We start from the raw sequence: 82944 nt of genomic DNA on the forward strand, positions 1-82944 counted from the left end.
CGAAGTCGACCGCAAGCTTCGCCGCCTGCGCCAGCACCGCCGCGCCGTCCTGGCGCCCGAACGCGCCGGCGCCCACCAGCACGATCGGGTTCTTGGCATTCTTGAGCACGTCGGCGAAGGAATGCTTGCCGGCGGCGAGCGTCGCGAGCGTCTCCGGTCCGGCGCCAAGATAGTCGTAGTCATAGGTCAGGTCCGCCTTCGGGCCGATCACGCCGATCTTGAGTTGGCCGGAGCGCCAGCGCTTGCGGATGCGGGCGTTGATGATCGCGGCTTCCTTGCGCGGAGTCGAGCCGATGATCAGGAGCGCATCCGCCCGCTCGATGCCTGCAATCGTCGGGTTGAAGATGTAGCTGCCGCGGCCGGCCTTCGGATCGAAGGCATCGCCACCCTGCACGGCGAGGTTGGACGAGCCGTATTTCGCCAGCAGTTCCTTCAGCGCGAACATTTCTTCGACCGCGGCAACGTCGCCTGCGATGGCGCCGATCCGCTTGCCGTCGACCCGGCCGGTCTTGGCCGCGATCGCTGCGAAGGCTTCCTGCCACGAGGCCGGGCGGAGCTTGCCGTTCTCGCGGATATAGGGCCGGTCGAGCCGCTGGGTACGCAGGCCATCGACGATGTGGCGGGTCTTGTCGGAGATCCACTCCTCGTTCACGGCCTCGTTGATGCGCGGCAGGATCCGCATCACCTCGCGGCCGCGGGTGTCGACCCGGATCGCCGAGCCGACGCCGTCCATGACGTCGACCGACTGCGTCTTGCCGAGTTCCCAGGGACGAGCGGCGAAGGCATAGGGCTTCGAGGTCAGCGCACCGACCGGACAGATGTCGACGAGATTACCCTGCAATTCCGAAGTCAGGGCGTGTTCGAGATAGGTCGTGATCTCCATGTCCTCACCGCGGCCGGTCGCGCCCATTTCCGGGGCGCCCGCCACTTCCGCGGAGAACCGGACGCAGCGGGTGCACTGGATGCAGCGGTTCATCGAGGTCTTGACCAGCGCGCCCAGATATTTGTCCTCGACCGCGCGCTTGTTCTCGGCGAAGCGGCTGGTGTCGACGCCATAGCCCATCGCCTGGTCCTGCAGGTCGCATTCGCCGCCCTGGTCGCAGATCGGGCAGTCCAGCGGATGGTTGATCAGCAGGAACTCCATCACGCCTTCGCGCGCCTTCTTCACCATCGGCGAGCGGGTGGAGATTTCCGGCGGTTCGCCCTTGGGGCCCGGACGGCAGTCGCGCACGCCCCAGGCGCAGCTCGCGACCGGCTTCGGGCCGCCCTTCACTTCGACGAGGCACATCCGGCAGTTGCCGGCGATCGACAGCCGCTCGTGGTAGCAGAAGCGCGGGATTTCGGCGCCGGCGGCCTCGCACGCCTGCAGCAGCGTGTATTCCGGCGGCACATCGATCTCTTTGCCATCGATGATCAGTTTGGTCATTTCTTTACGTCTTTCCCAGCTTGCAGTCGGGCGGCACGACGCTGGCGGTCTTCAGTGAAGCCTTAACCCATTGCTGGGTGTCGGCGCTGTAGGTCGCGAGATAGGCCGGCTCGGCGGCGTTCTTGGCGCAGAGGAACGGCAGATGCGGTCTCAAATCGTAGTCGCAGGAAGCCGCCCATTCGCGCCGATTGGCAAACGCCGACATCGCCTCCTCGCAGGCATAGAGGAAGTACGAGACGAAGCTCTCGTACTGCACCTGGTCCTCCTGGCTGCCCGCCTTGATCCGCTCATAGTCCGGCTGCGAATATTTCGGGTTCCTGAAGGCAAGATCGGTGTAGCCGAGAAACGCCTGACGCGCGCTGGAGGCGCGACTGCCGGTGCGTAGCTCGTTGATCTGGAACAGGATCGCAACAAAGCCGAGCAGCGCCACGGCCGCCTGCGCCATCTGCGCCAGCGTCCCGTATCTCTGCCACCAGAAGCTTGGTTGCGACATCAAGATCACTCCGCCGCCACCATGTGCGCGGGATCGAGCACACCGACGTCGTCAATATCGGCCTTGTGCGAATATTGGTCGATGCGTGCTTCGATCTCGTGACGGAAATGCGCGATCAGGCCCTGGATCGGCCAGGCCGCGGCGTCGCCGAGTGCGCAGATGGTGTGACCCTCGACCTGCTTCGTCACCTCGAGCAGCATGTCGATCTCGCGCTTGTGCGCGCGCCCCTCGGCCATGCGGGTGAGCACGCGCCACATCCAGCCCGTGCCTTCGCGGCACGGCGTGCACTGGCCGCAGCTCTCATGCTTGTAGAAGTAGGAGATGCGCGCGATCGCCCGGATCAGGTCGGTCGACTTGTCCATCACGATCACGGCCGCGGTGCCGAGGCCGGAGCGCAATTTGCTCAAGGAGTCGAAATCCATCGGCGTGTCGATGATCTGCTCGGCCGGCACCATGCGCACCGACGAGCCGCCGGGGATCACCGCCTTCAGATTGTCCCAGCCGCCGCGGATGCCGCCGCAGTGCTTTTCGATCAGCTCGCGGAACGGGATCCCCATCGCCTCTTCGACGTTGCAGGGCCGCTCGACATGGCCGGAGATGCAGAACAGCTTTGTGCCGACATTGTTCGGCCGGCCGATCGCGGCGAACCAGGCCGCGCCACGGCGCAGGATATCCGGTGCAACCGCGATCGACTCCACGTTGTTGACGGTGGTCGGGCAGCCGAACAGGCCCACATTGGCCGGGAACGGCGGCTTCAGCCGCGGCTGGCCCTTCTTGCCCTCGAGGCTTTCCAACAGCGCCGTCTCTTCGCCGCAGATATAGGCGCCGGCGCCATGGGCGACGTAGAGGTCGAACGGCCAGCCATTGACGTTGTCCTTGCCGATCAGCTTGGCCTCATAGGCCTGATCGATCGCAGCCTGCAGATGCTCGCGCTCGCGGATGAATTCGCCGCGGACATAGATGTAGCAGGCATGCGCGTTCATCGCGAAGCTCGCGAGCAGGCAGCCTTCGATCAAGAGATGCGGATCGTGCCGCATGATCTCGCGGTCCTTGCAGGTCCCCGGCTCGGACTCGTCGGCATTGACCACGAGATAGCTCGGCCGGCCGTCGGTCGATTCCTTCGGCATGAACGACCATTTCAAGCCGGTCGGAAAACCGGCCCCGCCACGGCCGCGCAGGCCGGAAGCTTTCATCTCGGCGATGATCCAGTCGCGGCCCTTGTCGATGATCGCCTTGGTGCCGTCCCAGGCGCCGCGGCGGCGCGCGCCCTCGAGGCCCCAATCATGGAGGCCGTAGAGGTTCTTGAAGATGCGGTCCTTGTCGTCGAGCATGCCTAGAACTTTCCAAACATCAACGATTGGCCTGGGCGTAAGCGAGCCCCGCAGCGCATCCGCCGAAGGTCAGCGCCCACAACAGGCTGGATTCGAGCGAGGCGTTCAGCCCATAGCGCTGCAGCAGGAAAATGAACGCGGCGGCGACCGCCGCGTGGAGAGCGATGTAACGCCAGTGCTTCATCGCGACCTCCCTTCCCGCCCGCTGCCATGCGAGACCAGGCCTCATGTGGTTTCCTTCAGCGTGGTCGGCCCGCCCGCCGGTGCCGAGAACTGACGATCGACCTGCGGGCCCGGCTTCGGCGGATTACCGGAGGCGAAACCATCCAGCACTTTGCCGAAGCTCTCCTTGGTCAGATCCTCGTAAGTGTCCTTCCAGATCTGGACCATCGGCGCGTTCACGCAGGCGCCCAGACACTCGACCTCTTCCCAACTGAAATTGCCGTCCTTCGACAATTCGAAGGGCTCGTGACTGATGCGATGCTGGCAAACTTCGATCAGATCGCCCGCGCCGCGCAGGCGGCATGGCGTGGTGCCGCAGACCTGGACATGCGCCTTCTTGCCGACCGGCTGCAACTGGAACATCGTGTAGAAGGTCGCGATCTCCAGCACGCGGATGTGGGGCATTTCGAGCAGGTCGGCGACGGTGCGGATCGCGGCTTCCGAAACCCAGCCCTCGTTCTGCTCCTGCGCCCGCCACAGGATTGCGATCACCGCGGAGGCCTGACGTCCCGGCGGATACTTCGCGATCTGCTGCTTGGCGAAAGCGAGATTCTCCTCCGTGAACGCAAAGCTCGCGGGCTGCAATTCCTTCGGGGCGAGGCGACGGACCGACATTTCTTACTCTCTCATTGCATGCGGCGAACGGTCTTCGCATTCAGCGCGTTGATCCGGTCCTGCCAGAAGGCGCTTGCGGTGCCGAACACGTTGTAGCCGACATGGGTCGATACCTTGATGCGATCGAGGATCGAAAGCTCGGTCACGGTTTCAAGGCGATTGGAGCTGGGATCGTAGACGATCAGCTTGAGCGGGGTCTCTTCAAGGATGTAGCGCGACACGGTGTGCTTGCGATCGCTGCCATGCTCCTCGCAGAGCAGCACGCTGTCGCCCTGCATCAGCCGGACGCCGCCCTTCATCGCCTCGATCTCGACGCCCTCGACGTCGAGCTTGATCAGATATTTTCCGTTCAGCTCGATCTTGCCGTCGTCGAGCAGATTGTCGAGCGCGATCACCGGCACTTCCTCGCCGTCGGCCTGGTCGCCGGCGATGCTGAACGCCTCATGCTTGGTGCCGGAGAGTTTTGCCGTGCCCCTGCCCGCGCCGATCGCGCATTTCATCGTCTCGAAGCGGGTGCCGTTGATCGCAGCGTTATTCGCAAGCTTCGGAAAATTCTGTCCCGACGGCTCGATCGCGATCGCCTTTTGCGAACCGAACGGCTTGCTCGAGACCAGCACCGACCAGTAGCCGTAATTGGCGCCGCAATCGATCAGCGTGTAGTCGACGTCGGCGGAATCCTTGAACAGGAGCTCGAGCTCGTCCTCGTAATGGTAGGATCGGTTGAGCAGCTTGCTCCAATAGCCGTCGCCATAGGGAAACTCGAACACCGCGTCCTCATTGAGCCGGATGGCGATGTTGCGCTCGGGCAGCGTCTTGCGCAGCAGGTTAGCGCAGGCGATGTAGCCCATGTGGGAAAAGTGCGAGGAGATCTTCGAACCGGTCGACAGCGCCAGCGCAGCCGTCCGCTCCCACAGGTTGGCTCCTTCGAGAGCCCCTGAGGCGCGGTCAAACTGGATGGGCGGCTGCACCATCACCGATCGACCTCTCCGAACACGATGTCGAGCGAGCCGAGGATCGCCGAGACGTCGGCGAGCAGATGGCCCGTGCAGATGTGGTCCATCGCCTGCAGATGGGCAAAGCCCGGCGCGCGGATCTTGCACTTGTAGGGCTTGTTGGTGCCATCGGCGACGAGATAGACGCCGAACTCGCCCTTGGGCGCTTCCACCGCGGCGTAGACTTCGCCGGCCGGTACGTGCACGCCCTCGGTGTAGAGCTTGAAGTGATGGATCAGCGCTTCCATCGAGCGCTTCATCTCGCCGCGCCGCGGCGGCGCGATCTTGTTGTCTTCGACGACGACCGGCCCCTGCCCGTCGGGCGATTTCAGTTTCTGGATGCACTGCTTCATGATGCGCACCGACTGGCGCATCTCTTCCATGCGGATCAGGTAGCGGTCGTAGCAGTCGCCGTTCTTGCCGATCGGAATGTCGAAATCCATCTCGGCGTAGCATTCGTAGGGCTGCGCCTTGCGCAGGTCCCAGGCCGCGCCCGAGCCGCGCACCATCACGCCAGAGAAGCCCCACTCCCAGGCTTCCTTCAGCGACACCACGCCGATGTCGACGTTGCGCTGCTTGAAGATGCGGTTGCCGGTGAGCAGCGTATCGAGGTCGTCCACCACTTTGAGGAACGGGTCGCACCACGCATCGATATCGTCGATCAGCTTCGGCGGCAGGTCCTGGTGCACGCCGCCGACGCGGAAGAAGGCGGCATGCATGCGCGAGCCGGAGGCGCGCTCGTAGAACATCATCAGCTTTTCGCGCTCCTCAAACCCCCACAGCGGCGGGGTGAGCGCGCCGACGTCCATCGCCTGCGTGGTGACGTTGAGCAGATGCGACAGGATACGGCCGATCTCGCAATAGAGCACGCGGATCAGTTGCCCGCGCCGCGGCACCGTGATGCCGAGCAGCTTTTCCGCCGCGAGGCAGAAGGCATGCTCCTGGTTCATCGGCGCGACGTAATCGAGCCGGTCGAAATACGGGATCGCCTGCAGGTAGGTCTTGTGCTCGATCAGCTTCTCGGTGCCGCGATGCAAGAGCCCGATATGCGGATCGACGCGCGCGACTACTTCGCCATCAAGTTCGAGCACGAGGCGCAACACGCCGTGCGCGGCCGGATGCTGCGGTCCAAAGTTAATGGTGAAGTTGCGCAGATTTTGAGGTTGCTCGTTCATGGTGCAGCTCCCGCTGCCTGGCGAATAGCGAATGGCGAGTAGCGAATAGCGAACGTCATTTTGCGGACTTGTCCTGCAGGGCGCGTATCAACGCTCGAACCATTTTGCCCAAACTCTCGCACCGCCCCATTACCAGTTCCAGTTCGGATGCAGGCAGAACGCCGACCCGCTCCGCCAGCAAGAGATGAGTTTCCAATTCCTTCAGAGAGCCCTGCGACACGCGCAGCGACTGCACGAAACTGCCTGTACTCTCGCGCCCATGACCTTCCGCGATATTGGCGGGAATAGAAGCCGCAGCCCGCCTGACCTGGGATGTCAGGCCAAACAGCTCGTCGCGAGGAAATCGCCCCGTCAAGCGATAGCAGGACTCCGCTAAGATCATGGCATCCTGCCACACCCTTAGGTCCCGGTACGAGCTGATCGATGGGTCGCTCAACAATCATCCCTATTCGCCACTCGCCATTCGCCACTTCTCTTCTCATCGCCCGGCAGCGGATAATCCGCACCTTCCCAAGGCGAGAGGAAATCGAACTTGCGGAATTCCTGGTTGAGGCGCACCGGCTCGTACACCACCCGCTTCTCCTCGTCGTCGTAGCGAACCTCGACGAAGCCGGTGAGCGGAAAGTCCTTGCGCAGCGGATGGCCGTCGAAGCCGTAATCGGTCAGGAGCCGGCGCATGTCGGGATGGCCGGTGAAGATCACGCCATAGAGATCGTAGGTCTCGCGCTCGAACCAGTCGGCGCCGGGAAAGACCTCGATGATCGACGGCACCTGCGTGTTCTCGTCGGCCTCCGCGCGCAGGCGGATGCGTGTGTTCAGCGTCGGTGACAGGAAGTGATAAACAACGTCGAACCGCTTGTCCCGCTCGGGGTAGTCAACCGCGGTCACGTCGGTGAAGTTGACGAAGCGCAGGGCCGGATCGTCGCGCAGGTGCTTGACGACGTCGACGATCTTCTCCGCGTCCACATCAACCGTGAGCTGATTGAACGCAACCGAATGCGCCTTCGCCGCGCCGGGAAGCGCGCTAACGATCGTCTGCCCCAAGGCGTCGAGCTTGGCGTCGTCCATGACGTAATACCTTAGCGTTCGATAGTGCCGATGCGGCGAATCTTCTTCTGCAGCAGCAAGACGCCGTAGAGCAGCGCTTCCGCCGTCGGCGGGCAGCCCGGCACGTAGATGTCGATCGGCACGATGCGGTCGCAGCCGCGCACCACCGAATAGGAATAGTGGTAGTAGCCGCCGCCATTGGCGCAGGAGCCCATCGAGATCACGTAGCGCGGCTCCGGCATCTGGTCGTAGACCTTGCGCAGCGCCGGCGCCATCTTGTTGGTCAGCGTGCCCGCGACGATCATCACGTCCGACTGCCGCGGCGAAGCACGCGGGGCGAATCCGAAGCGCTCGACGTCGTAGCGCGGCATCGAGACCTGCATCATCTCGACCGCACAGCAGGCCAGGCCGAACGTCATCCACATCAGCGAGCCGGTACGGGCCCAGGTGATCAGGTCGTCGGCGGCCGCGACGAAGAAACCCTTGTCGGAGAGCTCGTGGTTGATGTCGCGGAAATACGGATCATTGGCGCCGACCGGCTTGCCGGTGGCGGGATCAAGGATGCCCCTCGGCGCCGGCGCGATTGCCGGCCGGGACGTTGCGGCAGTAGGGCTCAATCCCATTCGAGCGCGCCTTTCTTCCATTCATAGGCAAAGCCGACCGTCAGCACGGCCAGAAACACCATCATCGACCAGAACCCGGTCGCGCCCAGCTTTCCGAACGCCACCGCCCAGGGGAAAAGAAACGCCACTTCGAGGTCGAAGATGATGAAGAGGATCGCCACCAGATAGAAGCGGACATCGAACTTCATGCGGGCGTCGTCAAAAGCGTTGAATCCGCATTCATAAGCGGAGAGCTTTTCCGGATCGGGCTGCTGGAATGCGAGCAGGAATGGCGCGATCAGGAGCGCCAGGCCGATCACGGCTGCGACCCCGATAAACACCACAAGTGGAAGATAATTCTGCAGGATGCCGTTCATCGGCGGTGCCTTCTTGCTGCGGTTTCGGACAGCCGCAGATTCGTGTCATTGGAATTATTCTTGAGCCTTAGCGCAGCGCAACAGAGGGCGCAAGACAAGCTATTTTAAAGCTCCGTCGGGCTAGGCCGCCTCCGATCAACCGGTGTTAAGCGCGCGTTCTCGCCCAAGATGAAGAACGCGTGACCTCGAAGGTTCGTGCCCCAGATTTGCAGCTCCCGATCGCCAAAATCCACAGTGGCCAATAATCGCCCGGCCATCTCTGCGCACCTCTCGTTTAGTTGAACCGCGGCGGTCCTGTCGGGCCGACACGGCATGTTGGCCCGCCACCCCCTGTAGCGGCGTTATCCCCAAGGAATCCTCCGTCGCTTGTGACTTTTTTCCTTTAGCCCCGGCGTCCTGCAGCTACGCACGAAACCAATCCCGCCGAGCAATGAAACCATTTTGGGGAACCCGCGAAACCATTCTGAAACAGACCAAGGGTACCTCTTTGCCCAACAGGCGGCGGCAAAGCTCGCCCGGAGGCGCAAGATGAACCACTCAATTCACTCGGCGGATCGCTCGACCCACCTGAAAATCGTGGTGGTCGCGCTGGTGGCGGGCATTGCGGTCGCAGCCTTGGGTATCGCCGCGCGCAACAATTCGGAATTCACCCAGACCGCCCAGACCCAGGTGGTGAAGGCTGGCAAGCCGGTGGCGATTACCAGTTCAGGCACCTCGACGGTCCGCTGACCCGCGCATTTTGCTGATAAGGCACGTAAGGCCGCCTCCGGGCGGCTTTGTTGTTTGGTGGGCTTGCGAAGCTGACGCCCTGCCCGATTTGGAACAGCCTGTACCAATCCGGCGCATAGGCTGACGAAATCGCCCCCCACGTTTCGCCGCCGCCGACCGGGATTCGGCTGCACGATGGCTCATGCCGAGGGTGGAAAATCCCGAAAACCCCGCCTCCGCTACCGCCGTTAACCGCATTGCCTGGGTTTCCGTGCCCCTGACGGCCTTCATCAGCCACTGCGGCACGATCGCTGCCCTTCCAGGGCATCTTCCGTCGCATCCGCCCCGATGCGGCACAGAGGTAGCCTGGAGGATTGCATGTCCGTCACCCACTACGCGCCGCCGTCGGCGGGTCTCGCCGACTACATCGCCATCGCCCGGCCCGATCACTGGATCAAGCACGTGCTGATCGTGCCAGGCGTCGCCTTCGCGATGATCATGGCAGGGACCGGACCGGTCGACTACGCGACGCTGGGAGAGCGCCTGCTCGCCTGCCTGTTCGTCGCCATGGCGCTGTCATCCGCCAACTACACCATCAACGAATGGCTCGATGCCCCCTTCGACGCCATGCACCCGACCAAGCGGGCACGTCCGGCGGTGCAGACCGCGATGTCGCCCAGCATCGTCTTTGCCCAGTACATCCTCTTAACTGGCGTGGGCCTGCTCGTCGCCAACCAGCTTGGCCGGAGCTTTGCCCTCACCGCCGTCGTATTCGCCGCTTTCGGCGTCATCTACAACGTGCGCCCAATCCGCGCCAAGGATCGCGCCTTCCTCGACGTCATCGTCGAGTCCCTCAACAATCCCCTGCGCTTCCTGTTCGGCTGGTTCGCGGTGGTCCCGCATATCGCCCCACCGATCTCGATCCTGCTTGCCTACTGGTTCGGCGGCGCCTTCTTGATGGCCGCCAAGCGCGTCTCCGAGCATCGCGCCATCGTCGAGGCCGGCGGCACCGCCAACCTCGCCGCCTATCGCCCCTCCTTCGCCGTCTATACGCATTCGAGCCTGGTGACGAGCTGCCTCGTCTATGCCCAGGGCTTCGCGTTCATGATGGCGATCTTCCTGATCAAGTACCGGATCGAATACATCGTCGCGATCCCGTTCCTGATCGCGCTGTTCGCCGCCTATATGCGGCTCGCGCTGACCCCGGATTCCGCGGCCGCGCGGCCCGAGGAGCTGATGCGGCAGCCGTCCATGCTGATTGCCGCCGCCGTCACCATGGCGCTGTTCGGCATCCTGACCTTCGTCGACCTGCCACTGCTCAACAGCCTGACCAGTTCGGACCTCATCCGCCTCAGCACGGGCCGCTGACCATGTCGATGACGGCTTCCCTGAGCGCCCCACGAAACTACGCCGGCGTCGCAGTCGCGACGCTGGCTTTTGCCGCGCTGGCGCTTCTGCTCGATGGCCCGGTCTGGCTGGTCAAGCTGGTGCCGACCCAGGACGGCCCGGTGCATCTGGCACAGGCCGACCTGATCGCCCGCTTCGGCTGGGGTGGCGTCCTGCAGGAGCCTGCCGCCTCCTTCTACCAGTGGAATTCGCGCATCGAACCGAACTCCGCAATCTATCTGTTGCTCGCCGGCCTGATCCGGCTGACCGGGAATCCGCTGCTCGCCAACACGCTGTTCTTGAGCCTGTACGGGCTGATCTGGATTGCGGCCGCCTTTGCGGTGTCCCGCACTGAGACCGAGCGGCCGCTGCTGCCGATGCTGCTGCTGTTGCCGGTCGCCTTCGGCGTCTTCATCCATTGGGGCTTCTACAATTTCGCTCTTGGCGTGCCGCTGTTCCTCTTGTTCGCAAGCTTCTGGAGCAAGGTGCGCGGGCGCGGTGACATCTTCACCTTCCTCGCCACCGCGCTATTCCTGGCGGCCCTCTACCTGACCCACATCACCTCCGTGGTCGCCGCCTGCCTGCTGCTTGCGGCTGACGGTATCGCCCGTGCGCTCCGCACGCTGGAGTACGCCGGCCCGCGCGCCGCCGGCCGACGACTACTCATCGATGGCGCCTGGGCCGCTGCCGCGGCCATGCCGGTGCTGGTCCTGATCGCAGGGTTTCTCCTCGCCTACCAGAACATTCCCGGCGAGGTCCCGGGTGGCGAAGGCGGCATCACGCAGATCCTGCGCCGGATCGTTGCCGCCACGCACCTCTTCACCTTCACCTCTTGGGAGGTGGTAGCGCTGGCGCCGCTTCTGGTGGCGGTGCTGGTGGCCGGCGCCATCGCACTCCGGCGCTTGCGGTCGGGCAACCTGACCTGGCCCGTCTTCTTCGTCCTTGTCGTGCTGCTGTCGCTCCTCAACCTGAAGACCGGCTCGGCGCTGCTGTCGGAACGGCTCGCTCCCTATAGCTGGATCGCGGTCGTGCTCTTGATCGCGAGTCGCCAGCCGCACGAAGCGCTGGTGCGCATCCTATGCTTGGCCGCGATCGCCGGCCTGGTCGGCCAGACCGCGATCCGCACGGTCGCCTACAAGAGCTGGGCGCCGGTTTTGGAAAGCGAGCTTGAGATCGGCCGCGAGAATCCCGGCAAGACCTTCGTCAACGCCGACTTGATCGCCCAGCGCGACAGCTCCCTGTTCGCCTGGCGCATTCGCCCCACTCTGCATGCGGCCCAGACCGCGGCGCTGGCTGCCCGCGGCGCGGGCCTCTCCTCCACGCTGCCCTCGACCCGCTATTTCGGCTATTTCCCGCTGCAATATGTGCCGTCGCACGATTTCCTGCGCGCGACCGCCGACTGGGAAAGCGAGCCTGATGCCGCTGAGCTGGCAAAATTCCAGAGCGCCAATCGCGGCGCGCCGCAGGTGCTGATCGTGTCGTCCTCCGACCAGAGCGGATCAGCCGTCGCAAGCAATCTCGGCTATCGCGACTGCAAGGCGAACCGAAGCGGCGGACGCGAGATCGTGGCTTGCACGATTCCAAACCAGTTGAGTGCGATGCGTGACTGACCTTACCCTGGACATGGCCCCAACGCCGCTGAAGCGGCCGGATGCAGCCGACGCCGCCGCGGATACGCTGCTCGGCCTCCCGATATCGATGCCGCTGGTGCTGGACCTCGACGGCACGCTCATCAAGGGCGATCTGCTCTACAAGAGCTTCTTCTCGATCCTGCGCCGCAATCCGCTGATCGTGCTCGCCTGCGCCAGATGGCTTTTGCGAGGACGCGCCGCGCTCAAGCGCCAGCTTGCGCTGCGCAACTGCATCGACTGGGATCGGCTCGAATTCCATCAGGAGGTTGTCGCGCTGGCGCACCGGGAGCAGACGGCTGGCCGCATGATCGTGCTTGCTACCGCCGCCGACGCCGTGCTCGCCGCCCAACTCGCATTCCGCCTGCCCGTCTTCGATCAGGTGTTCGCCTCCGACGGCAAGGGAAACCTGAAGGGACCGGCCAAGGCCGCGCTGCTCCGCGAGCTATTTCCGGAAGGCTTCATCTATGCCGGCGACAGCAAATCCGACCTCGCAATCTGGGCCCACGCCAGCGGCATCATCCTCGTCAACCCGCGACGATCGATCCGTGGCGCCGCGCTGGCGCTGGGACGGCCGACGCTGGATTTATCCACCCGGCCAGACGGCCAGCGTTAACAAGCGCTAACGCAATCGTTCGATTGCAATTGACGTTGCGATCCCAAGCTTAAATTTCGGCGCGTATAGAGAAGGCCAGTAGGACCCTCGCCGCCGATGAATCTGCATCAGGAAACATACTCCTCCGGCTTCAAGATCGTCTGCACCGATTGCGGCAGCCTATCGATCAAGCTGGAGAGACCGGCCGCCGCATCCGGCGACACGGTCATCGAGTGCCGCTGCTGCAACGCCGTCCGCGGCACATTGGCCGATCTCAGGAATCTGGCCCGCCGCGGCCGCGACCTCTACGAATTCTAGCCTCGGCCTAGTATCGGGCGACCTCCGCCGTCAGGCGGCGTTCAAGCGAGCGCCGACGCCCGGTGCCGGAATGGTCCTGATCGGACCGTCTCCGAATACCCAGGCTTGCTCTTCAATATCGAGCGCACTGCTTCGCAGCTTTGCGGCGTATCCCAGAAACAGGAACAATGCGAGGTCCCTGCTGATCCTGCCATGCGCCATGCTCAGCATAAGCGTGAACACCAGGCTGCACAGCACGAAGCGGGCTTCGCGATTGATCCTCGCCAGCGAGAACATCCGCGTTCCCATCGCGTGATAGAGCAACAGGATGAGGAAGATACCCGCCGGCCAGCCGAATTCGATGATGGCCTGCAGGATCGAGTTGTGAACCTGGAAGCCTTTCAGGCACGACCGCTGGGGGAAACCGTCCAGTCCCAGTCCCGTCAGCCCCGCTTCCGGCAGCAACGCGAAGGCGTCCTTGTAGAGCTGCTGCCGGATGATGATCGAATTGTCCGGGTCGATCGAAGGACAGGAAGCTTGCGAAGGCGGAGGCGCTGGCACTGGCGGAGCCGCCTCGGTAGCAACGCGGCCTGATGCGGCGGGGGCTGGCAGTGCACTTGCCGGCGGCGAAACCGGCGGCGCCGGCGATTCATCGTTGCCCGGCTCCGCAACCTGAAAACCCAACGCCGCTTCGGCGAGCTTGGCGAATCTGAGCGTTGTTGATGACCTGACGACTGCGCCAAGCGCAACCGAAGCGATCGTGACGCACACGATCACAGCAATGAATTTGCGTTGGCCGGCCTTGGCAACCAACATCGCTGCGAGCAGCGCCACCACGATCACGATGAAGGAGTAGCGTACCATCGACGCCGCGAAGATGGCCAGGGGCACGGCCGCGAGGATCGAAATCCAAGCAGTCCGTCGCCAATTGAGTTCTGTGCAGGCCAGCGCCAGAAGCAGCAAGCCAAGCGCTGTCGTGAATTGCGCCGGCGCAGCGTCGTACTCGTCAAAGACCAGCGGCTTACCATGGTGGTCGTTCCATTGACCAAGCAGCGCCACCAGGGTGACGACGGCTCCGACCGCCACGATCGCGCCTGTGACGACCACGAAGGCTTGAGGAACTTGCCCACAACGGGAGCTCACCCTGACCGCGGGATAGGTCGCGAGCGACAACCCCAGAAGGGCGGCCTCTTTCGGCGCAGCGACGCCGTTGACGGCGAACGAGAGCGCGATGCCGCAACAAAACAGCACGAACAGCACGTCGCAAATGTCGGGCCTGAATTCACGCCATCTCGCCAGAAGAAGGAGCGCAGCAATTGGCGCGGCCATCAGCAGACCGGTGATTGTCGAGCCGGTCCCGGCGAAACCGTGCGCGAGCACCGCAATCGGCCCCGCGGACAGCAGTATGGCGAACAATACCGATTGCAAAGCCCGGCCCTCGTGAAACTGATAGTGTCGAAGCTCAATCAGAAGAGTTCTCAGAACAGTTCTATATCGACTCCATGACAGGTCTCGCAATTCCAAAGGTAGCGGCACGCGCCGGTCGCTACTCGAAGTAAATTCGCTCTATGCTTGTGGCAATACGATGGCACCTCCAAGCGCCTCTGATCGGAACAGCTTCCGGCCTGCCATCTGATGGAACCCGGCGAGTCGCCTCGAGGCAGGAAACGCGGAGCCTTCCGTGCAGCGCCGCTGATTCCCCATCAACACACTGCAAAGCCCTGCAGGACCCAGGGAATCTCAACGTCCTTGACTTCAAAAGACCGCCCCTTTAAGTCCCCCACGTCTCGCGGAATTGCGCATCACGCGGGAGTAGCTCAGTTGGTTAGAGCGCCGGCCTGTCACGCCGGAGGTCGCGGGTTCGAGCCCCGTCTCTCGCGCCATTTTGGCGAACAATCCCAATACCTTACCTATCGCCGCATCCCTTGCCGATGCGGAAAAGTGTCAGGATGGCCGGATGCCTGACACTTTTGTCCGGTTTTTGTTCCAGCCCGAATCCTTTTCCCCACCTCGACTGGCAATTCCAGCGGCTTCCAAGACCACTCTTTAATATAGGCGAAAATACAGGCGAACCCGTCTCGCGGCTCGGTCCAGGTTCACCGCTCGCCCGACTCAGCGCGATGTGCCGCCATCTGCGGGGCGCCGCATGATCGCGACGCTGCGAGGACACTTCGCTGTCTTCGATCGGCGTTTTCCACAGCTTCGTACCCCTAAAGGGGCGGCTTGGCGCGGCTGCCTGGATTGGAGCCGTGTCGGTCGGTCACCCGAGGAACTGGGGCTGTATAACCCTGCGTGGTCGCGAGATCGCTGTGCGTTGCCGCGGTTCGGATGAAATCCGGATTTGCCTTGGCGTCGAAGGCTTCGCTGATGCCTCATGCCGGCGCACGATCTGCCGCAGCAGGTTGCAATGGTTGCGGCGGGTCGAATAGCGTAGCTTGTGCCAGCGCGACAGCGGGTCGCGTCGGTAAAGCTTGATCAGCTTCCGAAGGGTCATTTTCGATGCTGTAAGTGATGATTACAAGTTCAGGGAAAGCCCTGAAAGGAGTGAGGACGACGCCCCTTGAGAGGCGTAAGATCGACGAGATGAAAGACACCTAAATCGGAGGTCGAGATGGACGATCGAACCATATTGGCGGAGCTCCAGCGCCATTGGAATGCTTCAGACGCAAACGATTTCGAGACCGAGCATGACATCTATCGCGAGGATGCCGTGCTCGACTATCCGCAGTCTGGCGAACGCATCCACGGCCGCAGGAACATTCAAGAGAGCCGATTTGTGCAGCCGAACAAGAAGCGCTTCTCCGTTCGGCGGATTGTTGGCGGCGGCGACCTGTGGGTGAGCGAATTCGTCCTGACCTATGACGGGATACCGTCCTACGTCGTGAGCATCATGGAATTTCGTGAGGGATTGGTGGCTCACGAAACGCAGTATTTCGGCGACCGGTTCGACCCCGCACCCTCACGTGCGCATCTTGTCGAGCGCCTAGGGTAGATCGCCGTCGGCAGTCGGCGCGAAGCCCCTGAGAGAGTGGACGGGCTAATTCAAACTCGCCAGCTTCTCAATCTGGTAGCGCCCAAAACGAACACTCGCCGCGCATGCATCGGTGGTCGCGGTGTCTTTCAACAGGATGCCCAATTCAACCGAAACAGTCGTCGGCGTCGCCGTGATCGCAAAGGGAACGCTCATGATCACGCCCGACCATGCTTCCTGCACCGGGTCCGTGTTGTTTCCAGCGAAAGCATAGACGCTATCCGCGCCCTGCGTAAAACCCGCCCGGAACGATGAAACTGCCGTCTGCGTGGCGTCCACCTGAATTTCGCATCCGATCTGGACAACATCGCCAGTCGAGAGCAAGCCCGTCACAGGAATAGCCCTGCTGATGCGCGCAATCTTGCCGGTTCCTGTATATGTACCGCTGACCGCGATTTGCTGCCACTCGCCGAATCCATCCGATCTTGCGACCTTGGAGTAAGCTACGGTTGCACCGCCCGCCGCGGCACCGGCTCCCGTCCAACCCGTCGCAACCTGCCCCGTTGCGCCTGAGACCGTTCCAGTCGTTCCGGTAAGGAAGCCGTTTGCAGCGAAATTGGCCGGATCATTGTTCGTGGTGAACAGGTTCTCGCCAGGAATAGAGTGCGCCAGATACGCGTCTCTGACGACCTTAGCCATCAGGTAGGCTGCGGTCTGATTAGGATGCAACTGCGGGCTGTCCCCCGAGTAGCCATCCTTCATCGTGTGCGCGGCATCCATGTTCCCGATGACCGGCTCGAAATCGAGCACCACGACATCGTCGGCCGCCATCGCAGCGATGCCGTTGTTGGTTGCCTCCCAAAGCGCGATCTGCGGGCCATTCATAGGCAGCGCCGTCGAGCCGTAAGGCAGCATCTTGTTCACGAACGTGAAAGCGCCGATCGCTCTATTTTTAGCGATCATCGCGGTTATATTGGCCAGTGTCGTTGCTGAAGCGGTAGCAGCGAGAAGATCGTTAATTCCGATGTGGATGTGAGCAGCACCCGGATTGAACGCGATCACGTCAGTATCATATCGCGCCAGCAACTGCGCCGACGTATTGCCGCCGACACCGGCATTGCTCTTGCCCATCAGCCGAAACGGACTGTTGGCCAGGGCATTCGCCCACACATGCCAGCCACGCACCGTTTCCCACGCTCGGTTTGTGGTGAGGGAGAAGCCGTTCGCTATGATGCTGTCACCGGGGAAACTGATCGGGGTCCCGAACGGCAGCCTGACGCCCCCGCCACCGCCGTTCACTCCCCCAAGGCGAGCGCGGCCCTTCGGCGTCAGCAGTTCGCGACGAGTGCGCGGCACCTTCATCATTGACCAACCAGGCGGAGAGATCTTTCGGCGGTCTGATTCACCACGGCCGCAGCCGTGCCGGATCTGATTTTGATGTGGTTGATGCCGATCCAAAGTGTCGGGTCGACCGCGATGAAACGTGATGCCGCCGCCTGGAACGAAACCTCGTTTCCGCTCGAGTCGAACAGATTCGACCAACTTGCACCGCCGTCGACGCTGACCTGGAAGGTCAGTGCTGCATTGTCCCATCCAGCCGGCATCATGATTCCGGTAATGATCTTGTTGCCGATCGGGATCGCACCAGAAAGCGATCCGCCGTTCGCGATCACGCCAGAGAATACGCTCATTGCCCCTCCCTCACTGCACCAGCGCCGCCCCTTTCCTCACGCCTCGAAATACTCGAAACGATCGAGGAGAACGTGCGCGTTGGTCAGGACGTCCTGGCTGGCCTGGAAGTCGAAGTTCGCCATGACGTCGGTATTCTTCGCGGTCGCCTGCGGATTGCCGCCACCACGATAGGTGGCGCGCGGGACCTGGAAGATCAGCGCCTGGCCGTTCTTCGTTACTCGCGAGTTAATCGGCCGCGGCGTGCCGTTGTAGAACGCCTCGACCTCGTCCTTACTGCCGAAGTACGTGCTCATGTTTCCCGTCACGGTACACTCGCCATCGTTGATGCCGACCGGGACATCGGAGTCGACGGCGTCCAGAGCCCGAAGGTTGTTGTTGATCTGGAGCGTGAAGCCCTTCGCCCAGTTCGGCGCGCCGAGTTGGATCTGGTTGACGCCGAGGCGACCGACGTTGGCATTCGCGGCCATGACGACGCCGGTCGTGACAGGATCCGGGGACGCATCGAGCGCCGTGATGCCGATACCACCGCCTAGACCCATGAACGCGACGGTACCCTTCAGCTTGTCGCCGCTGGTCATCTCGATATTGAACGTATTGACGCGCATACCGAGGTTGACGATGTACGACGGCACCGGCTGGGCAAGGAACCCACGCTCGATCGTCACGGAATTCGGCGTGATGCCGTTCTTGATCTGATCGCTGACGAACACCCAAATTGTCTTGCCGGTGCCGGTATCGGTCGTCCAGCCGGACGGCAGATTGTCGAGGGTCAGCTTGTGGGCCGCGATCGCCGTGACCCGCGCAAACGCGGCCGCGCGCGCCTTGGCTCCGGCGGAGATGAGGAAGGCGAATTGCGTCCCGGCGGCCTGGCCACCGACCTTGACCCATTGACCGGGGACGATCCCCAACGTCGTGAAATCGAGAGTGGTCGAGGCGAGACCGTCCACCAGCGCCGTAATGTCGCCAGCCGCGCCAGCAAATCCCACCACCTTCAACTTGGCGGTACCAGGAGGTGCCGTTTCCGCAGTCAGAGCGAGTCCCGTACCGACGATGGTGCTCGCGGTCGAAGAGGCAACCGGGAAGATCTGATTATTGGCCGAATTCGTGAAGCCAGTGGCCCGAACCAAATGCCCCAGCTTCACCGCGGCGCCACCCGCCGTCACCGCATAGGTGTTCGCCGTGGTGCCGGCGTCGGTGATGACGCTGTCCGGGGTGCCGTCGTTGACGAACTGCGGCGTGTTCACCCAGGTGTTCTCGAACGCCGACATGATGATCTCGGACAGCGGCGAGAGATCGTCCGGGTACGAGAGCTCGAAGTTGATGCCGCCCGATGACGACTGGTTGGTCTTGATCGGGTCGCCGAGCATGCGATCGTCGCGGATTTCCTCGGAGTCGACATAGGTCGGTGCGAATTGCAGCGACTCGCCCGTCAACCTCACCTTGCGCATGCGCGGCGTGGTGGGCGTGACTCCTGGCGTGCTCTCGCGAACCAGAGCCACTTGCGTTCTGTTTGAGCTGGTCACGGCTTTCTCCCAAAGAAAAAGGCGCCAGAGGCGCCTTGCGTGAGGTCAGGATTTGAGGACGGGCTATTTTTCGGAGGTGGCCGGGGCCGGCGTGAGCGACGCCGTATCCAGCTTGTTCGCCGGCGGCGCGACCGGCGGCTTTGCCGCCCTGACCTTGATGAAGCCGCGCTTCTCCAAGCCTTCGATGGTGTGCGGCGTCAGATCATCGGTATCCAGAACGATGCTGCCGTCATTGGCGCTGGCGGCATCGGCGTCCGCGGCTGGCTTGAACCGGCGGTTCACGGTGTTGAACGGCTTCAAGACGTCGTAGTCCATCACGGACCTCCCCTATTCTGCGTCGATGACGCGCCACTCGATGCTGACGGAAAGCAGGTAGTAGTTCGCGTTCTCGGCACCGGGATCGCCGGCGCCCATGTCGGCGTCCATAAACTCGAGCCGGCCGTTGAGCATGGTCAGGCCGCGAAACATATTCGCGAGTCCCTTGGCGATCCGTCGCGCCTCTCGAGAGCCGGTACCGCGAGGCGTGAAAACGTGAAGCCAGAGCGTGCCGTCTTCGTCCCAGCGGTTGGCAGCCTGATCGATGCCGGCGCCGATCGATTGCTGGCCGTACAGTTCCGAGTTTAAGACGACCAGTACCCAATTCGAGACTTCGCCGCTCGGCGGGCCGTCTCCCTCGTTCTCGTAGACGAGCGGCGCAAGCGAGAAATCCCAATTGCCCGGTACCAACGCTCCGGTCTCGATATCCGTGCAACCGAGGAATTCACGGATCGCGTCGAACACCGGATCGTACGGCAGATCCATCAGGTCACCTTCATCGTCATGACGAGCGCCGGGTATGTCATTTGGGCACCGGCCATGGTGTCGGGCCGCAACTTGCTGCGGGCATACGGTCGATAGCCGCGCTTGAAATGCCCCTTCAGGATGTAGCCGCCTGGAAGGGGGATCAGCGTCCGCTTCGTCGTGACGAAGTTTCCGAACCGCGCCATCACCATCTTGCGGACATCCTCGATGATGCCCGGCGGCACCGACATCCGCATGTGCCCGACATCAATCTTTCGGCTGTAGGGCTGGTTGTTGGTCAAGATCACCGTCGAGTTGATAGGGATCTCGTCGAAGCTTTTGATGACGCCGCCGGGCGTCATGATGAACCAGGACTGCTTGTATCGGCCCGACTTCTCCGGCGATCGCTCGACCGCGGACTGCAGCGCGAATTCGATGATCTCGCGCCACCACTGGAAGACGTAGAGGATCGGTCCAGGCGGCACGACCATCTCTTCCGCGGCACCGAGCACGCCATTGACGTACCGGTAGTATCGCTCCGACCCCTCGCCTTCAGCTATGGACTTGGCGAGCTCGCTCTTCGCGAACGCTGCCAACTCTCTGGCGATGTTCTCCGGCGAGATGCCGGCGGTGGCGAGTTGCAGATCCTTGGCGAACGTCGATATCCTGGCCATCAGTTGCCCGATACCGTGATATCGTAGCAGCCGAGATACTCTCGATGATCCTCGTCCACGGCGTCGATCGTGGCAGGGACATCGAGGTTTGCACCAAAGAAAATCCGGTCACCCTTGACCGGTGGGACCGGGAATCCATTCGTCTCTAGATCAAGCCGTGACACGATCAGCTTGCGAACACCGACCGTTATGCCTGGAGCCAATTCGCCCGGCGCATATCCTTTGGCGACGACCTTGACGTCTGCGCGGCTAACAACTGTCTGCGGATTCGTTTTGGTCATGCGCCGGAAACTGACAACATGCCCGCGGCGCTGAATGGCTCGCCGCGCCCGCGCCGTGCCAGCCGTGTTCATTATCCGAACTCCGGCTCGTAGCAGTGGGGCTCGAGCATAGAGGCGATGTCCGGCGGGAAGGCTCCATTCTCGCCAATTTTTCCGACCCAATATTCGATTTTCTCGATATCGGTCGTCTCTTCGGACTTGACCATCGGGTCTCGATCGGCCGCGAACCTAGCGGACCTGATCAGCCCGATCACCGCCCCCTCGATCGGCAGCGGCAGCGTGAAATTGTCCTCCGCCGGCAACGTCCACCCAGCCTTGTAGCGGACCACCGTTCGGACACCAGGCGCGTAGCCGATGCTGGGCGGCGGCAGAACGCCGGTGCGCCTTACCTCGCCACGAGCGCCGTCGAAATCGTAATCGGATGGGTCGATGGTGGCTGACCCGATCGTCACCGACACGATTTCAGTCACCGGCCGCCTGGCAAGGACGAGGCGCCGACCGCGGCGCCGATACCAGGGGCTCCGCTCGAAGTATTCGTCGAGGGTCTCAAGCCCCAAGGTCTTCGAGCCATCGGCCGCCATCGGCACGTCGATATAGTCGCAGATCATCGCGGAAAGCCGATTGATGAGGCGATCTATCTTCGTGTCTTCCGCAACTCCCGTGATGCCGAGCTCGGTCTTGACGTTATCGCGCGTGGTCAGCTTCCTGTCCGTGGCGGCCGTCACGACCGAGAACATGCGCCGTATCCCCTATTTGGCCAGTTCAGCCAGCGAAGTCCGGCTTGTAGCCGGACTTCATCGCCTCGATGATCTCGGTCTTCTCGGTCTTGCCGGTGAGATCGATATCCTGGTCGGCAGCAACCTTCTGAAGCTCCGCCACCGTCAGGTCATCGAAGTTGCCGGCGGCGATCGCCGACTTGATCTGGACATCGCGCTCGATGGCGGCCACGATCTCGGCCTTGGTGGTCAGTCCTGTGAGGTCGACGCCAAAGTTGGCGGCGAGAGCCTTAAGCTCCGCTACCGTCTTCTTGCTGAGATCGCTGCTGCCGTTCCCGTTGCTGTCGGCTCCCTTGCCGACGACGGCTTCAGGCTGCCGACGCGTGCCGCTGGGATCGCGGCGATCTTGATCCTGTAGGTTGAGGGCAACATCCGAGGATGCGCCGAGCGCCTTCGCGGCATCCTCCGGCGTTGTGAAATGTGCCGCACCGCGCTTCACCCAGCGATCCGCCGACCGCAGGGGAAGGTCGTAGGACTCGCCTTCCTCGAAGCGCACTTCGTCCGGGGTGCCCTTCCGATTGTCGTCGACGATACGCAACTCGTCGAACGTGATGTTTGCTGTTTCGGTCATTTTCGCGGACTCCGCCAAGAATGGGTTTGGCAGCCCTCGAAAGGGCTGCCGCGATCCGTCGCTCACGCTGAACTGAGTTCAGCCCAACGCGAGGTTCACTTGATGGTTTCGATGACCGACGTTGCCGCCGCACCCGGCGAGTAACGCGAGAACATGCCGAGCAGGACGGCGCCGGAGTCGCTCGTAGCAACAGCGGTGGTCATCGACAGGCGCACATGGGTGAAGCCGCCGGTCCGGTCCAACTCCTCGGCGCGGACGTTGATCTGCGCCTGTTTGTTCGATTTGTCGGTGCCGGCCTGGGTCATCTGGGTGATGGCCTTGCCGGTGATGTCCTTGGCACCGGTGCCGCTCGAGTCCTGCGCCTGCTGCAGCTTGGCGTCGATGGTCGCGGCGGCGCCGAGATCGCCGGCCATGACGATTGCGAGCAGTTGCTCGAAAGCCGCCATCGAAACCCAACCGGTGGTCAAGGTGCCTGCCGCATTTGCATCGGGATCGATGATGCCGACCAACTGCACCTTCTCGCTTATGAGAGCAGTCATTGGAGAATCTCCATTCTGAAGTTGATGGGGTGACCGCCAGGATCTGAGCGGCGAAGACGTGAAATCCCCGCCGACCAGGCCAGCGATCGCGGATTACGCGCGGTCGGCGAGCGTTATGAACGGGCTCAGGGTGTCCGCGCCCTTGAAGGGCGTCAGCGGGGCATCCCAGATCGGCTGGCCGTCCATCCGGGTGACGAACCGGAACGTGGTTTCGTCATTGATGAATCGGGCATGGATCGAGACGTCCTGCTTGAAACCTCCCTTCTGGATGGTGAGGTACTGGGCAAGGTCGATCAGCGCGACGTCGCCCTTGTCGCCGAGCGCCGAGTTGAACTCGGTCGGGACGATCGGACGGCCGAGCAGGCGCGCGAAGGGTTCGCCCTCGATCGTGCCCTGCGGCAGATAGATCGGCGTATTGCCGATTTTCATCGTCATGAGCTGCGGCTCGATCTGCTGGTTGATCGTCCAGATCGCGGTCTTGCGGCTGCGGAGCCACAGCCGGGCCCACATCTTCACGATGTTCTCGACCACCACGGTATCGGCAGACTGGCCGCCTTCCGGGTTGACTGTGACCAAGGCCGGCGACTTGATGAAGCCAAGCGGCATGCCGGCGCCGTTCCCCTCGAAGATGGCATCGTCGATCTTGAACGAGAATTCGTCGCCGAAGATATCCGGGATGAAGCTGTTCAAGAAGACGGCGTCCTCGAGCAGTTCGTCGGTGGCATACAGCAAGCCGGTCAGCTTGTGCAGGCGCAGATCCATCTGGCGGAACTGCAACGTCGTCCCCACCTTCTGCTGGCCCTCGCCGGTCCAGAACGCCTGGACACCGCCGAAGCGGGTGCCGTTGGCGCGGCTCGAGTCCTTCAGCGCGTTGATCTTCACGCCGTTGGAGTTCGGGCCGACGGGCAGTTGCCGAGTACGCGACAGCAGGTCAGACCGGTCGTACGCCCGCATCATGAGTTCCGACACGAAGTCCTGCTGGATGAGGTAGCCGCCATCCTGGCCGCCGCCCTCGTTCATTCCTGCTGCCGCCTGCCACTCCAGGCGGTCGTCAACCGTGATGCGGCGGCCGGCGTTGACGATCGCCACCATCTGCTCGCCGAGGGAGCCGAACTTCTTCTTCGGCTCCGCGGCAACGGTGGGCGAGGTCCGCTCCGTGCGCTCGGTGGAGGTCTCGGCGTTCTCCGCCGGTGCCGGCGTCATGGCGCGCTGCTCGTCCATGAGACGCTCGGTCGAGGCGATAGCCTGGTTGACGCGCTTCAGTTCGCCGACATATGCCGGTTTGTCGCCTTCTGCGGCGCGGTCATCCATGATCGCTGACAGGCGGGCCTGCTCGGCATCGGTGATGCTGCCGTCGGCCACCTTGGCCGTCAGCACGCCGGCCTCAGCGATCAACGCGACCTTCTTGTCGCGCAGTGCCTTGATCGACATTCGATCTCTCCTTCAATAAAAAAGGCGCCCGCGAAGGAGCGCCTTGGTTGCTGGTTGACTCAGGTGGAGACGTGCGGTCTCGACCGAGCCCGCGTAGACACGCAAAGATCAGGGTCGCTTCGGCGCCCCTACTCCGCGAATTCGAGTTGAAACGAAGATCAGCGAGCGCCGAGCGCCACGAACGGCGATACAGTCAGCGTTGAGTTCTTGGGCGTGATCGGGGTTTTCCAGCCCGGCGCCCCATCGACGCGGTAGCGCAGCTTGAACGCACTCTCGTCCGTCGAGAACTTGACGTGGATCGAGCTCAGAAAATCCGGGTTATCGTCCTTTTGGGCAACGATGTACTGGCTGAAGTCGCCCAGCAGGATATCGCCAACCGAGCTTAGGGCGGGCGTGTATTCGCAGACCTCGATCGGATACGACAGGAGACGGCGTGTCCCATCAGCGTCGGTGGTGAAGATCTTTTTGTCCGAAGCCGCATCCAGATCGAGGACGACACCGAGCACCTCATTGCTCATCAGCCAGATGGCAGAATTGTGCGATGGCCCCCACAGTCGCTCGATCATGCGGACCAGGTTTTGGTACAGAACCGTGCCGGCGGCCTGGCCCGACTCCTTTGGTACCGTAATCAGGGCGTCGGACTGCAGGACACCGATCTTCGGCGCCGGCGCCGCCATCGCATCAGTCGCATCATCCGGATTCGCCTGGTTCTCCTGCGCGACGGCCGGCTTCGGCTGCGCCGCCGGCAATCCGCGCGGCACCTCCCACGCCCAGGGCTCGTTGATGATGTTGAGCCCCTCGGCGACACGGACCTCGTTTACGCACATCCAGCCCGGACGATTGCCGCCCTCACCCAGCGCCGCGGCCCAGTAATCCTTGCGGGCCGCGAGGTTGCCGCGCTCGAGCGCATCGAGATTGAATTTCACCTCGTACAACCCGGTCGCGATGATGAGATCGCGCCGAATAGCCTGCTCGATCCGGCGCGCCCATGGGCGGATCGTGTACTTCACGAAGTTGATCGACTGTTCCTCGACGGTAGACCGGTTGGTCTGATCGTCGACGCCGAGCATGTGCAGCGGAATTCGAAAGTAGCGCGCCAGCTCCGCGATCTGCCACTTCCGGGCCTCGAGCAGTTGGGCCTCGCTCGCCTTCATCGAGGCGGGCTCGAACTTGGCACCGTCCTGGAGGATTGCCGGCCGGTGGAAGTTCTCCGGGCTGGCGTATTTCTCCATCAACCTGGCGATCAGGTTCCGGATCGCCTCGCGGCTCATCCTCTTCTGGGTGGTGATGAAACCACCCATGTTGAGGTTGTTCGAGAAGATGCGAGACGCGTACTGATCGGCGGCGACGCCGAGACCGATCGATTCCGCGGCGAGATCGAGCATACTGAGCCCGTTGACGCCATCGAGCGAAAGGCTCGGAATGCGCAACACCTCGTCCTGCAACAGAACCCGAGATCCTCCGGTATTCGGGTTCGATACGGCAAAACGCAGTGTTTCGTCGCGAAGCTGGTCTTGAACGACGCGATCGCTCCGCAAGAACTTCAATTGGTCGACGGCACCGCGCGTGCCGGGAACGATCTCGGCGTAGCCGGTGCCGAACAGCACGGCATGCAGGATGATCGATTCCCAGAACTCGACAGCAGTCTGCGTCCGATTAGGCTGATACCGGATCAATTCCGCGATCGGATGGCTCGGCCATGCCTGGCGGCCATCATCCGGCATGATCTTGTTGACCGAGACCGGAAGGCTGGCGATGGTCTCGGCCAACACCTTCGCGCACGCCGCGAATGCTGATAGTCGCATCGCCGCCATCGGCGTGATGCGGACTCCAGCCGTCGACCGCTTCCCTACCGACTCGTAGTAGAAATCAGCGTCGTCGCCGTAGTAGCGGTCCTGATCACCAGAATCGTCGGCCCGACGGCCGATCGACCACACTGCTGCAACGGCGTTGTTGATCCAACCCATGGGCGATTTCTGTCCTGATGAGTTGCGGGGAAGACCAGCGGACAGCGACCGCGGCCGCCGGCATCACACCAGGACGTCTTCGTCCTCGTAGGCAGATCCTGCCGGTTCGGGGTTCATCGACATCAGCGAGACGGCATCGAACACAGCCATGAGCGGGTCGATCTTTGCGGATCCGCTGGCCGCCTTGGTGATCAGCGTCGCGTTGCCGTTCCGTTCCGCCTTGGCGTTGCCGACAGCCCAGGTCATCAGCGCCGATCCTTCGTGGACGAGATCGCCGGCAGCGACTCGGCGCTCGGTATCCTTGATGGCACCGTTCAACTTCCAGCCCTGCGGGATGCCGACGATGCGCTCCTTGTCGAGCCCGCGGGCTTCGCTGGTGAGCTCGTCGACGATGGATCCGATGCCGGCGGCGTCCACGGCGATCGCGGCCCCCTCGGCCAGCTTCCCGGCCTCCTCGGCCAGCTTCCCGGCCTCCTCGATCGTCATCACGATGTCCGCGACGGCCGTGACATCATCACCCGGCCGATCGACGATCTTGAGGGTCTGTTCCTTCTCAAAATCCTTGAGCTCGGCCGCGATCTGCTTGCGCCGCTCGAGAACGATGGTGTGAGCCCACGCACGGCTCCACAGCAGCCACTTCCTCTTGGCGATGTCTTCGGAACCGCCAGCGGCCTTCTTCACGCGCCCCAAGACGGCTAGGCCGAGAAGGTCGTCGAGGCCTCCGCCGTCGATACCGACGACAACGACCTCGGAACGAGCCAACAGATCCTCGAGCGACGTGACCCGCTCTTTCGACTTGTCCCAGAAATCAGCGCCAGCCCAGCGATCCACTCGCAATTTGGAGCCGATCGGGACGTTGAGGTGCTTTGCGAGGAAGACGTTGAGCCCGGCCCGGTCACCACGCTGCGCTTCGGCCAGCTTGTCGACCAGCCATTCGGTGAAGACCGATTTTTCCAGGTTCGGGTTGGTGATGTAGAAGTTGGCCGGGTCGAGATAGGCCTCGGCCTCGACCATGTCGTCCGGGAATTCGTACAGGACGCCGAAACTCTTCGGATCCGTAACCCTACCGTCTCGGATGTCGCGGAAATATTCGAGTTTGGCCAGGAAGACGCCGGCCGGCGGCTCGTCGGAATGCGTCGACAGGTAGATGACGAAGCCTTCCAGCTTCGAGACCAATCCGCCCGTCGCCTCGCGCAGCATGGCGTCGGCGTTGGCGCGCTTGCCGAAGATCCAGAGCTCGTCGACCAGGACGAACGCGGCCTTCTTGCCCGAAACCGTGTCCGTATCGGCCGCGACCACCTTCAGCACCGCATTAGTCACCCGATGCGTGATCTGGCGGAAGTTGTCCTGGATGTGCAGCAGGTCGCTCAGTTCTTCGTCATGCCGGACCATATCGGCAGCCGGCTTGAACGCGTTGTTGGCGACTTCCAGCGTCGGCGCCAGGATCAGGAGTTCAGCCGAATGCCTCCAATTCCTGATCAGCGCCGTGAGCATGATCGCCGCGGCGACCGTCGATTTGCCGTTCTTCTTGCTGATCAGCAGGAAGAACTCCCGGATCAACCGCTTCGCCTGCTTGTGGTCGTACGCGCCGAAGATGGCGAGCACGAAGTCGAAGACCCACTGTTCGCCAGCCTCGCCAAACGTCGGCGGCCGCATCCCATCGATCTCCGGATCGAAGATCGGTGTCGCGTCGACGATCTTCAGCGACTTGAAGACCTCAAGAGCGGCATAAGCCTCGTCCGGGAACAGCGGCTCGAACGGGACCAGGCTCTCGCCGGCGATAATCCTCCGCTGCCAATCGATGCACGCCGTCGACCAGTGCTTCATGATCAGCCGGCGTCGTTGTTGACCACCAGCTTAGGCGGCTCAGGCGGTGCGAACTTCCCGACCACAGCCTGCGCGGCCTGCTTCCGCTGTTCCTTCTTGCCCAGTTTCTCCGGCGCCGGCTCCTTGGCCTCGGGTGCGGCCTTGGCACCGCGAGCATTGACCGCGGCCGCGGCACCGGAAGCCCGGCCCATGTCGTCGAGCCGCTTGATCGCCGAGGTGTTCTTCGCCTTGGCCGCCTCGAACAGCAGGTTGATCACCTCTCGGCGCCGGTTCGCGTAACCGCTTGCGAGCTCTTCGGGGCAATGCTTGCGCATCGTGTCGACATCAACGCCCAGGGATCTCGCGATCGTCGCGTCGGACTCGCCGCAGAACTTCATCCGCTCGATCGTCGTCCGCTCATCGACCGATGGCTTCCATGCGGGACGGCCGCCAACCTTTTTCAGCGCCGGCTTCTTTCGCGAGCGAGCACGCTTTTTCCCGTCAGTCGTTTTTTCGGTCATTTTGCGATTTCCGGAGAAATTTTCGGTCGCCCCAAAAAAATTGTGCGGATGCGACCCCAAGCGGTCCCAGGTCCTGTCGGCTTTCGGGAATTCAAGCCCCCCTGCCCCCCTCCCCGAGGTCTGACGGTAGGGGGTGGGCTGGCGTGCTGGCTGGCTTGGCCATGGCGTTGCGGGTTGGCTTGCCCGACCATGTCCGGCGGCGCCGCCCTGCCGCAACTTGCTGGCGTTGCCTTGCTGGCTTGTGTGCTAGGTGGTGACCGGTTGACGTGGCGGACTACTCGCCATCTTCCGGGTACAGGGCCGCATGGTGCGGAGCGCTATCGCTTGGCAGGCAATCCCATATGTCGGCGCTGCAGCGCTCAACCCGGATGACAGGCAGGATAACCACGGTTGCCGGTTCGGTGCTGGCTGGCGCCGCGCGCGCCTCGCCACTAGCTCGAGGGCCCAACGCGACGACGTCGCCCATGTGCGCTACCGCTCCGCCTTGCCACGGGCAAAGGCGACCATGGCTGCAACGGTGCCGAGTGCGACGACTTGGCCACGCCGGGCACGGCGCCAGCGCTTCGCTACTCGCCATGTCCCGATGGCTTGGCTTGGCGCAGGGTCGCCAGTCAGCAGCGTGGCGGATTCCTCAATCTCGATTATCGGCCGGCCGAACCAACCGCACCGCAAGCGCGCGTTGCCGGTTGGGCGCCACGTTCCTGTGATTGGTGCCGCTGCATTGGGCGGGTTGGCCATGGTGCACCGTTGACATGCGAAACCCGCCGAGACCTTTCGGCCTGGCGGGTTGCCCGTGGTGACAATCCTTCACTGTTCCCGCTCTGAATCGGAAAACGAGTCGGCTGTCAAATCGATGGCGCGGCGCTCGTCCGTTGATAGTCGCGCTCCGCCGGCTTGCCGCGACTCAAATCTGTGATAGGTCCGCCTAGTGCGGGCTAGCCCGGAAACGTCACAGCGGAGTGAGAACGGCATGGCGAAGAAAAGCGCGACAAAACCGGCTGACGTCCGGGCGCCACAGAAACGCGATTTTGCAACTGGCGATGCCTCACAGCGAATCAACGGGGCTGAATTCGTCGCGTGGCAGGAACGGCTGGGCCTTTCCAACAATGCGGCGGCGCGCGCCATCTTCGCGTCACCCAACTCGATCGCGACCTACCGCACCCTGGGCGCCGGCCCTGACGTTGCGCTGCGCTGCAGGGCCGTGGAGCTCGGCATCTCCACCGGCGACAGCTGGCAATTCATTGAACGGGCTGCGAAATTGCTGGCGCAGTACCGTGCGCTGCATCCCTGATTTGTGACGCTGCATCGACTTTTTTCGGACAATCGTCACTTTTTTGCGTTTTGCCTATTGACGCGGCCGGCCGTTGCTGTATGGTGTCCTCACTGGACGCGCAATTGTGCGCAACCGAAAAGGGAAAATGACCATGGCCGTCATCAAGACCAAAGACCTTCCGCCCTGCCCCGACTTCACCCAAGGACTCGGCACCGTCGGTTATCTCGAAATGCTCTGCCGCAACATCGAGGAGGAACAGAAGGTTAAGCCGGCCGCTCCGCAGCCCGCGCAGCCGGAAGCCAACCCGCTCTGGATTTTCGGAATCAAGTGAGGACTACCGGCGCGGCCGACATGGCCGCGCCTCCCTGCCAACCCGGCAACTCGATAGGACAACCAACATGCTCGGCAACGTCTTGGGCGCAATCCTCGCCCTATCCCTGACCGTCGGACCAGTTGTCGCCATCCTGCTGCGCATTCCAGTCTAAGCACAGTCCGCGCCGATAGAGTCGGCGCCGCTACTCCCGCGCGATTGTGCGCAACTGAAAAGGCAGACCATGAAAGACTTTTTGCTTTTCCTCGCCTTCGCCAGCGTCGGCACGTTTGTAATCGTCGCGTGCTGTCTCTGACGATTTGCAGCCTATGCCGTGCGCGCCACGGCATAACCGGCAAATCGCCGAACCCGCGCAACAGTGCGCAAACAAAAAGGAAGTATCTGCAATGACCGTCTACACCTCAACCGCCCGTTTCGATGGCTCCGCCCGCGCCCTGTCTGAGGATGAATTGCGCAAGCTGGCGCCGTCTGTTTTCGCGGTCGACGCGCACCATTCGCGTTCTGATCGTTTCCAGCCTATTCCGACTTTCGACGTGCTGCGCGCATTGATGAAAGAGGGTTTCCAGCCCGTCGGCGCAAAGCAGAGTGTTGCCCGGATCGATGATCGCCGCGACTTCACAAAGCACCTCATCCGCTTGCGCCGTCTCGACAACGCCGCGACGTATTCGGTTGGCGATACCGTCTGTGAAATCCTCCTCAAAAACGCCAATGACGGAACGTCCGCCTATGACTTGATCGCAGGCCTTTTCCGTGTTCGTTGCCTTAACAGCCTCGTCGCGCAAGTCGGCACCGTCGACTCCGTCAAAGTCCGGCATACCGGCACCGCCCAGGATGTAGCGCACAAGGTGATTGATGGAACCTACCGTGTTCTCGGCGAGGCACAGAAGGCACTCGCGGCGCCACAGGACTGGGCGCGCCTGGCTCTCGACCGCGACGAAAAGCAGGCACTCGCGGAAGCCGCGCACGTTCTGCGCTTTGGTGACGCGGAAGGCGAAACCAATACGCCGATCCAGCCGGAACAACTGCTCCGCCCGCGTCGGCGGGATGACGTGTCGCCGGACCTTTGGACCACGTTCAACGTGGTGCAGGAAAACGTCATTCGTGGCGGACTTACGGCGCGCGGCCGTGATGCCAACAATCGCCCGCGCCGCGTCACGACTCGCGCCGTCAACGGTATCGACCAAGACGTGAAACTAAACCGCGCGCTTTTCACCCTCGCGGCCAAGATGGCCGAATTGAAGGGCGCCGCACCGCTCGCCGCCTAAGCGATTGCAGCCCATGCCCGGGCTTGTCCCGGGCATGACCGGCAACCGCCGAAACTGCGCAATTGTGCGCAACCATCAAAAGGAAACCGAGCTATGAAGTATCCTCGCCACGATTCCGACCGCAAGCCGATTGACAAGCGGACTCGCCGCGCCGCGGTCCGCTTCGGAAAACGCGCCTTTCTGAATTCGTGCATCTGAAACGTCCACCATGCTTGATCTTTCCCATATCCTTCTCGGTGAGACTGCAATCCTCCGCTTTCCCACCAAACGCCAAGCCACTGCATTGGCTAGAGCACGCGGCTGGAATGCTCATGATGTCATGCAGGCCTTCAACCGGTTCAGCGTGTTTTGGGTTGTGGGGGAACGCCTGAACGATCGCATTCGGCTTGCGGCAAGGGAAGGAACCGAAACTGTCTCTTATGGAAAGTCAAGCTAGCTAGGACGTTGCGACACTGCCCGGCATGACCGGGCAGCACGGAACGCCCAGCGTACCAATGCGCGATTGTGCGCAATTCAGAAAAGGAAGCTTAGACCATGCAACAGATTGATTTGATCGCAGCGAAGGCGGCCAAGGCAACCGAGCGGCGCACATTGGCAATTCTCGCCTATGATAACGCGTGCGCCGAACCCGACAGTGCAAACTGGCGCGCGGTCGCTGATTTGCTCCGCCTCGCCTTGCCCAACGCAAAAGCAGGATCCGCCGCGCCCAAGATCCTGGAACCGGAAACGGATCCACGCTTTGCGCAATGGGCGGACTACGTCATTCCGCAGAGCGTCAGCGCGAAGCGTCTCGGCAAGTCGCCTGTTATCGTGGTGACGTTCGCCGATGGTGAGACGGTACGGGCACCCGCGGTTTCCCTGCCCGGCAAGCCGGTCAATATCGGGCGCGGCTTGCGCGTCGCCATCGCGTTCTATCAGTGCCGTATCGCGACGCGGTGCGGCGGCAACTCCGATTATTCGGCATGCATCACGGTGCCGGAATTTGTCACCGTTACATGCGAAACGACAGAAACCGAATACGACGCTGCGCAGTGCAACGCCAAGTCGGCGAAGTGGCGTCGCGGGACTTTCGACGCCAGCGCAGCCATTGCGGAGTCGGCCAGCTACCCCGACGAAACAGAGGACGGCGCTTTGACGCGCGCTGATTTCGTCAAGGCGTCGTACCGGCTGGCCGTGTCGCGGCTGCGCCTTGCAGAATTGCCGGAAGGCGCCGACGCTCGCCCGCTTCAATACCAGATTGAAGAATGCGAGTTGCGCTTGGCCGGCTGGACTCCGCTGCAGATCAGGGCGAGGTGGCGGGCGCGCGAAGATGCCGAGCGGGAAGCGGAGCGCCTGGCCGCAGAGGCGGCGCACGATGCCGAGCACGCGGACCATGCCTCTCCCCCGGTTGTAACTTCATTCAAGGTGAACCAAGCATTTCTCTCGACATCGAGGCTTACCCTTGTCGCCAGCAATGCCCAGGTTGCGCCCTCGCCCCGTTCCAACTGCATCCTGCGGATTGCGGCGGCATGACGCGCAAACCCAAATCCCGCAAGTCCCGCTGCCCGTACTGCCGTCAGTTGCGGCCGTTCTATTTGATCGCCCGCCATATCGAACAATGCGAGGCTCTACGCTAGAGCCTCCGCTACGGTTGATTTTGTCGCGCGCGATCGCGCGTAACCGGAAAGGAACCTCAACAAGTGCCGACTCCATACACAGAAGATGCCTATTCCTATCGTGTCGATTTCGCCTCTCGCGTCATCGCCACCGGCCGCAACGCAACGCGGTCATTCGATACCTGCTTTGAAATGCACGACGGAAACGCCGTTGCGGTGGCGCTCTACCGCCGCTCGCGGCGCAATCCGAAACTGCGCGGCAACCTGTTTCGATATCTCGGAAGGGATAACTTGGTTGCGCTGGCGTATCGCGAGCGCCGCCGGCCAACCCGCGCGCTTGCGGAATGGGCGGCTCAACTCCGCGCCGCCGGCCGCGCGGATTTTGATAAGATGATGGCCGCTGTTGAAGCCGAGAGAGCGGCGAAACGCGAACGCGCTATCGCCGCGGGGTATTCCCTGCACGAAATTGAACCGTATTGGTTCGTTTTCAAGCGGCCGGATGGCAGTCTGGGCGATCACAAGCGACACGTCGAATCCGATGTTTACTATGATGCCTGCAGCGACCTTGAGCGCCTCGCCGTGCCCGAGCGGGCCCAATCCAGCACCGTGGCCTGAGAGCCGGCTACGTCTGATTTGCCGTTGATAGCCGCGACTCCCAGCCGCGGCTGATTCCAAACTTCCGCAATAGTGCGCAAAACGAAAGGACACAGAGCAATGACTGCCATTACGATTTGGACCTGCACCACGGAAGGCGATAACTGCGGAACCGAAACCACGGTGCACGCCACACAATCCGAAGCGGTGGACTACGTGCGCGCAAGCCTGCGCGACCTTCTCAAGCGCAAACCCGAGCGCCTGGCCGAGATCGAGGCCGCGACCGCGGACAATATTGCCGAGTTATGGGAAGACGTCGCCGACGGGCCTTGCATCATTGAAGCTCACCCCGTGACGCTGCCGCCGCTTGCCGTCGCGATTTACGAGACCCGCCACGGTGACGAAACGCGCCTGTACGCCAACAGCGACGACGCCCGGACCTGGCGCCGCGAGATCGCCGCCGAAAATTGGGCGGCACGGATGGACGAGGACAAGCCGGCCGATCCTGACGAGATTGCTGACGCCTACTTCGAGCGCGTCGGCGAGATGCGCGGCGACTTCTTCAGGGTTGAGGTATTGGAGATTGGCGGCGGCACAGTTTCGGCTGCGCCCGCGCAGGACTGGCGCCAGATCGCCCGCGACCTGGCCGGCGCGCTGGATGCCTGCACCCATCAGATTGGCCAGGTGCGCGGCATGTTCAACGACGAGGACGGCACGATTGCGGAGGCGGTTTCCGACGCCGACGACGCGGCGGAGGCCTACCGCCGAGCCGCCGCAGGCCTCCCGGTTGCGCCCTGCCCGGCTGAAGAGGAGAGCAGCGCCCCGCGCGTCTGCCTCGCCAGCGAAGTCCCTGGAGCGTGGGCCGGCGATTGGTTGAGCGTCACGAAGCGCGGGACCACCGCGCACCGCACCAAAGATCAGGCTTACAGGACACTTTACGAGGTACATCCCGAGTTGCGCCCGCTGGATTAGGGCCGGCTAGCCCCGGCTACGATCGATTTTCTACCCTAGCTACGGCTGATTTTGCGCGATGACTCTTGACAGATTCAGCCGAACCAACTTAGGGCCCCCCCGCGCGATTGTGCGCAATCTAAAAAGGAGAAATGGACACATGACATTTTCTGCCACCTATTCCCCTGACGACAACAAGCTTCGCCTCTATTCCGTCTCGCGCCTCGATCCCGAAACCTATGCGCGCGTGAAAGCCGCCGGATTCAAGTGGGCGCCGAAACAAGGCCTTTTCGTCGCGCCGACCTGGACCCCTGCGCGCGCCGATCTGCTGATTGAGCTTTGCGGAGAGATCGGCGACGAGGATTCAACCCTTGTCGACCGCGCCGAGGACCGCGCCGACCGTTTCGAGGAGTACAGCGAAAAACGCTTGGCCGAAGCCAACCGCGCCCGCGACGCGGTCGACCAAATCGCCGAACGCTTCGCGTTTGGGCAGCCGATCCTTGTCGGCCATCACTCGGAGAAGAGCGCGCGGAAAGACAAAGAGCGCATGGACAACGGCATGCGGAAGGCGCTCAAGCTTTGGGATACTTCGAATTATTGGACAGCGCGGGCGCACGGCGCGATCCGCGCCGCAAAATACAAAGAGCGTGCCGACGTTCGTCACCGACGCATCAAGACGCTGGAAGCCGAGCGCCGCAAGGTCGAGCGCAGCAAGTCCGAGGCTGCGGCCTGGCTCAAACTCTGGGCGAAATGCGGTGAGGAGACGGACGCGGAGCGTCAGCACCAAATCGCGCTTGCAATTGCAAACCGCTGTTGGCTGCACCTGCCTCGCAAAGAAGGCGACCGTGAAGACTGGCCGCACAGCCAAACCGCTTACGGAGCGCTGAGCGAACGCGAATCCACCTTGTACGCTCCGCGCACCGTCGCCGAGGTCATCGAGCACGCCAAAGCAGTTTATCCGGCGACGATCGCGAATTGTGATCGCTGGCTTTCGCACTATGACAACCGCCTGGCTTATGAGCGCGCCATGTTGGCGGAACAGATCGGCGTCGACGGCCCGGACGCGCCCGCCTCCTTGGGCGAGCGGTTCGCCTTCCAGGTCGGCGGCAAGGTCCAGATTGCGCGGGAGCGCTCTGGCGCGTGGCTGACCATCATCCGCGTTAACCGCGTCGGCGGTACCGTCAACAGCCTCACGACTACTTCGCCGCCCGGCGTGACCTGGGCGTCAAAGTGGAAATATGGCGTCGAGGAGGTTTGCGGCTATCGGGCGCCGAAAGGCGGCGACGCCGAGAAGGTCAAGACCGCGTCGCAGCTCGCGCCGCTCTGCAACTATCCCGGCGAAGGCTTCCACCGCATGACGGCCGAGGAGTACAAAAAGAAGCACAAGGATTACAAGTGCACGAAGCTGGTTAAGGCGACTGACCAGACGGGAATGCACCGCGTACGCCATGCCATGCTCAAGGACTACAAGACCGCGCACGTTTTCATCACGGATGCAAAGCGGGTCGATCCGCCCAAGATCGTCCCGCCGAGCGAGCCGGCCGAACCGGCTGCTTTCGTGGTGGAGTTCGTCGCCCCGCCGACGGCCGCCAATCCACTGGACGCCGCCTTTACGCTGGTCTCCGAGATCATGGCGGAGCCGGCACCGGCAGAAGACTCCGCGCCCTCAGTGCCCGCGCCCGAGATCGCGATCGCGCCCGCCCTCCCGGATACGGCCGATTTGCCGGCCCCCTCGCCTACGGCTGATTTCGAGGCAATGCGGGCGGTGCTGCGCGGCGGCGGCGTGCAAGTCGTCGTCGCTCCGCAATTGTTCGAGACGCCGCCGAACCTGGCCGCCGATGTGGTCGAGCTCGCAGAAATCAGCGAGCACCATAGCGTGCTTGAGCCAAGCGCAGGCACTGGGCGGCTTGTTCAAGCCGTGAAAGCGGCGATCAGTGCCCGCGTAGAGTTGATTGCGGTCGAGATCAATCCGAAATTGGCAAATCTGCTGCGGTCTCATGGCACAAAAACCCATTGTGGTGACTTCCTGGAATGCTCTCCAATTCACCTCGGCAGGTTCGACCGGATCGTGATGAATTCGCCATTCGAACGCGGCGCCGATATCCAGCATATCGAGCACGCGCGGACGTTTCTCCGGCCTGGTGGCCGCCTCGTCGCGATCTGCGCCGACGGGCCGCGCCAACGCGCGCGCCTCGAGCCAATCGCTACCGAATATCGGCCGTTGCCGGCCGGCTCATTCAAGGCCGCCGGCACGATGGTGAATACGGCGCTGGTCGTGATCGATGGACCGCCGGAATAGTCCCGGCTGCGCCCTCCCGCTTACGACCGATTTCCCGTCACCCCCTCGGCTACGGCCGATTTTGAAAAGGAGATTTACCCATGTCGATCCAACTGACGTCTGAGGAACAGATGCTGCTCAATGCACTCATGAAGGGTCCGCGCACTGACCACGACCGCATCCCCGAGCGCGTTCTCGTCAATACCGGCATGGCGCGACGTGTCGACCCCGGTATGATCGAGATCACGAATGCGGGCCGGACCTGGGCAATGATGCCCGACGTCGGCGAAGAACTCGGCCGCGCTCGCGCGAATGTCCACGGCTTCGACCGCTTCAAGGCTAGTGAGCCGGCGCGCAGCATCTTTCGAAAGATGGGCCTTCTCGAATACCTCGAGGCGGCGCAGAGTTGGCGGCAGCTCCGAAGTTCTATCGTGCAGTTCAACGATCCCGACAAAGGGCGCTTCGTGAAACTCGCCAAGCAGTGCGACAGCGTCTGCAGTTCGGGCGAGCGCGTCTTGCTGCACGCGATCCTCTACGTGACCGATTTCGCCTGGCTGGCCGACAAGCTAGGCGGCAAGGAGGTTTGGCAGCGGATGGACCGCGCAGGAGGCGCGCACCGCGAAGCCGTCGCAGCATGCATTGGCGCAGAGGTGTATTAGCATGAGACAGGTTCGACGCGTGCCGGTGGATTGGCAGCATCCGAAGAACGCCGCCGGCCGCTACATCCCGCTGCTCGAGTCCGCCCCGGATGCGCCCGCGCCCGATCCGGACCGCTACATGCCGGCATGGCCGGAGGCGGAGCGGACGCATTGGCAGATGTACGAGGTCACCACTGCCGGGACGCCGCTGTCGCCGCCCTGCGCCTCGGCGCGGGAGCTCGCCAAATGGCTGGCCGACCACCACGTCGAGGCCGGGCCCGGCTTCACCGGGACCGAGAGGCAATGGCTGGCGGCCATCGACCGCGGCGGCGTCATTCCACCGGTTATGACGGTCGGCAAGCGCCAGGTTTCGCCGCTGGATTTCAGCTAGTCGGGGGGACTCCCGGCTACGATCGATTTTGTGCTATCCCCTCGGCTACGACCGATTTCCGGGCGACCGTGCCCAACAGGAAAGGATCCTGAGATGTCTCCACCTCGATTTGTCCACCGCAAGATCTCTGGCGCTGATTTCGACGCAGCGCTGGAACGGCAGGGCCTGACCCGGAAGTCGTTCGCCCGCGTCTTCTGCCAGAATCTCGTCACGGTTAACCGCTGGGGTCGGGATAACAAGGGCCAGATCCAGGACATCCCGTCCTGGGTGCCGATTGCGCTGACGCTGCTTACGCTCCCCAACGCACTCGGGACCGCGCGCATGGCCGCAGCGGCAATGATTCAGGCCGACCGGCTACATCCGGAGCTCGGCGAATACCCTTACCAGAAGCTGAGGCAGATGCCGGCTGACGCTGATGTGGAAGATGGAGAAGACCGGTGACAAAACTCACGATCAAAAGGATTGGCAACTCCGACGGACTCATATTCCCGAAAGAGTTAATGGCGAAGCTCGACTTGAAGACGGGCTCCGATCTCTATGTGGTGGAGGTCGCTGGCGGCGGCTTCATCGCCCTGCCCTATGATCCCGACTTCGAAAAGACGATGAAGACCGCAGACGAGATCATGGACAAATACAAGGACACGCTCCGCAAGTTGGCGGAGTGAGCCCGCCTCCCGGCTACGATCGATTGTCCAGCGATGCGGCCCAACCAATTTATAAATGAGGCAACGTTGACCATGAAAACAATTCTACTGGCGATCTCGACCGCGGCCATCCTTGTGACACCCGCGGTCGCGCAGAATGCAGGTACCAAGTTTCGTGGCGTTTACATAAACATGCCGAAGACTGAGGCAGACGGGCTGTCCAATAACTTCACTCTGAAGTGGGAAAAGGACCTGTTCGCGATGACCAAAGAAGAAGAGAATATCCCGGTGCTGGCGGTCTATTCCAAGACCGGCAAACATTGCGGAAGCGTCAAATTCGACAAGAATGGCACCGCCAAGAGCGCGGACTTCTATCGATGCTTCTTTGACGCAGAGTCCTTGCCGCCGCAACAATTCGCTGAAGCTATTCTCAAGAATTACAAACTGCCTGAGCTGAGCTGCGCACTGGAAAGGAATCTGATGGGAGAGGCCCTGCGTACCTGCAAAGGCCTACTGCAAACGGGCGAAGAGGTGAGCATCACGTCCCCTACCAACTCCTCCGATGAACCGGGCATTCACCTCAAGCGCGGTTCCGGAACGCCGAAGTTCGACTAATCGACGCTCACACTTTGGCTTGGTTGCGCCCGCGCCCTTTTGCGGCTTTTCGCTTTTTGGTCGGGCGCTTCATGCCTAGCACCGGCGCCGCTTCCTTCTTTGCCGCCGCGGCGTCACGCGCCTCTTGTTCGCGCATCAGTTCCTGATTGCGATAGTACCTGGCTTCCCGCATGGCCCGAAGCTGGTCCGCGCGTGGTGATGGCTCTTTCGACATTCTACCCCTCCTACGATTTCATGCGCCGAGATCGAGCGGCTATGCCGGCGCGGGTGTTGTGCGAATTGCAGGCGCAGCGGCCGTTATTGCGGTCAAGCGCCAGGTCTGGCCGATCCTTGATGTCCTTGATGTGGTCGGCGTACATCCGATCGCCGTTGGCTTGGCTACGCTCGCAGCGCCTACCGGTGCGATCGTCGATGTGCTCGCACCGATATCCCGCCCGGCGCTTGACGAACGCGGCCCACGCTTCGTGCTCGGCGGTCTGGTAGTGCGGATCCGCCTTCTTAGGCAGTGGCTTCGCCTTGCGGGTGTCGAGCGTCGGAACGCGCGGTCCGAGAGTCGGAATCCTTGCCATGTCACGATCTCGGATGGTGCGGCTGATTGCTGGCGTGCGTCCGGTGATGCTTGCGGGGACATTGCGGGTTTTCGCAGGTCAGGTTCGCGCCCGCTGGACAAATGCACCCCATCGGTCCGGATACTGGGTTGACCCCGCTGCTGCCGCCCTTTGGTGGATTCGGCGGTGGAGTGGACGGCCGTTCAGTCAGCACTCGCGGGATATAGTTCCGCCAAGTCGATGTCATTTTCGATCTCCTCGCCGCGGCCCGAACATTTTCCGGCCTATTGCTCTGAGCATTTCGCGCTGGTCCCACGTCAACTGGTCCTTGTCGACGTCGACCAGGAGAAGCCCGTATTCCCGCCAGACCCGGACCTTGGTCTCGAGCGGCGTCTCCCTCGTATTCGGAGCGAACCTGCCGAACGACATCAGCGTGACGTCCGCCGTTTCTGTTGATGCGGCCAGTTGAGAAGACGCTCACCCTGCAAGATCACCTCCATGCCGCGGCTCACGACATCCTTCAGGATGTTGAGATCGCGGTTCTGACGTAGAAAATTCGGATCGTAGAAGTCGCACAGCGCGTCGAGTGCGTCGGCGATCTTGGCGCTCGCCGTGGTGTGCTGGCTGCCGCCGCGGCGGTGCACCTCCGTCGGCGTCATGTCGAACAGCAGATAGCCGCAGGCCCAGTACCAATGGCTCTGGCCGAGTCTGGTCTCGCAGAGCTCGATACGCTGCGCCGCGGGGATCGCGCTCGGGATGATGTTCGGCACGCCGGAACGGTCGATCTTGTCCCCCAAGCTGGCAGCACGGATGCCGCCCTGCACAGCCTCGATGTCGCGGAGGAAGGCTTCGACACCAGGCACATGATGGGTCCGGACGAGCGACTTCCGACGCAGTGAATGCGCCTTGGTCGTCACCAGCACATCCTGGTTTGGATGCTCAAGATCCGGGATGCTTTCGAAGCGCTCGCCACGCGCTAGCCGAGCCGCTTCTTCCTGCCGCTTTTCCTCTTTGACCTGCCTTTTGGTCTTCTTGACCTTGGGCTCGAGCAGCCCGAGTGGATCTCCACCCTTGAGAAGCTTCTGGCGCCTGTCCTTCGCCACGGTCTCATTGCGCCGGACATAGTCAGCGACCATGCGAGCCTCCGGCGTGTCGTTGCCGAGCGCGTAGTCGAGGTAGGCATACATCAGCTTGCGCTGGCCCTCGCGGGCGAGGTCGTGCTCTATCCGGCGCTCGTATTCAGCCTGATACCGTTTCGCGCGCTGCGGATAGCCGGCTTCCCATGCGGCGGCCGCCTCGGCGCGCTTGTCCGCGCGCTGTTGCTCGCGCGCGGCCCGAGCGTCAACCTTCCGCTTCCGCTCTCGCTGAATCGTTCGTTTCGATCGGCGCTTGCGGCGCTCGCCTTCGGCCATTCCGTGCCTCGAGATCCTGCTCTCGAATCACGGATATGAAATCGCGGTGTGATTTGTCTACGAATGCAAGCGGAAAATGCCGATCTCATCAACGGCTGCAAAGATCTTAGCGGGAAGTCGGGACTGTCGCTCCTCCACTCGCATCAAAGCAGAGGTTGGCCGCTAATCTGAAAAGGCCCGCTCCGTTGCTTGCCCAAGTTAGCGCGTGTTTCATAAAGGCGTGGACGTCAGCTTCTCATGGCCAAGCGGAAAGCTTACGATCAGTCAGAGCATTACCGCTCGTGACCCATGGCCGAAATCCGGATTGAAGATCGCCACGTCAGCTCACCGGGGTAGACCGGACGCCGCTCAGCGCGGCGTCAAATGCCGCTTGTGACCCAATTGAGACATTGGTAATTCGCTGACTCAACCCGGTCGCGATTGACCCAATTGAAACATTGGTCATTTCAGTCGTGACACTGAATCGACGCTTGCAGTGACCTAGCTGTCGTAAAGGACAGTGTGACTGTCACACCCAGTGGTGAGAGGGACGAGGTGTCGAGCGCACGCATCTATGCTGGCTTTCGCTGAGGGGCAGATACCGACCCAACGTATGACCAGGCGTTGCCGGGCCATCAGTGGTTGCAGCTATTAGTCCTGCAGAGCGGCGTAACGCTTGCCAGCCTTTCTCTTTTGAGGATGCGATGACGTTCAGCATTCTTGCGAGGAAGGATGACGGGAAACCGTCGTTGCGAGCCACGTCAGTCCAATGCTGGCGTTGCGAAAGCTCGCACTCTAGTTAGGGGTGGATGGCAGGTGCAGATCACCGACGAGTACGGCAAGATATTTCAGCCTAACAGGTTCGAGGAGCTACTCAGATTTGACCGAAAGCCTCCGATCAGGTTTTGAGCTTCCGCGCTGCTTCGGCGTCGCGAGCCAATCGCTCCGCCTTTAACCGCTCGTGGTTTGCATGGAACGCCTTTTGAGTGCGTTCATACTCGGCCATTGCTACCTTGACGTCCGCCTCCTTGAAGGCTTCTCGTGCCTTACGCAAGGCCGCGGTGGGCACGTTCCGTTCGTATGTGTAATCCCTCATTTCCTCCTCCTTTTGCGTTTGCTTACTACGCAATTTTTTGTCGGTGGGTCGAAAGTCGCATCGGAGTTTCCTGGGAGCTCGAGGCCTAGTTTGTACACTTAACTACGTCGGCGAGTGCAAATCGCCTAGAAGCCAGCGTCCGAGAGCCTTGGACTTCATAGGATCTTCATACGCGGCCAGGGCCGTAACTACGTGATTGCAGACAGCACATTCAAACGTATGCAAGTCGACGCCAGGGCGTGCTGGCTCGATGCGGGTAAGCATCATCTCGGCCTTGCACTTCGGACAGGCGGGGCGCCCAAATGCAACCGGCAGAATGCCGGACGACAGGCGTTGAGATTGAGGCATATGATGCCTCCCCTCGAATAGGCGGGAGCGCAACACTCTCTGTCACCGGTGGATGCCGTGAAGCGGCGGTGATGGGGCTATATGGATCCCGATCGAACCAAATAGCCAGTTAATTCGTGTTCGGTTGCCGAATTAGTGGTTACAGAGCGATTCAAGGGTCAAAACAGAGGCCAGGGCGCCATCCGCGGTGCGGTCAGGACGCTAAATATTTCGGATTGGGACGGAACGATTCACCTTGGGCTGGTCTTGGTCCTCAGCAATCGGCGATCCTATCTCCGAAAGCCAAGCCACCGACCGGTCGACATTTTGCCCAATGCCCGGCGGGAGGTCTCAAACGGCCTCAGATGTGCGCGCACTGAGGCCGTTTTGCTTGTTCAATGATCCATCTGCGAACGTTGGGCAGCACGATCTCACTTGATCGGCGGAATGGTTCGCGCAGGCAGCGATGTCCTGAGCCTACGCGCTTATGTTCAACTGCCGCAGCACGTCAGCGATGAGTTGCTTCACGTCCTGATGGCCACCGTTGCTGAAGGTGATGCGCGTGCCTTGTCCGTCGGGCAGTGGTGTGGCGGCCACGATCCTATCCGTGTTGATGACGATGGGCTGATCGTCCGGTTGCGTGAACTGCACGAATGCCATGAAAGATCGATCCTGCCTATTGGGCGCGCGAGCCGCGCGCGGCGCCCCGAAACCTGCGACGCGCGGGCGTCAAGGTCAAGCCTGTACCGAAAACGTAACGGCGAGGCGCTCCAAATGGCTTGCGGCGTTTGTATCCGCTCCACCCGATGCGCCGCCTCGCTTCCCGGTGAGGGCAGCACTCATCTACGCGGTTGCGGAATGACCGCTGTTGGCCCAACTCGGACACCGGGTGAGGTCTGCTGTAGAGCCGCTATCAGGGGCATAGCGGACCTCATACGAGCCTGATCGGTCGTGCGGGTTTTTGAGTATACACCTAGGCATCGGGCACTGTCGCGACCGAGACCCCAGTTCTTTGGTTAAAATGGAATTGGTTCTCGATCCGCGTTGCCGAACAGCATGCGTGGCCCATCGAAGTCCATTTCCTTCCAGGTCTCGCCGCGACCGTCTCGTACCTTGAACGCGGCAAATTCAGCCTTGTGCTTCAGCACTTCCATGTCCTTGAGCCATTTGTCGAAGGCTTCGCGGCCGCGCGGGTTCGCCTCCGATGGCGGTTCCGGCTTGTTCTCACGCAGCCAGACGATTGGGACAGCGCAACCAAGGACGAGATCGCTGTTCTCGACGACGAGACCGCCGCCGTAGATATCGGCTGCGCGGAATCGCCAGTTTCCCGTCTTCTGGCCGTCGCGCGTGAGCTGCGCCAATTGCCAGATCACGATATCGAGCTCCTTCGCCAGCGCTTTGGTGCGCGCGGTCGCCTCCTCGATCGTCTGCACCAGGCTCCAATTGTCCCGAGACGGCTTGATCAGTTTGAGGTTGTCGATGCCGGCTTGCTTGATCCCGTAGCGCCGGACCGCGATGCGGATCTCTTTCTCGATCTCGTCGATCGTGAGCCGGCCGCGGTCCTGGACATACATTGGCATGGCGTCGAGTGCAGCCCTGGCCGTTTGCAGGTCCATGAACTCTTTCTGGTTGAAGTCGCCGCTGATCTGCTTCCTCACCGAAATTCCGGTGATCGACGCCAGGTTTCGATAGGCGTTTTGGATCTGCGACATCTCCATGCTGATCAGGAGCGAGGGGAATACGCTGGACGGGTCGAGCGAAGCCGCGGCGCCGTTTCGGAAGATCTGCGCCAGCAATCCCGACTTGCCATGGCCGGACGCCCCGGCCAGCGTGATGGCGGTACCGCCAATCTGGGGGCCAATGGCGAGGTCGATCTCCTCTATTCTGGTCAAGACGCCGACGGCGCGCCGGCCCTTGTGCTGGAATGCTTCCGCGGCCTTCTCGGTGGCGGCTCGCGCGGCATCGCCGACGCGGACCGCGTGGCGTATCCGATCATGGTCATCGACCACGCGCAGCAGCGTCTCGATATCCTCGCGGGTCTCGTCGAATGTCTTGCCGGCGACCGTCGCGACCTTCCCGAGCTCGATGCGGGCGCGCTCCCGCCAGGCCAGGATGATGTCGTCGACGAAATCGAGTGCGTTGGTGACGTCCGCCGCCCTCTCGATCAGGAACAGGAGCACCGCCTCGACCGCGCCGATCCCCTCGAATTCGGTCGGTAGCTTCGCCTCGAGCAGCGATAGGCTTGGGCCCGGTCCATGCTCGCAGCATTCCTGGACCGCGGTGAAGATCGCGCGGTGGTGCGGCACCGAGAATTGGTCGGCGGTCAGCCGGTCAGAGACCGCCCAAAAAGTCTCGGCCGACCCCAAAATTTTCCCGATGACGGCTTCCTCGGCCCGGACGTTTTGCGTCGGCCTATTTGGCTGTGCCGCTGGCTTCTTGCTCACGTACAGGCCTCCAGGCGCCGGCGCGCCTGCCAGATGTCGTTGTAGTCGCTCTTCATCCTCGGTTCGGGTTGCGTATCAAAGCGCTTGTCCAGCGCGCGCACCCGCTCACCGAGCCGTCGCATGGCCGCGCGGCCCGCGGGCTCCGCCAAGACGATGTCGTTCCCTTCCTTTTTCCAGGGCTTGTCACCGTCCGGGAATCCGGAAATCCACTCGACCTCCATCGGCACCTCGAAGCCGATGAGACCGCTCGTCGACATCATGGACCACACGGGATAGCGGTACTTGATCAGCGCGTTGGCGCCGAGCGCCGACTCCGCGCCCTCGGCAGCACCGATATGTTCGGCCACGCCGCCAAGCCTGATGGCGCCGCCGGCGGCCGGCCCGAAGCCCATCTTCGGCTCGCGGATGGGGGCCTTGGCCGGCTTCTTCGGATCCAAGTAGATTCGCCACAACGCGGTCAGGTCACCGAATACGTCATCGACTCGGCAGACCAAGCAAGGGAATGCTTGGTTGGATTGCGACGGCGACTCGCCAGGATAAAGCAGCAGCCGCGGATGGTAGCGGAGCGCATCATACCAGCCGCCCGACGGTACCGGGATTCCACGGGCGTCGACGAGATAGGCCTCCGCCAATGTGCCTTCGATCGACACGCATTCCGTCCATATACCGCCTGCTGTAAGGACCCTGGCGCGCTCCTGCTCCACTGCCCGGCGATCGTCGGCGGCGCGCTTCTCCGCGGCATCCGCCTCGCGCCGCTCGCGCTGCCGGCGCTCCTCCGGCGTCTCCTGGCGCCCGCTCTCGAGCCCGACAAATTCCCGCGCTCGATCGAAGACGTCCTCTGACGTCGCGCGATGATTGCCGGTCAAGCCATACGCAAAGAGATTGATCTCGTCGCCGCCGATGCTGGCCGAGCTGCGGACCCAGGCGCCGCGTTCGTACTTGCCGACCCGCGCGAGATAGACCTGAAACGACCCGAGATCGTCCTTCCGGCCAGTCGGCGCGCAGTACGCGATCTTGCCGCGCTTCACGTACCCCTTCCAGAAATGATCCAGCACGCGCTCCAACTGCTCGTTGAGCCGTTTCTTGATCTCGGCAGTGTCGTAACGCGTCATACCAGTCCTGCCGCCGCCTCTGTTGCGCGCCGCTTCAGGTTCGCCCAAAGCCGATCGCACGCGCTCCCGTCGTTCACGTGGTGGTACCGACACCAGGCGCGCTTACGGCGGCCGTACACGCGCCGCATATCCTTCGGCACCAGACGCCAGTGTTCTCCGCAGATCCATTCTGTCGGCGGCGAAAACCGCCCCGTGGTGTGCCGGCAGAACGGCACACAGCATTGCACACGGCCACTCATAGCATCTGCTCCTGTTTCGGTTCAGGGAGCGGTAATGGTCCGACCGGATCGGCTGGCTTCCATTTGTCGTAGTCGGCGGCGATCTCGCCGTAGACGCGTGGGTGCTGCACCTTGAAGTCAGGAAATCCCCTCGACGCTCGATAGACGCCGCCATCCAGCACCAGCCAGCCGTTGCCGGATGGCAGCCAGCGCCGGTGATCGATGTTGACGTGTTTGAAATCGGCGCGGATCAGGAAGCCGCGTTTCTCAAGGATGATCGCGATCTTGATCGCGGCGATCTTCCAGTCGGTCAGTTGAACCGGCGATGGAGAACCTGCCACAACGTCCGGCACGTAGTCCGGCAGACGGTGGCGATGGGCCGGCGCCCATTCGTACCAGTGCTTCTGGTTGATGCCGTGCTTGTCACCCGGCAATCCGGGCTCGAACACCTCTGGTCGGTAAAAGCGAGGCAGCGCGTCCGTCTGCTGCTGCGATCGCACTCGAATAATCGTCAGGCCGATATAGGCACAGATGAGACCGAAGCCGCCCGGCGCGTCGTACGGCACCAGGACAGCCCGGCAGTCCGGCCCCATACGGTCGGCGTCATAGGCGCCGTATTCCTCAAGGCACTGGTTGATGACGTCGGTACCGAAGCGGAGCTTGGCCTCGATCCCGATCTGGAAACCATCGGCGTTCCGCACGAGCAAGATGTCCCAACCTGCGTGTTCATTGTAGGGGGTCCATCCCTCCGGGAGTGCCGAGATGAACCGCTTGCAGAGATCGGCTTCCGTCTCGAACGGCTTTGCTGCCTTCGCCATTTCCCTCACGTCGATTGAGCAGCCATGAGAGCGACCGCAACCGGGCGCACCCAAATCGGTGTTGATCCCATCATGAAGGTCTGGCCCGACCAGGCGGCGAGCAGCGTGACGCCACAGACGCCAGCAATTGCCTGGGCCGCGGGAGGCGGCACCATGTTTCCGATGCGCTCGCGCCACGCGGAATCTGAGGCGCCATCAAGCACCAGCATGTTGTTCATGCGCTCGATGTACGCCGCCCAGTCTTGATCAAGCGGATCAAGCGAAAGCGCTGACCGTTCCTGCTCATCGTCGAGGTCGACGAGGCCTTGTAGCGCGGCGAGTTCCAGGGTCGTGAACGGCCTGTGCCACGTCCCATCCAGCGCACGGATGACACATACCAACTTGTCGTTCGCGGCCGGTAGCTTGTCCCATGGCGCAGTCTCCGCCGCGGGACCGTCGCCGGTATGTCGTGGGTCGGCGACGACCACGGGCCGTTGTTGTTCTTGGCGTGCGCCGGTACCGCCCCGCTGTGCTGATCCCACGGCACGACACCGTAGTGACCGCCCGTGAGGTAGGCGTTGCGCCTCTCGTCCGACAGCGCCTCGGGGCGGGGATCGGCGACCGCAAAGGCGCCATTCGTCGGATTGCTCTCGCCGGCCACACCGGCGGGCCCGTCCCATTCGTTCACGCCGAGCGCCGAGTTGCGCGCGCCAACGGCGAGCCTCGGATCAGCTACCGACAGCGCACCGCCCGATGGATGAGATGACGCCGTTACGGTGCCACCCGGTTGCTCCCAATCCGTGACCTTAAGGACATGGTGATGGGTGTGCGGACCGAAGCCTGGGCGGGGGTCAGCAACCGCACCTGCACCCGAAGCGACCTGCTGCGAACCCGTCACTGGTCGAGCATGCTCTGTCCATCCGGTCACCCGTTCCTTCGAGCTCGATGCGCCGGGATGCCAATTGTGGTGCCGCGGATCGGCGACGGCGAACGCGCCGGTGCCGGTCGTCGAGGCGCCGATGACAGCGCCGGAGGCCTCGTCGTAGCCCGTGACACGATACTTGGTCTGCTTATAGTCGTCGCGCTGCGCGGGCCGCGGATCGGCCACAGCGAGGCCGCCGCCAGCACCACCAGGTCCAGCAACTGCCGGTGAATGCTCCGGCCATGCCACGATCCGAAAGGTGGAGTTGAAGACCTTCCGCTCAAGCCTGGGATCGGCGACCGCATAGCGGCCGGTGCCGACCGAAACATCGCCCTTGACCACGGATGACGGCTGATCCCAATGCCCGACGCCGAGTTGCACGCTCTTCTCGTGACCGTCAATGCGGGGATCAGCGACCGATTGCGCGCTCGAGCCTGGGCTGCGCTGGGTCGTCACCGCGGCGGCGGTGCCCTTCCAGTTGTTCACGCGCAAGCCGTGGAAGTCTTGGCTCCGGATCTCGCGCGGATCGGCGACGCTGAACGCCCCGGTAGTCGCGTTCGCGCGCCCTGTTACCGTGCCCGATGTTTCGTCCCAGCGCCGGACACCAAGGACACCCCTACCCTGCGCGATACGAATGGCGCGCTCGGCCGGAGACATCGCCGCTCGTTCGGCGGCACGCTGGCCCGCTGGCGTGAAAGCCACGCGGCAGTGCAGTGCGCAGTACGGGCGGCCTTCCTCTGCGGTTCCGCCACAGAAGAAGAAATCCGGCAACTGCGGGTCACCAACTGGCCAGCGGCAATGATGCTGTTGGAGATCCAGGAGTCCCTTTCGGCGCTCGACCGGTATCGCCGCATCGAAGGCCGAGACGTTGCTCGGATCGAAGTCCGGCGGGATCTCCTCACGTTCTTGCGGCTCTTCTACCGGCTGCCTTCGGGTAAAGTGGACCTTCCGGCCATTCGTCCGCCTGCGGACTTTCTCGACCTCCGGAGGCGCAGGCTTCGCGCGGCCAGTGAGACCAAGCCGATGAACCTTGCCGATCACCGCATTGCGGCTGATGCCACCGCCCAATTCCGCGGCGATCTTGCTCGTGGAAAGTCCGGCTTCCAAGAGCTTCTTCAACTGCTCGACGCGTTCGTCCGACCAGGTCAACACCGCCATCACTTCACCGTCTTTCGGCGATCGCGTATCTCGGAGAACTTTTTCGTCCCGCGGTGAAGAAACCATGTGCGGATGTCCGCCCAGAGCTTTCCACGCTCGAGCCAGACGTCGCGCCTAGCGCTGTGGTGTTCGGCTAGGCTGGCGCAGAAGCTGCCGATGTTGACCGCAATGTCGGAGAGGAGGAGATAGAACACCTGGAGGACTTTCGAAGTAGACGACCGCGCGGCCGGCGCGGCGGCGGCGCGTCAGCGCTTGGCGTTCAATTCCATACGAAGCTGCTCGACCTCGCGGTCTTCGGCGGCGCGGGCAGCCTCACGCTCGGCGAGGCGCCGGCGCAGGATCTCGCCCTTGATCCATCGCTCCCGCGTCCGCTCCGGCACCTGCTTCCAGAATGCTTCGAAGAACTCGGCCCCTTCAGGCTCCGCCAACAGATGAAAGAACTCTTCGAATGCGATCGCGCGCGCGCCGGACTTCCAGTTGTCGATTGTTCGGATCGAGCACCGAGCTCCATGAGCCAGGTTCTTTCGGCTGCCGCCCATCAGATGGTGCGCTAACCGTATGATTTCGGCAGTCAGATTCATGGCCTGCACATTCGTTCGCGATGTGCTGCACGAACGTTCAGCACCACAATTTGCGTCCCGCGAGAGGCTGATGGAAACTGTTCCCATGATGAACACCCCCTATTTCCCGAGAAAAAACGAGATCGCCACGCCGGTGACGATCGACATCAAAGACGACGACTGGGCGCGCGCGCCCTGGCCGGAACACGGATGCTGATCGCGGAGGAATCCTTCGACGCGATGCTGCAGATGCTGATCGATGGCGGGCTGGTGCCGAAGAGCTGCGCCGCGGTCATGCTCGACCGCCTTTCTGCCCGGCTGCTATCGGCAATGACAGTGGGGTCAAACTCAAGGTCAAACGCCGGATCAAGAGGGCCGACAACGATAGGGGTTACTCGACCAGCCTAACAATCGAGGGGGCCGATGGCGCCAAATTTTCGAATCCGCAGCAGATCCTGAATAGCCTGATCGGCTCGCTGAGTTGCGATCCTCTCGAATTTATCGCGATGAAGCCGAAAGATCAGTTCGACCTGCTGAAGCGCTTCGTTCCCGGTGTCGATTTCGATGCCATCGCCGAGGCGAACAAAAAGGACTTCGACAAGCGGACGGAGGTTAATAGGGACGCCAAGTCGCGGCGAACACGAGCTGACGCTATCGCGATCGATGAGACGGCGCCGACGGCTCGGGTTGACGAGGCTGCTCTCGTCGCCGAGCTCGCCGCTGCCGGCGAGCAGAACGCGCAGGTCGAGCGGTACCGGGCGACCCAGGCCGCGCGCAAGCAGCGCGCCGCAGCGCTCGATGCCTCTGCCGAGCAGAAGCGGAAGCGCATCCAGGAACTGCGCGACGAAATCGAGCGATTGGAACTCGGCGAGCAAGAGGACGAAGCAGCCGCTGCCGATGTCCGGATGGAGATCGCCGATGCCGGCGACGAACCGGCGTCGATCGATACCGCTGCGCTCCAAGACACGATAGCGGCGGCACGAGACGAGAATGCCAGATTCGATGCGGCGGAGCGCGCCCGTGCCGAGAAAGAACGGCTCGTCCAGGAAGCCACAGTTCTCGAGCGGCAGTCCGCCACCCTGACCAAAGCCATGGAGGATCGCGAGAAGGCGAAGCAGGACGCGATCGCGGCAGCGAAGATGCCGATCCCGGGCATCACGTTCGGTGACGGCGTTGTGCTGCTCGACGGCCACCCGCTTGGCCAAGCCAGTCAGGCGCAGAAGCTGAGCACCGCGATCGCCATTGCGGTGGCGCTGCAGCCGAAGCTCCGTTTCATCACCACGAAGAACGCGGCGCTGCTCGACGACGAAAGCTGGAAGGCGCTCGCTGACCTCGCCGAGCAGCAGGATCTGCTGATTATTGCCGAGACGGTGAATTCCAGCCGGCCGACCGCCGTCGTGATCGAGGATGGCCACGTCAAGGGCGCCGTGCACCAGGCAGCGGAGTAACAACCGTGTCTGAAAGCAAGGTCGAAATTCACGTCCAGTTGAAGCGCCCTCGCCGCTTCGTCCTGCTCCTTATCCAGGCCTGCTTCTGGACCATGTTGATCGGCTCGATCGCGGTGTCCCGCGTCTGGCTCGGAGGATCATTCCTCGTCGAGATCCTCGCCACGATCTTCTCGATCGCAATGCTCGCGAAGTTCGCCCTTCAGTTTGCCGGCAAGGAAGTCGAGATGTCGACCGATGACGTCGCGGCCTGGCTCCGGGATGGCGCGCGTCGGACGTCAAGGAATGGGTGGCTGCCCGCTCCGCCAAGATCATCACCATGTCGAAGGTTCGCCAATGAACGCGCTCGTCTCCGCCCCGATTTCTAATAACGTCGTCCGTTTCGAGCCCGGCATTTATTTCGGTGTCCCGGAAGCTGAATACCACGCCGACCAGTCGCTCGGCTCCACTTCGCTGAAAGAACTGATCATCGACCCTGTCGAGTATCAGCACGACCAGCTCTATCCGGGGGTCGAGAAAGAAACCATGGCGCTCAAGTGGGGCCATGCGATTCATTGCCGTGCCTTGGAAGGGCGGCTCTCCCTCGCGGAACGGTTCGCCATTGCGCCGGCAGTGACGGACTACAAGGATGCATTGGTGACGATGGAGCATCTCCGGAGTCACTGCAAACTGGTTGGGGTCAAGCCTGGCAAGAAGAAGGAAGAAGCGATCGCGGCCATCCGCGAATTCGACAAGGATGTCCTGATCTGGGACGAGATCATCGCCAAGTTCGAAGCTGAGAATGTCGGCCGAACCATCATTCCGCGGGATGCTCTGCACGAGATCGAGATGGCGGCGCGCTGGATGCAGCGTGATCCAAAACTCGCGCCGGTCATGCGCGACGGTACCTTTGTCGCTGGCGCTAGCGAAGTAAGCATCTTCTACGTAGAGAATGGTGTGCGACTGAAGGCGCGCATCGACCACCTCCTCTCGCACGCCATCATCGATTTGAAGTCGTTCCGTCCCTTCTTCAAGGAGCGCGCGCTCGAAGCGGCGAAGAAGGCGGTTTCGCGGATGCGTTACGATCTGCAGGCCGGTGCCTACATCAAGGCGCTGCGTGCCGCCGCCAAGCTCTATGCCGAGGGCCGGGTTTTCAACAATCCCTATGACAGGGAATTTCTGGACTCGGTGTTTCGAGCGCTTGCCGTCGCCGAAACCGATGCGGATTCCGACGACGCCCTGAAGTGGGTGTGGGTGATGATCAAGGCGAGCGGCGCTCCGCAGCCTGTCGTCGGCGAATTCGACTTGAGCAGCATGATCTTTAAGCAGGCCGTCGCCGACGTCGACGGCGCGATCGTAGCCTACCGCGGGCTCATGGAAAAATACGGCCCGGACAATGAGTGGGAGCCGGACATTCCAGCCCAGAAATGGGGCGACACCGACTGGTCGCCATACGCCTTCATCTGATCATTGAGGAACGGAAATGCAGCAGCAAATCATTTCACCCGCAGATTCAATCCGAATGGAAGCAACCGGGCTTGTGCCGGACCACATGATGGACTCCGCACTGCCGGCAATCCTGAAGGCAGAGATCGATAGCCAAATTGCAACGGCGAAGGCATTCCCGCGGAGCATTCATAAAGCAATCGAAAATATTTGCACGCTGGCCACCCTCGACGAGGAGACCGCGGCGGAGTGTCTCTATGCTCTCGTTCGAAAAAAGAAGCAGCGCGGTCGGAACGGCCCGACCGACGAGACCGAAAATAAGCCGATCGAAGGACCGAGCATCCGCCTTGCTGAGATTGCCGCGCAGTGTTGGGGCAACAATCGCATTAAGGCTCGCGTCATCACCGTCAACAAGAAGGATGGTTGGGTTGAGGCGCTGGGCGTATTCCATGATCTCGAAACGAACATGGCATCCGAAGCGACGATCCGACGCAATATCCTGACGTCGGGAGGGCATGTCTTCTCCAATGACATGATCACGGTGACCGGCAATGCGGCCGCCGCGATCGCGAAGCGCAATGCGATCCTGGCCGGCATCCCGCGCGGCGTCACCCGGCAGGCTTATTATGCCGCACGCGCCATCGTCGCCGGTACCACGGCCACCCTGTCCGAGAACCGAGAAAAGGCAATTAGGGCCTTTGCTTCGTTCGGCGTCACGCCCGATCAGATCTTCGAAGCGCTCGGCATCGAGGGCGAAGGTGACATCAAACTCGACCACATCGCGACCCTGCGCGGCATGTTCATGTCGATCAAGAACGGGGAAGCGACGGTCGAGGAGATGTTCGCCAAGGAGAAGCCGACTGAGGGCGATCCAAACTACAATCCGCTGGTCAAGAACACGGCCGGCGCGACCGATCAACAGACGCATCAAGCTGATGCGGCCCAGACCGAAAGTCGATCTGGAGCCGACCAGCAAATCGGCCATGCCGGTGAGAAGCCGGCTACGGATTCAGGTCAGGGTACCAGCGGAGCGACGCAGTCCCGAGACCAGGCATCGGCTTCCCCAGCCCCGGCCGATGCCGGGACGAGCCAGCGCGACACTGGCTCGTCCCAACCTGATTTGCTGTCCGGTACACCTCCCGCCGGCGGCAATGTGCGGTCGACTGAGGTCCGCCAGTCGGCCGAGGGAGCGGACCAGGTCTCCCGTGGCGGGACGACCGGGTCCGCTCCCGATCAACTTCGCTCCTACAGCAAGGCGTTGGCGCAAATCGAAAACGGAGGCCCGGCGAAACTCGGGAGGATGTCTCTCGCCTGGTACGAAAAGAACGGGAAAGAGAGCGCCTTCAACGACTCCGACCACCAGAAAAGGCGAAATTGATCCTGGCGGCTCACACGAAGCGCCTCACCGGCGAGATCACGATGGAGGCCTGTCTCAAGCAGGTCGAGGAGATCGTCGCACGATGACGATCCTCGACAAGCCACCTCCGGAATGGAAGCGCCCGCCGATCCCATGCAAGGTCAAGCTTCAGGTTCTCCTCAACCAGGAGGGCCGAAGCACCATCAACAATGAGAAGCTCGGTCGGATCGAACATACCAACTTCGATCACCGGCCGGCGCTCGAGGCTCGGAAGTTCGATACCGCCGCCTGGGACACGATCCCGCCGGCGAATGATCCGAATTTCATCGAGGCGATCACGGTCAACCAGCACGACCGACGGAGCAACGGGCCAGGAGGGACGCGCCGGATCACAACGCGTGGATCCGACACCGGCGAGCGCGCGAGGACGCGCAAGATCCAGCGCAGCCACACCGAGCACCAGGCCGCTATGGAGGCTAAGGCGAAGGGCCGCCCTCGCCCGAAGTCAGCCAAACCGAAACGCCCGATCCGCGGCCGTTCGACCTTCCCAAAGAGGAAATTGGCATGAGCATGCTGCTGGCTACGGCGCCCGAGTTCGCAAGCGCCGCCGCGCTGGCCCGCCACTATGCGGCCGTCCGGTCGAGGATGCCGCGCGTCGTCCCGCCCACGCCGCGGCCAAACCCGTTCTTGCCAAAGCCCGTCATCATTATGCTCCCGCCGCCCACCGACATCGTCCCGGATCAGCGGCGCGCGCCGCGCGAGCGTGTCGCCCGACTGACCGCTGAGGCCGAGCAGACCGCAATCCGACGCGCCATCTCAGCCTATTTCGACGCCGCGGCCGATACGCCTCTCGGCTACGGCACGAAGGTAAGGATGAAGATTCTCCATGCCGCAATCGCCGGCGCGTTCAAGGTAGGCCGCGATGTCGTTCTCCAGAAGTCCCGCTGGAGCGGATCTTGCCGCATCCGCCTGATCTCGATCGGCCTCGCCCACCGCCTCGTATCCGACAGCCCAAGCGCCGTCGGGATCGCGTTCGGCGTCGACCATAGCTGCGTCTGGAATGCACGCAGGCGGGTCGGCGCCCTCATCGAGGACATCCTGGTCGAGATGTACGACGGCGCGTCCTGCTCTCTCGGAGGGCGAGAATGACGGATCCTGCCAAACCCATCATCCGGCGGCGCATGACGTTTCACATGCGCGCCACCGGCGGCTCGACTTATGGCCACGACCTCCTCGACGAAGGCGGCGACATAATCGGTTCACTCTCGTCGTGGCTCGGCACCGGCAAGAACAGCGGACAATCGCATGACGTCTACAAGCTTCGCGACGATCCCCGTGAATTCGAGACGTTCGTGCAGTTCCGCGAGGCCTATCTCGCCAAGCTCGAGCAAACCCGCCGCGACAAGGAATGGACAGACGCGGCACCAGAAGGAGCCACGAAGTGATTACGGCGGATGGATACTTCGCTGATCAGCCCGTCGTGCCTGGTGCGGACGTGATCTATCGCCCGAAGGGCAACGCCGGCGAATATGCACCGCTCGCCACGAACCCCTATCGTGGTTGCGGTCACGAGTGCCTCTACTGCTATGTGCCGCTCGCGACGCGCATCCCCCGGGACACCTTCAATGAAGGCGCCGAGCCCCGGCCTGGTTACCTTGACCGTCTCCGCCGTGACATCTTGCGCTACCGCAACGCCGGTGTCGCCGGCGGGCCGAACGAGCAGATATTTATCACGTTCTCCAGCGATCCGTTTCATCTCGGCGACCTCTCCCATACCGAGTTGACCATCAGGACGCTTATTGATGGCGGGCTTGCGTTCTGCACTCTATCCAAGGGCGGCAGCCGCGCCCTCCCCTACATCGATCTTTATCGCCGCGATCGCGACGCCTATGCCTGCACGCTGACGACACTGGATGGTGCGTTCTCGAAGCAGTGGGAGCGCAAGGCGGCGCTGCCGTGGGATCGCATCGAGACGCTGCGCCGGTTCTATGAGGCCGGCATCTTCACCTGGGTGTCGCTCGAGCCGACGCTATCGGCGGAGTCGTCGATCGAGATCATCAGGCACACTCACGAGTTCGTCGACCTCTATAAGATTGGGCGTGTGAATTACGTCGCCAAGATCGCGAAGGCGATCGATTGGCGCGACTACACCCTCCGCATCATTGAGGTCTGTCAGGCGCTCGGCGTGAAGCACTACGTCAAGCGTGACCTCCAGGAACACTTGCCTCCCGGTTATCCCAACCCGCTGCGCGTCCAGCAGCATCACGGAGCTACGGCATGAAGCCGGAATTCATCACGTTCACCGGCGTCGATAATTGGACCTCGATCGATGGCATGATCGCGCTCTCGAGCCGCTACCCGATCGAATGGGGCGTTCTGTTCTCGCCGAAGCGCCAGGGCATTGATCCACGCTACCCGCACCACGCCGGCTTGTCGCGCATCATGTGGAGCGGACCGCGTTTGTCGGCGCATCTTTGCGGCGAATACAGCCGCAGGATCATGGCAGGCGAATGCATCGTCGACATTATCCCGGCCGACCTCGGCTCTTTCCGCCGCATCCAGGTCAACCATGCCGACCCGGAGCCGACGCGCATCATCGAATTTCGGAACGGCTGGGGCCGCATGCGCTGTATCGCCCAGACCCGAGGGGACGAGTTTCCGCGCGATACCTCGGTCGACTGGCTATTCGACCGTTCAGGCGGGACCGGAGAGGCCGCCAGCTCATGGCCAATGCATCCCGGAGGCGATCGTCTCGTCGGTTACGCCGGCGGCATATCGCCGGAGAATATTCGCGGCGTCATGTCCGTGCTCGAGCAGATGCGGGGCCGCTACTGGATCGACATGGAGAGTGGAGTTCGGACCGAAGACAGGTTCGACATCGAGAAGTGCCGAGCCGTGTGCGAGGCGGTTTATGGAGCCGCGCGGTGACCGACATCCCAATTCTATTCTCAGCGCCGATGGTCAACGCGGAGTTGGACGACCGTAAGACCATGACTAGGCGCTTGGCCGTCGCGGAGCGGTTCTACCGGCCGGGTGCCAAGATCCCCGCCGACGCGCGGGCTGTTGAGGGTGGTTTCGTAGCCGACCGGCCTTCCTTCTGGACAAAGGTGAAGCCTGGCGATCGGCTTTGGGTCCGTGAGGAGTGGCGCGTCAGCAAGAAATGGGATTCGACGAAGCCGGCCGACCTTCCGCCGCGCGCTATGTCGGTGTTGTTCACGGCTGGGGGCTCGATTGCCAACACGGCTGCTGGTTGGGCGCCTGATCTCTCGTATCCGCCGGCCGGCGTAACTGTGCCCTGGGCTGGGCGTCGTCGTGCGTCAATGCACATGCCCCGCTGGGCGTCCCGCCTCACCCTGATTGTCACGGCGGTCAAAATCGAACCGCTTCAGGACATCTCGGATGAGGACATTGTTGCTGAAGGTGCGAAGGAAGCTTTCAGCCAGGAGACAGCAGCGATCCCGGGTCCAGCCGCGTATATGGCTTGGCAGGAGAAGGCCTTCTATGCATGGCGAGACCTTTGGGTCTCGATAAACGGCCAAGACTCCTGGAACGACAACCCTGAAGTTGTTGCGATCTCGTTCGAAGTCATCAAAGCCAACATCGACGCAATAGCGAGGGCAGCGTGACCGAACTCGCTCCGCTCTGCTGCGGCGTAGCCGCCAGGTTGACCGACGGTCGCGAGATCTACCCGCGCCGCACCGACTTGCACCACAAGCTCATATATAAGTGCGATCGGTGTGGGGCGTATTGCGGCTGTCATCCCGGTACCACGAAGAGCCTCGGCACACCGGCAAACTCTGAGACCCGCCGGGCTCGGTCGGACTTCCACGACCAGGTCTTTGACCCGCTCTGGAAGACCGCGGTGATCACCGGCGGATACACCGTTCGGGACGAGCGCGAGGCCAACCGAATACGGAAGGCGGCACGCAATCGCCTCTACGTCTATCTCGCGAACCATCTCGGCATCAGTCGGGACGACTGTCACACCGCGATGTTCACGATCGATCATATCCGGCGCGCCACCGAGATCCTGAAGGACGTCACCTATCTGGATATTCGCGCCTGGCACCGCGCGCTCTACAGGTCAAAAGGGAAAGCGGCATGAAGCACGATAGCATCGGGCAAGTCTCTACCCTGCTCGCAAAACGCGAGGAGGCGACGAAAATTGCCGAAGCGGCGCGCATAGGGCTCCTGGAACCAATCCGCATTCTTCACGAGGGGCAGATCGTAATAACTCCCGGGACGATCGTACCCGAAGAATATGTCCGGCAAGCCGTCATCGAAGCCGCCTACGAATGCATCCGGTCGATCGACAAGGAACTAAACAAGCTTGGCGTTTCGACCCCACCGCTGGAGGAAGAGCCGGAAACGATTGAGGAATGGAAGCAGGCCGCCAACCGCTATCTCCGGGTTTGGGTGCGAGAGCTCGGCGGCCGGCTGAAAAACAAGCATCATCTCATCGACGCGCTCGCGATCGCCACGGCGGAAATGCGCGAAAAGGCCGAGTTGCATTCGGTACCGGTCGTGCCGAAAGCGATGCACGAAGAGCGAGTCACCGAACTCATCCAGTTCAATAATAAGCTCGAGGAGCGCGCGCGCCGCGGAGCGCAAGCTTCATAGCTTCATGAACGGCTCCGATGCCGACAGGCTCGCCTTTGCCGTCGAGCGCGCTGCGGCACAGGTCATTGCCGATATCAAAGGCGCCCATCAAAACCGGAGCGCCGACCGTGGCTGATGTGACCGGACCGATCTCATCGTTGCCAGGATCGCACCACGCGCTTCCGGAAGGGACAATGTGCGATCAGCATCCAGACCGGCCGGCGGTCGCTCGTGTACAGGGCGAAACCGACTCGTTCGGCTCCGAGATGAATGATCTCTGCGAAGAGTGCCTCAAGGCTGACCGCGAGTACGCTCGTTCACCGGAGGCTCGAACCGGCAAATGCGATTGGTGCAAGCAAGCCGCGACCGTTCTCGCTGACACGCGCGATTACGAGGAAGGCATGCACGGCCCCGTGTACCGCGTCTGCGGCGTTTGCAGGAAGCGGCGAGACGAGGAAGACCGAGCAGAGCTCGATCAATATGACAACGATTACGAGCCGTTCGACGACGGCTTCGACGATTAATCCCACCCAATCCAAAGGAGGTGAACCAGTGCGCAAGACCATCAAGGCCGATCTCGTCATCATCGATCCCCAAAACGACTTCATGGACATCAAACACGAAGGCAGCGGTTGGGTCGGCGCAGCAATGCCGGATGGGACGCTGTTTCGGTCTACGCTCCCGGTACCCGGCGCGCTTGACGACATGCGACGTGTCGCCAAGCTGGTAAAACGCGTCGGCCGCCGGCTCAACGACATCCACGTCACGCTGGACTCCCATCGCGTCGTCGACGTCGCACACCCCGGCTTCTGGCGCGGCCAGAACGGCCAGCACCCTGCACCCTTCACCATGATCACGAAGGCCGACATCAAGTCGGGTATGTGGGCACCGCGCAACCAGGCATACCGCCAGCGGATGCTCGACTACACCGCGGCGATCGAGGCTGCCGGCAAGTTCGTTCTGATGATTTGGCCGGAGCACTGCATCATCGGAAGTTGGGGTCACAACGTGGTCGATGATCTCCGCCTGGCCCTTACTGACTGGGAGCGCGACAACTTCGCCACGATCGATTTCGTCACAAAGGGCACCAACACCTTCACGGAGCACTACGGGGCCCTCATGGCCGAGGTGCCGGATCCCGCCGACCCGTCCACGCAGTTGAACGGCGCCTTCCTCTCCGTTCTCCAGGAGGCCGACGTCATCGGTATCGCGGGCGAGGCCTCATCGCACTGCGTCGCCACCACGATCCGGCAGATCGTCGACAACATCGGCGACGATCACCTCCGCAAGATCCACATCCTGACCGACAGCATGTCACCGGTCCCGCAGGCGCCCGGCGGACCTGATTTTCCTGCGATTGCCGCCCAGTTCCTCAAGGACATGGAAGCCCGAGGCCTAGTGCTGACCACGGCCGACGCCTTCTTGTCCTGATCGCCTCCCCTCACCCCGAAATTCAGAAAGGAGACTCCATGCCCCGTCTCGATGGTACCGATGTCGAAACCCACACGGTGGGCAGCAACTTCTCATTCACCGGCGCGCGCATCGAAGGGCTCGGCGCGACCGAATATACGCTCGTCGACATCGAGGTCGACATGAGCGGCTCGGTCAGTTCCTTCCGGCCCGACCTGATCGCCGCTGTGAAGACCGCTGTCGATGCCTGCGGAAAGTCCCCGCGGTCCGATAACCTGCTGATCCGCGTCGCCGCCTTCAGCACGATGTACCCGAAGGGCGTCAACGAGGTCCACGGGTTCATCCCGCTCACCAACATCGACGTCGCCTCTTACGACACGCTGCAGCCGGGTGGCGGAACGCCGCTCTTTGATGCCTGCTACAGCGGCATCGGCGCATCTAATGCGTACGCCAAGATGCTGTACGACCAGGAGTTCAATGCTAACGCCATCAGTTTCTTTATCACCGATGGCGAGGACACTCATTCCGCGATGCGGCCCGCCCAAATCAGGGCCGAAGTCGAATTGGCCCAGCGCGAGGAATACCTCGAAAGCCACGTCAGCGTCCTGATCGGGATCAATGCCAGCAGCTGCAGCGGAGCGCTCCGGGACTTCCAGCGGGAAGCCGGCATCACCCAATACATCGACGCCGGCGACGCCACCAAGGGCAAGTTGGCCAAGCTGGCTCAATTCGTCTCGCAGTCGATCTCGAGCACATCGCAAGCATTGGGCACAGGCGGTCCGAGCCAATCGATCGCACCTACCATCTGAGCAGAGCCGCCGCGGAGACCACCTATGCGCTTCACAGCCGACCACGCCTTCCACATCGGATCGCAGCATCTCCGCGGCGGCATGCCGTGTCAGGACTATGCACTGTCGTATGCCAGCGACATCTTCGGTGCCGCAGTTGTTTCAGATGGCTGCTCGAGCGGCGGGCGTACCGATGTCGGGGCTAGAGTCGTCGCGCATTCCACGCTGACCTCTCTGATGGAAGCGCCTCGGTTTAATGAGCGCATCGTAGATCACTACAGCCACCGCCGCGATGAATGCGCGCGATCTGCACTGTACCTCCAACCCGATGATCTGCTCGCGACATGCGTGTATGTCGCCATTTCTGGCGACAGAGCGATGTCTCGGATCGTCGGCGATGGCGTCGCGGCCGGCATTGATCGAGATGGTAGGCTCGTGATGAACCGGATCGAGTGGGCCAAGAACATGCCGGTCTACCGCGCCTATTGGCGGACCGACGAGTATCGCGCATTCATCACAGCACATGGCGGGATGGACGCGCGGGCCCTCTCGCAGCACATATTTGCTCCTGACTGCGCCCCTTCAGAGTTTATCGGCCGTCATACGGTCGAAGACGGGCTTGTCGGCACCAGCATCGACCATGACCTGCAGATGTTCCGATTTATCGCCGTTTTCTCTGATGGGGTCACACAAGTCGACGGCATGGATTGGCGCGACGTCGTCACCGAACTTATGTCGTTCAAGTCGACTGAGGGAGCCTTCGTGAAGCGGCGGATGCTCCGCTTCCTCAGGGACTGCCTGCGCCACGGTAAAGGCCCGATCGACGATATAGCGATGGCCTGCATTCACATCGAGCACGAGGCGCTGTGATGGCGCAGACCTTCTTCCAGGACTTCCGCAAGGATAACGGCTTCCCCGTGACGGTCGAGTACAGCTATCGGCCGGGAAGCGAAACCACCTATTCGCCGCGGTTCGGTGCCGAAGGTGGAGATCCTTGCGACATCTGTATCATAGCGTCGTGGCCAAACACGCCGGAATACAATCGCGTGTTCGGAATCCTGCGCAACCTGGAATGGGGCCGTCACCCGCGCTGGCTGACGCCCTTCGTCTGGCTCGCTCTCCAGACGGTGAAGCTGGACATCTGGCTCCGCGAACTCCCGGCCGCCCTATCGGAGGCCGAGCGCGAGCGCATGGAGGAGTGGCTCATCGAGCACCACGTCTACGAACCCTCCGAGGAGGACTTCTACTGATGGCGCGCAAGGGTGCGATCAATGTTCTCCTCGACGGCCGCGGCGGCGTGACGCTGCGCGAGTCCGATTACATCACGACCGGCGGCGAGGGCTCAATCTACAAGACCGGCCAGACCGTGGTGAAGCTCTACACCGATCCGAACAAGATGGCGCGCGACGGCATGCCGGAGAAGGTGAAGATGCTGGCGCGGCTGCAGCATCCTGGCATCGTCGCGCCGCACGGCCTGGTGCTCGACGACTCCCGGAAGCCGATTGGCTTCTACATGCCGTTCGTCGTCGGCGAGCCGATGTCGCGGGTCTTTGTCTCGGATTACCGGTCACGGACGGGCTTCGGTGAGTGGGATGCCGTCGCGGTTACCCAGTGCATGTTCGATATCGTAGCCTATGCGCACACACAGCAGGTTCTGCTGGTCGACGCCAACGAACTGAACTGGCTGGTCCATTTTACAAAGGGCAATGCCGCGTCCGCCTCGGTGATCGATGTCGACTCCTGGGCGATAGGCCGATGGCCGGCGACGGTCATCATGCCCTCAATCCGGGATTGGAGCGCCAAGGCCTTCTCGCCGGAGACCGATTGGTTTGCCTGGGGCATCGTCGCCTTCCAGGTCTTCACGGGAATCCATCCCTTCAAGGGGCGGATCGAGGGCTACAAGCCCGGCGACCTCGTCCGGAGGATGAAGGATAACGCCTCGGTTTTCGACCAGCGCGCAAAGCTGCCGCTGTCGGTCCGCGACTTTTCGTGCATTCCAGGCCCGTTGCTGGATTGGTTCCAGGCAACGTTCCAACTGGGCAAGCGCGGCACGCCGCCGGCGCCGACCGTTATGGGCAAGCCAGCGAAGGCCGCGCAAGTCATGCGCGCCGTCACCACGGCCGCCGGCGGCGCGCTGGTGTTCGAGAAGTTGTTCGCGCGCACCGGCGATCCCGTCACCAGGATCTGGGCGAACGGCGCGGTCCGGCTTGCATCCGGTGAGCTATGCGACCTCGAAACTGGAATGAGCATCGCCTACCAGATGCCGGCCGACGCCGAGGTCATCAAGGTCCCGGAAGGATGGGTGATCTCGCTCCCGACTTCGACCGAAATCGTCTTCGCGCACATCCCATATGAAGTCGTCGGGGGCGTCGGCGGCCGCAGGCTCGCCGAGCAACCACTGCTGCCGCTCCGTCGCATCTTCCGCGCTGGCAAGACGCTGTTCGGGGTCACCGACCGCCAACTGATCGAGCTCGAGCTCAACGACGTCGGCCGACCACGGATGATCATGGATCGGCGCTGGAACATGCTCGTCGGGGCGACGACCTGGCTGGATGATGTTGCGGTCACCAACGCGCTCGGCAATGCTTTCGTGGTGCTGCCGCATGCCGGCGGCATTTCGCAGATCCGCGTGGCCGAACTCGACGGCAAGACCGTGGTTGCCGGCAAGGCCTGCGGCCGGTTCGCCGCCTTCACCGTCGTCGACAAGCAAGGCGTCTACGGCAAGGTCGAACTGACCTTCGACAAGACCTTCACCCGGTACCAGGCATGGGTCGGCCCCGCCGACGGTCCCGAGCTCAATATGGCGATTTTGCCGCGCGGCGTCGTAGCCACCATCACCGACGACTTCGAGATCACGATCTTCGTCCCGACCACGGGCACCGTAAACAAGGTGCGCGATACCGGAGTCAGCACCGCGATGAAGCTGGCGGCATGGAGCGAGCGGATCGTCTACATCCTCGACGGCGCGGTCTGGCAGATGAGGATGGCACCGTGAAGAGACAGAAGTGGAATTGGCGGAAGCACCTCACACCCGCGGAAGCCGCGTTTATGCGGGAGTGCGATGCTGAAGCGAAGAAGATCGCCGAGGCCCAGTCACGTTGGAGCGCGAAGTACCAACTCGAGCGCATCAAAATCGTCAACCGCGCCCTGGAGCGCGCGATACATGCTGGAGGCGAGGCATGACGTTCTATCGGACCTGCACCGGCTGTGTCGTCCAAGGGCAACCATGCGACGCGCGCGACGGGTTACGCAAGAAACTCAAGGGTCTCGGCGTTACGTCGGTGAAATGGAAATGCGCCGATCGCATCGCGAGGTTTCAGGTCGGCGACCTGGTCTGGGTCGACACAGTCGCGGACCCCAACGATTACGGAGATGACGGCGAACCGTATCGCGACGAATTTCCGGGCGTCATCGTCGATGCGGCAGGCGCTAAACCGCTCGTCTTCATTGATCCCGGCGTGAAGGGGAAGAGTGAGGAAGCCGCGTTCGTAGCCGCTAAGTCAAACGGCTTCTGCCGAATTCCGCTGTCGAGGCTCAAAGAGCGCGAGGGCGAAAAGGAAAAAATCTGCCAGTCGTGCCAATGGCCAGAATGGAAGGGCCATCATCCAGGTTTTTCCTGCGCGATCTCCCACAAATCTGCCGAAGATAACGCGCCCTTCTGAGAATGGAGCCGCCGATGATAATCCGCGTATGCGACCTCGAGACCACCGGCCTTGATGCTTCAGATGAAGTCATTGAGATCGGATACACCGATATCGTGAAGGTCTCCGGCGTTTGGAGCATGTCGTCGCGCAGCGAGCAGTCATTCGCGCGCCCGGCCAGACCGATCCCACCCGAAGCATCGGCCGTCCACCACATCACGGATGAAGACGTGAAGGACGCTCCGGCGTGGTCCGACGCATGGCGCCTGCTCGTCCAGACCCCTGATGATGGAGGCAAGATCACGTTTGCCGCGCATATGGCGCAATACGAGCGGCAATATCTCGATCCGTTGTTCCAGGCCGATTGGGTCTGCACCTGGAAATGCAGCTTTCGTCAGTGGCCCGACTTCGAGAGCCATTCGCTTCAGGTTCTCCGCTACGCTCTCAAGCTGCCGGCGGATCCCAAGCGCGCGGCGCCGGCCCATCGCGCACCGCCCGACTCTTACGTCTGCGGACTCCTGCTGCTCGAGCTCCTCCAGCACCAGACCCTTGAGACGCTGATTGAGTGGAGCGCCCAGCCGCCGATCTTCACCAAGTTCGATTTTGGGCAGTTCAAGGGTAAGCCGCTGTCAGCCGCGGACGCTGGCTATCTCGATTGGCTCGGCAACAAGGATCACAATCTCGGTGAGGACTGGCGCTGGAACGCGCGCCGTGAGATCGAACGTCGTGCCAACGCCAAGGTTGAGGAAGCCGCGCGAGCCCGTCGGGGATACCTCGAGCAATCCCTCGCCGCGATCCCCGGTGCCGTATCGGTGCGCGATCTCGAGAACTGGTGGCACGGACAATCCGATCACTGGGCCGCACACGGTATCCTTGTCGACTCCAAAGAATACGAGATGCTGCGCAAGGCGTGCGCCGACCGGAAGCAGCACCTGCTTCGTACCGGCGAGCCCCAGTTCGAACCGCCTGGAGCATCGACATGAACGCGCACGCGCACAATCCAGGCGGCAAGGCCCGCCTGACGCTGACGGACGGCGTCGCCGGCGACGCGATGTTTGCCGGCCCGAACGACTGCTACCGGCTCATCCTGACACGGAAGTGGGTCAACCTGTTCAATGCCTCGACCAGGCTGCCGAACAACTTCGTCCTCTGGATCTGCCACAACCCGTCGATCGCCGATGCCTCAATCGACGACCCGACGATGAACCGCGTGATCGACTTCTCGATGGCGTGGGGCTTCGACGGCTTGGCCATGATGAACGTGTTCGACTACCGGGCGACCGATCCGAAGGATCTGCTGGCGCCCGGCGTGGTGCCCTGCAGCCGCGCCAACCTTCCGCTGATCCGGGACACTGCAAAGCAAGCGCAGATGATCGTCTGCGCCTGGGGCAACGTCGAACGCAAGCTGCTCGACCAGGCCATCGAAGTGGAATCCGCGTTGCGCGCGGATGGCCACACGCTCTGGTCCCTGGGGTTGAACAAGGGCGGCACGCCCAAACATCCCGGACGAATTGCCGGCGACACACCGCTCGTTGAATTTAAGGAGCTTAGAATATGACATTTTCTTTCCCGCGCGCCGTGTTGGAGCAGCATACCGCGTTCCTGGGCAAGACGGGCTCGGGCAAGACGTCGACCGCCAAGCTGGCCGTCGAGCAGATCATCCGCGACAATCCAACGGCTCGAGTCTGCGTCCTGGACCCGATCAAGTCGGATTGGTGGGGCATGACGTCGAGCGCCGACGGCAAGCGGCCGGGCCTTCCATTCTACATCCTTGGTGGTCCGCGCGGTCACGTTCCGCTGCATGATTCCGCCGGCAAGGCGATCGGCGAACTCGTCGCAACGGGAGATCTGCCGCTGTCCATAATCGACATGGCGGATTTCAATGCCGGCGGGCTGCAAAAATTCTTCAACGACTTCTCCCCTGCCCTGATGAAGCGGATGCGCGGCGTCGTCTATCTGGTGATCGAGGAGGCACACGAGTTCGCGCCGAAGGAGCGCGCCGGTATCGGAGCCGAGAACCTCGCAATCCACAATGCCAAGAAGCTGGCGACCGCAGGCCGGTCAAAGGGCATCAGGCTGATGGTGGTCACGCAGCGAACGCAGGCCTTGCACAATGCTGTACTGGGGAGCTGCGACACCATGATCGCGCATCGCCTCACCGCGCCGGCGGACCAGGAGCCCGTCAAGAAGTGGCTGAAGGCCAACGTCGACAAGGAGACCTTCGAGCGCGTCTCGACCTCCCTCGCCTCGTTGAAGACCGGGACCGCATGGATGTGCTCCGGTGAGGCACAGGTCGCCGAGATGGTGCAGTTCCCCAAGATCTCGACCTTCGACAACTCGGCGACACCGACGGGTGACATGGCAGACCAGCACGTCCAGACGGCACCCGTCGATCGGGAACGTCTGCGAGCAATCATCGGCGATGCCGTCAAGCAGGCGGAGGAAGATGATCCGGAGGCGTTGCGCGCCGAGATCGCACGGCTGCATGCCGAGATGCGCAAAGGGCAGCCTGCACTCCAGTCCAACCATGATCCCGCCGCTGTGGCGGCCGCCGAGCAGCGTGGCTACGCGAAGGGACTCCGAGACGGTAATGCGATCTTCGATGCGTTTGCTAGGCGTGTCGATCAGTTGGTTTCGAACATCCAGGCAACCGTGGAGGTGGTTGCAAAGGCGCGCGCCAGCCATGCGATTCAGATGGCCGAGAAACTGGCATCGAACTCGCTTGCACCTCAGCCAACGACCGCGCTTCCGACACGCGCGCCAATCGAAGCCCCAACGCGATTGCCATCACCTGCGGCAAGCGGCGGTGGTGCGCTAACCCAGGCTCTCCAGAAGGCGCTGAATGCGATCGCGTGGTGGCACAAGATCGGCCGCGATCCGATCGAGAAGGCACGCGCCTGCGTCGTGGCTGGATTGAGTCCTAAAGCCTCCACCTTTGGTGTCTACCTCGCTGAATTGGCCAAACGAGAGCTGGTCGTCACCCCCGAACCGGGGAAGGTTTCGCTGACCGAAGCTGGCCGCGCGCAGGCCGTCTTCCCCGCGGCATCCACGGCGGCCGAACTCTATAAGATGGCGGCATCGCTACTGGCCCCACAGGAGCGCAAGGCTTTCGATGTGGTCTATCGAAGCTATCCGAAGTCGATCGCGCGCAAGCGCGTGGCCGAACAGTTGGGCCTCTCCACCACGGCCAGTACAACCGGCGTCTATCTCGCGGCGGTCGCCTCCTACGGCATCATCGAAAACGCAGGTGCCGGCGAGATCCGCGCTGCGGATTGGCTTTTCACCGCATGACTGAGGAGATCAATCGAATGAAATTCCCTTGGCAAAAGAGCATCGTGCGAGAGTTCATTCCAACAGCTATTGGCGAGAAGTTGGACAAAGGTGCTTGCTTATTGGTTGAGGGACCTGAGTTCAGCAAAATGAGGAACTTTGTCATAGCCGACGAGAACGGCGTCGTGATTTGGACTGGCGATACCGAAGCTTTCACAAAGCTTATCCGCGATGCTGCGCGATCTGCGGCGGCTGCATGATCTCCGCCCCGTACACGCCGAAACGCCTCTTGGAGCGCGCCGCCTCGATCGACAAGCAGGTCGAAAAATGGTCGGGAAACGCCGGCTACGCCGACACGTTCCGCATGGAGGCTTGGGCCCTGCGCATGGCCGCCGCGGCCGCCACCGCCGGAGACGTTGATAAGACTCGTCACCACACGATTTCGACCGCGGCAGCGCTGTTAAATTGGCACCGGCATCTTTCTGGGACCAGCCGGGAGATGCGGCCGGGGATCGACCCGGTCGAACGTGGAATCGAGACCGAGTGCGCCCAATGACTCGCGCTGCGCCGTTTACCCAGGCTTCCGCTGAGCGCGCCATTAAAGCTGCCAGGAAAGTCGGGCTGAAGGTCACCGGTATGACCGTAAGCCCAGACGGCGCTATCAGAATTCACACCGCAGAGAAAGAAGATATCCCCAAAACTTCGTCCTTGACTGGGGGACCTAAGCTCCGGGACGCTCGGGAGAAACTCCGTGCACCTCGTTGAGCCCATGGGCAAAGATAAGATTCGCTACTTCCTCTATCTGGAAGGGCGCTGGCGGTGGCGGCCAACCAAGGCCATGCGGAAGGCTGGATTCCGCATGGTCCCGATGGGCAAAGGCGGTCCTGGGCGCGACGCCGAAGGCAACCCGGCTGCAAGCAAGGACGATCTACGCCGCGCCGTCGAGCTCAATGCCGAATGGGACGCCCACCGAAGGGGCGGCGGGCCGGCAAGAAAGATAGATCGCCCGTCATGGGCTGAAGGTAGCGTGGGTGATGGCTATGTGCGGGCGATGGCGCTGCGTAAAGCCGACCGCACCAAGAAGGGCATCGTCTGGACCTACGAGCAGGAAAGCCGCGACGACTGGCCTCGCGCATGGAAATGGCTTGGCCCGGAGTTCGGCGACTGCGATCCGAACACTATCGAGCCCGAGCACTTTCTCCGCATCGACGAGGTGACCGGCGGGGTCTCGGGGCTGCTGGTCAAAATCGAGAGCGAGGTCTCGATCGGCGAACGGCATCGCGTCCTTAAGGTTTGGCGCGCTCTGTGGAAGCGCATGGCCGCGATGAAGTATTGCAAGCTGGACGCCGACCCCTCGAAGGCGATCACCAACACCCCGCCAGATCCGCGTCAGGCCACGTGGCTCCGCAAGGAGGTGCTGAAACTCGTTCAGGTGGCATGGCGCCATGGGTTCTTCGGACTGGCCGCCTGCATGGCCGTAGCCTGGGATTCCATGCTTTCGCCGGTTGATGCCCGCAAGCTGCTCGCCGGGATGGCTATCGACGACGGGGCCGGCATCCTGTTCCTGGTAGACCGCGCCAAAACCGGCCGCGGCGCCGCCGGCACGCTATCGCAGTGGAGCCAGGCGATCTTGCTTGCCTACATGAAGAAGCAGTTTGAGGGCATCACGCTGCTCGAGAACACCCCCCTGTTCTGGACCCGCGGTCACCAGCCGGTCAGCCGCAAGGGCGAGTTGGGCCAGCGTGGCGGAGACCGCGGCGGCGGCCGCCCGACGGCTCCCAGGCCCTACCGCAAGCAGACGCTGGCGGACGATTTCAGGACCGTGCGTGAGCTCGCGTTCGGTATTGGGGAGAAGCGCCAGATCCAGGATATGCGCCGCTCTGGGGCCGTCGAGGGCGATGCTGGAGGGGGCTCGGTCACCGATCAGTCGAACAAGATGGCGAACACCGTGGAAGCCAACAAGCGGCTCCGGAAGACGTACAATCCCGTGAACATCGCCAGCGTTCGCCGGTTCGACGAGGCCCGAGCGATCGGCGCCAAGAAGCTCGAGCAGAAGCCCGACACCGACGCGCCCATCCTCTTGGAAATCTTCAAGACCGCAACCGGAACGGTGGATCGATAGATGTCGGTAGCCGGGAAATCTCGCCTGATACTTTCGGCAGTTAAGAGCCCAGTTTTCGGGGCAGATAGTGTCAGGAAGCCATTGAAAACGTTGAAATTATCCGGCCTGTCACGCCGGAGGTCGCGGGTTCGAGCCCCGTCTCTCGCGCCATTTTGGCGATGTGTTTCAAACAGTTAGCTCCGCGCTCGACTTTCGATCCGTCCCCTTCGCCAAACTTCCCGCCGGCAACTCGGCGGCTTCAGTTGTTGCGAACGGACCAGTTCGCACAACCGTTTCGTAGCTGCGACGTTTGGCGGTTTTGCGGTTTCGATGCGGGAAGTGGCCGATTTTCGGGCGAAACGGCGTAGTCAGTCAGGGTCCGAATCGAATAAGGCCTGAAATGTCAGGGTTTCCTGGACCCTCGCCATCGAGACCCCCAAGGGCTCCAGATCTCCCGTCGACGCGTTTTCCCCAACGATTCAGCATCCGCTTCGTTCGAAAACGCTTCTTTAAGCCGTTCATCACGAGGAGGGCCACACATGGCGAAGAAAGCAGCGACCCCGGCGACCATCACCCTGAAGCATCTGGCGGCGGCGATCGCCGAAGACCAGGAACTCTCCAAGAAGCAGGCCGAAAGCATCCTGACCGACGTCGTGACGCGAATCACCAAGCACCTGAAGAAGGGCGAGCGCATTCGCATCGTCGGCCTCGGCATCCTGCAGGTGCGCAAGCGCGCCGCCCGGATGGGCCGCAACCCCGCCACCGGCGAGCAGATCCACATCAAGGCCAGCAAGAAGGTCGCCTTCCGCCCGGCGAAGGAACTCAAGGAAGCCATCTGATCGGCCAAGTGATCGGCCGAGTGACCGGCCGAGCCCCTTCGTTCAGTCAGCGCCATTCCGGCTCTTCGACGCGGCCCCCGGAGTGGCGCTTTTCTGTTATAGAACTAGCCCAATCCCTCTCTCGTCCCCCTCTTGGACTTGCGGTCACCATGCTGGCTCCAACGCTTGATTTCAAACACACCGTTACCGAGCGCTTCCTGCGCTACGTCGTGATCGATACTCAGTCCGATCCGGAATCGCCAACCTGCCCTTCCACCGAGAAGCAGAAGGATCTCGGCCGCCTCCTCGTCTCGGAATTGCAGGCGATGGGGCTCAGCGACGCCCATCTGGACCAGCATGGCTACGTCTACGCGACCATCCCGGCCACATCAGACAAGAAGGTGCCGGTGATCTGCTTCTGCTCGCACATGGACACCTCGCCGGACTGCACCGGCAGGAATGTGCGGCCGCAGATCGTGAAAAACTATCGCGGCGGCGACATCGCGCTGCCAGCCGACCCCGCGCAGGTGATTCGCGCCGCCGAGCACCCAGCGCTTTCCGACCAGATCGGCAACGACATCATCACCACCGACGGCACCACGCTGCTGGGAGCGGACAACAAGGCCGGCGTCGCCGAGATCATGGATGCCGCCCATTTCCTCGTTAACAATCCCCAAGTGAAGCACGGCACCATCAAGATCCTGTTCACGCCCGATGAGGAGATCGGCCGCGGCGTCGACAAGGTCGACCTGAAGAAGCTCGGCGCAGATTTCGCCTATACGATCGACGGCGAAACCGCCGGCCATATCGAGGACGAGACCTTTTCCGCCGACGGCGCCAGCATCACGATCGAAGGCGTCTCCACCCATCCCGGCTTCGCCAAGGGCAAGATGGAGCACGCGATCAAGATCGCCGCCGCGATCGTCGAGCGGCTGCCGAAGACCACCTGCTCGCCGGAAACCACCGAAGGCAAGGAAGGCTTTCTGCATCCGATCGCGATCTCGGGCGCGCTGGAGCAGGCCAGGCTCGACTTCATCATGCGCGATTTCACGGAAGCCGGGCTGATGGAGAAGGAGGCGCTGCTGGAGGCCATCGTCAAGGACGTGATGAAGGCCTATCCGCGCTCGACCTATCGCATGGAGGTCAAGCAGCAGTACCGCAACATGAAGCAGGTGATCGACCGTCACCCCGAGATCATCGACTACGCGGGCGAAGCCATCCGCCGCGCCGGCCTGACACCGGTGAAGACCTCGATCCGCGGCGGCACCGACGGCTCGCGCCTCTCGTTCATGGGCCTGCCCTGCCCCAACATCTTCGCCGGCGAGCACGCCTTCCACTCGCGCCTGGAATGGGTGAGCCGGCAGGACATGGAAAAGGCGGTGCAGACTATCGTGCATCTCGCGATGATCTGGGAAGAGCGGGCGTAGCGGTTACGTACGCAAGCTTTCTCCCCCGTCACTGGGAGCGCCAGCGAAGCAATCCATCCCTCCACATGCGCGGAAGCATGGATTGCTTCGTCGCTATCGCTCCTCGCAATGACGGTAAGGGCGCAATGACGGTGGGCTGCTACGAAGCCTTCGCCGTCACGATCCAGATCGAGGCGGGCAGCATCACCGAATTGCCTTTGACGAACGGCGCGAGCGCCTCGCGGATCGCACCGGCGGCAGCGGCGCGGAGTTCAGGTGGCTGATCCTGCAGCGCCCGGCTGACCGGCCCGATCTCGAGCGCGCCTTGTACGGCGCCATCGAGGCCGCCGCCGATCGCCGCATCGAGCGAGAGCGGGCACGGCTCCATCTCCACATTCGTAAAGCCGGCCGCGCCGAGGATGCGTCGCACACGTTCTTCCGAGGCGAACGCGAACGGCCCGGGATCCTCGGGCCCCTGCTGCGGCAATTTCGGCACGTGTTTGTAGGCGGCCTGCAACGGCGTCATGAAGAATGGATTCTCGCGCGGCTCGCGCCAGCAGATGAACGCAAGCCGCCCTGACGATCGCAGCGCCTTCCTCATATTCGCAAACGACACCGCGGGATCGGCAAAGAACATCACGCCGAATCGCGACGCCAACAGGTCGAAGCTTGCGGGAGCGAACGGGTACACCGTTGCATCCGCGAGCGCGTACTCCAGCGACAATCCCGGCGTCACGCGTTGCCGCGCCCGCTCGAGCATCGGGCCTGATACGTCGATGCCGAGCACGTGGCCGGACGGCCCGACCTTCCCTGCAAACGCGACGGTGGTCGCGCCGCTGCCGCAGCCGATGTCGATGACGCGCTCGCTTGTCTTCGGCCTGGCGCGATCGATCAGGATGTCGAGGACCGGAGCCAGCAGGACGTCCTGCGCCGCTTGCCGGTCGGCCCAGCGCTGGCCGCCCGGCCCGTTCCAGTAGGCGATCTGGTCGGCGTTTTGCTCGTGGCCAAGGGCGGCGTCCATCAGCAGGTCTCTTTCGTCGCAGCCTGCAGCATCGGCATCACCTGATAGGTGAAGCCGGCATCGGCCTTCATGACGGGATCGTTGGCGAGAATGGTCTGCGGGTCGGCATCGTCAGGCAATTGTAGCACGCCTAACCCCCAGACGCCGGCCGGATCAGCCACCGGGCCAAACACAATCGCGTTGCCAGCCCGCAGCAGTTCCCCGCAATAGGCCGTGTGAGCCTGCATGATCTCGGCCTCGCCAAGTGTCATGTCCTGCGGAAAGGTCGGACGCGGCGGAACAAGCTTGCAGACGAAATATCTCATTGCGGCGCGTGCTTCGCGGCGCTGCCGGTCTTGGGTTTCTTCTGCGTCGTGTTGGTGGCCGAAGGGGCCGCGTTGTCACTGCGCACGGCGCCCCAGGGATCGCTGGGCCCCGCCTTGTCGGGAATGTTGCGCAGCGATCTCTTGTAGGCGCGCTCGGCGTTGCGCTCTTCCTCCTTCTGCGACGGACTCTTGTCCTTGTCGACGTCGCCATATTGCGGCACGGCATTCTGCGCGAACGCCGATCCGGCCATCAGCGCGACCATCACGGCGGCAACAAAGACTCGCATGGGCAGCTCCCCGGGTTTTCACGCAATGATATCACCCGGTTGAGCGCATCGCCAATCCTCCGGCGAGCGCAGCGCCGCGCATTGAGGCCGCATTGCTTTCACCGAATGGCCACATGAAAAGCAGATGCCAACCAGATTTCCCGGATAGGACTTGTTTGGTCTTCAACCTGGAAAGGCATGACCATGCGCATCTTTACGGCATCCGCCATCATTGCAGCTCTTTGCCTCGGAACACCGGCTTTGGTGCTGGCGCAGGGAACTCCCTCGCAACGTGGGGCGGAGTCGCCGCCCGCTCAGTCCGAGCCCGGCACCGTTATACGGACCATACAGGTTGTCGACGTCAAGGAACTGCAGCCGGCGGTGCGCTCGAAAGTCGATGAGATCATCTCGCAGACGAGCGATGAGGACATGCAGTCACTTCGGAAGACCATCGACGCGACGCCGCAGGCGCTATCCGCGCTCAAGGCCAAGGGCATGACGTCGTCGCAAGTCGTTGCCATCAACATCGCCGACGGTGTCCTGACGATGTTCACGAAGACGGCGTGAGATCGGCGGAGCTTGCGTCGCTCGTTGAGCGGCGCCTTGCTCGAAGATTCACTTGCTAACCAAACCAGTCCGCCTTTGCTCTGCGAGCTTCGGCGCGACAGTCTTCGCCCTACGTACTCCGGCTTGCCGAGCCGAAGCCCGCAGGGCGAAGGCTGGTCCATGCGCGCCTCTTTGCGCTCCGCAACCCTCTCTGATTTGCGTATAAGGTTTTCCCTTTCGCGTTGCGCTCGCTCAGCCTGCCTCTTCTCTTGGATCTTTTTGTCTAATTCCTGCATCGCACGATCGAAGCGCATTCGCGCGAGCTCAATCGGGACTGATGCGCTATTCTTGCCCATCTGATGAAATGCAGCCGTTGCGGCTCCGTGCTGGCGACATTATGGGTAATGTGCCAGCGAGGATCATCATGAGCTTGAGAGAAGGCGCCGCGGCCATCGTGATCGATACAGATGGTCGCTTTCTCATGCAATTGCGCGACGACAAGCCCGGTATCGTTGATCCCGGCAAGATCAGCCTTTTTGGTGGCCGACGCGAAGGCAATGAGACTTTCAGGGACTGTATCGCCCGTGAGATCCACGAAGAACTGGGCTGCCGTCTGCCGGCAGAGAGCTTCCAGCATCTCGCTCGCTGCGTTGGTTCAAACCACCCGATTACCGGTGGCAACTTTCACGCCGAGATATTTATCGTCCGATCGATTTGTTCTGAAGAGCTGACGATTACCGAGGGCCAGCTAAAGACGTTCACACTCGCCGAGCTTTGTCAGATCAGGGAATCCCTCGCGCCGCTTGCCCAATTTGCCGTCGACGCCTTCTTGTCGGAGGCCAAATCGACCAACATGACTGTTCCGGAGCTACCTGGCCCCTGAAATCCCAGCGCGGGCAGCGGGGCTTGTGGTGGGCGGCGAGAGATTCGAACTCCCGACCCTCTCGGTGTAAACGAGATGCTCTAACCAGCTGAGCTAGCCGCCCTCGCCCGCTTCTTTACCCTCGCCCTGCCCCTAGGCGCAAGGTCGGGGCCATCATTCAGTCGGAAGCCCCGGCAACGCCTTGAGATCGTTGATCCAGGGCGCGGCCGAGCGGCACCAGATTTGGCGCCGGGGCTGCAATTGGTCGCGCTGGCGGATGCTGCCCCAGCGGATACCCCAATCCTCGGGGCCCCCGTCCTCGCCGCTCGTAAACAGCGGGGAACCGCATTCGGGGCAGAAATGCTGGAAGCGGATCCGGCCATTGTCGCCGGCCTTCCCATAGATTTTCGGCGATTTGCCCGTGAGGCGTATTGCGTCTCCGGCGCAGATCACGGTGACGCGGTAGGGGGAGCCGGTCAGCGTCTGGCAATCCGTGCAGTGGCAGATCGAGACACGCTCGGGGTCGATATCGGCCTCGTAGGTCACGAAGCCGCAGTGACATTGTCCGTCGATCTTCATGGCGCCCTCCTCTCCGCCTGCTCCCTGTCCTAGAGCATGATCCGGAAAATCGGATCATGATCGGTGCGCTATCTTCGAGCGAAACTCCCATAAACAAAACGGCGCCCGAAGGCGCCGTTCGTTGTTCAAGCAATCCGGTCCGGTCAGTGGGCCGTCAGGCCGCCGGTCTCTTCGGCGGTGTCGGGTTTGACGTCGACCTTGGTCTCCTCTTCCCAGACGATCGGTGTGGGCACCCGCACCAACGCCCTGGCGACGACCTCGTCGAGCCGGGAGACCGGGATGATCTCCATGCCGCCCTTGATCGCATCGGAAATCTCCGTGAGATCCTTGGCGTTGTCCTCGGGGATCAGCACCGTCTTGATGCCGCCGCGGGCGGCAGCCAGGAGCTTCTCCTTCAGACCGCCGATCGGCAGCACGCGGCCACGCAGCGTGATTTCGCCGGTCATCGCGACCTCGTGGCGGACCGGAATGCCGGTCATGACCGAGATGATCGCGGTGGCCATCGCCACGCCTGCGGACGGTCCATCCTTCGGCGTCGCGCCCTCGGGCACGTGCACGTGGATGTCGCGCCTGTCGAACAGCGGCGGCTCGATGCCGTAGGTGATCGCGCGCGAGCGGACGTAGGACGCCGCCGCCGAGATCGATTCCTTCATGACGTCGCGCAGATTGCCCGTGACGGTCATCTTGCCCTTGCCGGGCATCATGACGCCTTCGATGGTCAACAGCTCGCCGCCAACATCGGTCCAGGCCAGACCCGTGACGATACCGACCTGGTCCTCGCTCTCGATCTCGCCGAAGCGATACTTCGGCACGCCGAGGAACTCTTCGATGTTCTTCTCGGTGACCTTGACCGACTTCTTCTTGGAGATCATCAGCTCCTTCACCGCCTTGCGGGCAAGTGTGGAGAGCTCACGCTCCAGGTTACGCACGCCCGCTTCGCGGGTGTAGCGGCGGATCATCAAGAGAAGCGCATCGTCGTCGATCGACCATTCCTTGGAATCCAGACCGTGCTTGGAGAGCGCGTTCGGGATCAGGTGCTTGCGCGCGATCTCGACCTTCTCATTCTCGGTGTAGCCGGCGATCCGGATGATCTCCATGCGGTCCATCAGCGGTCCGGGAATATTGAGCGTATTCGCGGTCGTGATGAACATCACGTTCGACAGGTCGTAGTCGACCTCCAGGTAGTGGTCGTTGAAGGTCGAGTTCTGTTCGGGGTCCAGGACCTCGAGCAGCGCCGATGACGGATCGCCGCGGAAGTCGGCGCCCATCTTGTCGATCTCGTCCAACAGGAACAGCGGATTGGAGGTCTTCGCCTTCCGCATCGACTGGATGATCTTGCCGGGCATCGAGCCGATATAGGTGCGGCGGTGACCGCGGATCTCGGCTTCGTCGCGCACGCCGCCGAGCGAGACGCGCACGAATTCACGCCCCGTCGCCTTCGCGATCGACTTGCCAAGCGAGGTCTTGCCGACGCCGGGAGGCCCGACCAGGCACAGGATCGGTCCGGTCAGCTTGTTGGCGCGCGACTGCACCGCGAGATACTCGACGATACGGTCCTTGACCTTCTCGAGCCCGTAATGGTCGGAGTCCAGCACCGCCTGCGCGGCTTCCAGGTCCTTCTTGACCTTGGACTTCTTGTTCCACGGGATCGACAGCAGCCAGTCCAGATAGTTGCGCACCACGGTCGCTTCCGCGGACATCGGCGACATCTGACGCAGCTTCTTCAACTCATGCTGCGCCTTCTCGCGCGCTTCCTTGGACAGCTTGGTCTTGTTGATGCGCTCTTCCAGATCGGCCAGCTCGTCGCGACCTTCGTCGTCGCCGAGCTCCTTCTGGATCGCCTTCATCTGCTCGTTCAGGTAATATTCGCGCTGGGTCTTCTCCATCTGGCGCTTGACGCGCGAGCGGATGCGCTTCTCGACCTGCAAGACCGAGATCTCGCTCTCCATCAGGCCCAGCACCTTCTCCAGGCGTTGGGTGACCGACAGCGTCTCCAGGATGGCCTGGCGATCGGCGATCTTGACCGCCAGATGCGAAGCGACGTTGTCGCTCAGCTTGGCGAAATCGGTGATCCCCTGAACAACGCCGACGACTTCGGCGGAGATCTTCTTGTTCAGCTTCACATAGCTCTCGAAATCGGACACGACCGAGCGCGACAGGGCTTCGGCTTCGACCGAATCGGCGTCGGTGTCGGCGAGCGCGACCGCGGTCGCCTCGTAGTACTCGCTGCGGTCGGAGTATTTCTCGACGCGCGCGCGCTCAAGCCCTTCGACCAGCACCTTCACAGTGCCGTCGGGCAGCTTCAGGAGCTGCAGCACGCTGGCGAGCGTCCCCGTCTCGTAGATCGACTCTGGCGCCGGATCGTCGTCGGACGCATTCTTCTGCGTCGCGAGCAGGATCAACGCGTCGTTCTTCATCACTTCTTCAAGAGCGCGGATCGACTTCTCGCGGCCGACGAAGAGCGGCACGATCATGTGCGGGAAGACGACAATGTCACGGAGCGGCAGCACCGGATAAGAATGGCTTTCGCCGTAGACAATCGATGGCCGGGGTTTTGAGGTTGTCATGGCCTATTCCTTTCGTTGTGCCCCCTTGCACGCGGCCCGCTTGCTTGCGCAACCACCACAAGGTGCCTGTATGATCCGAATGTCGTTCGGCCCTCGGCCGCTTCTCGTTCCGGATTTCAGATGACGAATCTTGAGACGTAAATTTTCATCACCGACAGCATTAGGTGGCTATCGGCCATGGGGGTGTCAAGTACTTAGAAATACCGGAAAATCCGGACTAAACGCGCAGAATTAATTACATCGAAATGGCCACCGGGAATCCCGGCAGCCATCGGTATTTTCGTTCATCCGCCGGCCGCGGCCGGCAAGCGCGATCAGGCGCTCGCGCTGCTCTCGACGGCGCGGTCGGAACGATCCGCGTAGATGTACAGCGGACGGGCCGTTCCCTCGACCACCTCGCGCGAGATCACGACCTCCTCCACGCCTTCGAGGCCCGGAAGATCGAACATGGTCTCGAGCAGGATGCTCTCCAGGATCGAGCGCAACCCGCGCGCGCCGGTCTTGCGTTCGATCGCCTTGCGGGCGACCGCGCCAAGCGCCTCGTCGGCGAAGGTCAGCTCGATGTTCTCCATCTCGAACAGCCGCTGATACTGCTTGACCAGCGCGTTCTTCGGATCGGTCAGGATCTTCTTCAGCGAGGTCTCGTCGAGATCCTCCAGCGTCGCGACCACCGGCAGGCGGCCGACGAATTCCGGGATCAGGCCGTACTTCAGCAAATCCTCCGGTTCGACGTGGCGGAATATCTCGCCGGTGCGGCGATCTTCCGGAGCGAGCACCTGCGCGGCAAAGCCGATCGAGGTCGAGCGGCCGCGTGCGGAGATGATCTTCTCCAACCCGGAGAAGGCGCCGCCGCAGATGAAGAGGATGTTGGTGGTGTCGACCTGGAGGAATTCCTGCTGCGGGTGCTTGCGGCCGCCCTGCGGCGGGACGGAAGCCACCGTGCCTTCCATGATCTTCAACAGCGCCTGCTGCACGCCCTCACCCGACACGTCGCGCGTGATCGAGGGATTGTCCGACTTGCGGCTGATCTTGTCGATCTCGTCGATGTAGACGATGCCGCGCTGCGCGCGCTCGACGTTGTAGTCGGCCGCCTGCAGGAGCTTCAGGATGATGTTCTCGACGTCCTCGCCGACATAGCCGGCTTCCGTCAGCGTCGTCGCATCCGCCATGGTGAAGGGCACATCGAGGATGCGCGCCAGCGTCTGCGCGAGCAGCGTCTTGCCCGAGCCTGTCGGACCGATCAGGAGGATGTTCGACTTCGCGAGCTCGACGTCGTTGTGCTTGGTCTGGTGATTGAGCCGCTTGTAGTGATTGTGCACGGCAACCGACAGCACCTTCTTCGCATGGCTCTGGCCGATGACGTAATCGTCCAGCACCTTGCAGATTTCCTTCGGAGTCGGGATGCCGTCGCGCGACTTCACCAGCGAGGACTTGTTCTCCTCACGGATGATGTCCATGCAGAGCTCAACGCATTCGTCGCAGATGAAAACGGTGGGACCCGCGATCAGCTTGCGGACTTCGTGCTGGCTCTTGCCGCAGAACGAGCAATATAGCGTGTTCTTGGAATCGCTCGTGCCGACCTTACTCATTCTTATCTCCGTCCGCCGTTCGAACCCGTCGCTCCATCGACCTATTCCGGTACTGTCCGGGCTTTAGGTGTAGATAGAGCAAAAACCGTACCAAAAAAGACCCTACTTAATACTGATCCGGCGAATCGCGGTTCAGTCGAATCTCCCCCGCAACTACATCCGATACGTCAGAGCCAACCATGCTGTCATCCGACTATCAAGAATTCGCTAACCGGGGGCTTGCCGGGCACCGTGACAATACCGTGATTTATAGCCTCCGCACGTAAATAACCTGTCGAAAACGCACGGTCGTTGCGACATTGCCACGCGACAGCTCGATACGAAAGCGGAACTTTCTGCCCAAGTTGGGGCATACTGCACCGCAATCGCCTGAGTTTGCCGACAGGGATTTCGTCGTCAACGCAAAAATCGCGCAAGCGATCCCGTAAGACTACGCGGCTTTCGCTGCAGCCGGATCCTCGGGACGCCTATCGATCACCTTGTCGACGAGACCAAACGCTTTCGCGTCTTCCGCCGTGAGGAACTTGTCGCGCTCGAGCGCATCCTCGATGGCCTTGTAGGTCTGGCCAGTGTGCTTGACGTAGATTTCGTTTAGCCGCTTCTTGAGATTCAGGATCTCCTGCGCGTGCAGCATGATGTCGGTGGCCTGGCCCTGGAAGCCGCCGGAGGGCTGATGCACCATGATGCGCGAGTTCGGCAGCGTGAAGCGCATGTCCTTCTCGCCGGCAGCGAGCAAGAGCGATCCCATCGAGGCCGCCTGGCCCGTGCACAGCGTCGACACCGGCGGGCGGATGAACTGCATGGTGTCGTAGATCGCAAGACCCGATGTCACCACGCCGCCGGGCGAGTTGATGTACATCGAGATTTCCTTCTTCGGATTCTCGGCCTCGAGGAACAGAAGCTGCGCGACGATCAGCGTCGACATGCCATCCTCGACCGGGCCGGTCACGAAGATGATGCGCTCCTTCAGCAGGCGCGAGAAAATGTCGTAGGCGCGCTCACCGCGGTTGGTCTGTTCGACGACCATCGGCACGAGGTTCATGTAGGTTTCAACGGGATCGCGCATGGGATTACCCCTGGAGTTGGCGGGGCCGAACGGCCGCCGGCTGTTCCGGACGGACGATCGTCCCGTGATGCAGGACTGCGTTAAGCTGCGCTCAGATATGCGCCATTTTCGCGGCGGCAAGACCGCACAGATGGCTAGGTCCGAACGCGGCAACTCAAACCGATTCGGCTGGTCCCGCCTAGCGACGGAATGCCGTCGTTCGGCCGGTTTCGCCGTTCATCATTAACACGAGGTGCCGGGATTACGCCGCAGTTTTCTCGGCGTCTTCATCCTTGAACAGGTCTTCCTTCGAGACCTTTTTCTCGGTCACGTTGGCGAGTTCGAGGATGAAGTCGACCACCTTGTCCTCGTAGATCGGGGCACGGAGCTGGGCGAGCGCCTGGGCGTTGCTGCGATAGAAGTCCCAGACCTCCTTTTCGCGGCCCGGCATCTGGCGCGCACGCTCGATCACGGCGCGGCCGACCTCGTCATCGGACACCGTGATCTTGTTCTTCTCGCCGATCTCCGACAGCACGAGGCCAAGCCGCACGCGGCGGTCGGCGATCCTGCGGTACTCTTCCTTGGCGGCGTCCTCGGTGGTGTTCTCGTCGGCAAACGTCTTGCCGGCGGAATCCATCTCCGCCTTGATCGAGTTCCACATCAAGTTGAACTCCTCGTCGATCAGCGACGGCGGCGCCTCGAACCTATGGTTCTCGTCAAGCCGGTCGAGCAGCGCGCGCTTGACGCGCTGACGCGTCGCGCCGGCGAACTCGGCCGTCAACCGCGCCCGTGCGGCTTCCTTCAGCTTGTCGAGCGATTCCAGCCCGAGCGTCTTGGCGAACTCGTCGTCGATCACGGTCTCGCCGGGTGCTTCCACCGTGGTCGCCGTGGTCTCGAATTCGGCCGGCTGGCCGGCGAGCTTTTCGCTGGCATAGTTCTTCGGGAACGTGACCTTCAGCGTGCGCGTCTCGCCTGCGCCGATACCGATCAGTTGCTCCTCGAAGCCGGGAATGAACTGGCCCGCACCGAGCACGACCTGGATGCCCTCGCCGGTTCCGCCGTCGAAGGCTTCACCGTTGATGGTACCTTTGAAGCTGATGGTGACGCGGTCGCCGTTCTCAGCCTTCGCGCCCTCGCTCTTGGCCGAATAGGGACGGCTCTGATCGGCGATGCGCTTGATCGCCTCATCAACATCGGCGTCGGTCACATCAGTGACCGGCTTCTCGACCTGGAAGGTCTTGAAATCGGCAAGCGTGATCGGCGGCACGACCTCGATCGCTACCGTGTAGGTCAGGTCGCTCTTGCCGGCGAGCAACTCCTCGACCTCTTTCTGCTCGGTCGGCATCGTGATCTTCGGCTCGGTCGCAAGACGGAAGCCGCGGTCGGTGAAGATCTGCGTGTTGGCGTCGCGGATGGTCTGGTCGATGGTCTCCGCCATCACCGAGCGGCCGTAGATCTTCTTCAGATGGCTGACCGGCACCTTGCCGGGACGGAAACCGTTGATGCGGACCTTGTCCTTCAGGTCCACAAGTTTCGCGTCCGCCTTGGCATCGAGGTCGGTGGCAGGAACGCTGATCTTGAACTCGTGTTTCAGTCCCTCATTAAGGGTCTCGGTGACCTGCATCTTCTTCTTCCGCTCCTGTCGCGCCTTTGCGGGCGCGACTGTGTCAATGGTTCGACGCACGGCTCAACGCCTGCGCCGGTGGTTCGGCGGACCTGTCTCCCGAACACAGAGACAGGCCCTCCAGAAAGGGATCATGCAAACGCTGGATGAGCGCTTGGTGCGGGTGGAGGGACTCGAACCCCCACAACTTTCGTCACTGGAACCTAAATCCAGCGCGTCTACCAGTTCCGCCACACCCGCTTGGCGCATCATCTCCGGCCGCGATGCCGCGGGCGGCGGCTTATAGCATGAGCCCGCCCCGGCGCAGCAAAAAAATGGCTTTTTTCGCATGTCCTCTCGGCCCAAATGGCCGCTGGACTTACAGGTTCAAAAATGGTCCGGATCGGGCCGATGGCAAGCCTTTTCCTGAAGCTCGATCGACGCACCCTGCTGGCCGGACTAGGCGCCGCCGCGCTGCAAGCGGGCCTTCCCGCCGCAACCTTGGCGCAAGCCCGTCGTTCACTCGCCATTTCCGCGAGACCCGACAGCCTGGTGCTGCGCCAGGGCGGCGCGGCTACGCCGGTCTGGTCGTTCCCAGGCGAGGACATCAGGGCGAATCGCGGCGAGACCATCGAGCTGACGCTCGGCAACGATCTTCCCGCACCCCTTGCATTGTACTGCCGGGGAATCGACGGCGCTCCGGCCGCCGAGCCCCTGCTCGCCCGGG

General features: G+C 62.3%; 97 protein-coding genes, 3 tRNA genes and 1 pseudogene. 53 read left to right on the forward strand and 48 right to left on the reverse strand.

The annotated features are described in order from the left end of the window. The 11 genes from nuoG to CWO89_RS01740 form a co-directional block, all read right to left on the reverse strand. The coding region (nuoG, locus tag CWO89_RS01690) for an NADH-quinone oxidoreductase subunit NuoG (RefSeq protein WP_130576950.1) at nt 1-1426 on the reverse strand (1426 nt) is incomplete at its 3' end. Between the two features lie 4 nt (nt 1427-1430). Further along, nucleotides 1431-1919, reverse strand: a complete 489-nt coding sequence (locus CWO89_RS01695; protein WP_130576951.1) for a hypothetical protein — start codon at nt 1917-1919, stop codon at nt 1431-1433. A 5-nt stretch (nt 1920-1924) separates the two neighbouring features. Further along, entirely contained in the window at nt 1925-3250 is a 1326-nt protein-coding gene (nuoF, locus tag CWO89_RS01700; RefSeq protein ID WP_130576952.1) for an NADH-quinone oxidoreductase subunit NuoF, read from the reverse strand. A gap of 19 nt (nt 3251-3269) precedes the next feature. After that, the gene (locus CWO89_RS01705) at nt 3270-3434 is read right to left on the reverse strand and encodes a hypothetical protein (RefSeq protein WP_165420951.1); all 165 of its coding nucleotides are present in this window, start codon (nt 3432-3434) and stop codon (nt 3270-3272) included. Nucleotides 3435-3475: 41 nt separating this feature from the next. After that, nucleotides 3476-4087, reverse strand: coding sequence for an NADH-quinone oxidoreductase subunit NuoE (gene nuoE, locus CWO89_RS01710; RefSeq protein WP_130576953.1), 612 nt, complete (start codon nt 4085-4087; stop codon nt 3476-3478). Between the two features lie 11 nt (nt 4088-4098). Next, nucleotides 4099-5058 (reverse strand): FkbM family methyltransferase, encoded by a 960-nt coding sequence (locus CWO89_RS01715; RefSeq protein ID WP_165420952.1) that lies wholly within the window; start codon nt 5056-5058, stop codon nt 4099-4101. Next, complete coding sequence (locus CWO89_RS01720; protein ID WP_130576955.1) at nt 5058-6254, reverse strand: NADH-quinone oxidoreductase subunit D; 1197 nt, start codon at nt 6252-6254, stop codon at nt 5058-5060. Before CWO89_RS01720 ends, CWO89_RS01715 begins: the two co-directional genes overlap by 1 nt. A 55-nt stretch (nt 6255-6309) precedes the next feature. Further along, nucleotides 6310-6690, reverse strand: a complete 381-nt coding sequence (locus CWO89_RS01725; RefSeq protein ID WP_130576956.1) for a four helix bundle protein — start codon at nt 6688-6690, stop codon at nt 6310-6312. Next, entirely contained in the window at nt 6687-7322 is a 636-nt protein-coding gene (locus CWO89_RS01730) for an NADH-quinone oxidoreductase subunit C (RefSeq protein WP_130576957.1), read from the reverse strand. Before CWO89_RS01730 ends, CWO89_RS01725 begins: the two co-directional genes overlap by 4 nt. An 11-nt stretch (nt 7323-7333) precedes the next feature. Further along, a complete protein-coding gene (locus CWO89_RS01735) occupies nt 7334-7924 on the reverse strand; it encodes a NuoB/complex I 20 kDa subunit family protein (RefSeq protein ID WP_130576958.1) in 591 nt (196 codons plus the stop codon). Further along, nucleotides 7915-8280 carry an NADH-quinone oxidoreductase subunit A gene (locus CWO89_RS01740; protein ID WP_027580654.1) on the reverse strand — a complete coding sequence of 122 codons (366 nt, stop codon included), beginning with the start codon at nt 8278-8280 and terminating at the stop codon, nt 7915-7917. Before CWO89_RS01740 ends, CWO89_RS01735 begins: the two co-directional genes overlap by 10 nt. A 528-nt stretch (nt 8281-8808) precedes the next feature. Between CWO89_RS01740 and CWO89_RS01745 the strand changes: the two genes are divergently transcribed. The 5 genes from CWO89_RS01745 (at nt 8809) to CWO89_RS01765 (ending at nt 12915) form a co-directional block, all read left to right on the forward strand. Further along, on the forward strand, nt 8809-9009 hold the full coding sequence (locus tag CWO89_RS01745) for a hypothetical protein (protein ID WP_130576959.1): 201 nt from the start codon (nt 8809-8811) through the stop codon (nt 9007-9009). A gap of 357 nt (nt 9010-9366) precedes the next feature. Next, nucleotides 9367-10356, forward strand: coding sequence for a UbiA family prenyltransferase (locus tag CWO89_RS01750; RefSeq protein WP_165420953.1), 990 nt, complete (start codon nt 9367-9369; stop codon nt 10354-10356). Between the two features lie 8 nt (nt 10357-10364). Then, nucleotides 10365-11984, forward strand: coding sequence for a hypothetical protein (locus CWO89_RS01755; RefSeq protein ID WP_130576961.1), 1620 nt, complete (start codon nt 10365-10367; stop codon nt 11982-11984). Then, on the forward strand, nt 11977-12618 hold the full coding sequence (locus tag CWO89_RS01760; protein WP_245475646.1) for a haloacid dehalogenase-like hydrolase: 642 nt from the start codon (nt 11977-11979) through the stop codon (nt 12616-12618). The genes CWO89_RS01755 and CWO89_RS01760 overlap by 8 nt, the downstream gene beginning before the upstream one ends. A 96-nt stretch (nt 12619-12714) precedes the next feature. Next, complete coding sequence (locus CWO89_RS01765; protein ID WP_130576962.1) at nt 12715-12915, forward strand: hypothetical protein; 201 nt, start codon at nt 12715-12717, stop codon at nt 12913-12915. 30 nt (nt 12916-12945) lie between these two features. Here the strand turns inward: CWO89_RS01765 and CWO89_RS01770 are convergent, their stop codons facing one another. Continuing rightward, nucleotides 12946-14310 (reverse strand): O-antigen ligase family protein, encoded by a 1365-nt coding sequence (locus CWO89_RS01770; protein ID WP_130576963.1) that lies wholly within the window; start codon nt 14308-14310, stop codon nt 12946-12948. 390 nt (nt 14311-14700) lie between these two features. Here CWO89_RS01770 and CWO89_RS01775 point away from each other — a divergent pair. Both CWO89_RS01775 and CWO89_RS01780 read left to right on the forward strand, forming a co-directional pair. Next, nucleotides 14701-14777: transfer RNA gene (locus tag CWO89_RS01775), tRNA-Asp, on the forward strand. Between the two features lie 728 nt (nt 14778-15505). Continuing rightward, nucleotides 15506-15886: a nuclear transport factor 2 family protein gene (locus tag CWO89_RS01780; RefSeq protein ID WP_130576964.1), complete on the forward strand. Its 381-nt coding sequence runs from the start codon at nt 15506-15508 to the stop codon at nt 15884-15886. Nucleotides 15887-15931: 45 nt separating this feature from the next. Here the strand turns inward: CWO89_RS01780 and CWO89_RS01785 are convergent, their stop codons facing one another. From CWO89_RS01785 to CWO89_RS01845, 14 genes are all read right to left on the reverse strand, one after another. After that, nucleotides 15932-17230, reverse strand: coding sequence for an SGNH/GDSL hydrolase family protein (locus CWO89_RS01785; RefSeq protein WP_165420954.1), 1299 nt, complete (start codon nt 17228-17230; stop codon nt 15932-15934). After that, entirely contained in the window at nt 17227-17538 is a 312-nt protein-coding gene (locus CWO89_RS45650) for a hypothetical protein (RefSeq protein ID WP_165420955.1), read from the reverse strand. The genes CWO89_RS01785 and CWO89_RS45650 overlap by 4 nt, the downstream gene beginning before the upstream one ends. Before the next feature lie 54 nt (nt 17539-17592). Next, a complete protein-coding gene (locus CWO89_RS01790) occupies nt 17593-19080 on the reverse strand; it encodes a phage tail tube protein (protein WP_130576966.1) in 1488 nt (495 codons plus the stop codon). A 63-nt stretch (nt 19081-19143) separates the two neighbouring features. Further along, entirely contained in the window at nt 19144-19395 is a 252-nt protein-coding gene (locus CWO89_RS01795; RefSeq protein ID WP_130576967.1) for a hypothetical protein, read from the reverse strand. Nucleotides 19396-19407: 12 nt separating this feature from the next. Beyond that, the gene (locus CWO89_RS01800; protein WP_130576968.1) at nt 19408-19881 is read right to left on the reverse strand and encodes a phage tail terminator-like protein; all 474 of its coding nucleotides are present in this window, start codon (nt 19879-19881) and stop codon (nt 19408-19410) included. Next, nucleotides 19881-20534, reverse strand: a complete 654-nt coding sequence (locus CWO89_RS01805; RefSeq protein WP_130576969.1) for a hypothetical protein — start codon at nt 20532-20534, stop codon at nt 19881-19883. The genes CWO89_RS01800 and CWO89_RS01805 overlap by 1 nt, the downstream gene beginning before the upstream one ends. Further along, a complete protein-coding gene (locus tag CWO89_RS01810) occupies nt 20534-20887 on the reverse strand; it encodes a hypothetical protein (RefSeq protein WP_130576970.1) in 354 nt (117 codons plus the stop codon). The genes CWO89_RS01805 and CWO89_RS01810 overlap by 1 nt, the downstream gene beginning before the upstream one ends. Next, nucleotides 20887-21552 (reverse strand): head-tail connector protein, encoded by a 666-nt coding sequence (locus CWO89_RS01815; RefSeq protein ID WP_130576971.1) that lies wholly within the window; start codon nt 21550-21552, stop codon nt 20887-20889. The genes CWO89_RS01810 and CWO89_RS01815 overlap by 1 nt, the downstream gene beginning before the upstream one ends. A 25-nt stretch (nt 21553-21577) precedes the next feature. Continuing rightward, complete coding sequence (locus CWO89_RS01820; RefSeq protein WP_130576972.1) at nt 21578-22162, reverse strand: Rho termination factor N-terminal domain-containing protein; 585 nt, start codon at nt 22160-22162, stop codon at nt 21578-21580. A 95-nt stretch (nt 22163-22257) separates the two neighbouring features. Continuing rightward, nucleotides 22258-22701: a hypothetical protein gene (locus tag CWO89_RS01825; RefSeq protein ID WP_130576973.1), complete on the reverse strand. Its 444-nt coding sequence runs from the start codon at nt 22699-22701 to the stop codon at nt 22258-22260. A 93-nt stretch (nt 22702-22794) separates the two neighbouring features. Continuing rightward, nucleotides 22795-24132, reverse strand: a complete 1338-nt coding sequence (locus CWO89_RS01830) for a phage major capsid protein (RefSeq protein WP_130576974.1) — start codon at nt 24130-24132, stop codon at nt 22795-22797. Between the two features lie 158 nt (nt 24133-24290). Beyond that, nucleotides 24291-26099: a phage portal protein gene (locus CWO89_RS01835; protein ID WP_130576975.1), complete on the reverse strand. Its 1809-nt coding sequence runs from the start codon at nt 26097-26099 to the stop codon at nt 24291-24293. A 63-nt stretch (nt 26100-26162) separates the two neighbouring features. Next, nucleotides 26163-27926, reverse strand: a complete 1764-nt coding sequence (locus CWO89_RS01840; protein WP_130576976.1) for a terminase large subunit — start codon at nt 27924-27926, stop codon at nt 26163-26165. A 2-nt stretch (nt 27927-27928) separates the two neighbouring features. Continuing rightward, a complete protein-coding gene (locus CWO89_RS01845) occupies nt 27929-28642 on the reverse strand; it encodes a hypothetical protein (protein ID WP_130576977.1) in 714 nt (237 codons plus the stop codon). A gap of 754 nt (nt 28643-29396) precedes the next feature. Here CWO89_RS01845 and CWO89_RS01850 point away from each other — a divergent pair. The 13 genes from CWO89_RS01850 to CWO89_RS01910 all read left to right on the forward strand — a co-directional run bounded on the left by CWO89_RS01850 (nt 29397) and on the right by CWO89_RS01910 (nt 39001). Beyond that, nucleotides 29397-29717 (forward strand): hypothetical protein, encoded by a 321-nt coding sequence (locus CWO89_RS01850; protein WP_130576978.1) that lies wholly within the window; start codon nt 29397-29399, stop codon nt 29715-29717. Between the two features lie 133 nt (nt 29718-29850). Then, nucleotides 29851-30030, forward strand: a complete 180-nt coding sequence (locus CWO89_RS01855) for a hypothetical protein (RefSeq protein ID WP_130576979.1) — start codon at nt 29851-29853, stop codon at nt 30028-30030. A gap of 386 nt (nt 30031-30416) precedes the next feature. Beyond that, complete coding sequence (locus CWO89_RS01860) at nt 30417-31295, forward strand: DUF932 domain-containing protein (RefSeq protein WP_130576980.1); 879 nt, start codon at nt 30417-30419, stop codon at nt 31293-31295. A 208-nt stretch (nt 31296-31503) separates the two neighbouring features. Beyond that, nucleotides 31504-31731: a hypothetical protein gene (locus CWO89_RS01865; protein ID WP_130576981.1), complete on the forward strand. Its 228-nt coding sequence runs from the start codon at nt 31504-31506 to the stop codon at nt 31729-31731. A gap of 98 nt (nt 31732-31829) precedes the next feature. Continuing rightward, complete coding sequence (locus CWO89_RS01870; protein ID WP_130576982.1) at nt 31830-32807, forward strand: hypothetical protein; 978 nt, start codon at nt 31830-31832, stop codon at nt 32805-32807. Between the two features lie 275 nt (nt 32808-33082). After that, entirely contained in the window at nt 33083-33505 is a 423-nt protein-coding gene (locus CWO89_RS01875; protein WP_130576983.1) for a hypothetical protein, read from the forward strand. 99 nt (nt 33506-33604) lie between these two features. Next, on the forward strand, nt 33605-34456 hold the full coding sequence (locus tag CWO89_RS01880) for a hypothetical protein (RefSeq protein WP_130576984.1): 852 nt from the start codon (nt 33605-33607) through the stop codon (nt 34454-34456). Nucleotides 34457-34595: 139 nt separating this feature from the next. Next, on the forward strand, nt 34596-36734 hold the full coding sequence (locus tag CWO89_RS01885) for a DUF3560 domain-containing protein (RefSeq protein WP_130576985.1): 2139 nt from the start codon (nt 34596-34598) through the stop codon (nt 36732-36734). Nucleotides 36735-36814: 80 nt separating this feature from the next. Next, nucleotides 36815-37372 carry a hypothetical protein gene (locus tag CWO89_RS01890; protein WP_130576986.1) on the forward strand — a complete coding sequence of 186 codons (558 nt, stop codon included), beginning with the start codon at nt 36815-36817 and terminating at the stop codon, nt 37370-37372. Between the two features lies 1 nt (nt 37373). After that, nucleotides 37374-37742, forward strand: coding sequence for a hypothetical protein (locus tag CWO89_RS01895; RefSeq protein ID WP_130576987.1), 369 nt, complete (start codon nt 37374-37376; stop codon nt 37740-37742). 93 nt (nt 37743-37835) lie between these two features. Next, a complete protein-coding gene (locus tag CWO89_RS01900; protein WP_130576988.1) occupies nt 37836-38183 on the forward strand; it encodes a hypothetical protein in 348 nt (115 codons plus the stop codon). 59 nt (nt 38184-38242) lie between these two features. Further along, nucleotides 38243-38407, forward strand: coding sequence for an AbrB family transcriptional regulator (locus CWO89_RS01905; RefSeq protein WP_130576989.1), 165 nt, complete (start codon nt 38243-38245; stop codon nt 38405-38407). A 66-nt stretch (nt 38408-38473) separates the two neighbouring features. Then, a complete protein-coding gene (locus CWO89_RS01910) occupies nt 38474-39001 on the forward strand; it encodes a hypothetical protein (protein WP_130576990.1) in 528 nt (175 codons plus the stop codon). 7 nt (nt 39002-39008) lie between these two features. Here CWO89_RS01910 and CWO89_RS01915 read toward each other — a convergent pair whose 3' ends face one another. The 12 genes and pseudogenes from CWO89_RS01915 to CWO89_RS01975 form a co-directional block, all read right to left on the reverse strand. After that, the gene (locus CWO89_RS01915; RefSeq protein WP_130576991.1) at nt 39009-39215 is read right to left on the reverse strand and encodes a hypothetical protein; all 207 of its coding nucleotides are present in this window, start codon (nt 39213-39215) and stop codon (nt 39009-39011) included. A gap of 10 nt (nt 39216-39225) precedes the next feature. Continuing rightward, on the reverse strand, nt 39226-39570 hold the full coding sequence (locus tag CWO89_RS01920) for an HNH endonuclease (RefSeq protein ID WP_130576992.1): 345 nt from the start codon (nt 39568-39570) through the stop codon (nt 39226-39228). A gap of 222 nt (nt 39571-39792) precedes the next feature. Continuing rightward, a complete protein-coding gene (locus CWO89_RS01925) occupies nt 39793-39978 on the reverse strand; it encodes a hypothetical protein (protein WP_130576993.1) in 186 nt (61 codons plus the stop codon). Beyond that, nucleotides 39978-40961 carry a hypothetical protein gene (locus CWO89_RS01930; RefSeq protein ID WP_130576994.1) on the reverse strand — a complete coding sequence of 328 codons (984 nt, stop codon included), beginning with the start codon at nt 40959-40961 and terminating at the stop codon, nt 39978-39980. The genes CWO89_RS01925 and CWO89_RS01930 overlap by 1 nt, the downstream gene beginning before the upstream one ends. An 877-nt stretch (nt 40962-41838) precedes the next feature. Next, nucleotides 41839-42036 carry a hypothetical protein gene (locus CWO89_RS01935; RefSeq protein WP_130576995.1) on the reverse strand — a complete coding sequence of 66 codons (198 nt, stop codon included), beginning with the start codon at nt 42034-42036 and terminating at the stop codon, nt 41839-41841. An 804-nt stretch (nt 42037-42840) separates the two neighbouring features. Further along, nucleotides 42841-43023, reverse strand: coding sequence for a hypothetical protein (locus tag CWO89_RS01945; RefSeq protein WP_130576997.1), 183 nt, complete (start codon nt 43021-43023; stop codon nt 42841-42843). 356 nt (nt 43024-43379) lie between these two features. Next, nucleotides 43380-44807 carry a DnaB-like helicase C-terminal domain-containing protein gene (locus tag CWO89_RS01950; protein WP_130576998.1) on the reverse strand — a complete coding sequence of 476 codons (1428 nt, stop codon included), beginning with the start codon at nt 44805-44807 and terminating at the stop codon, nt 43380-43382. Then, nucleotides 44804-45919 carry a DUF7146 domain-containing protein gene (locus CWO89_RS01955; RefSeq protein ID WP_130576999.1) on the reverse strand — a complete coding sequence of 372 codons (1116 nt, stop codon included), beginning with the start codon at nt 45917-45919 and terminating at the stop codon, nt 44804-44806. The genes CWO89_RS01950 and CWO89_RS01955 overlap by 4 nt, the downstream gene beginning before the upstream one ends. 235 nt (nt 45920-46154) lie before the next feature. Continuing rightward, the gene (locus CWO89_RS01960; RefSeq protein WP_130577000.1) at nt 46155-46955 is read right to left on the reverse strand and encodes a hypothetical protein; all 801 of its coding nucleotides are present in this window, start codon (nt 46953-46955) and stop codon (nt 46155-46157) included. Between the two features lie 5 nt (nt 46956-46960). Next, nucleotides 46961-47173 (reverse strand): hypothetical protein, encoded by a 213-nt coding sequence (locus CWO89_RS46785; protein ID WP_207234378.1) that lies wholly within the window; start codon nt 47171-47173, stop codon nt 46961-46963. A gap of 1328 nt (nt 47174-48501) precedes the next feature. Further along, nucleotides 48502-49014: pseudogene (locus CWO89_RS49375) on the reverse strand (GcrA family cell cycle regulator); the annotation flags it as partial. A gap of 245 nt (nt 49015-49259) precedes the next feature. After that, a complete protein-coding gene (locus CWO89_RS01975) occupies nt 49260-49595 on the reverse strand; it encodes a hypothetical protein (protein WP_130577001.1) in 336 nt (111 codons plus the stop codon). On the opposite strand from CWO89_RS01975, the gene CWO89_RS01980 reads away from it, so the two are divergent. From CWO89_RS01980 to pepT, 30 genes are all read left to right on the forward strand, one after another. Beyond that, entirely contained in the window at nt 49594-49791 is a 198-nt protein-coding gene (locus tag CWO89_RS01980) for a hypothetical protein (protein WP_130577002.1), read from the forward strand. The genes CWO89_RS01975 and CWO89_RS01980 overlap by 2 nt on opposite strands. Then, the gene (locus tag CWO89_RS01985) at nt 49785-49982 is read left to right on the forward strand and encodes a hypothetical protein (protein WP_130577003.1); all 198 of its coding nucleotides are present in this window, start codon (nt 49785-49787) and stop codon (nt 49980-49982) included. The genes CWO89_RS01980 and CWO89_RS01985 overlap by 7 nt, the downstream gene beginning before the upstream one ends. 98 nt (nt 49983-50080) lie before the next feature. After that, a complete protein-coding gene (locus tag CWO89_RS01990) occupies nt 50081-51022 on the forward strand; it encodes a hypothetical protein (protein WP_130577004.1) in 942 nt (313 codons plus the stop codon). A gap of 5 nt (nt 51023-51027) precedes the next feature. Beyond that, nucleotides 51028-51387, forward strand: a complete 360-nt coding sequence (locus CWO89_RS45655) for a hypothetical protein (protein ID WP_165420956.1) — start codon at nt 51028-51030, stop codon at nt 51385-51387. Further along, nucleotides 51356-52465, forward strand: coding sequence for a PD-(D/E)XK nuclease-like domain-containing protein (locus CWO89_RS01995; RefSeq protein ID WP_165420957.1), 1110 nt, complete (start codon nt 51356-51358; stop codon nt 52463-52465). The genes CWO89_RS45655 and CWO89_RS01995 overlap by 32 nt, the downstream gene beginning before the upstream one ends. A gap of 88 nt (nt 52466-52553) precedes the next feature. Continuing rightward, on the forward strand, nt 52554-53822 hold the full coding sequence (locus tag CWO89_RS46790; RefSeq protein WP_207234379.1) for a hypothetical protein: 1269 nt from the start codon (nt 52554-52556) through the stop codon (nt 53820-53822). 82 nt (nt 53823-53904) lie between these two features. After that, on the forward strand, nt 53905-54369 hold the full coding sequence (locus CWO89_RS02005; RefSeq protein WP_130577006.1) for a hypothetical protein: 465 nt from the start codon (nt 53905-53907) through the stop codon (nt 54367-54369). Next, nucleotides 54366-54950 carry a hypothetical protein gene (locus CWO89_RS02010; protein ID WP_130577007.1) on the forward strand — a complete coding sequence of 195 codons (585 nt, stop codon included), beginning with the start codon at nt 54366-54368 and terminating at the stop codon, nt 54948-54950. Before CWO89_RS02005 ends, CWO89_RS02010 begins: the two co-directional genes overlap by 4 nt. Further along, nucleotides 54947-55246, forward strand: coding sequence for a hypothetical protein (locus CWO89_RS02015; protein WP_130577008.1), 300 nt, complete (start codon nt 54947-54949; stop codon nt 55244-55246). The genes CWO89_RS02010 and CWO89_RS02015 overlap by 4 nt, the downstream gene beginning before the upstream one ends. Continuing rightward, complete coding sequence (locus CWO89_RS02020; protein WP_130577009.1) at nt 55243-56082, forward strand: radical SAM family protein; 840 nt, start codon at nt 55243-55245, stop codon at nt 56080-56082. Before CWO89_RS02015 ends, CWO89_RS02020 begins: the two co-directional genes overlap by 4 nt. After that, on the forward strand, nt 56079-56729 hold the full coding sequence (gene trpF, locus CWO89_RS02025) for a phosphoribosylanthranilate isomerase (protein WP_130577010.1): 651 nt from the start codon (nt 56079-56081) through the stop codon (nt 56727-56729). The genes CWO89_RS02020 and trpF overlap by 4 nt, the downstream gene beginning before the upstream one ends. Then, nucleotides 56726-57427 carry a hypothetical protein gene (locus CWO89_RS02030; protein WP_130577011.1) on the forward strand — a complete coding sequence of 234 codons (702 nt, stop codon included), beginning with the start codon at nt 56726-56728 and terminating at the stop codon, nt 57425-57427. The genes trpF and CWO89_RS02030 overlap by 4 nt, the downstream gene beginning before the upstream one ends. Next, nucleotides 57424-57906, forward strand: coding sequence for a zinc-finger-containing protein (locus CWO89_RS02035; protein WP_130577012.1), 483 nt, complete (start codon nt 57424-57426; stop codon nt 57904-57906). The genes CWO89_RS02030 and CWO89_RS02035 overlap by 4 nt, the downstream gene beginning before the upstream one ends. Next, entirely contained in the window at nt 57903-58421 is a 519-nt protein-coding gene (locus tag CWO89_RS02040) for a hypothetical protein (protein ID WP_130577013.1), read from the forward strand. The genes CWO89_RS02035 and CWO89_RS02040 overlap by 4 nt, the downstream gene beginning before the upstream one ends. 173 nt (nt 58422-58594) lie before the next feature. Next, nucleotides 58595-58924 (forward strand): hypothetical protein, encoded by a 330-nt coding sequence (locus CWO89_RS02045; protein WP_130577014.1) that lies wholly within the window; start codon nt 58595-58597, stop codon nt 58922-58924. A gap of 28 nt (nt 58925-58952) precedes the next feature. Continuing rightward, a complete protein-coding gene (locus CWO89_RS02050) occupies nt 58953-59831 on the forward strand; it encodes a cysteine hydrolase family protein (RefSeq protein ID WP_130577015.1) in 879 nt (292 codons plus the stop codon). Between the two features lie 38 nt (nt 59832-59869). After that, on the forward strand, nt 59870-60619 hold the full coding sequence (locus CWO89_RS02055) for a vWA domain-containing protein (RefSeq protein WP_130577016.1): 750 nt from the start codon (nt 59870-59872) through the stop codon (nt 60617-60619). 24 nt (nt 60620-60643) lie between these two features. Further along, the gene (locus tag CWO89_RS02060; protein WP_130577017.1) at nt 60644-61468 is read left to right on the forward strand and encodes a protein phosphatase 2C domain-containing protein; all 825 of its coding nucleotides are present in this window, start codon (nt 60644-60646) and stop codon (nt 61466-61468) included. Next, the gene (locus tag CWO89_RS02065) at nt 61468-61848 is read left to right on the forward strand and encodes a hypothetical protein (protein WP_130577018.1); all 381 of its coding nucleotides are present in this window, start codon (nt 61468-61470) and stop codon (nt 61846-61848) included. Before CWO89_RS02060 ends, CWO89_RS02065 begins: the two co-directional genes overlap by 1 nt. Next, nucleotides 61848-63593 (forward strand): protein kinase family protein, encoded by a 1746-nt coding sequence (locus tag CWO89_RS02070; protein ID WP_130577019.1) that lies wholly within the window; start codon nt 61848-61850, stop codon nt 63591-63593. The genes CWO89_RS02065 and CWO89_RS02070 overlap by 1 nt, the downstream gene beginning before the upstream one ends. Then, nucleotides 63590-63781 (forward strand): hypothetical protein, encoded by a 192-nt coding sequence (locus tag CWO89_RS02075; RefSeq protein WP_130577020.1) that lies wholly within the window; start codon nt 63590-63592, stop codon nt 63779-63781. Before CWO89_RS02070 ends, CWO89_RS02075 begins: the two co-directional genes overlap by 4 nt. Continuing rightward, nucleotides 63778-64260 carry a hypothetical protein gene (locus CWO89_RS02080; protein WP_130577021.1) on the forward strand — a complete coding sequence of 161 codons (483 nt, stop codon included), beginning with the start codon at nt 63778-63780 and terminating at the stop codon, nt 64258-64260. Before CWO89_RS02075 ends, CWO89_RS02080 begins: the two co-directional genes overlap by 4 nt. A 14-nt stretch (nt 64261-64274) precedes the next feature. After that, nucleotides 64275-65222, forward strand: a complete 948-nt coding sequence (locus CWO89_RS02085) for an exonuclease domain-containing protein (RefSeq protein ID WP_165420958.1) — start codon at nt 64275-64277, stop codon at nt 65220-65222. Continuing rightward, complete coding sequence (locus CWO89_RS02090; RefSeq protein ID WP_130577023.1) at nt 65219-65797, forward strand: DUF1643 domain-containing protein; 579 nt, start codon at nt 65219-65221, stop codon at nt 65795-65797. The genes CWO89_RS02085 and CWO89_RS02090 overlap by 4 nt, the downstream gene beginning before the upstream one ends. Then, the gene (locus tag CWO89_RS02095; RefSeq protein ID WP_130577024.1) at nt 65794-67530 is read left to right on the forward strand and encodes an ATP-binding protein; all 1737 of its coding nucleotides are present in this window, start codon (nt 65794-65796) and stop codon (nt 67528-67530) included. Before CWO89_RS02090 ends, CWO89_RS02095 begins: the two co-directional genes overlap by 4 nt. Further along, complete coding sequence (locus tag CWO89_RS02100) at nt 67527-67769, forward strand: hypothetical protein (RefSeq protein WP_130577025.1); 243 nt, start codon at nt 67527-67529, stop codon at nt 67767-67769. The genes CWO89_RS02095 and CWO89_RS02100 overlap by 4 nt, the downstream gene beginning before the upstream one ends. Continuing rightward, the gene (locus tag CWO89_RS02105) at nt 67766-68065 is read left to right on the forward strand and encodes a hypothetical protein (protein WP_130577026.1); all 300 of its coding nucleotides are present in this window, start codon (nt 67766-67768) and stop codon (nt 68063-68065) included. Before CWO89_RS02100 ends, CWO89_RS02105 begins: the two co-directional genes overlap by 4 nt. Before the next feature lie 195 nt (nt 68066-68260). Further along, nucleotides 68261-69631 carry a hypothetical protein gene (locus CWO89_RS02115; protein WP_130577028.1) on the forward strand — a complete coding sequence of 457 codons (1371 nt, stop codon included), beginning with the start codon at nt 68261-68263 and terminating at the stop codon, nt 69629-69631. A 518-nt stretch (nt 69632-70149) separates the two neighbouring features. Beyond that, nucleotides 70150-70449: an HU family DNA-binding protein gene (locus CWO89_RS02125; protein WP_027580650.1), complete on the forward strand. Its 300-nt coding sequence runs from the start codon at nt 70150-70152 to the stop codon at nt 70447-70449. Nucleotides 70450-70598: 149 nt separating this feature from the next. Next, a complete protein-coding gene (gene pepT, locus CWO89_RS02130) occupies nt 70599-71855 on the forward strand; it encodes a peptidase T (RefSeq protein WP_130577029.1) in 1257 nt (418 codons plus the stop codon). Nucleotides 71856-71994: 139 nt separating this feature from the next. Here pepT and CWO89_RS02135 read toward each other — a convergent pair whose 3' ends face one another. Genes CWO89_RS02135 through CWO89_RS02145 form a run of 3 tightly spaced genes read right to left on the reverse strand, consistent with a single transcriptional unit; the run spans nt 71995 to nt 73447 of the window. Then, a complete protein-coding gene (locus CWO89_RS02135) occupies nt 71995-72855 on the reverse strand; it encodes a class I SAM-dependent methyltransferase (protein ID WP_130577030.1) in 861 nt (286 codons plus the stop codon). Next, entirely contained in the window at nt 72855-73160 is a 306-nt protein-coding gene (locus tag CWO89_RS02140; RefSeq protein ID WP_130577031.1) for a YciI family protein, read from the reverse strand. Before CWO89_RS02140 ends, CWO89_RS02135 begins: the two co-directional genes overlap by 1 nt. Then, a complete protein-coding gene (locus CWO89_RS02145; RefSeq protein WP_130577032.1) occupies nt 73157-73447 on the reverse strand; it encodes a hypothetical protein in 291 nt (96 codons plus the stop codon). The genes CWO89_RS02140 and CWO89_RS02145 overlap by 4 nt, the downstream gene beginning before the upstream one ends. A gap of 183 nt (nt 73448-73630) precedes the next feature. Here CWO89_RS02145 and CWO89_RS02150 point away from each other — a divergent pair, with 183 nt between their 5' ends. Further along, nucleotides 73631-73993, forward strand: a complete 363-nt coding sequence (locus CWO89_RS02150) for a hypothetical protein (protein WP_245475647.1) — start codon at nt 73631-73633, stop codon at nt 73991-73993. Between the two features lie 403 nt (nt 73994-74396). Then, entirely contained in the window at nt 74397-74855 is a 459-nt protein-coding gene (locus tag CWO89_RS02155) for an NUDIX domain-containing protein (protein ID WP_130577034.1), read from the forward strand. Between the two features lie 26 nt (nt 74856-74881). On the opposite strand, the gene CWO89_RS02160 is transcribed toward CWO89_RS02155, so the two are convergent. From CWO89_RS02160 to CWO89_RS02190, 7 genes are all read right to left on the reverse strand, one after another. Beyond that, a tRNA-Val gene (locus CWO89_RS02160) sits at nt 74882-74958 on the reverse strand. A 50-nt stretch (nt 74959-75008) separates the two neighbouring features. After that, nucleotides 75009-75413, reverse strand: a complete 405-nt coding sequence (locus CWO89_RS02165; RefSeq protein WP_130577035.1) for a GFA family protein — start codon at nt 75411-75413, stop codon at nt 75009-75011. 143 nt (nt 75414-75556) lie between these two features. Continuing rightward, nucleotides 75557-77980, reverse strand: a complete 2424-nt coding sequence (gene lon, locus CWO89_RS02170) for an endopeptidase La (protein WP_130577036.1) — start codon at nt 77978-77980, stop codon at nt 75557-75559. A 314-nt stretch (nt 77981-78294) separates the two neighbouring features. Beyond that, nucleotides 78295-79569 carry an ATP-dependent Clp protease ATP-binding subunit ClpX gene (clpX, locus tag CWO89_RS02175; protein WP_024506813.1) on the reverse strand — a complete coding sequence of 425 codons (1275 nt, stop codon included), beginning with the start codon at nt 79567-79569 and terminating at the stop codon, nt 78295-78297. Between the two features lie 430 nt (nt 79570-79999). Continuing rightward, nucleotides 80000-80635, reverse strand: coding sequence for an ATP-dependent Clp protease proteolytic subunit (locus CWO89_RS02180; protein ID WP_130577037.1), 636 nt, complete (start codon nt 80633-80635; stop codon nt 80000-80002). A gap of 241 nt (nt 80636-80876) precedes the next feature. After that, nucleotides 80877-82238 (reverse strand): trigger factor, encoded by a 1362-nt coding sequence (tig, locus tag CWO89_RS02185; protein WP_130577038.1) that lies wholly within the window; start codon nt 82236-82238, stop codon nt 80877-80879. 155 nt (nt 82239-82393) lie between these two features. Then, nucleotides 82394-82478 (reverse strand) — tRNA-Leu (locus CWO89_RS02190). Nucleotides 82479-82628: 150 nt separating this feature from the next. On the opposite strand from CWO89_RS02190, the gene CWO89_RS02195 reads away from it, so the two are divergent. Next, on the forward strand, nt 82629-82944 hold a 316-nt coding region (locus CWO89_RS02195), incomplete at its 3' end, for a cupredoxin domain-containing protein (RefSeq protein ID WP_502702880.1).

This window comes from Bradyrhizobium sp. Leo170, from assembly GCF_004296405.1.
GTDB lineage: Bacteria > Pseudomonadota > Alphaproteobacteria > Rhizobiales > Xanthobacteraceae > Bradyrhizobium.

What these genes read in the sequence shown, in the direction of transcription:
- CWO89_RS01695 (WP_130576951.1), bottom strand. Translation starts at nt 1,919, where the DNA reads ATGTCGCAACCAAGCTTCTGGTGGCAGAGATACGGGACGCTGGCGCAG.
- nuoF (WP_130576952.1), bottom strand. Translation starts at nt 3,250, where the DNA reads ATGCTCGACGACAAGGACCGCATCTTCAAGAACCTCTACGGCCTCCAT.
- CWO89_RS01705 (WP_165420951.1), bottom strand. Translation starts at nt 3,434, where the DNA reads ATGAAGCACTGGCGTTACATCGCTCTCCACGCGGCGGTCGCCGCCGCG.
- nuoE (WP_130576953.1), bottom strand. Translation starts at nt 4,087, where the DNA reads ATGTCGGTCCGTCGCCTCGCCCCGAAGGAATTGCAGCCCGCGAGCTTT.
- CWO89_RS01715 (WP_165420952.1), bottom strand. Translation starts at nt 5,058, where the DNA reads ATGGTGCAGCCGCCCATCCAGTTTGACCGCGCCTCAGGGGCTCTCGAA.
- CWO89_RS01720 (WP_130576955.1), bottom strand. Translation starts at nt 6,254, where the DNA reads ATGAACGAGCAACCTCAAAATCTGCGCAACTTCACCATTAACTTTGGA.
- CWO89_RS01730 (WP_130576957.1), bottom strand. Translation starts at nt 7,322, where the DNA reads ATGGACGACGCCAAGCTCGACGCCTTGGGGCAGACGATCGTTAGCGCG.
- CWO89_RS01735 (WP_130576958.1), bottom strand. Translation starts at nt 7,924, where the DNA reads ATGGGATTGAGCCCTACTGCCGCAACGTCCCGGCCGGCAATCGCGCCG.
- CWO89_RS01740 (WP_027580654.1), bottom strand. Translation starts at nt 8,280, where the DNA reads ATGAACGGCATCCTGCAGAATTATCTTCCACTTGTGGTGTTTATCGGG.
- CWO89_RS01745 (WP_130576959.1), top strand. Translation starts at nt 8,809, where the DNA reads ATGAACCACTCAATTCACTCGGCGGATCGCTCGACCCACCTGAAAATC.
- CWO89_RS01750 (WP_165420953.1), top strand. Translation starts at nt 9,367, where the DNA reads ATGTCCGTCACCCACTACGCGCCGCCGTCGGCGGGTCTCGCCGACTAC.
- CWO89_RS01755 (WP_130576961.1), top strand. Translation starts at nt 10,365, where the DNA reads ATGACGGCTTCCCTGAGCGCCCCACGAAACTACGCCGGCGTCGCAGTC.
- CWO89_RS01765 (WP_130576962.1), top strand. Translation starts at nt 12,715, where the DNA reads ATGAATCTGCATCAGGAAACATACTCCTCCGGCTTCAAGATCGTCTGC.
- CWO89_RS01780 (WP_130576964.1), top strand. Translation starts at nt 15,506, where the DNA reads ATGGACGATCGAACCATATTGGCGGAGCTCCAGCGCCATTGGAATGCT.
- CWO89_RS01785 (WP_165420954.1), bottom strand. Translation starts at nt 17,230, where the DNA reads ATGATGAAGGTGCCGCGCACTCGTCGCGAACTGCTGACGCCGAAGGGC.
- CWO89_RS01795 (WP_130576967.1), bottom strand. Translation starts at nt 19,395, where the DNA reads ATGGACTACGACGTCTTGAAGCCGTTCAACACCGTGAACCGCCGGTTC.
- CWO89_RS01800 (WP_130576968.1), bottom strand. Translation starts at nt 19,881, where the DNA reads ATGGATCTGCCGTACGATCCGGTGTTCGACGCGATCCGTGAATTCCTC.
- CWO89_RS01805 (WP_130576969.1), bottom strand. Translation starts at nt 20,534, where the DNA reads ATGGCCAGGATATCGACGTTCGCCAAGGATCTGCAACTCGCCACCGCC.
- CWO89_RS01810 (WP_130576970.1), bottom strand. Translation starts at nt 20,887, where the DNA reads ATGAACACGGCTGGCACGGCGCGGGCGCGGCGAGCCATTCAGCGCCGC.
- CWO89_RS01815 (WP_130576971.1), bottom strand. Translation starts at nt 21,552, where the DNA reads ATGTTCTCGGTCGTGACGGCCGCCACGGACAGGAAGCTGACCACGCGC.
- CWO89_RS01820 (WP_130576972.1), bottom strand. Translation starts at nt 22,162, where the DNA reads ATGACCGAAACAGCAAACATCACGTTCGACGAGTTGCGTATCGTCGAC.
- CWO89_RS01825 (WP_130576973.1), bottom strand. Translation starts at nt 22,701, where the DNA reads ATGACTGCTCTCATAAGCGAGAAGGTGCAGTTGGTCGGCATCATCGAT.
- CWO89_RS01830 (WP_130576974.1), bottom strand. Translation starts at nt 24,132, where the DNA reads ATGTCGATCAAGGCACTGCGCGACAAGAAGGTCGCGTTGATCGCTGAG.
- CWO89_RS01835 (WP_130576975.1), bottom strand. Translation starts at nt 26,099, where the DNA reads ATGGGTTGGATCAACAACGCCGTTGCAGCAGTGTGGTCGATCGGCCGT.
- CWO89_RS01840 (WP_130576976.1), bottom strand. Translation starts at nt 27,926, where the DNA reads ATGAAGCACTGGTCGACGGCGTGCATCGATTGGCAGCGGAGGATTATC.
- CWO89_RS01850 (WP_130576978.1), top strand. Translation starts at nt 29,397, where the DNA reads ATGGCGAAGAAAAGCGCGACAAAACCGGCTGACGTCCGGGCGCCACAG.
- CWO89_RS01855 (WP_130576979.1), top strand. Translation starts at nt 29,851, where the DNA reads ATGGCCGTCATCAAGACCAAAGACCTTCCGCCCTGCCCCGACTTCACC.
- CWO89_RS01860 (WP_130576980.1), top strand. Translation starts at nt 30,417, where the DNA reads ATGACCGTCTACACCTCAACCGCCCGTTTCGATGGCTCCGCCCGCGCC.
- CWO89_RS01865 (WP_130576981.1), top strand. Translation starts at nt 31,504, where the DNA reads ATGCTTGATCTTTCCCATATCCTTCTCGGTGAGACTGCAATCCTCCGC.
- CWO89_RS01870 (WP_130576982.1), top strand. Translation starts at nt 31,830, where the DNA reads ATGCAACAGATTGATTTGATCGCAGCGAAGGCGGCCAAGGCAACCGAG.
- CWO89_RS01875 (WP_130576983.1), top strand. Translation starts at nt 33,083, where the DNA reads ATGCACGACGGAAACGCCGTTGCGGTGGCGCTCTACCGCCGCTCGCGG.
- CWO89_RS01880 (WP_130576984.1), top strand. Translation starts at nt 33,605, where the DNA reads ATGACTGCCATTACGATTTGGACCTGCACCACGGAAGGCGATAACTGC.
- CWO89_RS01885 (WP_130576985.1), top strand. Translation starts at nt 34,596, where the DNA reads ATGACATTTTCTGCCACCTATTCCCCTGACGACAACAAGCTTCGCCTC.
- CWO89_RS01890 (WP_130576986.1), top strand. Translation starts at nt 36,815, where the DNA reads ATGTCGATCCAACTGACGTCTGAGGAACAGATGCTGCTCAATGCACTC.
- CWO89_RS01895 (WP_130576987.1), top strand. Translation starts at nt 37,374, where the DNA reads ATGAGACAGGTTCGACGCGTGCCGGTGGATTGGCAGCATCCGAAGAAC.
- CWO89_RS01900 (WP_130576988.1), top strand. Translation starts at nt 37,836, where the DNA reads ATGTCTCCACCTCGATTTGTCCACCGCAAGATCTCTGGCGCTGATTTC.
- CWO89_RS01905 (WP_130576989.1), top strand. Translation starts at nt 38,243, where the DNA reads ATGGCGAAGCTCGACTTGAAGACGGGCTCCGATCTCTATGTGGTGGAG.
- CWO89_RS01915 (WP_130576991.1), bottom strand. Translation starts at nt 39,215, where the DNA reads ATGTCGAAAGAGCCATCACCACGCGCGGACCAGCTTCGGGCCATGCGG.
- CWO89_RS01920 (WP_130576992.1), bottom strand. Translation starts at nt 39,570, where the DNA reads ATGGCAAGGATTCCGACTCTCGGACCGCGCGTTCCGACGCTCGACACC.
- CWO89_RS01925 (WP_130576993.1), bottom strand. Translation starts at nt 39,978, where the DNA reads ATGTCGTTCGGCAGGTTCGCTCCGAATACGAGGGAGACGCCGCTCGAG.
- CWO89_RS01930 (WP_130576994.1), bottom strand. Translation starts at nt 40,961, where the DNA reads ATGGCCGAAGGCGAGCGCCGCAAGCGCCGATCGAAACGAACGATTCAG.
- CWO89_RS01935 (WP_130576995.1), bottom strand. Translation starts at nt 42,036, where the DNA reads ATGAGGGATTACACATACGAACGGAACGTGCCCACCGCGGCCTTGCGT.
- CWO89_RS01945 (WP_130576997.1), bottom strand. Translation starts at nt 43,023, where the DNA reads ATGGCATTCGTGCAGTTCACGCAACCGGACGATCAGCCCATCGTCATC.
- CWO89_RS01955 (WP_130576999.1), bottom strand. Translation starts at nt 45,919, where the DNA reads ATGACGCGTTACGACACTGCCGAGATCAAGAAACGGCTCAACGAGCAG.
- CWO89_RS01960 (WP_130577000.1), bottom strand. Translation starts at nt 46,955, where the DNA reads ATGGCGAAGGCAGCAAAGCCGTTCGAGACGGAAGCCGATCTCTGCAAG.
- CWO89_RS46785 (WP_207234378.1), bottom strand. Translation starts at nt 47,173, where the DNA reads ATGAACAACATGCTGGTGCTTGATGGCGCCTCAGATTCCGCGTGGCGC.
- CWO89_RS01980 (WP_130577002.1), top strand. Translation starts at nt 49,594, where the DNA reads ATGGCCTGCACATTCGTTCGCGATGTGCTGCACGAACGTTCAGCACCA.
- CWO89_RS01975 (WP_130577001.1), bottom strand. Translation starts at nt 49,595, where the DNA reads ATGAATCTGACTGCCGAAATCATACGGTTAGCGCACCATCTGATGGGC.
- CWO89_RS01985 (WP_130577003.1), top strand. Translation starts at nt 49,785, where the DNA reads ATGCTGATCGCGGAGGAATCCTTCGACGCGATGCTGCAGATGCTGATC.
- CWO89_RS01990 (WP_130577004.1), top strand. Translation starts at nt 50,081, where the DNA reads ATGAAGCCGAAAGATCAGTTCGACCTGCTGAAGCGCTTCGTTCCCGGT.
- CWO89_RS01995 (WP_165420957.1), top strand. Translation starts at nt 51,356, where the DNA reads ATGAACGCGCTCGTCTCCGCCCCGATTTCTAATAACGTCGTCCGTTTC.
- CWO89_RS46790 (WP_207234379.1), top strand. Translation starts at nt 52,554, where the DNA reads ATGGACTCCGCACTGCCGGCAATCCTGAAGGCAGAGATCGATAGCCAA.
- CWO89_RS02005 (WP_130577006.1), top strand. Translation starts at nt 53,905, where the DNA reads ATGACGATCCTCGACAAGCCACCTCCGGAATGGAAGCGCCCGCCGATC.
- CWO89_RS02010 (WP_130577007.1), top strand. Translation starts at nt 54,366, where the DNA reads ATGAGCATGCTGCTGGCTACGGCGCCCGAGTTCGCAAGCGCCGCCGCG.
- CWO89_RS02015 (WP_130577008.1), top strand. Translation starts at nt 54,947, where the DNA reads ATGACGGATCCTGCCAAACCCATCATCCGGCGGCGCATGACGTTTCAC.
- trpF (WP_130577010.1), top strand. Translation starts at nt 56,079, where the DNA reads ATGAAGCCGGAATTCATCACGTTCACCGGCGTCGATAATTGGACCTCG.
- CWO89_RS02040 (WP_130577013.1), top strand. Translation starts at nt 57,903, where the DNA reads ATGAAGCACGATAGCATCGGGCAAGTCTCTACCCTGCTCGCAAAACGC.
- CWO89_RS02045 (WP_130577014.1), top strand. Translation starts at nt 58,595, where the DNA reads ATGTGCGATCAGCATCCAGACCGGCCGGCGGTCGCTCGTGTACAGGGC.
- CWO89_RS02055 (WP_130577016.1), top strand. Translation starts at nt 59,870, where the DNA reads ATGCCCCGTCTCGATGGTACCGATGTCGAAACCCACACGGTGGGCAGC.
- CWO89_RS02060 (WP_130577017.1), top strand. Translation starts at nt 60,644, where the DNA reads ATGCGCTTCACAGCCGACCACGCCTTCCACATCGGATCGCAGCATCTC.
- CWO89_RS02065 (WP_130577018.1), top strand. Translation starts at nt 61,468, where the DNA reads ATGGCGCAGACCTTCTTCCAGGACTTCCGCAAGGATAACGGCTTCCCC.
- CWO89_RS02070 (WP_130577019.1), top strand. Translation starts at nt 61,848, where the DNA reads ATGGCGCGCAAGGGTGCGATCAATGTTCTCCTCGACGGCCGCGGCGGC.
- CWO89_RS02080 (WP_130577021.1), top strand. Translation starts at nt 63,778, where the DNA reads ATGACGTTCTATCGGACCTGCACCGGCTGTGTCGTCCAAGGGCAACCA.
- CWO89_RS02085 (WP_165420958.1), top strand. Translation starts at nt 64,275, where the DNA reads ATGATAATCCGCGTATGCGACCTCGAGACCACCGGCCTTGATGCTTCA.
- CWO89_RS02090 (WP_130577023.1), top strand. Translation starts at nt 65,219, where the DNA reads ATGAACGCGCACGCGCACAATCCAGGCGGCAAGGCCCGCCTGACGCTG.
- CWO89_RS02095 (WP_130577024.1), top strand. Translation starts at nt 65,794, where the DNA reads ATGACATTTTCTTTCCCGCGCGCCGTGTTGGAGCAGCATACCGCGTTC.
- CWO89_RS02100 (WP_130577025.1), top strand. Translation starts at nt 67,527, where the DNA reads ATGACTGAGGAGATCAATCGAATGAAATTCCCTTGGCAAAAGAGCATC.
- CWO89_RS02105 (WP_130577026.1), top strand. Translation starts at nt 67,766, where the DNA reads ATGATCTCCGCCCCGTACACGCCGAAACGCCTCTTGGAGCGCGCCGCC.
- CWO89_RS02125 (WP_027580650.1), top strand. Translation starts at nt 70,150, where the DNA reads ATGGCGAAGAAAGCAGCGACCCCGGCGACCATCACCCTGAAGCATCTG.
- pepT (WP_130577029.1), top strand. Translation starts at nt 70,599, where the DNA reads ATGCTGGCTCCAACGCTTGATTTCAAACACACCGTTACCGAGCGCTTC.
- CWO89_RS02135 (WP_130577030.1), bottom strand. Translation starts at nt 72,855, where the DNA reads ATGGACGCCGCCCTTGGCCACGAGCAAAACGCCGACCAGATCGCCTAC.
- CWO89_RS02140 (WP_130577031.1), bottom strand. Translation starts at nt 73,160, where the DNA reads ATGAGATATTTCGTCTGCAAGCTTGTTCCGCCGCGTCCGACCTTTCCG.
- CWO89_RS02145 (WP_130577032.1), bottom strand. Translation starts at nt 73,447, where the DNA reads ATGCGAGTCTTTGTTGCCGCCGTGATGGTCGCGCTGATGGCCGGATCG.
- CWO89_RS02150 (WP_245475647.1), top strand. Translation starts at nt 73,631, where the DNA reads ATGCGCATCTTTACGGCATCCGCCATCATTGCAGCTCTTTGCCTCGGA.
- CWO89_RS02155 (WP_130577034.1), top strand. Translation starts at nt 74,397, where the DNA reads ATGAGCTTGAGAGAAGGCGCCGCGGCCATCGTGATCGATACAGATGGT.
- CWO89_RS02165 (WP_130577035.1), bottom strand. Translation starts at nt 75,413, where the DNA reads ATGAAGATCGACGGACAATGTCACTGCGGCTTCGTGACCTACGAGGCC.
- lon (WP_130577036.1), bottom strand. Translation starts at nt 77,980, where the DNA reads ATGACAACCTCAAAACCCCGGCCATCGATTGTCTACGGCGAAAGCCAT.
- clpX (WP_024506813.1), bottom strand. Translation starts at nt 79,569, where the DNA reads ATGAGTAAGGTCGGCACGAGCGATTCCAAGAACACGCTATATTGCTCG.
- CWO89_RS02180 (WP_130577037.1), bottom strand. Translation starts at nt 80,635, where the DNA reads ATGCGCGATCCCGTTGAAACCTACATGAACCTCGTGCCGATGGTCGTC.
- tig (WP_130577038.1), bottom strand. Translation starts at nt 82,238, where the DNA reads ATGCAGGTCACCGAGACCCTTAATGAGGGACTGAAACACGAGTTCAAG.